General features: G+C 42.6%; 69 protein-coding genes and 2 pseudogenes. 36 read left to right on the top strand and 35 right to left on the bottom strand.

Annotated features, from left to right (window positions below; translation table 11 throughout):
- Positions 1 to 214: 214 nt before the first annotated feature.
- Positions 215 to 2,317, bottom strand: a complete 2,103-nt coding sequence (locus A4S05_RS23460) for a vWA domain-containing protein (protein WP_069072194.1) — start codon at positions 2,315 to 2,317, stop codon at positions 215 to 217.
- A 527-nt stretch (positions 2,318 to 2,844) separates the two neighbouring features.
- Between A4S05_RS23460 and A4S05_RS23455 the strand changes: the two genes are divergently transcribed.
- The 6 genes and pseudogenes from A4S05_RS23455 to A4S05_RS23430 all read left to right on the top strand — a co-directional run.
- Positions 2,845 to 3,900 carry a glutathione S-transferase family protein gene (locus A4S05_RS23455; RefSeq protein WP_176727079.1) on the top strand — a complete coding sequence of 352 codons (1,056 nt, stop codon included), beginning with the start codon at positions 2,845 to 2,847 and terminating at the stop codon, positions 3,898 to 3,900.
- Positions 3,901 to 4,097: 197 nt separating this feature from the next.
- Positions 4,098 to 4,982 carry an aspartoacylase gene (locus A4S05_RS23450; protein WP_069072193.1) on the top strand — a complete coding sequence of 295 codons (885 nt, stop codon included), beginning with the start codon at positions 4,098 to 4,100 and terminating at the stop codon, positions 4,980 to 4,982.
- 492 nt (positions 4,983 to 5,474) lie between these two features.
- Positions 5,475 to 6,458 (top strand): polysaccharide deacetylase family protein, encoded by a 984-nt coding sequence (locus tag A4S05_RS23445; protein ID WP_069072192.1) that lies wholly within the window; start codon positions 5,475 to 5,477, stop codon positions 6,456 to 6,458.
- A 760-nt stretch (positions 6,459 to 7,218) separates the two neighbouring features.
- A complete protein-coding gene (locus tag A4S05_RS23440; protein ID WP_069072191.1) occupies positions 7,219 to 9,660 on the top strand; it encodes a dynamin-like GTPase family protein in 2,442 nt (813 codons plus the stop codon).
- A 112-nt stretch (positions 9,661 to 9,772) separates the two neighbouring features.
- The gene (locus A4S05_RS23435) at positions 9,773 to 10,798 is read left to right on the top strand and encodes a S66 peptidase family protein (RefSeq protein WP_069072190.1); all 1,026 of its coding nucleotides are present in this window, start codon (positions 9,773 to 9,775) and stop codon (positions 10,796 to 10,798) included.
- A pseudogene (locus A4S05_RS23430) lies at positions 10,795 to 11,094 on the top strand (hypothetical protein); the annotation flags it as partial. The gene A4S05_RS23435 and the pseudogene A4S05_RS23430, both read left to right, overlap by 4 nt.
- Positions 11,095 to 11,135: 41 nt before the next feature.
- On the opposite strand, the gene A4S05_RS23425 reads toward A4S05_RS23430, so the two are convergent.
- The gene (locus tag A4S05_RS23425; protein ID WP_069072188.1) at positions 11,136 to 12,359 is read right to left on the bottom strand and encodes a hypothetical protein; all 1,224 of its coding nucleotides are present in this window, start codon (positions 12,357 to 12,359) and stop codon (positions 11,136 to 11,138) included.
- A gap of 283 nt (positions 12,360 to 12,642) precedes the next feature.
- On the opposite strand from A4S05_RS23425, the gene A4S05_RS23420 reads away from it, so the two are divergent.
- Together A4S05_RS23420 and A4S05_RS23415 are read left to right on the top strand one after the other, a co-directional pair.
- Complete coding sequence (locus A4S05_RS23420) at positions 12,643 to 14,256, top strand: NAD(P)/FAD-dependent oxidoreductase (protein WP_069072187.1); 1,614 nt, start codon at positions 12,643 to 12,645, stop codon at positions 14,254 to 14,256.
- 240 nt (positions 14,257 to 14,496) lie between these two features.
- Entirely contained in the window at positions 14,497 to 15,840 is a 1,344-nt protein-coding gene (locus A4S05_RS23415) for a TMEM143 family protein (protein WP_069072186.1), read from the top strand.
- Positions 15,841 to 15,980: 140 nt separating this feature from the next.
- Here the strand turns inward: A4S05_RS23415 and A4S05_RS23410 are convergent, their stop codons facing one another.
- The 4 genes from A4S05_RS23410 to hemW form a co-directional block, all read right to left on the bottom strand.
- Entirely contained in the window at positions 15,981 to 16,247 is a 267-nt protein-coding gene (locus A4S05_RS23410; RefSeq protein WP_069072185.1) for a hypothetical protein, read from the bottom strand.
- Positions 16,248 to 16,442: 195 nt separating this feature from the next.
- A complete protein-coding gene (locus A4S05_RS23405) occupies positions 16,443 to 17,564 on the bottom strand; it encodes a THUMP domain-containing class I SAM-dependent RNA methyltransferase (protein ID WP_069072184.1) in 1,122 nt (373 codons plus the stop codon).
- A gap of 89 nt (positions 17,565 to 17,653) precedes the next feature.
- Positions 17,654 to 18,541 carry a UTP--glucose-1-phosphate uridylyltransferase gene (locus A4S05_RS23400; protein ID WP_069072183.1) on the bottom strand — a complete coding sequence of 296 codons (888 nt, stop codon included), beginning with the start codon at positions 18,539 to 18,541 and terminating at the stop codon, positions 17,654 to 17,656.
- A gap of 10 nt (positions 18,542 to 18,551) precedes the next feature.
- Positions 18,552 to 19,733, bottom strand: coding sequence for a radical SAM family heme chaperone HemW (hemW, locus tag A4S05_RS23395; RefSeq protein ID WP_069072182.1), 1,182 nt, complete (start codon positions 19,731 to 19,733; stop codon positions 18,552 to 18,554).
- A 406-nt stretch (positions 19,734 to 20,139) separates the two neighbouring features.
- On the opposite strand from hemW, the gene A4S05_RS23390 reads away from it, so the two are divergent.
- Positions 20,140 to 21,216: a PIN/TRAM domain-containing protein gene (locus tag A4S05_RS23390; protein ID WP_069072181.1), complete on the top strand. Its 1,077-nt coding sequence runs from the start codon at positions 20,140 to 20,142 to the stop codon at positions 21,214 to 21,216.
- 274 nt (positions 21,217 to 21,490) lie between these two features.
- On the opposite strand, the gene A4S05_RS23380 is transcribed toward A4S05_RS23390, so the two are convergent.
- Positions 21,491 to 22,465 carry a 2-hydroxyacid dehydrogenase gene (locus A4S05_RS23380; RefSeq protein WP_069072179.1) on the bottom strand — a complete coding sequence of 325 codons (975 nt, stop codon included), beginning with the start codon at positions 22,463 to 22,465 and terminating at the stop codon, positions 21,491 to 21,493.
- A gap of 966 nt (positions 22,466 to 23,431) precedes the next feature.
- Here A4S05_RS23380 and A4S05_RS23375 point away from each other — a divergent pair.
- Together A4S05_RS23375 and A4S05_RS23370 are read left to right on the top strand one after the other, a co-directional pair.
- On the top strand, positions 23,432 to 25,684 hold the full coding sequence (locus tag A4S05_RS23375) for a family 2 encapsulin nanocompartment cargo protein terpene cyclase (protein ID WP_069072178.1): 2,253 nt from the start codon (positions 23,432 to 23,434) through the stop codon (positions 25,682 to 25,684).
- A gap of 291 nt (positions 25,685 to 25,975) precedes the next feature.
- Entirely contained in the window at positions 25,976 to 27,379 is a 1,404-nt protein-coding gene (locus A4S05_RS23370) for a family 2B encapsulin nanocompartment shell protein (protein WP_069072177.1), read from the top strand.
- Positions 27,380 to 27,404: 25 nt separating this feature from the next.
- Here A4S05_RS23370 and A4S05_RS41910 read toward each other — a convergent pair whose 3' ends face one another.
- Positions 27,405 to 27,548: a hypothetical protein gene (locus tag A4S05_RS41910; protein WP_176727078.1), complete on the bottom strand. Its 144-nt coding sequence runs from the start codon at positions 27,546 to 27,548 to the stop codon at positions 27,405 to 27,407.
- Positions 27,549 to 27,664: 116 nt separating this feature from the next.
- Here A4S05_RS41910 and A4S05_RS23365 point away from each other — a divergent pair, with 116 nt between their 5' ends.
- Positions 27,665 to 29,074 carry a family 2B encapsulin nanocompartment shell protein gene (locus A4S05_RS23365; protein ID WP_069072176.1) on the top strand — a complete coding sequence of 470 codons (1,410 nt, stop codon included), beginning with the start codon at positions 27,665 to 27,667 and terminating at the stop codon, positions 29,072 to 29,074.
- 66 nt (positions 29,075 to 29,140) lie between these two features.
- On the opposite strand, the gene A4S05_RS23360 is transcribed toward A4S05_RS23365, so the two are convergent.
- A complete protein-coding gene (locus A4S05_RS23360; RefSeq protein ID WP_069072175.1) occupies positions 29,141 to 29,803 on the bottom strand; it encodes a class I SAM-dependent methyltransferase in 663 nt (220 codons plus the stop codon).
- Between the two features lie 182 nt (positions 29,804 to 29,985).
- On the opposite strand from A4S05_RS23360, the gene A4S05_RS23355 reads away from it, so the two are divergent.
- Positions 29,986 to 31,830: a tetratricopeptide repeat protein gene (locus A4S05_RS23355; protein WP_069072174.1), complete on the top strand. Its 1,845-nt coding sequence runs from the start codon at positions 29,986 to 29,988 to the stop codon at positions 31,828 to 31,830.
- A 133-nt stretch (positions 31,831 to 31,963) separates the two neighbouring features.
- Here the strand turns inward: A4S05_RS23355 and A4S05_RS23350 are convergent, their stop codons facing one another.
- Both A4S05_RS23350 and A4S05_RS23345 read right to left on the bottom strand, forming a co-directional pair.
- Positions 31,964 to 34,546, bottom strand: coding sequence for a BsuBI/PstI family type II restriction endonuclease (locus A4S05_RS23350; protein WP_256091105.1), 2,583 nt, complete (start codon positions 34,544 to 34,546; stop codon positions 31,964 to 31,966).
- 99 nt (positions 34,547 to 34,645) lie between these two features.
- On the bottom strand, positions 34,646 to 35,998 hold the full coding sequence (locus tag A4S05_RS23345) for a hormogonium tapered terminus morphoprotein TftA (protein ID WP_069072173.1): 1,353 nt from the start codon (positions 35,996 to 35,998) through the stop codon (positions 34,646 to 34,648).
- 165 nt (positions 35,999 to 36,163) lie between these two features.
- Between A4S05_RS23345 and dnaG the strand changes: the two genes are divergently transcribed.
- Positions 36,164 to 38,149 carry a DNA primase gene (gene dnaG, locus A4S05_RS23340; protein WP_069072200.1) on the top strand — a complete coding sequence of 662 codons (1,986 nt, stop codon included), beginning with the start codon at positions 36,164 to 36,166 and terminating at the stop codon, positions 38,147 to 38,149.
- A 57-nt stretch (positions 38,150 to 38,206) separates the two neighbouring features.
- Here dnaG and A4S05_RS23335 read toward each other — a convergent pair whose 3' ends face one another.
- Positions 38,207 to 38,812 (bottom strand): YdcF family protein, encoded by a 606-nt coding sequence (locus A4S05_RS23335; RefSeq protein ID WP_069072172.1) that lies wholly within the window; start codon positions 38,810 to 38,812, stop codon positions 38,207 to 38,209.
- Positions 38,813 to 39,027: 215 nt separating this feature from the next.
- Positions 39,028 to 40,368, bottom strand: a complete 1,341-nt coding sequence (locus A4S05_RS23330; RefSeq protein ID WP_069072171.1) for a DEAD/DEAH box helicase — start codon at positions 40,366 to 40,368, stop codon at positions 39,028 to 39,030.
- Positions 40,369 to 40,605: 237 nt separating this feature from the next.
- On the opposite strand from A4S05_RS23330, the gene infC reads away from it, so the two are divergent.
- A complete protein-coding gene (gene infC, locus A4S05_RS23325; RefSeq protein ID WP_084227231.1) occupies positions 40,606 to 41,097 on the top strand; it encodes a translation initiation factor IF-3 in 492 nt (163 codons plus the stop codon).
- Between the two features lie 396 nt (positions 41,098 to 41,493).
- On the opposite strand, the gene A4S05_RS23320 is transcribed toward infC, so the two are convergent.
- On the bottom strand, positions 41,494 to 42,108 hold the full coding sequence (locus tag A4S05_RS23320; protein WP_069072169.1) for a TetR/AcrR family transcriptional regulator: 615 nt from the start codon (positions 42,106 to 42,108) through the stop codon (positions 41,494 to 41,496).
- Between the two features lie 219 nt (positions 42,109 to 42,327).
- Here A4S05_RS23320 and A4S05_RS23315 point away from each other — a divergent pair, with 219 nt between their 5' ends.
- The 8 genes from A4S05_RS23315 (at position 42,328) to A4S05_RS23280 (ending at position 51,924) form a co-directional block, all read left to right on the top strand.
- Positions 42,328 to 43,635: an HlyD family efflux transporter periplasmic adaptor subunit gene (locus A4S05_RS23315; RefSeq protein WP_069072168.1), complete on the top strand. Its 1,308-nt coding sequence runs from the start codon at positions 42,328 to 42,330 to the stop codon at positions 43,633 to 43,635.
- Entirely contained in the window at positions 43,632 to 44,807 is a 1,176-nt protein-coding gene (devC, locus tag A4S05_RS23310; RefSeq protein ID WP_069072167.1) for an ABC transporter permease DevC, read from the top strand. Before A4S05_RS23315 ends, devC (A4S05_RS23310) begins: the two co-directional genes overlap by 4 nt.
- Before the next feature lie 82 nt (positions 44,808 to 44,889).
- Positions 44,890 to 45,588: a DevA family ABC transporter ATP-binding protein gene (locus A4S05_RS23305; protein ID WP_069072166.1), complete on the top strand. Its 699-nt coding sequence runs from the start codon at positions 44,890 to 44,892 to the stop codon at positions 45,586 to 45,588.
- Between the two features lie 972 nt (positions 45,589 to 46,560).
- Positions 46,561 to 47,757, top strand: coding sequence for an ABC exporter membrane fusion protein (locus A4S05_RS23300; protein WP_069072199.1), 1,197 nt, complete (start codon positions 46,561 to 46,563; stop codon positions 47,755 to 47,757).
- Positions 47,758 to 47,904: 147 nt separating this feature from the next.
- Positions 47,905 to 49,077: an ABC transporter permease DevC gene (gene devC / locus A4S05_RS23295; RefSeq protein ID WP_084227230.1), complete on the top strand. Its 1,173-nt coding sequence runs from the start codon at positions 47,905 to 47,907 to the stop codon at positions 49,075 to 49,077.
- 75 nt (positions 49,078 to 49,152) lie between these two features.
- Complete coding sequence (locus tag A4S05_RS23290; RefSeq protein WP_069072165.1) at positions 49,153 to 49,851, top strand: DevA family ABC transporter ATP-binding protein; 699 nt, start codon at positions 49,153 to 49,155, stop codon at positions 49,849 to 49,851.
- Positions 49,852 to 50,327: 476 nt separating this feature from the next.
- The gene (locus A4S05_RS23285) at positions 50,328 to 51,263 is read left to right on the top strand and encodes a M23 family metallopeptidase (protein WP_069072164.1); all 936 of its coding nucleotides are present in this window, start codon (positions 50,328 to 50,330) and stop codon (positions 51,261 to 51,263) included.
- Positions 51,264 to 51,384: 121 nt separating this feature from the next.
- Complete coding sequence (locus A4S05_RS23280; protein ID WP_069072163.1) at positions 51,385 to 51,924, top strand: late competence development ComFB family protein; 540 nt, start codon at positions 51,385 to 51,387, stop codon at positions 51,922 to 51,924.
- A 143-nt stretch (positions 51,925 to 52,067) separates the two neighbouring features.
- On the opposite strand, the gene A4S05_RS23275 is transcribed toward A4S05_RS23280, so the two are convergent.
- The gene (locus A4S05_RS23275) at positions 52,068 to 52,784 is read right to left on the bottom strand and encodes a L,D-transpeptidase (protein WP_370684481.1); all 717 of its coding nucleotides are present in this window, start codon (positions 52,782 to 52,784) and stop codon (positions 52,068 to 52,070) included.
- A 612-nt stretch (positions 52,785 to 53,396) separates the two neighbouring features.
- Here A4S05_RS23275 and A4S05_RS41905 point away from each other — a divergent pair.
- From A4S05_RS41905 to A4S05_RS23260, 3 genes are all read left to right on the top strand, one after another.
- Positions 53,397 to 53,549: a hypothetical protein gene (locus A4S05_RS41905; protein WP_176727076.1), complete on the top strand. Its 153-nt coding sequence runs from the start codon at positions 53,397 to 53,399 to the stop codon at positions 53,547 to 53,549.
- A 367-nt stretch (positions 53,550 to 53,916) separates the two neighbouring features.
- Positions 53,917 to 54,573 carry a sigma-70 family RNA polymerase sigma factor gene (locus A4S05_RS23265; RefSeq protein ID WP_069072160.1) on the top strand — a complete coding sequence of 219 codons (657 nt, stop codon included), beginning with the start codon at positions 53,917 to 53,919 and terminating at the stop codon, positions 54,571 to 54,573.
- A 157-nt stretch (positions 54,574 to 54,730) separates the two neighbouring features.
- Complete coding sequence (locus A4S05_RS23260; RefSeq protein WP_069072159.1) at positions 54,731 to 55,345, top strand: anti-sigma factor family protein; 615 nt, start codon at positions 54,731 to 54,733, stop codon at positions 55,343 to 55,345.
- A gap of 16 nt (positions 55,346 to 55,361) precedes the next feature.
- On the opposite strand, the gene A4S05_RS23255 is transcribed toward A4S05_RS23260, so the two are convergent.
- Positions 55,362 to 55,817: a gamma-glutamylcyclotransferase family protein gene (locus tag A4S05_RS23255; RefSeq protein ID WP_069072158.1), complete on the bottom strand. Its 456-nt coding sequence runs from the start codon at positions 55,815 to 55,817 to the stop codon at positions 55,362 to 55,364.
- 156 nt (positions 55,818 to 55,973) lie between these two features.
- Between A4S05_RS23255 and leuS the strand changes: the two genes are divergently transcribed.
- On the top strand, positions 55,974 to 58,595 hold the full coding sequence (leuS, locus tag A4S05_RS23250) for a leucine--tRNA ligase (RefSeq protein ID WP_069072157.1): 2,622 nt from the start codon (positions 55,974 to 55,976) through the stop codon (positions 58,593 to 58,595).
- A 756-nt stretch (positions 58,596 to 59,351) separates the two neighbouring features.
- Here leuS and A4S05_RS41900 read toward each other — a convergent pair.
- Complete coding sequence (locus tag A4S05_RS41900; RefSeq protein WP_176727075.1) at positions 59,352 to 59,495, bottom strand: hypothetical protein; 144 nt, start codon at positions 59,493 to 59,495, stop codon at positions 59,352 to 59,354.
- Positions 59,496 to 60,088: 593 nt separating this feature from the next.
- On the opposite strand from A4S05_RS41900, the gene A4S05_RS23245 reads away from it, so the two are divergent.
- A complete protein-coding gene (locus tag A4S05_RS23245) occupies positions 60,089 to 61,240 on the top strand; it encodes a pyridoxal-phosphate-dependent aminotransferase family protein (protein WP_069072156.1) in 1,152 nt (383 codons plus the stop codon).
- A 367-nt stretch (positions 61,241 to 61,607) separates the two neighbouring features.
- Here A4S05_RS23245 and A4S05_RS23240 read toward each other — a convergent pair whose 3' ends face one another.
- The 6 genes from A4S05_RS23240 to A4S05_RS23215 form a co-directional block, all read right to left on the bottom strand.
- Positions 61,608 to 61,835, bottom strand: a complete 228-nt coding sequence (locus tag A4S05_RS23240; RefSeq protein WP_069072155.1) for a DUF2949 domain-containing protein — start codon at positions 61,833 to 61,835, stop codon at positions 61,608 to 61,610.
- Positions 61,836 to 62,349: 514 nt separating this feature from the next.
- Positions 62,350 to 62,856: a DUF192 domain-containing protein gene (locus A4S05_RS23235; RefSeq protein WP_069072154.1), complete on the bottom strand. Its 507-nt coding sequence runs from the start codon at positions 62,854 to 62,856 to the stop codon at positions 62,350 to 62,352.
- Positions 62,857 to 63,015: 159 nt separating this feature from the next.
- Positions 63,016 to 63,702, bottom strand: coding sequence for a response regulator transcription factor NblR (gene nblR / locus A4S05_RS23230; RefSeq protein ID WP_069072197.1), 687 nt, complete (start codon positions 63,700 to 63,702; stop codon positions 63,016 to 63,018).
- A 385-nt stretch (positions 63,703 to 64,087) separates the two neighbouring features.
- On the bottom strand, positions 64,088 to 65,005 hold the full coding sequence (locus tag A4S05_RS23225; RefSeq protein ID WP_069072153.1) for an NAD(+) kinase: 918 nt from the start codon (positions 65,003 to 65,005) through the stop codon (positions 64,088 to 64,090).
- 567 nt (positions 65,006 to 65,572) lie between these two features.
- The gene (locus A4S05_RS23220; RefSeq protein ID WP_069072152.1) at positions 65,573 to 66,571 is read right to left on the bottom strand and encodes an SDR family oxidoreductase; all 999 of its coding nucleotides are present in this window, start codon (positions 66,569 to 66,571) and stop codon (positions 65,573 to 65,575) included.
- Positions 66,572 to 66,825: 254 nt separating this feature from the next.
- On the bottom strand, positions 66,826 to 66,930 hold the full coding sequence (locus A4S05_RS23215; RefSeq protein ID WP_069072151.1) for a cytochrome b6-f complex subunit PetM: 105 nt from the start codon (positions 66,928 to 66,930) through the stop codon (positions 66,826 to 66,828).
- A gap of 206 nt (positions 66,931 to 67,136) precedes the next feature.
- Here A4S05_RS23215 and pdxA point away from each other — a divergent pair, with 206 nt between their 5' ends.
- Genes pdxA through A4S05_RS23200 form a run of 3 tightly spaced genes read left to right on the top strand, consistent with a single transcriptional unit; the run spans position 67,137 to position 68,740 of the window.
- Positions 67,137 to 68,228 (top strand): 4-hydroxythreonine-4-phosphate dehydrogenase PdxA, encoded by a 1,092-nt coding sequence (gene pdxA, locus A4S05_RS23210; protein ID WP_069072150.1) that lies wholly within the window; start codon positions 67,137 to 67,139, stop codon positions 68,226 to 68,228.
- A gap of 39 nt (positions 68,229 to 68,267) precedes the next feature.
- Entirely contained in the window at positions 68,268 to 68,498 is a 231-nt protein-coding gene (locus A4S05_RS23205; RefSeq protein ID WP_069072149.1) for a hypothetical protein, read from the top strand.
- A gap of 8 nt (positions 68,499 to 68,506) precedes the next feature.
- A complete protein-coding gene (locus tag A4S05_RS23200; RefSeq protein ID WP_069072148.1) occupies positions 68,507 to 68,740 on the top strand; it encodes a hypothetical protein in 234 nt (77 codons plus the stop codon).
- Between the two features lie 226 nt (positions 68,741 to 68,966).
- Here the strand turns inward: A4S05_RS23200 and A4S05_RS23195 are convergent, their stop codons facing one another.
- Positions 68,967 to 69,245, bottom strand: coding sequence for a protein rep (locus A4S05_RS23195; protein WP_069072147.1), 279 nt, complete (start codon positions 69,243 to 69,245; stop codon positions 68,967 to 68,969).
- Positions 69,246 to 69,393: 148 nt separating this feature from the next.
- Complete coding sequence (locus tag A4S05_RS23190; protein ID WP_069072196.1) at positions 69,394 to 70,113, bottom strand: response regulator transcription factor; 720 nt, start codon at positions 70,111 to 70,113, stop codon at positions 69,394 to 69,396.
- A 700-nt stretch (positions 70,114 to 70,813) separates the two neighbouring features.
- Here A4S05_RS23190 and A4S05_RS23185 point away from each other — a divergent pair.
- Positions 70,814 to 73,171, top strand: coding sequence for an NACHT domain-containing protein (locus tag A4S05_RS23185; protein WP_069072146.1), 2,358 nt, complete (start codon positions 70,814 to 70,816; stop codon positions 73,169 to 73,171).
- A gap of 479 nt (positions 73,172 to 73,650) precedes the next feature.
- A pseudogene (locus tag A4S05_RS23180) lies at positions 73,651 to 74,097 on the top strand (rhodanese-like domain-containing protein); the annotation flags it as partial.
- A 403-nt stretch (positions 74,098 to 74,500) separates the two neighbouring features.
- Here A4S05_RS23180 and A4S05_RS23175 read toward each other — a convergent pair.
- The 6 genes from A4S05_RS23175 to trpB all read right to left on the bottom strand — a co-directional run bounded on the left by A4S05_RS23175 (position 74,501) and on the right by trpB (position 79,696).
- The gene (locus tag A4S05_RS23175) at positions 74,501 to 75,130 is read right to left on the bottom strand and encodes a ribonuclease H-like domain-containing protein (RefSeq protein WP_069072145.1); all 630 of its coding nucleotides are present in this window, start codon (positions 75,128 to 75,130) and stop codon (positions 74,501 to 74,503) included.
- Positions 75,131 to 75,219: 89 nt separating this feature from the next.
- Entirely contained in the window at positions 75,220 to 75,768 is a 549-nt protein-coding gene (locus tag A4S05_RS23170; RefSeq protein ID WP_069072144.1) for a CAP domain-containing protein, read from the bottom strand.
- Between the two features lie 333 nt (positions 75,769 to 76,101).
- Positions 76,102 to 76,638 (bottom strand): CAP domain-containing protein, encoded by a 537-nt coding sequence (locus A4S05_RS23165; RefSeq protein ID WP_069072195.1) that lies wholly within the window; start codon positions 76,636 to 76,638, stop codon positions 76,102 to 76,104.
- A gap of 232 nt (positions 76,639 to 76,870) precedes the next feature.
- Positions 76,871 to 77,158, bottom strand: coding sequence for a hypothetical protein (locus A4S05_RS23160; RefSeq protein WP_069072143.1), 288 nt, complete (start codon positions 77,156 to 77,158; stop codon positions 76,871 to 76,873).
- Between the two features lie 134 nt (positions 77,159 to 77,292).
- On the bottom strand, positions 77,293 to 78,432 hold the full coding sequence (locus A4S05_RS23155; RefSeq protein ID WP_084227228.1) for a class I SAM-dependent methyltransferase: 1,140 nt from the start codon (positions 78,430 to 78,432) through the stop codon (positions 77,293 to 77,295).
- Positions 78,433 to 78,460: 28 nt separating this feature from the next.
- Positions 78,461 to 79,696: a tryptophan synthase subunit beta gene (trpB, locus tag A4S05_RS23150; protein ID WP_069072141.1), complete on the bottom strand. Its 1,236-nt coding sequence runs from the start codon at positions 79,694 to 79,696 to the stop codon at positions 78,461 to 78,463.
- Positions 79,697 to 79,829: 133 nt separating this feature from the next.
- Between trpB and A4S05_RS43520 the strand changes: the two genes are divergently transcribed.
- From A4S05_RS43520 to A4S05_RS23140, 3 genes are all read left to right on the top strand, one after another.
- Positions 79,830 to 79,961: a hypothetical protein gene (locus tag A4S05_RS43520; protein ID WP_256091102.1), complete on the top strand. Its 132-nt coding sequence runs from the start codon at positions 79,830 to 79,832 to the stop codon at positions 79,959 to 79,961.
- Positions 79,962 to 79,983: 22 nt separating this feature from the next.
- A complete protein-coding gene (locus tag A4S05_RS23145; protein ID WP_069072140.1) occupies positions 79,984 to 80,331 on the top strand; it encodes a translation initiation factor in 348 nt (115 codons plus the stop codon).
- A 141-nt stretch (positions 80,332 to 80,472) separates the two neighbouring features.
- Positions 80,473 to 80,631 carry a YqaE/Pmp3 family membrane protein gene (locus A4S05_RS23140; RefSeq protein ID WP_069072139.1) on the top strand — a complete coding sequence of 53 codons (159 nt, stop codon included), beginning with the start codon at positions 80,473 to 80,475 and terminating at the stop codon, positions 80,629 to 80,631.
- Between the two features lie 194 nt (positions 80,632 to 80,825).
- On the opposite strand, the gene A4S05_RS23135 is transcribed toward A4S05_RS23140, so the two are convergent.
- The 4 genes from A4S05_RS23135 to lpdA all read right to left on the bottom strand — a co-directional run bounded on the left by A4S05_RS23135 (position 80,826) and on the right by lpdA (position 84,904).
- Positions 80,826 to 81,494 carry a carbonic anhydrase gene (locus A4S05_RS23135; RefSeq protein WP_069072138.1) on the bottom strand — a complete coding sequence of 223 codons (669 nt, stop codon included), beginning with the start codon at positions 81,492 to 81,494 and terminating at the stop codon, positions 80,826 to 80,828.
- 486 nt (positions 81,495 to 81,980) lie between these two features.
- Positions 81,981 to 82,232: a DUF5340 domain-containing protein gene (locus A4S05_RS23130; RefSeq protein ID WP_069072137.1), complete on the bottom strand. Its 252-nt coding sequence runs from the start codon at positions 82,230 to 82,232 to the stop codon at positions 81,981 to 81,983.
- A gap of 252 nt (positions 82,233 to 82,484) precedes the next feature.
- Positions 82,485 to 83,375 carry an indole-3-glycerol phosphate synthase TrpC gene (gene trpC / locus A4S05_RS23125; RefSeq protein ID WP_069072136.1) on the bottom strand — a complete coding sequence of 297 codons (891 nt, stop codon included), beginning with the start codon at positions 83,373 to 83,375 and terminating at the stop codon, positions 82,485 to 82,487.
- A gap of 104 nt (positions 83,376 to 83,479) precedes the next feature.
- Complete coding sequence (gene lpdA / locus A4S05_RS23120) at positions 83,480 to 84,904, bottom strand: dihydrolipoyl dehydrogenase (protein WP_069072135.1); 1,425 nt, start codon at positions 84,902 to 84,904, stop codon at positions 83,480 to 83,482.
- Between the last annotated feature and the right edge of the window lie 521 nt (positions 84,905 to 85,425).

Here is an 85,425-nt window from a genome sequence, read left to right as displayed (position 1 = left end):
ACGCGATCGTAGGTGAGATATTCCTCAAAAGTATACAGACATGATTAATTTGTACAGTGCATAAGTCTTATTGACCAAATTTTTTACTCTCCCCCATCGCAATACGGTTCGGTTAAGGCAAGAGACGCGATAAATCGCCGTCTCTACAAAAGATTGATCCTTGTAGAGACGGCGATTTATCGCGTCTTTGGATCTAGAATTTTCTCCCTACTCCCTACTCCCTACTCCCCGTCCTCGTCATCAACCCCCTAGATTGCTCCACCAAACGAATAAACTCACCCCGATAGCCCTCCATATCTTCTCCCTTCCCTTGAGTTGCCAATTTCATCACCAAATCATAATTAGCATTCCCCTTATACTCAGAGTCACGCAGCAGCATCCCAAAAGTTGCCACCGCAGCAGCAAATCTCAGGTTTGTGGAGGGTATCTGGTCGGCTCTCAAATCAACATCTTGGATGGTTTGGGTAATTAGTTGACTGGTGCTGTCCTGGGGCAATTTATAGCGCAATTTCACCTGCATCAACTCATTGCCGGCAGTATCCGGGGCAGTTTCACCAGAACGCTGATATCGCAAGGGGTCTATCTCCGGTAGTTTCACATCGCTTTTCGTGCCGGTGGGAATTATTTCATAAAGCGCTGTCACAGAATGACCAGCCCCAATATCCCCTGCATCTTTCTTATCGTCATTGAAATCCTGGTTTTGCAGCAGACGGTTTTCGTAGCCAATCAAGCGATATGCCTGAACTTTCGCTGGATTAAATTCCACCTGAATTTTCACATCCTTGGCAATGGTAAACAGAGTTCCCCTCAGATCGTTAACTAAAACCTTTTTGGCTTCCAATAGGGTATCGATGTAAGCATAGTTGCCATTACCCTTATCAGCCAGTTGCTCCATTTTTCCGTCCTTATAATTGCCGGTGCCAAATCCCAACACCGTCAGGAAAATTCCCTGATCTCGCTTTTGTTCAATTAATCGCGTCAGGTCGGCATCACTAGAAACCCCGACGTTAAAATCTCCATCGGTAGCTAAAATTACTCTATTATTTCCAGACTTGAGGAAGCTTTGTTTAGCTATTTTGTAGGCGAGTTCAATGCCCTGACCGCCAGCAGTAGAGCCTCCAGCCTCCAAGCGGTCAATCGCCGCCAGAATCTTTGATTTCTGACTACCAGGAGTAGCAGGTAATACCAATCCAGCATTCCCAGCGTAAACTACCAAACTTACCCGATCTTCAGGACGCAGTTTATTCACCAGCAATTTTAGGGACTGTTGCACCAAGGGTAATTTGTTGGGGTCATCCATAGAACCGGAGACATCAATCAGAAATACTAGGTTGCTGGATGGTAAGGTTTCACTCTCTAGGCGTTTACCTTGCAAACCCACCTGTACCAGCTTGTGTTGAGGATTCCAGGGAGCAGCAGCCACTTCAGTGGTGACGGAAAAAGGGCGCTGGCTCTGCCTAGCGTCGGCATCGCCTTTTGGTTGGGGATAATTGTAAGTAAAATAGTTGATCAATTCCTCAATTCGCACTGCATCCTTGGGTGGTAATTCCCCTTGAGTAATAAACCGTCGCACGTTGCTGTAGGATGCTGTATCTACATCAATCGAAAAGGTGGAAAGGGGTTCATTACCAACGCGATGAAAGGGATTATCGTCAATCCGATTGTAGTTTTCTGTATTGAATCTGCTACCTGTTTGTGGTTCCGGGGCAACCCTTCCAATAGTGCTACGAGTTTGGCGTGTAGGGCTTACAGGGCGGTTAGAAACTTGATCCTGCACAGATGAGCCAGAGGGAATACTAAGGGGTGGGGCGGTGGGTACTGGTTGAGTTTTTCGGGTAGACTCAGCTTGAGTACGTTCTCTGGGAGCCTGAGTTGGAGTGACAGGACTACGAGCTTCCAATTCATTTATCTGATTTCTGAGGGTTGCTAACTCCGGTGCAAATTCTGACTGCAAGCGTTGTAGGGTTTTCATATCCCCTTGGGTGACTATCTTGGGGTCAGTCGCTATTAGCTCATTGCTCCGATTTACACAGGCATTCAAGACGGTGGCAAACTCAGTCCGGGTTACAGGAAGAGTACCAAAGTTTTGGACAGAAACGACACAACTATACTTTTGTAGCAATGCCTGGAGTGCTTGGTAGTCAGGGTGATTGGGTAGAATGGAGCTTGTTGGGGTAGAACTGGGAGGAATCTGATTAGCTGGAACCGCAACCGTAGCAGACTGACGTAAGATTGCAATTCCTACTGACGGTATCAATAATAACAGTGTCACAATACTGACTCGCTGCCACATTTTGGACGGAATCGGGTAAGACATAGCTAAATCCTCACACTAAATTTGTGTATCAGTTCAAAACCTTGTGGGATGTGTGGAAGCCCTGTCTTTTTGGACAGGGTTGCTGATATTTCAAGTTTCCACTTACCTAGAATAGTCTTGAGCAGCCTGGGATTTTATAACCGTTGCAGTTTTGGTAACTGTAGCGGATACAACACTAAACATTCCGGTCTACCATCAGGGGATATGACTACGTTCCAAAGTGGGATCTGTTGAAGGAGGCAGGGGCAGGAGGCAATACTGCTTGGGTAAAGCATTTTGAACTGGGAATTGGGTTTGGGGAAAAGGTTAAAGGGTAAAGGTTAAAGGTTTTTTCTTTCCCCTTTAACCTTTAACCTTTTCCCCCTCTTGCAAAAGTGCTTTTTGCAAGAGGTCTAATAGTTCAGGCAAAGCGTAGTAGAGTAAAGTAAGAAATCTCAAGGTGCGTGTAGGCATGGAAACCTACCGAGCATAAATTGAACACCACATACGGTGGTGACGTCGATCGCTCCCAAAGCAAGAGTGTCGCCATGAATAACTCAACTCCAATGGATGACGATAAAAATCTTCCCAAGAAGAAGGGCAGGACACTTCCTCCAAAGCTGATCATTTGGCTGGGAAAGTTTGTCTGGACGACTATGTGGCAAATAATGATGTCCCAGCTTGCTCCTAGCAATAAGTCGGGAGCATATATTCGTCCTAACAGCCAGTTTCGGAAGTTCATTGGTACAGAGTCAGGGAATCCACACCCACCAGCAGTTGGGCGCTACAAACTCTATGTTGGGCTGGGCTGTCCTTGGGCGCACCGAACTTTGGTTGTGCGATCGCTTAAAAAACTCGAAGCGGTAATATCAGTATGTATTGTTTCTCCTTCTCCCATTGAAGGCGGTTGGATATTCGACGAAGAAGAAGAAGGTTGTCGCACACTAGTGGAATTTTATCAGCGGGCAGAACCAGGCTACAGCGGACGCTTTACAGTTCCAATTTTATGGGATAACCAAACCAAAACCATTGTCAACAATGAGAGTTCAGAGATTATCGTGATGCTGAACTCTCAGTTGAACGAGTTCGCCAACAATCCCACGCTCGATCTTTACCCAGAAGCGCTCAAAGAGAAGATTGACTGGTGGAATGAGAAGATTTATCACGCCGTAAATAACGGTGTCTATCGCTGCGGCTTTGCCCAGACTCAAGAAGCATATAATCAAGCCTGTGATGAATTGTTCACAACTCTTGATGAGATTGACATAGCATTGCAGACTAATCGATATCTGTGCGGAGACAATCTCACACTCGCAGATGTGCGTTTATTCACGACGTTATTTCGGTTTGATAGTGCCTACTACGGTTTATTTAAATGTAATCGGCGGCGAATTAAAGACTATCAGAACTTGGGAGTTTACCTAAGTGATTTATATCAGCTTCCAGGTGTTGCTGACACCTGCGACGTAGAAACTGTGAAGCGCGACTACTACGGAAACCTATTTCCACTCAATCCTGGCGGGATTATTCCCGATGGGCCTGATATGTCATATCTTAATCAACCACACGATCGCGATCGCATCGGCAAAATGAATGCTTCATAAGGTACATTGAGAATTGATAAGAAGAAAAGCTGTTTTTGCTAGAGGAAGAAAGGTACAAACCAAGCCGAATTGTAGGCAAAAAGTTAGAAACATTCTTTTCGAGATGCACAGCACGAGAAAAGATAGTCTCCTGCCTTCTGCCTTCTGCCTTCTTCTCGTTGATACCTCGATGACTGCATTCTAGAGTTGGTGAAATCGTGAACCAGATTAATCGAGTTGCAATTGTCGGCGGAACTCATGGCAATGAGTTTACAGGGGCCTACCTGAGCCAAAAATTTGCCCAGTTTCCCAATTTAATTACTAGACCAAGTTTTGAAACAGTCACCCTGTTAGCAAATCCTCATGCTTTTGCAGCAGGGAGGCGATATGTAGAGAAGGATTTAAATCGCTGTTTTCTCAAGCAAGATTTACGAAATCCGACTCTGAACAGTTACGAAGAATTACAAGCGAAATCAATCCAGGACACCCTAGCATCAAACGGGGATAAACAAGCAGATTTCATCTTAGACTTACACAGCAGTACAGCTAATATGGGTCTGACAATTATTTTGGTAAATAGTCATCCTTTAAACTTGAAATTGGCTGCTTATCTAAGCCATGTCAGCCCTTTGGTGAAGGTTTATCGCTGCTCTTTTAAATCAATTGAAGAAAACCCATTTGTAAATTCTCTGTGCGAATTAGGCTTTGCAATTGAGGTTGGCCCGATTGCCCAAGGTATTTTAAAAGCGACGCTGTTTCAACAAACAGAAGAACTTGTTCATGCAGTTCTAGACTATTTGGAACAATTTAACCAGGGTAAAATTCCATCAACTAATGAAACACTGATTATCTACGACCACTTATCTGTTGTAGACTATCCAAAAAAATCGGATGGAACAATCTTTGGGATGATTCATCCAGAGTTGCAAGATAAGGATTATCAAGCATTGAACCCAGGAGATCCAATTTTTATAACTTTTGATGATAAAACAATTTTTTATGAGGGTACATCTACCGTTTGGCCGATTTTTATTAATGAGGCAGCTTACTACGAAAAGGGAATTGCAATGTGTTTGACTCAAAGGCAGCAAATCAATATCTAGAATATGGAAAATTTTTTGTATAATTGCTTTTTATTGGAACTAATGATAGAAATTGAGCATCCAAATCATTAATAACTTCTATATATAGCGCGATTGCTAAAACCTACTTATATAAGTGTAAATGTCTCTTGATTATGATATATTGATCACCAGGAATTAAATACCAGGGTAAAAATTTGTCCGCAGGGCTGATAAAGTCGATATTCCAAAAATGCTAAAAGCCCATTATCTAATTCATCAAAAATATTTTTTAGAGAAGCAGAATTTGTTTACAAATATGGGACACTAATCTGGGCGATGTCTACAACTGGCTACGCCTACGAAATTCTGCTATTAAAGTCACTCCTTATCTTCAAAATGAGGAGTTTTAAACCTTCTGGCTTGAATTTTACCCTAAAACTAGGCTTGAGTCGAAGTACGAAGCTTGACCGATAAAGCCCAAATCTAACACTATAATTTACGCTTAAAATTGTCCAAATACTTGAATTTATAATGAAAACCAAGCAACAAGGAAACAGACCAATAGCCAGTCTTTCTTTAGACTTGGATAATATTTGGTCTTATTTAAAAAATCAGGGCGCTCCGGGTTGGGAGACTTTCCCCTCTTACCTGGATATCGCAGTACCTCGTTTCTTAGATATTCTCCAGCAATGGAATTTGACAATCACAGTATTTATTGTGGGGCAGGATGCAGCGCTGGAAAAGAACTCTAAGGCAATACAAGCGATCGCTAATGCCGGCCACGAAATTGGCAATCATTCATTCTATCACGATCCTTGGCTACATCTGTATTCAGAGGATGAGATTGAAGAAGAGGTGGCACTTGCCGAAGAACATATCAAGCGCGTCACTCATCAACATCCGATTGGGTTCCGGGGGCCGGGATACAGCTTTTCTCCTGCGGTATTAAAAGTCCTAGCACGACGGGGATATGAATATGATGCTTCGACTTTCCCCACATTTTTGGGGCCAATAGCACGAGCTTATTATTTAATGACCTGTAAATTGAGCAAGGAAGAACGCAAGAAACGGGAAGCCTTGTTTGGTGGTTTCAAAGAGGGTTTGCAGCCTTTGAAACCTTACCAGTGGCACATGGGTAAAGATAAACTGACTGAGATTCCCGTTACCACTATGCCAATTTTCAAAGTGCCAATTCACTTCAGTTACATCATGTATCTAAGTACATTTTCTTCGGAAGTGGCTTTACTCTACCTGCGAATTGCCCTCTGGTTGTGTAAACTTACACGCGTTCAACCTTCTTTGCTACTCCACCCCACAGACTTTGTAAGTCAAGAGGATGTGCCAGAACTATCATTTTTCCCTGGAATGAGCGTCCCTACCTACAAAAAGCTAGCAATAGTTAACAAAAGTTTAGAACTTATATCCAGTCAGTTTAATGTTTTGACTGTTGGACAACACGCCAGATTCGTAGCCGGTGCGCGTCAACTACCTGTATTAGTGCCTCAAAAGAGGTAAAAATATCATCTATGCGATTTCTCAGTCCAATTTGTATCCTTGATTACAGGCAAAATTAACTTTGACCTGTCCTTGAGAAGGAGGTAATAGGGTTGGCAAAAAGATAGATTTATTTTTATAATAGTTCACTATTCCAATGTCTTTATTAAAAACCTCTGGTGATATCCCTTCCCTAGAGGTTATTTTTTTAGATGCGATTAATGTTATATAGAAATCCGCTTTGATTTCTGAACTAATTTGCGTAGGTAGGCAATAGGCAATAGGCAATAGGCAATAGTCAAGAAGGCTTCTTAGTTGTACTGAGTTTTTTCAGAAATCAAATACGAGTCCTATATAGAAATCCGATTATAAATAGTCAGGGAATAGTCAGGGATAATTTCTAATTCTTAATAACCTGTTTGTTGGTCAAAAGTTCTATTAAAAGTAAACTCTTCAGTCGCACCGATAACTATTTCAGCAGTTGTGTAGATAAGATTGTTTGAAAAGTCCTCTGGTCGGTAGCAAAACGTTTTAGATCCCCCTAAATCCCCCTTAAGAAGGGGGACTTTTAGAGACTTTGACCCCTTTTTTAAGGGGATCAGCAAGTGCCTAAAATTACAGCCAACCACTTTTAAAACATCCTCTTAGTTAATAATCATTAATTACTTGTTTAAGTAATATTCAGCAATTAAACCACATAAAAATTTCTCAGGAATTTTACTGAACCATCAAGACAATAAATATTACTAATATATAGATAAATATTGTCAGGATGCTAAGTATGTCAGATTTACCGCTTCAGTGCAAAAATTTGAAAGAACAAGTTGAGTCTATATTACAACTTTTGCAACAAGAGCCAACGCTACGTTCCCAAGATATTACACCTGTACAAACTTCCTTAAGTAAGGCGATTTCTCCCAAATTTGAGATTGTGTTTGCGGGTGCGTTTAGTGCTGGTAAATCAATGCTAATCAATGCACTATTAGAGAGGGAATTACTCTACAGTGCGGAGGGACACGCTACAGGTACAGAATGCAAAATCGAGTATGCAGAAGTAGATAAAGAACGTGTTGTTTTGACATTTTTAAGTGAAGCAGAAATTCGGGAACAAGCAGTTTCTTTGTGTCAGCAACTAGGATTTAAGACAGTAACTAACATTAACCAAGCTGAGGTAATGAAATTGCTACGTCAAGGTTCTGAAACTATTATTCACCAAGAGGGTGGTGAAAGTAAATCAGAACGTGCAAAACAGGCGAAAGCGTTAATGTTATTGGTAGAGGGATATATAGCAAATAGCGATCGCATCAACACTGTTAATAATGCTACATACTCAATGGAGCAATTTAACTTTTCCAACCTCAAGGAAGCGGCTGGATATGCCCGTCGTGGTAGCAATAGTGCAGTATTGAAGCGGATAGAATATTACTGTAATCATCCTTTGCTACGAGATGGAAATGTAATTATTGACACACCTGGCATCGATGCACCAGTAGAAAAAGATGCACAGCTAACTTATGCCAAAATTCAACATCCTGATACTTCGGCGGTGGTGTGTGTGCTAAAACCTGCTTCGGCGGGTGATATGACAAAAGAAGAAACAGAACTTTTGGAATTAATGCGGAAGAATGGGGGAGTACGCGATCGCGTTTTCTATGTCTTTAACCGAATTGATGAAACTTGGTATAATACAGAACTACGGCAAAGATTAGATAACTTAATTAGTGGGCAATTTAGCAATTCAAACAAGGTTTATAAAACCAGTGGATTATTAGGATTTTACGGCAGTCAAATTAAACAGACAAGCCAACAAGATAGATTTGGTTTAGATTCTGTTTTCGCAGAAAGTATTAAAGGTTTAGATGGTAATGAAGAAACACCGCAATTTGTCTATGCATTTAACAACTACTGTGTAAATTCAGGAAAGCTGTCTTCTACTAAATTCAATGTCTCTGTTAACGCTATTGAAACCCCAAATCAAAATTATGTACGGATTCTGGGAGATTGGGGAAATGAACTGATAGAAAAGCTAATTCAAGATAGTGCCACTAATGAATTTCGCACAGCTATTACTCGCTATCTTACAGAAGAAAAGCGTCCACAATTATTTAAAAATCTTGCTGATGATTTGGAAGATATTTGTATTAAGCTGAAAAAACATTATCAAAGTGTACAACGCGAGTTAGATAGTCAGCCTCAAGAAATTGATATGATGAAGGCGCAAGAATTGCAACAATTAAATCAGCAACTCCAGCAAGTTGGGAGAGAATTTAGTGAGCATATCAAAGAAGAAGTTAACCATGTAATCAATAATTCTTGTGATGCTTTTGAAGCAGATTTTAAGCAATTGCAATCACGCATGATTCGCCGTTTAGATGAATTGCTAGATACTTTTTCTGTAGCTTATGCTTATCGACGTGCAACCATCAGCCATCCTCGCAACGCTACCGCACCTTTGATTGCTATTTTAGTCGAGGCATTTTATTACTTAGCAAATCAATTAGAAGATATTTTGGTTGAATCTTCTCAGCAAGTAGTTGCAAATTATTTTCAGCGGTTGGTTGAAAAGATTCGCAAGTCCGAATATTATCGCCAGTTGTATCGTTTATTAGATCATGATGGCGGCATTGAACAAGAGATTAGAAATATAGAAAAGCAGGTTACTCAAGCATTAGTTAGTGCAGCTAGTGTAGAGTGCGATCGCTTCGTGCGAGAAAGTCCAAGATTTTATGATGAAGGCACTTTTTCTATATATCAATTTCGCCAAACTTTATTACAAACTTCCCAAGGTTACGACGCTGAAAGTATCATAGAAGCAGAGCCAGCAATTAGGCAGTTATTGAAGTTAGATTTTGAACCCAAAGTTTCCCAAACTATTCGTAAATCTTTCCGTCAAACCATCAACCAAACTCTCAAAACTCAATTGATCCCAATGGCAAATCAGCAAGCCGATGAAATTTTGCAGCAATATCCACAGGCGCGTGCTTATTTAGAGCAAACATTGCAACAAGAGGCTGAAGAAAAAATTGCGAATAATCGCCGATTATTGAATGTTGTTGAAGAAAATATTGCAGCCTATAATTCAGCCACTTCTAGTATTAATAGTTGTTTACAGGCGATGCAATTATATGATCATCTTTTGCCTGTAATTGGTGATCCGTTTGACACTGATGGGAAGTTTGCTAATAATGGATTTGTGATTTCCGATGTGGTACAAGAGGTTTAATTTTACATATCACAATCCGATTTGATTTGTGAAAATTAGCGGTATTTAGATCCCCGACTTCTTAAAGAAGTCGGGGATCTAACTTTTTATAATCCCAATCCCCAAAATGGTTATGACTATCAAGCGCCGGCAATTTCTTACAACCTGTGGACTCGCTACCTTAGCCACCCAAGTATCATCACTTACCGCCCAAGGTAAACTACCCACAAACACCATCCGCAAGCCGCCTCGTCTGCAAGTGGGCGATACTGTGGGATTAATCGCCCCTGCGGGTATTGTTGACGCTAAAGACATCGAAGCAGCGCAGAAGTCAATTTCGCAGTTGGGGTTAAAAGTCAAGCTGGGGAAGCATATTTTAGATCGTTACGGCTATTTAGCGGGTAAAGATAGCGATCGCGCTGATGATGTAAACTTGATGTTTAGCGATCGCACCATAAAAGCAATTATTCCGATGCGTGGTGGTTGGGGCTGCAATCGCATTTTACCTTTACTCAACTACTCGCTGATCCGCTCCCATCCAAAAATTCTCATCGGGTACAGCGATATTACTACCCTGTTGTTGGCAATTAATGCCCGTAGTCAAATGATTACTTTTCACGGGCCAGTTGCTACGTCTACCTGGAATCAATTTACAGTGGATTACTTCAAGCGCATCCTATTGAATGCTGAAGCTGTGACTATGCAAAATCTCAACCCTAGCGAAGTGCGGGTGGAGACAATAGCATCGGGAAAGGCGAGAGGTAAACTTGTAGGTGGAAACTTATCAGTTCTATCAGCGATGGTAGGTTCACCTTACCTACCTTCTTGGAAAAAAAGTATCCTATTTGTAGAAGAAATTGGCGAGGATGTTTACCGGATAGATAGGATGTTGACGCAGTTAAAAACTGCTGGGATACTGAATCAAATTACTGGCTTTATCTTTGGGCAATGCACTAATTGTAAACTTGGAGATGAACCATCATTTACATTAATGCAAGTATTGCAACAACACATACTTCCTTTAGGGATTCCTGCTTGGTATGGTTCAATGATTGGTCATATTAAAGATAAATTTACCTTGCCAATTGGTGTAGAAGTAGAAATAGATGCTGAACTTGGCACAATACGAATGTTAGAAGCGGCTGTTAGTCTGGTTTAATGCAAGTTCGACGGGTCAAGATTATTAAAATAGGACTTACGCGATTTGAAACCTTTCATTGAGCCATAAAACAAGTATGTGGAATTTGTCGGTTCATGGTGAACCAGCGCGTTGCGGGGGTTCCTCCCCCCCCCGTTGTAGCGACTGGCGAACCCGCAAGGGTTAAAGATACCTATGCAATCAAGACTCACATATTTTGTTCACTTCAAGCTTTTGTTAGATTGGAGTTTATGCGGTCTGAAAAAATAATTAGGAATTGGCACGAAATACAACAGAATATGTTCACGTACAACTAACGTGAACATATTTTTACAAACCTTAGTGGTGATGGCATTGTCTAGACTAAATTGCTCATATTTCTTGATATATCTAAAAGATTAGACAAGCCAATTTGTTGAGTTTCTATTGCTAGGTTAAGTAGAAATAACTCCATATCTAGTTTGTTTAAGATTGCCGCATTACCAGAATTATTACTGTTATTCGTGCCATCAGAAAGCGATAAAAAGTAATTAGTATTACCTGCTGTTGGTTGGATGCGTACATAGTAAGTACCTGGAGACAATCGAAGGTCTTTAACCGGTATCGGCCCAATATTATTATCAGAATTCAATACAGCAGTATTTCTAGAACTTAAAACATTTCCACTACTATCAATTACTTGCTCAAGTACACTTCTAGAATAGCTATAGTTAAATATTCTAAGAGTGCTAGTTTTATTTAAATCGAAACGATAGTAGTCAAAAGGATCGGATGAACCGACGTTTTCAAGTACACGAGTATAATTTGAACGTATGGGAAGTTGGCGAAAAGTGCTGAATGTATTTCCGGCATAGTCATTAGCAGCTTTGCGTCCTTCAAATAGCCCCCTAAAATTAAAGTGTTCTACTAAGTTAACACCTTGCAAAAAAGCTAAATCTGGATTGTTGGCTTTATAGTATCCAGCATCAAAAGAGGGCGAAGATTTACGTCCCTCATTTATTCCATTGATTTGAAAATGCTGTAACAACTGGCTATTAGTTAAATTAGTCAAGTCTTGGTTGTTAGCACGATAATAGTTGAAATCAAAAAATGGTGAAAACTGACGTCCTTCGTTTATTCCATTGATTTCAAAATGATTCAGCAGTTGAGAGTTATTTAAGGAAGATAGGTCAGAATTATAGTTTTTGTTGTATGAGATTGGGCTAAAAAATAAAGAAAAAGAACGCCCTTCGGAAACACCAGAGTCTTTGAGATGATTAAATAATTGTTCATTGTTAAAGCTTGTGAGATCACTATTATTAGCGCGATAGTAGTTAAGACTAACGTTGGGCGAAAAACTACGTCCCTCAGCTACTCCGTGATTCACTAGATGATTTAATAGTTCACTGTTGTTGAAGTTTGCCAAGTCAGAACTACTAGCCCGGTAGAAATTCAAATTGATCAGTGGTGAGAATGAACGACCTTCATTTAGACCATAGCTTTGGAAGTGTGACAAAGCTTGAGCATCATTAAAACCAGCTAAGTCTTGATTGGCTGCACGATAGAAACCGGGGTCAAACACATTGGAGATACTTAGAGCCATATTATCAAATATCCAAAAGCTACTCTTACAAAGCGCATTACATAGTAGTACGTAGTATTATAAAGTAAGAGTAAATATCTCCTGATACTAAAAAATAAACTTAATGATTAGAGCGCCGAAACGGAAAGAGGCTTTAAAACCCCCCTTCCCCACAAGGGAATGGGGCTAGGGGGGTTAGGTTTCCGAGACTTAGATGTTACCAAAAATACTTTTCAAACATCCTCTAACGCGCCAGAGTGATTTTGATTAAGATTTTGATAGACAGTATGCATTTCTCCTCGCCATGTTACGACTAACAGAAGTAAAGCTCCCGCTTGATCATCCTGAAGATGAGATCAAGTCTGCCATCCTCAAAAAGCTGCAAATCACGGACGAAGATTTGATCAGCTATTCCATCTTCAAGCGTAGCTACGATGCGCGTAAGAAAGGAGATATCACCCTTGTCTATATTCTGGATGTAGAAACGACTCAGGAAACTCATCTACTCAAGCGCCTGAAAAAAGATCCCCATATCATGTCCACGCCAGACATGAGTTATCGCCCAGTAGCAAGAGCACCGAGCAATTTGACGATTCGCCCCATCGTAATTGGTACTGGGCCTTGTGGCTTGTTTGCGGGTTTGATGCTGGCGCAAATGGGGTTCCGTCCCATCATTTTAGAACGTGGGAAAAAAGTTCGCGATCGCACTGCTGATACTTTTGGCTTTTGGAAGAAAAAATCAGACTTCAACCCAGAATCTAATGCCCAGTTTGGTGAAGGTGGTGCGGGTACATTTTCTGATGGCAAACTCTACAGTCAAGTCAAAGATCCTCAGCATTATGGGCGCAAGGTACTAACCGAACTCGTCAATGCGGGAGCCTCACCAGAAATTCTCTATATCAACAAACCGCACATCGGCACTTTTAAACTAGTCGGAATCGTCCAAAGTATGCGGGCTAAAATCGAATCCCTCGGTGGTGAAATTCGCTTTGAAAGTCGGGTGGAAGATATCAACATCGAAAATGGACAGGTGCGGGGAGTCACCCTCGCCAGTGGCGAATATATCGCCAGCGATTATGTAGTTCTGGCGGTAGGTCACAGCGCCCGCGATACCTTCCAAATGCTATTTGATCGTGGAGTTTACATAGAGCCGAAACCTTTTTCCATCGGCTTTCGGGTCGAACATCCCCAGACTCTCATCGATAAATGTCGTTTTGGCGCTCAAGCTGGTCATAAGCTTTTAGGTGCTGCCGATTACAAACTGGTTCACCACTGCCAAAATGGTCGTTCCGTCTATAGTTTCTGTATGTGTCCGGGAGGATTGGTAGTTGCAGCCGCATCGGAGCCGGGGCGACTTGTCACCAATGGAATGAGCCAATACTCTCGCAATGAGCGCAATGCCAACAGTGCGATCGTTGTGGGTATCACACCCGAAGATTATCCGGGCAATGCCTTGGCGGGAATTGACTTTCAACGGCGCTTAGAAGAACGGGCTTTTGAATTAGGCGGTGGGACTTATGAAGCGCCAGGGCAGTTAGTGGGAGACTTTCTCAACCATCGCCCCTCGACAGCATTGGGCACTGTTAAACCGTCTTATACACCTGGGGTACATTTGGGTGATTTGAGTCAGAGTTTACCAGATTATGCGATCGCAGCCATTCGTGAAGCTCTTCCTGCTTTTGACAAACAAATTAAAGGATTTGCGATGGATGATGCCGTTTTGACTGGCGTGGAAACCCGCACGTCATCACCCATTCGGATTAAACGCAAAGAGGATTATCAGAGTTTGAATACAGTCGGTCTTTACCCGGCTGGTGAAGGCGCGGGATATGCAGGGGGAATTCTCTCGGCTGGCATTGATGGTATTAAGGTAGCAGAGGCGGTAGCTTTAAGTATTTTGAGGAATATGAGTTTGTAGTAAGCACTTTAGTGCTTAAAAATCCAGGACTTTAGTCCTTACTACAGACTGATTATTTACCTATTTATCCTGAACTGAACTGCATTGATACCAAATAAAGCCTATCTGCTCAAAAAAAATTTTCAGACTTACCACGCAAGATACTAAAATTTAATTATCAATGAAAACATAATGTCTGATATTAGCCGTTTTCGTGGGGCTTGGCAAACCCATTAGTTAGATTGCGATTAATCTTTAAACATGGTTGTTGACGAAAATCGAGAAGCGTTCATTCCTTATACTCGCAGCGATATTATCAAACTTTGCCTGCAAGACGGTCAGCTAAATTGGGATGATGCCAAGAAATTTCAAGATTTTTGCCAAATCCTCGCTGCCTACTATCACTTTCGCTTCCACAAAACTTTAGAAATTATCAAAGATAACTATGTACCCTTTAACCCTAATGAAGATGTTCAACCAATAACTCCACCAACATTCGAGCAATATGACGAAATGGAGCGTCAAGTAATTGATGCCTTTGAGCATATTGTCGAAAGAGCGAATTATATTCTTTTGCCGGAATCGATTGTCAAACGATCAGTGACAACCAAATCTCTAATTGATTTGAAAACTCAAGTGGATTTTGAGGATTTTGACCGCTTTCTTTGTTACTACCGGGGTGATAGTTACCAAAAAATCTTAGTAAAAAAGTTCTTCTTTTGGCAAAAAGAAAAGACTATTGATATCTTGGAACGGATTGTTTTATTAGTCAAGTTCAAAGAAGTTGCTTACTTTCGTGCAAAGAAGGACAACATCCAAGATTTGAAATTCATTCCCGGTAAAATGTATGTTTACTGCTACAAAAATATTCCTAAACTAGATATTGACTTACTCTTTCCCAATGTAGAAACGAGTATGACCTTGAAAGATCGCTTACTATTTGGAATCCCTGCTATTGGGGCGGCAATTCCTTTGGTATTAAAGACTTTGCCAAATTTATTATTGCTGGTTGGTGCGATTTTACTAGTACTAAATGTATCATTTCTAATTGAATCATTAAATGTAGAGTTGGCTCAAGTTAGAAATTTTATGCCTGTTTTGGTGGCAACTTTATCATTAGCGCTCTCTTTGGGTGGATTTGCTTTTAAGCAATACACTAATTATAAAAATAAAAAAATTAAATTCCAAAAAAAAGTTACAGATACATTATTTTTCCAGAATTTAGCTAATAATATCAGTGTCTTTCAAATGTTTATTGAATTGGCAGAGGAAGAAGAATGTAAGGAAATTATTCTGGCATACTATCACTTACTTACCAGTCCTACACCCTTAAGCCCTGAACAATTAGATTCTCGCATTGAAACTTGGATGGAGAATAAACTAGGCACAAAGATTAATTTTGATATTCAAGGGCCTCTGAGCAATCTAGAAGATATTCGTGGCCAAGTAATTCCAAATAGCGAAACAACAGACAATGTATCAGAAATCGCTTTACTAACATATAATCAGCAGGGAGAGTGTCAAGTTCTCCCCTTGGATGATGCTAAAGCAGTGATTGATTATGTTTGGGATAATGCCTTTCAATATAACGGGATAATTTTGTAGGCGAACATATCAATTTTAATATCAAGCCCTACCTAGATGCTTTCGAGGCAGGGCTTTGGTTTTTATGGCTGGAGTCGATATGCAATCATGCACTAAGCGCGATAGCGTACACGCCCCCGTAGGCGATCGCACTGGGGAATTTAGCCGAACGTCAAAGCTGGTTCTTCACAGAAGTTAAATAGGGCTGACTCACTTTCTGATTCATCTTCAAATACAGCAGATATGTACCATTCACAGGGCGAATCATTCGTATATTCAGCCCAAGCAATTGTTACTGTTTCACCCGATGGAATCCCTGAATCACTCAAGGTAAATGAAGCCCAATCTTCATCATCGAGAGATACCCATAACTCTGTAATTGCTTGTTCGGTATCATTGGTAACGGTAAACGTGAATTGGTCTGACATAAATAGCCCCTTAGCTATAAATAAATTGCAGGTTGTCAGTCACCGATTATACTGCCACCTTTTTTTAACCGTTGTCATCATAACTGCCAGAATATATACCCAGAAGTTGTTTCAAGCCTTTTTTGACTAAATTTAAATTTGTTAAAGAGTATTAAAAATATCATAGATAAGAACGCGATTCATCGCGTCTTTGTCTTAATACAACTCATATTTCATTAACTGACAAGGCAGCGCTCCGTTATACACCGCAATCCGCCGCGATGATTTTAGTCCAATCGATTGAGACAGTTCCTTGTTCCCACTGAGTACAAATGCAGTCCAGCCTTTGAAGCGTTGTTTTAAGACATCGCCCAAAAGTTTGTAAAATGCCCCTAAATCGCTATCTTGCCCCAGCCGTTCGCCATAAGGTGGATTGCAGAATAAAATCCCACTGTCTGCGGGGGCGACAACATCGGCTAACTCCATTTGAGAAAACCATACATGGTTATCAACGCCGCAGTTTTGAGCATTGTTAATCGCTTGCTCAATTATATTTTCATCGCGATCGCTTCCCCAAATAGGTGCGGGAAGGGTATCTAGTTGGCTGTCCTTAGCTTCTTGGAGCAACTTTTCTAAAAGGGACAAATCAAAATCGAGCCAAGTTTCAAATCCAAAGGACTCACGAAACAGTCCTGGTGCGATATTCAGTGCTTTTAAGCTAGCTTCCAAAGGTAAAGTGCCAGATCCACACAGAGGATCGTAGAACATCTGGTTTGGCTCCCAACCCGAAAGCTGAATGAGCGCAGCAGCCAGAGATTCCTTGAGAGGGGCGGCTCCCACCGCAGGACGGTAGCCTCGACGATGTAGACTATTTCCCGAACTGTCGAGTTTAACGGTACAAAAGTCGCGTTCAATATGAACATTAACCCGCACATCTGGTTCATGAAGCTCTACATTTGAACGCTCACCCAGATTTTCTTTCTGTTGATCAACGATCGCATTTTTGACCTGGAGAGATGTGAAGTGGCTGTGGTTGAGGTGCTGGTTTTTGCCTGTGACATTCACCGCCAGGGTCATATCTGGCGTTAAATAGTTTACCCAATCGATACTCTGGATACCGCGATAGAGATCATCGGCATTTTGGCATGGAAACTCATCAATATTCACCAAGATTCGGAACGGCAGCCTAGCCCAGAGGTTGACGCGATAAAGCAAAGTGCGATCGCCCTCAAAAGCGACACCGCAAAATCCTGGCTCCACCGAATGGGCACCCAGTTGCTCTAACTCCTGAGCCGCCAGGGTTTCTAATCCGCGAGCAACTGTTGCAAAATAATTCATAATTCGTAATTCGTAATTCGTAATTAATGGTTACTAGTAACTCAATTTATTGGTTTTTCAGAGAAGCGACTTTTTTAACTCAGATTAATCTAGAAATTTCTAAAATCAATCATTGTCTGACGATAAGCATCTGGCAAACCTGTATCAAAACACTTGCCTTTAACAACATATCCTGTCATTCCCTCTTCCTGACGTAATTTTTCCAGACAGGATGTTAACTGAAATTCACCTCGTTCTCGGAAATTTTGATTTATATGTTCCGCTAGAAAGTCAAAAATTTTCGGCGTAAGTAAATATAGGCCAAATATACCTAAAAACTCATTTTCTGCCATTCCCTCTAAACGTAAATGCTGTTGTGCATACTCAATAGTAGGTTTTTCATAGAGTTGGGTAACTGACAAAATCGAGTTTAACTCTTGCCAAACTCCTGTTACACACCCAGCTTTATGAATAATCTCTGCTGGCATTGTAGTTAAACCAACAACATTTTGATTCACTTGTTCGTAAACATCTAAAACTTGACTAGCACAAGATTTTTCAATGTCAGATGCATAAATGTGGTCGCCCAACATTAGCAAAAATGGCTCATTTTGCACCCAATCTTTAGCACAAAATACCGCATGACCATAGCCTAATTGCTCCTCTTGCAATAAGATGGTAATTCTGCTACCTAAATCTTCGAGATATTGGCTATATTCTTTATTTTGTGGTGAAAGTTTATCTAAAAGTTCTTTTTTAGGTGGGTTTTTCAATAAATCTTCAAATACTTCTTTGTCATCGGGCTGCACCACGATCCCCACTTCTGTAATTCCAGCACTAATTGCCTCTTCAATAATTGCGAGAATCACAGGTTTTGCCCTACCATCTCGATCAATAATCGGAAAAAGTTCTTTTTTCACAACTTTCGTAGCTGGAAACAACCGAGTGCCGAAACCAGCTACCGGAATCACAGCTTTTCTAACTTTATTTTTCTGCATAAATGGATCGTCACCCCAACTTCTCAAACAACTCCGCCAACACTACATTAGAAAACAAAAACCCTTGGGGATCAATCAAACGCAACCTTCCCTCTACAACTTCTACCCAACCTTTCTCAAAATACTCTTGCAAACATCTGCAAATTTCCTCCACCTTCTCTTCCCCATAAGCTTCCGCCAACGCCGCCAAACTCACACCTTCCGCTAAACGCAACCCTAACATTAACGTTTCTAACAATACTTCCTTTGGGGGAGTCAAATCACAATCAATTACACCGCCAGCTTCCACCCACTGGTAATACTCCTTAGTTTTACGCGGACGAGTGAAGCGTTTACCCTCAACATAACTCGCCGCACCCATCCCAAAGCCGTAGTAAGGGCGATTTTCCCAATACACTCGATTATGTCGGCACTGATGACCAGGTTGGGCATAATTGGAAATTTCATAATGCTCATAACCTGCACCAGTCAAAATCTGCTGCCCCATCTGGTACATTTTGACTGTGGCTTCATCCGTGGGCAAAGGAGTATCACCAGGTTTGTAGTAACGACCAAAGGCTGTACCTGGTTCGATGGTCAGATCATAAATAGATATGTGAGTAGGTAGAAGCGCTACCGCTTTGGTGAGAGAATCTTGCCATTGATCTAAAGACTGATGCGGCAACCCGGAGATTAAGTCTAAGCTAAATTCGGGAATCTCGACTTGATGAATTAGTTCCACAGCTGCAAAAATATCTTCAACTGAGTGCGATCGCCCCGCCCTTTGCAATAATTCTGATTGAAAGGCTTGTACACCCAAACTTACCCGGTTCACACCTGCACTGCGATATCCTGCTATATGTGCTAAATCAAAGGTGGCTGGGTCAATTTCCATAGAAATTTCTACCCCAGACGCAATGCCAAAATGGTTCTCTAACTCTGTTACTATCCGTTGTAACTGCTCAGTTGATAGCAGCGAAGGAGTACCACCACCGAAGAAAATTGTCTTTAAGGGTTGACCAAATGCTGGTGTCATAGCAATTTCTTGACATAACACCTCAACATATTGGGAGATAGTACCAGATGTTTCGCCCCGCAAGCGATCGCCAACAACAGACACCGGGAAATCACAATAAAAACACCGCCGTCTACAAAAGGGAATATGCACATAAGCAGAACTTGCAATTCCCGAAATACCAAATTTTTGACTCATTTTGAGAAAAGTTTTAAGTTAGCCCAACTGCGAATTGGAGATAATAAAAATGAGGTAAGAATTCAGGAGTCAGGAGTCAGGAGCCAGAATAATTGTAAAATCAAGCGTGCAATAACTTCTTGATTTTATTAAAATCATTAAGTTTGGGTATCATAAGTCTTCTTAATTCTGACTTCTGGATTCTGGATTCTGAATTCTTACAAAATGAGTAGTTTATTTACAAAATTTTGTTATTTTACAAAGAAACAATGAAAAATATTAAGATAAAAGCCTTTGGTTATAATAATTGCAGATATTGTCCTACTAAACCCTTAGTGTAAGTCAATATTGATGAGTTTATCTTACCGATGAAATAAAAAATACTTAACTTTATCGGTGAACACATTTTCAGGAAAACAAGACAATCATGCTTGACGCAATTATCATTTTCTCATTTATCCTAGCAGCGTCGGGAATAGGGTTCTACAGCATTGAACTACTACCCAATGGGGCGCTAGATCAAGTAACGAATCTAGAAGCTTTACGCTTAGTTGTTGCCGTCTTTGCCGCCATTATTGGTGGTGCGATCGGGCTGAGTTTCCAGACGACATATCGTCGCCTAGAATCACAAGTCAAGGAAATGCCTCTAGAAGTGATCTTAACTCGTGCGATCGGCTTAGTGATTGGGCTATTGCTAGCTAACCTCATGCTAGCCCCACTATTTTTGCTACCCATCCCGGCAGATTTTGGATTTATTAAGCCACTGGTGGCAGTTGTCGGCAGTATTATACTTTCCGTCACTGGCATGAATTTGGCAGATACTCACGGACGAGGCTTATTGCGGTTCATTAATCCCAACACCGTCGAATCGATGGTAGTGGAAGGAACACTAAAACCCGCAAATACCAAAGTTTTAGACACTAGCTGCATTATTGATGGTCGTATTGAAGCCTTACTAGAAACAGGGTTTTTAGAAGGGCAAATTCTTGTACCCCAGTTTGTCTTGCAAGAACTCCAACAAGTAGCAGATGCTAGCAAAGACCAAAAACGAGTGCGGGGAAGGCGGGGGCTAGAAATTCTCAACCGCATTAAGGAAGATTATCCCGATCGCATTCTGATTAATGCAGTTGACTACGAAGATATTCCCACAGTAGACGCGAAGTTAGTGCGCTTCGCCCAAGAAATCAGCGGTACGCTACTAACCAACGACTACAACTTGTCTAAAGTCGCCAGCGTTCAGAAAGTACCTGTTTTGAATGTAAATGATTTAGTGAACGCCGTCCGTCCCAGTTATTTACCTGGCGACAATCTGGATTTGAAAATTCTCAAGGAAGGCAAAGAACCCAGTCAAGGCATTGGCTATCTAGACGACGGCACAATGGTTGTTGTTGAAGAAGGCAGCAATTATGTGGGTGGTGAACTGCGAGTAGTAGTCACAAGTGCTTTGCAAACTACAGCAGGAAGAATGATTTTTGCCAAACCCCAAGCTTCAGCATTGGCGTGAAACAATGGGATGTTTAATTCAAATGAAACTTGGTAATCGGTGCAGGTTGACTGCACCGATTATTTATTGATTAGACTCATAAACCTCACTATTGAGGCATCACATTTCTGATTTCCCACCCAAGAACAAAATTTCGTTATTTGAACCACATTTAGAACTCTGTTTGAGAGTGCCCACTCATGCCCAAATAAACAACCTACACTTATCAGAATCTTCTTCCTGCCTCCTGCCTCCTGCCCCCTGCCCCCTGCCTCCTGCCCCCTGCCCCCTGCCTTCATTGATAAATTTCGGGGTTAACACAATAAGCTAGATGATCGCCCCTCAGTCCAGCAATTAAGTTAGCGATCGCCATTGTTGCCATTTTTGATCGCGTTTGAAGACTGGCACTGCCAATATGAGGCGCAATAATTAGATTATCTAAAGTTAACAGCAGACTATCGCTGGGAATCGGTTCTGGTTCGGTGACATCCACAGCCGCAGCAGCAATTTGACCACTTGCAAGGGCACGATACAGAGAATCTGGATCTACAATAGTTCCCCGCGCTGTATTAATCAAAATAGCCGATCGCTTCATCAACTCAAATTGGCGATCGCAAATAAGATGATACGTATCATCAGTAGATGGTGTGTGCAGTGTTACAAAATCAGACTCTTGCAGCAAGCGTTCCAACGTAGCAAACTCCACACCCAAAGATTGTTCTAATTCTGGGTTGCATCGCTGCCTACTCGTATACAAAATCTTCATTTCAAACCCTTTGGCACGACGAGCAATTGCTTGGCCAATGCGCCCAAAACCAACAATCCCCAAAGTAGCACCCGTAACATTTGGCCCCAATAATAAGTCTGGTTCCCAAGTCTGCCACAACCCTGCACGAGTAAAGCGATCTGCCTCCACTACTCGCCGTGCTGCTGCCATGAGTAATGCCCAAGCAAAATCTGCGGTAGCATCGGTTAACACCCCAGGAGTATGACCAACGGGAATTTGCCGTGCCGTAGCGGCGGCAATGTCAATGTTATCGTAACCCACCGCCATTTGACTGATGACTTTGAGTTTCCCAGACTCGATCAGTTGCCGATCAATTTGGTCAGTCAGCAGACAGAGCAATCCATCTATTTCTTGGACTTTTTCTCGTAAAATTTCGTAGGGAGGGGGTTGGCGTTCTGGCCAAACTTCCACAGTGACGAGCGATCGCAGTTTCTCTAATTCAATGGGTAGACGACGAGTGACGAAGACCTTAGCTTCAAGCATAGTTTTAGCATAATAAATTCTTCCCATTATTTATCGAAACAGAATTCAGGAGTCAGGAGTCAGGAGTCAGAATTCAGAATGAATTTTGTACGAGTGGCGGATAGCGAAGCGTTAGTGAGTATTCAAGCGTCGCGTCTGAATCCTCCACTGATAGATAGATAGATAGCGAGTCAGACGCTCTACGTCGCTAACGCTGCGCTATCGAGTGTCAGGAGCGTCTGAATACCCCCACCAAATCGTAGATTTAGTGGTGCAACAATTCCTGCGCCGATCTGAATCCCCGACTGATTAGATTCTGGCCGGAGCTAACAGAAACGTCTCCGGCTCTGCTCCTGAATTTTGACTCCTGTTAGCGGATAGCTAAGGTTTAGCCCATTCTGACTCCTGAATTCTGACTCCTGAATTCTTCTTCAATGGAGTTTCGTTAATTGACACCAGTTAATCAACATTACTTGCAAAAGATTAATAATTAGTAATTATTCTTTAACAACTGTCTTAAATGTTTTAAATATCTGCTTAACTGTCTTAACTGTCTTTTTATTCTTCAATTTTTGATTTAACTATCTGCTTAACTGTCTTAACTGTCTTCTTATCCTTCAATTTTTGATTTAACTATCTGTTTAAGTGCTTTCGTCTACGGATTGCTTTTTTTTTGAAACTATGAAAAGTTATGAGAACACCATAATAAATCACTAAAAATTAATCTGTCAGCATTGAAACAAGTAATGACTTAAACAGCTTTTTGAAATGCCTTATCTTTGGCGTAGGGAACTTCAAATAAAACGTACATAGCTCGTTATTTGAATTAGCAGTATCTTGTATTCTCGCCTTAACACAAGCCATCACAAGCAAACCAATGTGGAGACTTAATCCGATTGGCGAGGATATTCATGAACTGCAACGGTACTCAAATCAGCCACGAAACAAAGATAGCAAGAAGACCCCAGAGGAGGTTTAGCGCAGATCATGCAACCCTTTGAACTGCCAGAATTTTACACGCCTTGGCCCGCACGGCTGAACCCAAATCTGGAAGCGGCACGAGTCCATTCCAAAGCGTGGGCCTACGAGATGGGGATACTTGGCTCAGAAGAGGAAGCGCAAAGCTCGGTTATCTGGGATGAACATACATTTGACTCCCACGACTACGCCTTGCTTTGCTCCTATACCCATCCAGATGCGCCGGGAGCGGAGCTTGATCTAGTAACCGACTGGTATGTTTGGGTGTTCTTCTTCGACGATCACTTTCTGGAAATCTATAAGCGCACTCAAGACATGGCTGGGGCAAAGGAGTATCTTGACCGATTGCCAGCGTTTATGCCAGTGCATCCCACTGATACCCCTTCGGTTCCGACCAACCCAGTAGAGCGCGGCTTGGCTGATCTGTGGTCTCGCACTGCCTTTACTAAATCTGTAGACTGGCGACTTCGATTCTTTGAGAGTACCAAGAACCTCTTAGAAGAGTCTCTGTGGGAACTCGCCAATATCAACCAGGATCGGGTTGCTAACCCCATCGAATACATCGAGATGCGCCGCAAAGTTGGTGGCGCTCCGTGGTCAGCGGATCTCGTCGAACATGCCGTGTTTATAGAGATTCCAGCCCAAATCGCCTCGACTCGGCCAATGCGTATCCTCAAAGACACATTTGCCGATGGAGTGCATCTTCGCAATGACCTATTCTCCTACCAGAGAGAAGTGGAAGATGAAGGTGAGAACGCCAACTGCGTGCTGGTCTTGGAGCAGTTCTTGAATGTGAGTACCCAAGAGGCGGCTAACCTTACCAACGAACTGCTAACCTCGCGGTTATACCAGTTTGATAACACTGCCGTCACCGAGTTGCCCCCCCTCTTTGAGGAGTACGGACTAGACCCAGTGGCTCGTATGAACGTTCTCCTTTACATCAAAGGACTCCAGGACTGGCAATCGGGCGGTCACGAGTGGCACATGCGATCGAGCCGTTACATGAACAAGGGAGGAGACAATTCTTCGACATCTACACTTTTGGGAGGCCCCACAGGGCTAGGCACATCGGCTGCACGGATTGAATCGCTATACGCCGCCTTGGGTTTGGGAAGGTTCAAGAGCTTTACTCACGTTCCATACCAGTCCGTCGGGCCAGTAACACTGCCGAAGTTTTACATGCCCTTTACTACAAGCTTGAATCCCCATCTGGATGCTGCGCGGAAGCATTCCAAGGAATGGGCGCGTGAAATGGGGATGCTGGAATCACTACCTGGGATTCCTGATGCCGTCATCTGGGATGATCACAAGTTTGATGTTGCTGACGTAGCCCTTTGTGGTGCGTTAATCCATCCGAATGGATCTGGCCCCGAACTGAATTTGACAGCGTGCTGGCTTGTTTGGGGAACATACGCCGACGATTACTTCCCGGCACTCTACGGGAATAACCGCAACATGGCTGGTGCGAAAGTGTTCAATGCCCGACTGTCAGCGTTTATGCCTCTGGATGACTCCACCCCCAGCGAGGTTCCGACCAATCCAGTGGAAGCCGGCTTGGCAGATATTTGGTCTCGTACAGCTGGTCCCATGTCCGCAAACGCGCGGACTCAGTTCCGCCGAGCGATTCAGGATATGACTGACAGCTGGGTGTGGGAACTCGCCAACCAGATCCAAAATCGGATTCCCGACCCGATAGATTATATTGAGATGCGCCGTAAGACCTTTGGCTCGGATCTGACCATGAGCCTGTCGCGACTAGCTCAGGGGAGCGAGATCCCGCAAGAGATTTACCGCACCCGAACGATGCGATCGCTCGATAATTCCGCCGCCGACTTCGCCTGTTTTACCAACGATATCTTCTCCTATCAGAAAGAAATCGAATTCGAGGGTGAAATCCATAACTGCGTGCTGGTCGTTCAGAATTTCCTCAACTGCGGTAAATCACAGGCTGTTGAGGTTGTCAATAATCTGATGACCGCTAGGGCGCTCCAGTTTCAACACATCGTTGCCACCGAACTACCAGCCCTTTTTGATGATTTCGACCTGGATGCAAGTACCCGCGAGAAACTGCTTGGATACGTCAAGAAACTAGAGCAGTGGATGTGCGGCGTTCTCAAGTGGCATATAACGGTAGACCGCTATAAGGAATTTGAATTGCGTAATTCCTTAGCAGGGCGGCTACTTAGCGGGCCTAGAGGGCTGGGTACTTCAGCTAGGCGTATTGGATCGGTGACATACTCACCGAGAAAGAAGGGTTGGTGATTCTGGAGTAATAAGTAACAAGTAATAAGTAATGAGTAAATACCCATTTCTCATCCACTCATTACTCATTACTCATTCAAAGTCGTGTCACTGATGATAAAAAGCCGTCCTCAAAAGACGGGGCTTCTCTACGAGACGCTTCTCTACGAGAGGCTACGCCAACGCGAACAGACCCAAGTTTTTGGTGAGGATTTAAGGTGATTTTTTTGTCGGTGAGTTAATTCCAGGTTCAGTATGCGATCGCATGAGATCGGTTTTTTTTAGTAACTAATTAAAGTGGAGGATTAAGTTGTGACGTATTCTAACGATCCCAATTTGGAAGATCAGCAGCCTCAGTTAACCTTGAGTACAGCAGCGGCGCGTAATTTGGCGACAACGACCAAATCTGCACCGCAGACTCAGGAAATTACATCGAGGTGGTTGTTGAAGTTGTTACCGTGGGTGCAGACAAAAGGTGGCGCTTATCGAGTCAACCGTCGGTTGAGTTATTCCGTGGGTGATGGACGGGTGAGTTTCACCAACACCGGAGCAACGGTGCAGGTGATTCCCCTGGAACTTACTGAGTTGCCCTTGCTGCGAGGGTTTAACAACGTCGAGGTGTTGACCGGGTTGGCGAACCAGTTTGTGCAGGAGGAGTTCGCCCCAGACGAGGTGATCGTCCCGATTGGTCAGCCGGCCAATCGCATAATTCTGATTGCTCGTGGTAAGGTCAACAAAATTGGTGTTGGCAAGTATGGCGAGCAGATTGTGTACGATGTGCTAGCCGACGGCGACCATTTCGGCGATGAAACTGTGGTGCAGTCCGAGGATACTTGGCAGTACACCCTCAAGGCGATTACCAGAACCATCGTGTTGTCGCTACCCCAAGCGGCGTTTGAAAGGGCGATCGCTCAGTCTGAGGAATTAGGAACCCATGTTGAACAGTTCCGCACCCGCCTGAACCAGCCACAAACTGCCCAAGGTGAAGCGGCCATTGAACTGGCAGCCGATCATCCCCAAGAGGCTGAGTTGCCCGGAACCTTCGCCGATTACGAACTCACACCCAGAGAATATGAGTTGAGCATTGCTCAAACGGTGTTGCGAGTCAGTACGCGGGTAGCCGATCTGTACAACGAACCGTACAACCAGACAGAAGAACAACTGCGGCTGACTATCGAGGCATTACGGGAACGTCAAGAACACGAGTTACTCAACAACCGCGAATTCGGGTTGCTGCACAACGCCGACCTCAAACAGCGGATCTACAGCAGTAGCGGCGCACCTACTCCCGATGACTTGGACGAACTGTTGGCGACGGTATGGAAGGAGCCGGGATTCTTCCTGGCTCACCCCCGGACGATCGCTGCCTTTGGTCGTGAGGCCAACCGCCTTGGTCTTTATCCACAAAGTGTAGATGTGAACGGCGTTCAGGTCACATCTTGGCGCGGCGTACCCATCTTTCCTTCCAACAAGATCCCCATCACCAATAACCGCACTAGTTCTATCCTTTTGCTCCGCACTGGTGTAGAAAAACAAGGAGTAATCGGCTTACATCAAACTGGTATCCCCGATGAATACCAACCCAGTTTGTCTGTTCGATTTATGGGCATCAGCGAAAAGGCGATCATCTCCTACCTCGTCACCGCCTACTACTCCGCAGCCGTCCTCACTCCTGACGCACTTGGCATCCTTGAAGATGTTGAAATTGGGCGCTGAGGGATTGAATTTTAGATTTTAGATTTTAAATTTTGGATTTTGGTGAAGCAGCGCGGTCTTCTCCCAAGGGGAGACGCCAAGGGCGATGGGGGTTTCCCCCATGAGCGACTGCTGTTAGCGCAGCGTTAGCGACGTTAGGAGCTTCACCCGAAGGGATTGAAAGATTCAAAATTCAAAATTTCAACACGTCTGTGATTTATACTCGCTCCGCAACAAGCAAGCTACGTGGAACAAATCTAAAATCTAAAATCTAAAATCCAAAATTGTTAACTAGAGGATCGGCTGATGACGGATTTTATTGAATCAAATTTAAATGTTGAGAGTGGACAACCTCAACTGAGTTTGAGTAAAAATGCTGCGCGTAATTTGTCCACCACCACCAAATCTGCACCGCAGACGCAGGAAATTTCCTCGCGGTGGTTATTGAAGATGTTGCCGTGGGTGCAGACGAAGGGTGGAACTTATCGGCTGAACCGTCGGTTGACCTATACAGTAGGTGATGGGCGATTGAGTTTCTCCAACACTGGAGCCGAGGTGCAGGTGATTCCCCAGGAACTTGGTGAGTTGCCCTTGCTGCGAGGATTTGACGATATCGAGGTGCTGAGGGCGTTAGCAAGTCGGTTTGTTCAGCAGGAGTTCGCACCTGGTGATATCATAGTCCAGTCAGGTCAGCCAGCCAATCAGCTTTTTTTGCTCGCACATGGCAAAGCGAACAAGATTGGTATTGGCAAGTATGACGAGCAGCCTTTGTTGGATACGCTAGCTGACGGTGATTATTTTGGCGATCGCGTGTTGGTGGATTCAGAAAGCAATTGGAAGTTCACAGTCAAAGCTGTGACCCGATGCACCCTATTAGTGCTACCACAACAGGCATTTCGGGAACTGCTCAACCAGTCGTCGCAAGCGTTGCAAGCCCAAGTTGATCAGTTTAGAACTCGCGCAGAACTTCCACAAAACAAGTATGGGGAAGCTGCGATCGCGTTGTCAACCAGTCATAGTACAGAGACGACATTACCAGGAACATTTGTTGACTACGAACTCTCACCCCGCGAATATCAGTTAAGCATTGCTCAGACTATGTTGCGAGTGAATACTCGTGTTGCGGATCTGTACAATCAACCATACAACCAGACGGAAGAACAATTGCGGTTGACGATTGAGGCATTGCGGGAACGTCAAGAATACGAGTTGATCAACAACCGCGAGTTTGGATTGTTACACAACGCCGACCTCAAACAGCGCATCTACACCCGTAGCGGCCCCCCAACTCCCGATGACCTTGATGAACTAGTCACTCGTCGGCGGAAGTCGAGGTTCTTCCTGGCTCATCCCCGCACCATTGCAGCCTTCGGTCGCCAGTGCAACCGTCAAGGTATCTATCCAGACACCATCGATATGGATGGGAGCAAGATAATCACGTGGCGCAATGTACCGATTTTTCCCTGTAACAAGATTCCGATTACCAAGAATCAGACCAGTTCTATCCTTATACTCCGCACTGGTGAGAAAGATCAGGGCGTGATTGGCCTACACCAAACTGGTATCCCCGATGAATACCAACCCAGCTTGTCCGTCCGATTCATGGGCATCAGCGAAAAGGCTATTATCTCCTACCTTGTTACAGCCTACTACTCCGCAGCTGTCCTCGTCCCTGACGCACTCGGCATCCTCGAAGATGTCGAAATCGGTCGCTGAGGGAAGGGTTAGTGCATCTGAAATATCTGTAGCGATTTGCAAAGACCAGGATATGGCGTAAAGACATTACTTCTTCAATGCCAGAGTTAAGCCATCTGCGATCGCTACTAAACTCAGACTAACTCGCTGATCTTGATGCAGTTTTTGATTAAAGGTACGAATTCTTTTAGTTCTATTATCTTGCACTTGCGGGTCGGCAACCCTGCCTGACCAGAGGACATTATCGATCGCAATCAGTCCACCCGACCGCACTAATTGCAGCGATCGCTCATAATAGCCATCATAATTGCTCTTATCTGCATCAATGAAGGCAAAATCAAAAGTTGCCGCTTCTCCTGTTGCGAGTAGCCGATCCAAAGTCTCCAAAGCTGGGGCAATGTGCAGTTGAATTTTATCCGCCACTCCTGCTTGCTGCCAATAACGCCGAGCGATCGTTGTAAATTCCTCACTGATATCACAGGCTACCACCTTACCGTCGCTCGGTAACGCCAATGCCACCACCAGGGAACTATAACCTGTAAATACCCCAACTTCCAAAGTTTTCTTCGCTCCCAACAGTTGCACCAGTAACGCCAAAAACTGCCCCTGTTCGGGAGCAATTTGCATTCTACCTATGGGATATTGGGCTGTTTCCTGTCTCAGTTGGGTTAAAATTTCCGGTTCTCGGAGAGATATTGATAGTAAATAGTCATAGAGATTTTGTTCGAGTCCTAGTGTTTGAGTTGTCATAACGTGCGTTACTGCTGGATAAATCCCAGATAATTTAGGCTTTTACAAAGAAAGGCAGGAGGCAGGGGACAGGAAGAAAGAAGTATGAATGAAAACTTTAGTTCTGGGCCAATGCCCAATTCCCCAACTTTTGCTGCCAAGATTAGAATTAGAATTGACGTGACATTCTCCTAATAGCCAAAGTGCCAGACTCTCTGCCATTAAGCGATCGCTATCTTGCCTTAATCGATGAAATTGTCGAAACCACCCTCAAGGGCAAAATAAGCTCTGTAGAACAGGTGTATCAAATGCTGCTTAAAGGAATCACTTCCGGGACAGGGGAAGTTTTTGAGCTAGCTTTGAGCGATCGCCTGAATTCCCTGCAAAGTCAAGTAGATAGCCAAAAAGACGAACTCAAGAAAGCCAAGGCTACTCGAAGTTTGAGAGCCATTAAGACTATTCAAAGTCAATGGCAACGCTGGCAAGAGCAAAACAAAGCCACAGAAGCGATCGCCTCGGCAGTTTCAGAAATTACCACAGCCCCCGCTGATGAGCGTTTGGCGGTATTTATCCGGGTTACTGACCCCAATCAGAAGTATCCCCTAAATTTGCAACAGCTACAGCAGTTATCAAAATCATTACAGCAATTTGCTCAGGTAGATTCTGATTTAGAACAATTTTCTGAAGGGATTACCCGTGGTTTAGCTTCTTGGCAGCGATTGCAAGACAACTTGCTCAGTTGGATGTACGAGCAAAAAGAATCTCTGGGATTTGGCGGCGTACCGGGAGAACGTGGCCCTTGGGCAAGTTGGGCGAAACAACTTAATAGTGAGTTACCCCAAGCACTGCTTCGCACCTTGGCTAGGGAAGAATCGGTAATAGAGTTTACCGAGCGACAACGAGGCATCACCCTCAGAGATTGGGTGGAAATGGCATTGATTTTACAGTACTTGCAACGGGGACTAATTAACTGGTTTGACCAACAAGCTTACGATGTGAAAGCGGGGCCAAAGTTGTCCATTTCTACTTTCTTGACCTTTGCAGTGATTTGGAGTCAGTTAGCAAGTGGTTTTGGCAGCATTGGAAAAGTATACGGCGATGCCTGTTCTCAAATCATGCTCCAGATTTTACGAACCTTTGCCCAGCGTCCATATTTTCCCTTTTACGGCGGGATTTTTGCCTCTTTTACTGGCACTTATTTGCGAGATGCACTCGATTATTTAGATGAACCGCTGCGAAAAGGCGAAGGAACCCAAGAAAAGGCGAGAATTTTGACCCTTTTAGGCTATTCACAGCGTGCTTTGGGACAATACCAGCGCTCTATTGACTTTCATCAGCAAGCGCTAGAGATCGCTAGGAATGCAGGCGATCGCGCTTGTGAAATTGCCAATCTCAATCACCTCAGCCGCACATACGTGCAACAGCAAAATTATGCTGAGGCAATTAACTACAGTCAACGAGGATTAATACTGAGTCGGCAAGCAGGCGATCGCACAGGAGAAGCAAACGCGCTGGTAAATTTAGGTTACAGCGAAGTCATGCAAGCTCAAGAATTGGAAAACTTAGAACCAGAAACTTATGAAGCCGCAATTAATTATTTGGAACAAGGTTTAAAATTATCAGAAAAATTAGGCGATCTTCAAAGTAAAGCCTTATGTGTCAGCAGTTTAGGAATTGCCTATCTAGTAATTGGACAACACCAAACCGCAATTAAATATCTCGAAGATGGCTTTAAAACAGCGCAAGTTTCCGGTGATTTGTATCTACAGGGGCGGAACTTAGCTTATTTGGCAGAAGCTTATTATCATCTGCAAAATTCCGAAAAGACTGTTTACACAGGCTGTTTGGGAATGTATCTTTTAGAGCAAATTGCTTCTAGTGAGTGGCGACAACCAGCAGGGTTACTGACAATTTTGCAAGGACAGATAGGGACAGAAGCTTTCCACAAGTTCTTACAGCAACATCGCCCGAAAATTATTGCGATTATCGGTGTAGATGGGTATGATCACATTCCGCAATTGTTAGAAGAATACAAGCAAGATATGTAATACCAATTTGAAAAAAGAATGCGACCAAATAGACCATCTTGTAGAGACGCGATTCATCGCGTCTTTACCCAAGGATGTGTTGCAATCATTAATTGAATTAGTATTACACAGACACCTGAATTTTGCTGTAGATTCAGGAAGTTTGCTTATTTTCTATTTGGTAAGCCTGCAATAGATATTCACCATTGAAATGAATCAGGTGAGTAGAATCTTCAGCAACCCAAACATCTGTTTCCCAAGCAATCTCTGCCAGATATGCCACCATTGCCTTACGACTGAGAAATGTTGTTACCATCACCAGAGGTATTTCGGCAGTTCTAAATAGAACTTCAAGTTCCTTCTTTCGTTTAGGATTAATTGGCCCATGTGAGGTTACAGCTTCAATCAGCACCAACCAGTTATTTGTTGTAAAGTGAATAATCACATCTGGCATTTTGCCGTGGGAATCGATATTAACGCCTAAATCTGCCAATGCTGCTGCATCAAAGTGGGCGAATTTTTCATCTGTATCGCCAATATAGATCAGCTTTCCACTAGGAGTAAAACGAGGGGCAAAATCATTAATAATTTTTTCAATCAGAATATTCTGACCACCTGGTGATAAAGTTTTGATTTCTCCGTTAATTACTATCGGAATACGGGACATTTCACGCTCTTGAGCATATTGCTTTTTCAGAGTTTCAACTGAAGCAAGGTAAGTGCGAATGTTCTTTTCCCATTCGTCAGTACCGTAAGTTCTTAATAGTTCTAACGCACTATTTTCAATCTGATATACAGTTTTGGGACTGTTGATAGGGCGGCTTAAATCATCTGGATTAGCAACTATCAAACCTGCATCCAGAAATTGATGCACTGTCTGGCGGCGAACTGTTTCCCGTGTGTTCGGCTTATAGGTTTTGCCATAATGTTGAGCCATAAAGCCCATCATCGTCGTAATTCCAATCAAAGGAGAAGTTGCTAATTGCCAAGAGTCTATCGGTTTTAAATCAAGCAATGCCAGGAGGGTTAAAGCTGACCGTTCATTAAGCTGTGCTCGTGGAAAGCCCAATTGTGTCAAGATTTGCAACGCTTCATCAATTCGAGATTTAGTTGCAATTGGATTATTCTCTGACAGATTTGACATACTCAATAGCTGATTTTCTATAAGTTCATCAATTTCCTGTAAAGAAGGAAATTCTTCTTTAAACCCCGTCCCTAACAACAATAGCTGTGACAAACTAGGGTACTTTAATTTTCGCAAATCTGTTGCATTGACCTGAGTATGTCCATTGAACAACCGAAAGAAAGCATCAACTAGGGTTGAATTGAGATAAACAGCAAGCCCACGAGCCAAGAAAAGGCTAACTCCACGTCCATCTTTGTGAAAGTAATTCAAGTGATTTTCAAAGCCGACATATTCATAATTAAATTGGTTTGCATCATAAACCACCGCAACAACACGCTTTTTCTCTTCTTTCGATGAGAATCTTTTGGATAGAACATAATGCTCATTTGGTATCAAAAGATTCGCTGTTTCTTCTATATGAACTATTGCTTGGGGCTTTTTAGTTATTTTTGGGTACTCTACATATCCATTCGATAAATTCACTGGATATATTAAAGGAACGGTATCGTTTTCTATATTTTCTCTTAGGTAATCTTTAGCTCTAAAATCTACTACTCGTCCAGTTGAAACTGTTAGCCCTAAATCTTTCAAGGTACAGGTAAAAAGTTCTATTCTCTGAACAATTTGCTGGCTAATGTTATCTGGAATAATATGAATAAACTGCTCTAAATCATCGAGGTGAACCAAGTCTAAATATGGTACAGAGTGTGACATAAGCAAGTCATCATTAGCACCAAAGCTGGTATTTATGATTACGCTGCTAAACTTTTGCCTTTGTTTTGTAGCTTTGATGATGATAGTTTCCTGTAAAACATCATCATCACTAAATGCTTCTTGCCGCGACTCAAAAAGATGTATTTGTTGTAAAGCCATCATTTCTAAAAACATCTTGCGGAAGTCACGAAAATAGGGCCCATTACAAAAACTGCGCGGGGTAATCGCTACAAACTCCCCACTTGGTTTTAAAAGTTGCGCTGTAGCTGCCATAAAACCAGTATAAAGATTGCTAGTCTCCAAACCGATCGAACGCAGCAATTCGCGCACCTTGGAATGAGCATTGATTTTCAAATAAGGCGGGTTGAGAATAGCATGGGTAAATTCTGTTGCGTTTGCACTATTCAATAAACCCATCTGAAGTAGCCTGACTGCATCTTCGATAAAATCAGTCTCACGAATTTCGTAATTGAAGGAAATACCCACACGTTGACATTCCCTCTCACATAGCTCTAGAGTCTGATGCAAATATCTAATTAGAAAAGGGTCAATTTCATAAGCTACAACGCGCAAACTTGAGGTTTGTTGTCGATGCTGGCATACTTTTTCCACAAAAGCGGCTAGTAATGAACCGATTCCTGCTCCAGCATCAAGCAAGGATATTTCAGGCAAATCTAGCCTATTAAACATCTCAACCATCAATTGGGCTACTGAAGCGGGAGTCAAAAATTGACCCATTGATGCTTTTTTATCTTGCCTTAGCTTTAAACTTGCTACAGCCCGGTGAAGATCCACTTCTGCAAGCAAGTTTCCACTTGATAGTTTTGCGAGGCTGGTAAACTCTAAATTACTGTTATGACTTGCTACGAAAGCTCTAATGCTTGATGGGACGATCACGGTCTGTCTTCTTAATTGCTATCAAGTTTACAACAACTTTACGGCATCTTGATGCTGAAGCAGACCAAGTTTGCGATCGCATCATGCAGAACCTTAGACTCACAGAAGTCCTGCTGATTCATATAATCGTTTGACCATTGCTGAAATCCTTGCACCATAATCCAAATCTGCTGACCAGCGCCCTGATAGCTGATCAATTAATGGCGCAATCCCGCGTGTGACAAAGCGAAACCTAGGATCTACTACTTCCTGTACCAAAGGTTCTAAACTGGCGTAAGCTTTCAAATGTTGGATGTGCGCCCTGACTCCAATTCTGGCACTTGCAAAAGATGCAGCCTCCGAGCCACCACCAATTGCACCTAAGCCTGCAAAGTTATTTTGCTCAGGTCTAATATCGCTACCAAACCGTAAAAATCCAGTTTCTACACACATTTGGCAAAAGGCAATATCATAATTAACTCCCTCTATCCCTGCTTCTTCCCGATAAAGTTTTGGGATGTCAGGAAATTTTACTAAAGCATTTTCATTATTGTTTCTCAGAAATAATTGTAACTGTACTTCTGAAGTATTCCCGTTTGACATTACCCGGTCAAATTGACCGGAGCAAACTATTAAATTTGATCGCAAGCTAACAGTACGTGTTGCGGCATCCCAACTAACTGCAACATTAAAATCTCGCAGTTCAATCGCTTTAACATAAACTACTTTGCGATAGGTAATTCGATTGACATTAGCTGCTTTTGAAAGGTCAATCCGTAGGCGGTCTACTAAATCAATGGGGATGTAAGCATTACCATTAACTAAAACTCCTTGCTCCGAGTAATTTTGCCCATTAATATTGATATTAATCGGCGGATAATTTGCATCGGCTGGAGTTCCAGGAGTCGGGTCAATTACACGACTCCAAGTGACTAATCCATCGGCAATTCCTAAAGCAAAATCGCGGCGACGAGTTTGCAGCAAAGCCCGATCCTCTGGATTGCTGAGAAACCCCACTTGCATCACCAAAGCTGGAAGGGTTGTCTGGCGACAGAATGCTAAACTACCCAAGCCGCTATTTGTATCTGCCTTGACTCCCCGATTCGGTAATTGCGGTACACGGCGTAATAACCCCACTAGTAACTGTTCAGCATTGCTTTTGCGATCGCTATTATTAGCAATATAAAAGACGCTAGCCCCCCGCACAGAAGGGCTGCTAGCTGCGTCAGATTCAATTTCTAGGGCGACATCACCCCGGCGGCCACGAGAATTGATCCAGGTGATAGTTTGGGCGGCGCTCAAGTCATCAGGAACCGCCAAAATTTCCAAACTCCGCGCCCTCAGTTCCGTGACAATCAAATCCCGCAGCAAAATCATTTCTTTCGCTTCAGTTGTACCACCTGCGATCGCACCTGGATCGATTCCTCCCGCTTCTTTGCCTCCATGAGCCGCTGATATAAAAATACGTCCCATTTTCAGTATTTCCTCTGATAGATTTTAGTGTAAGCAATTCTACAAATCATTTTTGGTCTAGCAACAAGAATATAATAGCTATCAGAAGTCTAAAGTCATTTGTCCTTTGGTATTTCTCCAAAGTTCATGACCAATGACCAATGACCAATGACTAATGACAAAGCCATGCAAATCCCCCGCTTGCACCCAGACACAATTGAGGAAGTGAAATTACGGGCTGATATTGTAGATGTCGTCTCGGAATACGTAGTTTTACGCAAACGTGGAAAAGATTTTGTCGGTTTGTGCCCTTTCCACGATGAGAAATCTCCCAGTTTCACTGTCAGTCAGACCAAGCAAATGTATTATTGCTTCGGCTGTCAAGCTGGGGGAAATGCCATTAAGTTTGTGATGGAGTTGGGAAAGCGTTCTTTTGCTGACGTGGTGCTGGATTTAGCACGGCGTTACCAAGTCCCTGTGCAAACTCTCGAACCCGAACAACGCCAAGAATTACAGCGTCAGCTATCTTTGCGTGAGCAGTTGTATGAAGTTCTGGCTTCGTCCGCACAGTTTTATCAACACGCACTCAGACAATCACAAGGGCAAAAGGCACTTAAATATTTACAATCTAACCGCCAACTCAAAGAAGAAACTATACAGCAATTTGGTTTAGGTTACGCCCCCGCAGGTTGGGAAACCCTTCATCGCTATCTAGTGGAAGACAAACATTACCCAGCGCAAATATTAGAAAAAGCGGGATTGATTAAGCCACGCAAGGAAGGCGGTGGTTATTATGATGTATTTCGCGATCGCCTCATGATTCCCATTCGTGATGTTCAAGGGCGTGTGATTGCCTTTGGTGGGAGAACTCTCACGGATGAACAACCTAAATATCTCAATTCCCCAGAAACCGAACTTTTTAGTAAAGGTAAAACCTTATTTGCCCTCGATCAAGCCAAAGGTGGGATTTCCCAACTTGATCAAGCGGTGGTGGTGGAGGGATATTTTGATGCGATCGCTCTCCACGCTGCCGGTATTAATAATGCCGTCGCCTCACTCGGTACAGCTTTAAGCTTAGAACAAGTCCGGTTAATATTACGCTACACCGAATCAAAACAATTAGTACTCAACTTTGATGCTGATAAAGCCGGAACTAATGCCGCAGAACGGGCGATCGGTGAAATTGCTGAATTAGCATACAAAGGCGAAGTTCAGCTAAAAATTCTCAATTTACCCGATGGTAAAGATGCTGATGAATATTTGCATAGTCACACCCCAGAAGATTATGGAGAACTGCTAACAAATGCGCCACTTTGGCTAGACTGGCAGATTCAGCAAATTATTCAAGACCGCAACTTAAAACAAGCTACTGATTTTCAGCAAGTAACTCAGCAATTAGTCAAATTACTTAAAAATATAGCTAACAGCGATACACGCAACTATTACGTTTCCTACTGTGCAGAAATACTCAGTTTGGGAGATACCAGACTTATACCCCTACGAGTCGAAAATCTGCTAACTCAAATTGCTCCGGCTGCGGCTACATACTCTAAGCCTGTGTCAGCGAAGAAAGCATGGGGAAGTAGCAAATCCCTATTCCCCACTCCCCATTACCCCTTATCCCCAGAGGGGGCCCCACCTTCCCCACTCCCCACAGAACGCAGCCTTTTAGAACACGCAGAAGCCTTGTTATTGCGAATCTACTTACATTGTCCTGAACAGCGTCAAGCGATTATTGCCGAACTAGAGGAGCGAGATTTGCAATTTAGTCTTTCCCACCACCGATTTTTATGGCAACAGATTTTAGAAATTTCATCGGGTGATGGAGAAACGAGAAATTTTGCGTCTCTACCAGATTTAATTTCCCGCCTGCAAGACCGATTCTTAGAATTTGGCAGCGAGATGGAGTTAATTTCCCATTTATTTCATGTGGATGAAAAAAACCAAAAAGAAATACTTCGGACTCCGCAAGTGGTTCAAGCTGCGATCGCTTGCATGGATTTGGTGATGCTTGAAAAACGTTATCGCCACTTTTTGGAATTATGGCAGCAAACCGATCCCGAAGCTGAACCAGAGCGCTATCAATCGTATTATCAGGCTTTCTACGCTGAAAAAATCAAGCTTCAGCAAATAGACCGACAACGGTTATTTTCGATCACAGACTTGTTGTAGTTTCGGTTTCCGCAGTCAAAAGTTCTTGCTTTAAGGCTACTGAGTAATAACTTATAGCTAGATTTTAAACACTAAGTAGACAAAGTAAAAATAAGTTTCTCGGCTTAAAAACTCTATCTGACTCTGAAAACTGCGATAGCGGGTAGTCGGTGTGGGAGACGAATGTGCATCCATTCCTAAGCCTCGTGCCATCAATACGGCTCGCTTCATATGCAATGGATCGCTAACAATAAGAAACTTGGTTAATTGGTGAGTATTCGCTACTTCCAAAGCATTTTTGAGGTTCTGGTGAGTTGTGCGAGATTCAGTTTCAGTGAAAATGTCAGCAGCTTTTACCTGTTGCGCGATTGCATAATTTTTTCCAACTATAGCTTCAGCTAGTTCATTACTTTCGCCCACTCCACCAGTAAAAATGATCGTTTTAACAGATCCATTTTTATATAAGTTAATGGCGTGCTTGATTCGCTCTCTGAAAACAGGAGATGGTTCTTGTCCCCAAACTGCCGCTCCTAAAACAATTGCTGCATCTGCCTTGATATTATTAGTACTGTTGCCATATAAGTAAATACTTGAGGCAGAAGATGCGATCGCCAGCAACAAGGCAGATATCAAAGTCACTGTAACCCAAATTAACCATTTTTTGGGAATTTTGTAATTGAGCATGGGGCGTTGTTGAAAGAGTAATCCTTAACCCTGTTTTGTCACTCTCGAAAAACAATAATCTCAGCGAGATTCTGAAATTTTGATTTAATCAAGCTTTGAGCTTTTATTTTCTAACACTAACTAAAATTTCTAGCTTTAAAGTGGAAAATAAAGCCCCGAAAGGCTTTCAGCGATTGGGTTATCCCAAACTGACAAAAGAGGGTTAAGAACGAAGATCAGCGATCGCGTTTCGCAGAACGGCGCGATGCGGAGGAACGAGCACCAGGCTTATCACCATTTGTCGCGGGCGGCGCTGCCTTACGTTTAGCTGATGTCTGTGGTAACGGTTTAGGAGTACGAGCCGGACGCTTATCACCTCCAGGCTTGCCTCTGTGTTGGCGTACATTTGGGATTGGTTCGGGGTTAGCATCGGGGTTGGGCGCAAAGCCAGCAACTACTTCCTTTGGCAAGCGCTGTTCAATCAGTTTTTCGATATCTGTCAATAAATGCTGTTCATCAACGCACACCAGCGATACCGCTTCACCTGATGCGCCAGCGCGACCGGTGCGCCCAATGCGATGAACATAATCTTCTGGTACATTGGGCAAATCGAAGTTAACTACATGGGGCAGTTCGCTGATATCAAGACCCCTAGCAGCAATGTCCGTCGCCACCAATACTTGTAATGTGCCATTCTTGAACTTTGCCAGAGCATTGGTACGCACAGGCTGACTCTTGTTACCGTGGATTGCCAATGCTTGAATCCGGTCTTCACCCAACTGCTTCACTAAACGGTCAGCACCATATTTAGTACGAGTGAACACTAGCACTTGATACCAATTATCTCTCCGAATCAAGTGAGCAAGTAATTGACGTTTCTTGTCACGGTCTACCTGATAAACTTTTTGGGCGATCGTTTCAGCGGTAACGTTGCGGCGTGCTACCTCAATCATCTTCGGGTTATTGAGCAGTCCGGCGGCTAATGCCTTAATTTTGTCTGAGAAAGTAGCGAAAAATAGCAAATTTTGTCGCTGTTTGGGCAGAAGTGAAAGGATGCGGCGGATATCATGAATAAAGCCCATGTCCAGCATCCGATCTGCTTCATCCAGAACCAAAACCTCAATATGCGATAGGTTCAGCGTCCCCTGCTGTACGTGGTCTAGTAGTCGCCCTGGAGTAGCGACCAGAATATCCACTCGACCCCTCAAACGCTGTTTTTGCAGATTAATACCGACTCCGCCAAACATCACCATCGAGTTGAGATTTAAGTACTTGCCGTACTCGCGCACGCTTTCTTCCACTTGTGCCGCGAGTTCGCGAGTCGGGGTGAGAATCAGCGCCCGAATTGGTGGGTATCCATTAGACGTACCTTTGCTCTTGTTGGACGACAAACGATGCAAAAGCGGTAGGGTAAAACTAGCGGTCTTGCCAGTGCCAGTTTGTGCCCCAGCTAACAAATCGCTACCCGACAATACAGCGGGAATCGCCTGCATCTGAATTGGGGTGGGTTCCGTGTATCCTCGTTCGGTAACGGCACGGATAATTTCATTGGACAAGCCGAGATGAGAAAAAGACATAAGACTCCAAAAATAGCATCGGCCTGTCGCCAATGATGGCGTCAGTCTTAGGCGGACGAATAAAAAATTATTGAAAGGCTGGATGGGCAGTAGCGCCAAGACTGAGAGCGAGTGCCGCAGTAGTTAATCTTAACAGATTGCCGTCTATTGTGTTGTTAAAGTTGCTCTGATTCAGTGTTGTGTTAAATTGGCATTACCTGCTTGTAAAGCAAAGTATTGAACAAATAGGAGAAATTCATTATCGCAATCCAAAAGCAACTGATTAATTCACAAATCAAGTCACCTAGTGTCTTCTTGATTGACCATGAGAATAACAATCGTGGTCTGATTGACACCAATGAGGCGCTACAGCTAGCCGAAAGCTTAGAGCTTGACTTAGTTGTAGTCTCCCAAGGTAAAGACGCTCCGATCGCGAAGATTCTCAACTATGGGAAGCTTCAGTATCAAAAGAAAAAACGTCAGAGCCAGAGTGCTAGACCCACGGTAAAGGAAGTTAGATTCGGTCTAAACGTGGGTGTCGCTGATTACAATTTACGTATTGAGAAAGCAGTTCAGTGGTTGAGTAAAGGCGATTCAGTCAAGTTTGCCATCCGTTTACGAGGCCGAGAACATCAATATCGTGACCAAGCAGGAGAACTGCTAGACCGAATTGCCAATGATCTCAGTCAAGTAGGTAAAATCCAGTCCTTGGATAAACGCGCACTAATTGTTCAAGTTATTCCTGCCTAGTTATCTTGCGATCGCTGGAGGATGTATTTGTGGCAGCTTGGAAGAAACCAAAAAAGCCGGAGACAGTACTGTAACTTCTATAGAAAAAATAATGAAGATTGCTCAGTGCTAAGTTAAAGACCGTCCATAATAGTCGGGGTATTTACCAAACAATTCGCAATTCGCAATTTGCAATTCGCAATTTGATTAGGGCGAAAAAACGAATTGATTAATTGCCTAAAAGTGGGTACAAGCCCCCACCATACGTAGGTTAGTGGTCTTAAATCAGTGGTGGGTACAAGCTCCCACTGATTTAGTTGCGTTAGCAAAGCGGGGCGTTAGCCCATTGCGAATTTACAATTGCGAATTGGGTTGACCTTCTGACCAAACAAGCGCCACGCGCCGGGATCTAACCAATCAATCGGCGCGTTTAGTGATTAAGTGTGTCAAGGCATCAATCAAGCGATCACTTTCCATTGGTATAATGTCTCTCCCATGCATCACATCCTGAGTAATATGAAAATGCACTAACGCTCCTAAGAGAATTCTTGCTGTTGCCTCTGGGTCAGGTATATTTAGCTCAGGAGCAGCCAAGTATTGAGTGAGAGTTTCCGCCACTGGCTTAATCATCGCCCGAACACATATTTGAGCTAACTCAGGAAAACGACCAGATTCCCCTATTAATACTCGCATAAATGCAGTATGTTCTTGGTCGCTATTCATCAAATCTAATGCTTTGGTTCCTATGTGATGCAGTACGGCTGCTGGTTCTCCGGCAATCGGTTCTGTGCCAAAAATGGAGTTATTCTTTTTGCTCGCCAGTTGCTCTAACAGTACTTTAAAAAGTCCTTCTTTATCTTGAAAGTGGCTGTAGACTGTCGCTTTAGAAACACCTGCTGCTACTGCTACTCGATCCATACTTGTACCAGCATAACCATTTTGGAGAAACTCTTGCATTGCCCCTTGCAGAATTTGCTCCACTTTATCAACGGAATTATCGCGATCAACTTCGTCAGATTTAATGCGTACCATTTATTAATCTTCCTCTCTTATAAACAATTTTAATAGATGCGGCAATTTACCCTACGTCATTAATCCCAGTCCTGACAAGCATTCTGGTTTATAACTCAAGGCAAGCTGATTAAATTGAGAATTCTACCTTTGTGCTATTGACTAAACTAATCCGTTTAGTTTAGCATGAATTGAACTGAACAGTTTAGTACAAGTTGCTAATGGGGAAAAGTGAACACTATGGTGCAGAACTGGAAACGAGAGGATTTAAAGTCTCCCCAAAATCTTTTGCGATCGCCAACTACATTAGCAATAATTACATCTCTATTAATAGGTGGAGCTAGTGTTTACACGGTACTAAAGTTTCAGGCTACCGCTAATGAGAAGCAAATAGCGCCAGTAGCTATTCAGCCAGTGGTAAAAACAGTCACAGCATTGGGACGTTTAGAACCAAATGGAGAAGTTATAAAACTGTCTGCAACTTCTTCTACTGAGGGGAGTCTGGTTCAGAAGTTATTAGTAAAAGAAGGCGCTCGCGTCCAGGCTGGACAGGTAATTGCCATTATGGATAGTCGCGATCGCTTACAAGCAAGTTTAGTTGAAGCCCAAAAACAAGTTCAAGTTGCCAAATCTAACCTTGACCAGGTAAAAGCGGGAGCAAAACAGGGAGAAATTGGTGCAAAACAAGCTGCTGTCAGCCGTCTGCAAGTCGAATTAGAGGGAAATGTCAAAACTCAGCAAGCCACAATTGATCGCCTAGAAGCAGACTTGCAAGGACAACGAGAGAGTTTACAAGCAACGGTGGATCGTGTTGCAGCTGAAAAGCGGAACGCTCAAGTAGATGTGCAACGCTACGAAGCTTTATACAAAGCAGGGGCAATTTCTAGTCAGCAAGCCGATCAAAAACGCTTGAGTGCAGAAACTTCTACTCAGCAGGTAATTGAAAACCAAGCCAATAAGACAAGAACTGTCGCTACTTTAGAACAGCAAATTAAAGAAGCCAAAGCGAACCGCAACCAAACCCTCGCTAGCTTGCAACAGCAGATTAACGAAGCCAAAGCCACCCTTAACCAAACAGCTGAAATCCGTCCGACAGATATTGCTAACGCCCAAGCAGAGGTAGACAGCGCTCAAGCGACTGTGGCAAAAATTAGAGCGCAACTCGATCAGGCTTATGTCCGCGCACCGGAAGCGGGACAAATTTTGAAGATTAATACAAGGGCTGGAGAAACCGTTTCTAATGACGGGATTGTAGAATTAGGTCGAACCGACCAGATGTATGCAGTTGCAGAAGTTTACCAAAGTGATATTAACAAAGTGCGATCGGGGCAACGGGTCAAGGTAATCAGCGATTCCCTCCCTGGAGAATTGCAGGGAACTGTCGATTGGATGGGGATGCAGGTACAGCGGCAAAATCTCGTCAACAGTGACCCCTCTAGCAATATTGACGCCAGAGTAGTGGAAGTACATGTGCGACTAGATGAAGTATCTAGCGTCAAAGCTGCAAAGTTTACCAACCTACAAGTAAAGGCGGTAATTGAACTGTGATTGGATTTATTCAACAACTGCGGCAGCGAACCCCCCTGGGATGGTTGCAACTGAGTCATGAAAAAAGCCGTCTATTGGTGGCATTGGGAGGCATTGCTTTCGCTGATGTTCTTATGTTCATGCAGCTAGGGTTTCAGACCGCCTTATTTGAAAGTAATACTAAACTGCACAATAGTATCCAGGCTGATATTTTTCTAGTTAGTCCTCAAGCCCGTAACGTGTTAAATGCCTCCACCTTTACGCGGCGGCGACTGTATCAGGCAATGGATATACAAGGGGTGAAATCCGCAGAACCAATGTATGTCAACATTGTCGATTGGAAGAATCCTAAAACACGCCAAAAGACATCTGTGCTAGTGATCGGGATCAATCCTGAAAAGCCAGCCTTTGACTTACCGGATGTGAACAGCCAGATAGATCGGGTGAAGTTACCAGACACCCTGCTGTTCGATCGCGCCTCTAGAGGAGATTATCAAGAAGCGATCGCTCAAGTTGATCAAGGGAAACCTGTGACAACTGAAATTGACCGCCGAACAATTACCATTAGCGGCTTATTTTCAATCGGCGCTTCCTTTGCGGCTGATGGCAACCTGATTACCAGCGACCAGAATTTCTTGCGACTATTTCCTAAACGAGAAGCAAGTAGCGTCAGTATAGGTTTGGTTCAACTAGAACCAGGTTATGACGCAAAACAGGTGAAAGCAGCTTTAGAATCTCATTTAGATGATGATGTTAAAGTTTTAACCAAAGCAGAATTTATCGAATTTGAAACAGATTATTGGAAAAAAAATACAGCCATTGGGTTTATCTTCAGCCTGGGTGTAGCAATGGGATTTATGGTAGGCGTGATTATCGTCTATCAAGTACTTTCTACAGATGTGAATTCCCATATCAAAGAATACGCCACTTTCAAAGCAATGGGCTATAACAATCTCTATTTATTAGGCGTGGTGTTTGAAGAGGCGATAATTTTGGCAATCTTGGGCTTTATTCCGGGAGCGATCGCACCTTTAGGACTTTATGCTTTAACTCGCAATGCAACCAATTTACCACTTTATATGACCGTAGCACGAGCCACCACAGTGCTAATGCTAACAATGATTATGTGTATTATTTCTGGTGCGATCGCTACTCGGAAATTACAATCTGCTGACCCCGCAGATATGTTTTAAAAATTGGGAATTGGGAATTGGGCATTGGGCATCAAGATACTTACACAATTCGCAATCTAAAATCTAAAATCTAAAATTTAGTATGCTTCCTGTAATCTCTGTTAAAAATCTCGACCACTATTTTGGTAATGGTCAACTCCGTAAGCAAGTTCTTTTTGATATCAATCTGGATATTAACGCCGGCGAAATTATTATTATGACTGGGCCTTCTGGTTCTGGTAAAACGACACTTCTCACCTTAGCAGGCGGCTTGCGTTCTGCCCAATCTGGTAGTTTGCAGATATTGGGACAAGAACTTTGTGGCGCTAGTACAGGACAACTTACCCAAGTGCGACGCAATAACGGTTATATATTCCAAGCGCACAACTTGCACGGTAGCCTGACAGTACTCCAGAACGTCAGAATGGGCTTGGAAGTGCATAATAATATTTCACCGACAGAAATGAAAACCCGGTCAGCCCAAATGTTAGAGGAGGTAGGATTAGGGCATCGCCTCAATTATTATCCTGATGATTTATCTGGGGGACAAAAACAAAGAGTTGCGATCGCTCGTGCGTTGGTTGGTCGTCCTAAAATTGTCTTAGCGGATGAACCCACAGCCGCCCTTGACAGTAAATCGGGACGAGATGTGGTCAACCTCATGCAAAAACTAGCTAAAGAACAAGACTGTACCATTCTCTTGGTTACTCATGACAACCGCATTCTAGATATTGCCGATCGCATCGTCTACATGGAAGATGGCAAATTAGTAAATGACCGTGCTGTTGTTGCAGCCAGTTAGGCTACTAGTACCGCAAGGCGGAATTCGTAATTCGTAATGACGCTCCTGCGTCGCTAACGCTGCGCTAACGTAATTCGTAATTAATTGTTTGCAAAGGTTTCAGACGTTTAAGATGGGTGGCTTATTTGCGCCGTGCGGTACTAGGTCTTAGAATAAATTTCTAACGGACGATTTTAGATTAAGTTTACTACTCCGTATTGCATCTAAATAATAGATTTTAAATATCCCTTAACTTTTCAAAGTATCGGATAAAAATATCATAATTTTTGAGTGGAAATAACTCTAAGTTTTAAGTAGACATAATTTAGTGTCTACTTATGTTTTGTAGATTAATTATTATACCTGCATTTTGGTGTTTATATACAATTAATCATCAAAAGTTGGCATGATTCATAATTTTGACAAAAAATACTTATTTTATTGGCTTAATTTGATTCTGATTGTTGGCGCTGTTACAACTCGTAATTTTGAAACCGTTTACTATACCTGAATACTTTCATAAACCAAAGGTAGTTTCACAGTAAAACAAATTTATCAATCAGTAGATTTTCCTATCCAGATAAATACCTGATCTAACTAAAATGTCAACAATTTACAATTTTGTTATGGACTGTTAAGTGATAAATCAACAATAACTGACTAAAAAAGTAGTAATTAGCAAACAATTACGGTTGAAGGAGGTAGGAGGCAGGATAGCGCAGCGGTAGCGAGTCCGCGAGCGTCGGCAGGAGGTTTTTTCACTTATAGGATTCAAACCCCTCCTGAAAAAGAGCCACAAAACTAGAATTTTTGGAGTTCTTGTCTTAAACCCTTGCTCCAGAGGGTCGCGGGCTGTTACAGATAGCGTAGCGGTAGCGAGTCCGCGAGCGTCGGGCAGTTTTCCTCCTGCCTCCTGCCCTCTGCCTCCTGCCTTCTTCGATAAAAGCCTAATTTGTTCTTTTTTCTGCGCCACTAGTTAAGAGGTAATCTATGGTGCGAAACTCAAAGCTAGGGTACAGAACGTTCCCTAAGTCTATTCTGCGTCCATCTATTGTTATAAGCATAATTGCATCTTTATTGGTTGGCGGAATAAGTTTTTATATAGTAAAACGCTGGCAAAATTATGCAAATCCAGAGGCACAAGTACCAGCAACACAATTACCACAGTTAAAAACAGTAACAGCTTTAGGGCGACTCGAACCACAGGGAAAGGTAATTAAACTCTCTGCTGCGGTGTCTGCGGAGGGAAGTCGAGTAGAAAAGTTGTTGGTGAAAGAAGGGGATAGGGTAAAAGCAGGACAAGCGATCGCAATTTTGAACAGCCGCGATCGCCTCCAAGCATCATTAAAAGAAGCGCAGGAACAGGTAAAAGTAGCCCAGGCAAACCTAAACCGCACCCAAGCAGGTGCTAAACGTGGTGAAATTGCTGCCCAAAAAGCTGCGATCGCTCGTTTAGAAGCCGAACGCCAAGGTGATCTTAATGCCCAAGCCGCGACAATTGAGCGATTCCAAGCCGAAGTGCGTAACGCCCAAGCCGAAGACGAGCGCTATCAGCGACTATATCAACAAGGCGCAATTTCCGCTTCTCAACGGGATAGCAAGCGTTTAAACTTGGAAACCGCCCAAAAAAGCCTACAAGAAGCCCAGGCACTATTAAATCGTACCCAATCAACTAGTCAGCAACAAGTTAAACAAGCCACAGCAACACTTGATGAAATCGCTGAAGTACGCGGAGTGGATGTAGAAGCAGCCAAAGCAGAAGTCAATCGTGCCATAGCAGCTATGAATCTGGCAAAAGTCAATCTTGAACAGGCTGTAGTGCGATCGCCCCAAAATGGCCAGGTATTTGAGATCCATACCCATCCTGGAGAATTAGTATCAAATGATGGCATTGCAGATATCGGCCAAACCAGCCAGATGTATGTCATAGCCGAAGTCTACGAAAGCGATATCAGCAAAGTGCATTCAGGGCAGCAAGTGCGAGTATTTGGTGATTACCTCCCGATTGAATTACAGGGAATCGTAGATCGCAAAGGCTTGCAAGTGCGACGACAGAATGTCATCAACACAGATCCCGTCAGCAATATCGACAACAGAGTAGTAGAAGTTCATATCCGACTAGATGAAGCTTCCAGCCGAAAAGCTGCCACCTTAACCAATATGCAAGTTAAGGCAGTAATTGAATTGTGAAAAGGGGATTGGGGACTGGGTAGTGGGTACTGGGGACTGGGAGATTCTGAAGTAGATGAGTGGAGTTCTGAAGTCCCCCCAATCCCCAGTCCCTAATCCCCCGTCCCTAATCCCAAGTCCCTAATCCCCAATCCCCAGTCCCTAATTATGAGATTGCTCAAACAACTGCTACGGCGAACTCCTCTAGGATGGCTGCAACTGAATCATGAAAAAAGCCGTCTCTTCGTGGCATTGTCAGGTATTGCCTTTGCGGATCTTCTGATGTTCATGCAGTTAGGCTTTCAAACTGCATTGTATGACAGTAACACCAGATTACATCGCAGTTTGCAAGCAGACATTGTTTTAACAAGTCCCCAAGCCCGTAACTTGCCAAGCTTGTCTACATTTTCTCGTCGGCGACTTTACCAAGCAATGGATATACCAGGGGTGAAGTCAGCCGAACCAATGTATTTCAATAATGCAATCTGGAAAAATCCCCAAACACATCGTGAGACAGGGGTGTTAGTTATCGGCTTTAACCCAGACAAGCCAGCTTTTGACTTAACAGATGTTAACCAGCAATTGCAAACGATCAAAATGCCAGATACCGTTTTGTTTGATCGTGGTGCAAGAGGAGATTATCAAAAAGCGATCGCTCAAATTGACCAAGGTAAAACCCTGACTACAGAAATAGAACGGCGCACAATTACCATTAGTGGCTTATTCCAAGTCGGGGCTTCCTTTGGTTCTGATGGCAACCTGATTACCAGTGATCAGAATTTTTTGCGGCTATTTTCTGGGCGACAGTCCAGCAGTGTCAGTCTAGGTTTGATTGTTCTTAAACCAGGCCATGAACCGAAAAAAGTAGCAGCAATGCTCAAAGCCTACCTGAGAGATGATGTCAGAGTCTTAACCCACGCCGAATTTATTGAATTTGAAAATAACTTCTGGAGAACAAATTCACCCATTGGGTTTATTTTCAGCCTGGGTGTATCGATGGGCTTTGTCGTGGGCGTGATCATCGTCTATCAAGTCCTTTCCACCGACGTTAATGCCCATGTCCGAGAATACGCCACCTTCAAAGCTATGGGATATCGCAATTACTACCTCCTAGGTGTGGTGCTTGAAGAATCGTTGATCTTGGCAGCACTCGGCTTCTTCCCTGGATTGGGAGTATCTTTAGCACTTTACCAACTGACTCGCAGTGCCACAAATTTACCCATGTACATGACTGGAATTCGGGCATTGCAGGTATTAGTGTTGACTATCATTATGTGTACAATTTCTGGTGCGATCGCCACCCGCAAACTCCAAGCCGCCGATCCTGCTGATATGTTCTAAAAATTGTCATTTGTCATTGGTCACTGGTCATTTGAAAAGGACAAATGACGGTCATCACGAGTAATCAAGCTATTTATGACTAGTCAACCCGTCATCTCTATTAAAAATCTCGACCACTATTTTGGTCATGGTTCACTCCGCAAGCAAATTCTATTTAACATCAACTTAGAGATTAATGCTGGTGAAATTATTATCATGACTGGTCCTTCTGGTTCTGGCAAGACTACTTTGCTGACCTTAGTGGGTGGGTTGCGTTCTGCCCAATCTGGTAGTTTGCAGGTGTTAGGACGAGAACTTTATGGTGCGAGTGCTGAACAACTAGTGCAAGCGCGACGCCGTAATGGTTATATTTTCCAAGCACATAACTTGCATGGTAGTTTAACGGCACTCCAAAACGTCAAAATGGCTTTGGAATTGCACAAACATCTTGGGTTAAAAAAGATGCGAGCTAGGTCAGCCCAGATGTTAGAACAGGTAGGATTAGGAAATCATTTGCATTACTATCCTGATAAACTGTCTGGGGGACAAAAACAAAGAGTAGCGATCGCTCGTGCCCTAGTCAGTCATCCTCAAATAATCCTCGCGGATGAACCCACCGCCGCCCTTGACAGTCAATCAGGACGAGATGTAGTCAATCTCATGCAAAAACTGGCAAAAGAGCAAGGCTGCACCATCTTGATGGTTACTCATGACAACCGCATCCTAGATATTGCCGATCGCATCGTTGACCTGGAAGATGGTAAACTCAAGTCAAAAGTAATACTATCAGCCTAAAATTGATCAGCGTATTCCATCATGCAAAGTTTATACTCGCGGACTTACTTACCTAGTTTAAGTAATTTCCCCATACCGATTTCAATCTAACAGTGTGATATTAGTGTCCAGTTGAAAAAGTGTCCAGTTGATTCCAAGATTTCCTTCAAGTATATTATGTAATGAGTATGATCACAACGAGTTTCCTTTATTGCCTAACAAGTGAAACATATAGCAAGTCACAAGAGCGTTTTTGCCATCAACCATAGTTAAATTTTATGCTCATTATCAATGTCATACACATTAATTATTAGAGTTAATACCAATTCACTAATAATTACAGATAAAATCATTCGCCCTTGCAATCCATAAGTACTTAGAGAATTTCCTAACTCCTAACATTTATGGTTTACAACAACATCGGCTTCAAATAGGAAACACTGGCAATAATAAGCTAGTCTATTTTCCAACACAAGCAAGGGGTTTTTTGTAGTTCTATGATTATTGAGAATAGCGCTAGTAGTTCAAACAAAAAGTTGCTTGGCTTTGATGTCAAAACTTTGACAGCCAATCGTCATCCAATAAATGTGTTAAAGGGAATATTTGCTGTTCTCCCAATCGCTTTGGCATTGCCTGTAGATGCTTTAGAAGTAAAAGTGACTCCAACTAATCCTAAATTAGGGGATACACTCTCGGTGGAGATCAATCTAGATAATCCAGAAAATGGTACAAATCCAACAGTAGCTAGTGGTAATAATACATACCCAGCTTTTGAAATTGCACCTAATCAGTATCGGGCTTTTATTCCCACAACTCCACTAGAAAAAGCTGGAACTAGAACACTTCGGGTTGCAGGGGACGGTCAAGTGCAAAACTTGGCAGTGAATGTGCTTAATCGCAAGTTCCCCGTACAACGCATTACTTTGCCACCTGGCAAAGCTGGAGTGAAGGCTACAGAGCATGAACTTCAGCGTGTGGCAGCTTTTAAGGCACTACAAACACCAGAAAAGTATTGGAATGGAGTATTCTTAAGGCCAAATGCAGGGCGAATGAGTACAACCTATGGTGTACGTCGCTACTATAATGGTACATTTGCAAATGACTACTATCATCGTGGTCTTGACTACGCTGGTGCTGCCGGTTCATCCGTAATTGCCCCAGCCGCTGGGCGAGTTGCTTTGGTAGGTAGGGTATCCCAAGGGTTTCGGGTTCATGGTAACGTAGTTGGCATTGACCACGGTCAAGGAATAACCAGTATTTTCATGCACCTTAGTCGTATTAACGTTAAAGAAGGTGATTTTGTCAAAGCTGGTCAATTAATTGGCGCAGTAGGTTCAACAGGTGCTTCTACGGGGCCACATTTACACTGGGGTTTGTATGTCAACGGACAATCTGTTGATCCAACACCTTGGCGAACTAAGGTCTTTAACTAGTAGAGGCGGAGTTGATCACGTCTGTGAATAATTTGTGTATTTTTTGCTGAGAATTAGGCAAAACAAATTGGATTGATACCGTCCCTACCTTGCTTGGCTAACATAAATGATGATAAGCGTTATGAGTATCGAAAAAATTGTAGAACAAGCTCTCCAGGATGGTTATTTGACGCCAGCAATGGAAGCAGAAGTCGGTAGAATCTGTGACAACGCCTCGGAACTCTCAATTGAAGAGTATATGGCGCTGGATCGGCTGATGGGTGCGCTATTGACTGGTGAGGTAGTGGCGGTACCTCGCAAACAATTCATTAACGTTATGGAAGAATTGGTACTGACGGAAGCGATCGCACGAGTCGCAGAAATTGAAGCTACCAGCGAAAGTTCTCTGGATGTCGGGGATATTGCCGCTTACGCTCTCAATCGCCTACCACCTCTGTATGCTACTACAGAAGAGGGTGCTAACTTCCAGCGCCAAACGGCTCAGGCACAACTGCAAGACTTCATTTCTCAGCAAGTAAGTGAGGCGATCAACCGTTACCTAGATCGACCCAATTTCTTCCCAGAACGGCAAGCCTTGGGCAAAAACACTGGCAATGAGGTTGTACGCCAAGTTAGTGCTTTACTCCAAACATACGCACCTAATTTTGAGCAAAAATTATAATTTTAAGAGTCATTAGTCATTAGTCATTGGTCATTGGTCATTGCCACTAAGATAAGTACAAAGTTTTGCGTTGCCTAGTTCCCAGCCTCCAGGCTGGGAAACCATTCAGGGAGGCTCCGCCTCCTCTTTTTTGAACAAATAAATTAATCTCGTACTACCACTGCTGTACCTAAACTCACTTGGTCATACAACAATCGGACATCAGAATTACGCATCCTTAAGCAGCCGTGGGATACAGCCGTTCCTACCAGGTCAATTTCCGGCGTGCCATGAAAGCCAATTTCATTCCGTCCATCTGTCCAAAAACCAATCCATCTGTCTCCCAAAGGACTATCCGTACCAGCTTCAAAGACTTTGCCCGTAATTGGGTGACGCCAAATTGGATAGTGTCGCATGTGGATTATCTGGAAAGAACCTGTGGGCGTTTCCCAACCTTTCTTACCTATAGCAATTGGGTAGCTGGCTATCACCTCATCTCCTGCATATACGTAGGTGCGGCGATCGCTTAAATCAACCACCACTTGCTTCTTCGCATCTGCCAGACTATTAGATGCTACTTGTTGGGCTGAAGCCTTAGACCATAGAGCTTTTGGCCAGCTATCCGCAACTGGATTTTGTCTTGCTGTTTGTGCTACCACCTGCGTCTTAGTTGGTAGATCGGTTGCTTTCGCGATATTTTTCTTAATGGTTTGGGGCTGATTTTGAGGCTTAATAGTAGAAGGCTTAAATGTAGATGCCTTTTGATTAGTTGCTTTCGCTACAGGTTTCTTAATTATTTTCGATTTAGTTTGAGACTTACCAGCAGAAGACCTGAGTGTAGAAGCCCTCCGAGTCGTTGCTTTCGCTACATTCTTCTTAATTGTTTTTGACTTAGTTTGAGGCTTAAGAGCAGAGGGCTTTGGTGTAAATTCCCTCTTCTGGGCAGTTGAGCCTTGGGTCACTTCACCAGGTGGCATAGAAGATGCGCCCATAGCAATTTCTCCTAAACTCACTTGAGAAAGATTCTTGTAGACTCCCTCTGGCCGGCTTCCCTTGGGATTGCTTAGGGTAGAATCTCGCCGCATCGAAGTAGATGCAGTCTTCTCAAACTGCTGTCCCGCCGTAGTAATGCGCCAATGGACACCTAAAGATAGAAATGCTGTGCCAAAACAGAGCAACATTACCATCCGCCCTACAGATTCATTTCTTAGCATTGCCATCGCCTATTGTTTATCCCTGACATATTTAGCCGAGCAATTGAATGTGTTCATCATCCTATTATCAAAAATTTATCAATACTTATCATTTCTGCTATAAATCTGCCAACACCTCTGGGCAAACTAAGACTATGCGAATTGTCCCAGCGGCAAAACTTCAAGTGAGAAACCTGATTACTCAAAAGTTCTGGGGATTGTAAGCCAATACTTGGACTTTTTGGTGGAACTCTTGAAATGTAGCAATCAATCATCAATGGTGTAGGTGGAAGAAAAACCATGTTTGAAAAACTATTGCTAGCAGTCACAATTACATTTTCCCTCAATTTCTTTTTTCAAGTTCGCGTACCAGAGCAAGATAACTCTAGTGCTGCCTACGGCCCACAACCAGAACAATCAGCAACTATTCTGGTAACAAAATCAAAAAAATAAATCACTATCTTAACAACCACAGCAACCTAACTTCCAGAAATTATTACCTGAATTTTAAAGGTATCAAGAAGTTAGAATTACAAAATTTTTATCTTAATCCTTATAACCAGATTTAATTATTTTAATCAAGCGTATATACCCAGTTGCGAAAAGTACTAAAATGTGCATATATAGTGCCTTTGTTAGTTGATGGGTGAAAAGGCAACCATGTGAGCAGTATAAGGAAAAAGTGGCCTTCCTTATTGCTATAAATGTATCCAAAATTGTATGCTTCAGTGTTCCAGTAATAAATCCGTCACCTTGGCATGGAACTTATGTCTCATTAGCAGGTCTAATAGATAGGGATGATTTAGAGCCAGTACGATCTATGAGTCAGTCGATTACTGTATCCTGGTCAACGGTTGATGCAAAGTATCCAGAAGCATCAGTGCAAGTTGACAAACTCCCTAACCACGATTTAATTTTGCGCTGTCAAGCGGGACTGCGACCAGATCGTGTTGCGTTTGCAGAATTATTACGCCGCTATCAAAGTCAAGTTGATCGAGTTCTCTACCATCTGGCTCCAGATTGGGCTGACAGAGCCGATTTGGCTCAAGAAGTTTGGATTCGAGTGTATCGGAATATTAACCGATTACAAGAACCTGCTAAATTTCGGGGCTGGTTAAGCCGCATTGCCACCAACTTGTTTTACGACGAGTTACGGAAACGCAAGCGGGTTATGAGTCCTTTGTCGCTCGATGCTCCCCGCTCCTTAGAGGACGGCGAGATGGATTGGGAAATCGCTGGTGATACTCCCGGCCCTGAAGAAGAACTGACAACTAGAGAATTTTACGAGCAACTGCGGGAAGCGATCGCGGATTTACCAGAAGTTTTTCGTACTACCATCGTCCTGAGAGAAATCGAAGGCATGGCTTATGAAGAAATTGCCGAAATCACTGGAGTTTCCTTAGGAACTGTAAAGTCAAGAATAGCCAGAGCTAGAACGAGGCTGCAAGCTCACTTGCAGAATTATCTAGACTCCTAATTTACAGTATTTTGCCTCTGCCCAATGGCAGAATTTAAGCATAGATTAAGAATTACCAGAAAGACGTAGATTGCCTCTGCCCTAAGGAGGAAAATTGGCTAATTTTCCCGAATTTCCCGCCCAGTTTACCCGTGTATGAATTGGTAATAATGTTAAGATGACTACTGATTCTCAGTTTTACGACCGTTCACCTTTGCAACTTCCTCAAGATTTGCCAGATGGAATGGACAAGCATACCAATGAATCAACGGGTCTTATGGATATGGTGAAGCGCGATCGCTTCGAGTTATTGAGTGCTTACCTCGATGGTGAAGTCACAGCTACCGAACGCAAGCAAGTAGAAGAATGGCTGGCAAATGATGCCTCGGTTCAATGCTTGTATGCCCGACTGTTAAAGCTGCGCCAAGGCTTGCGGACGCTCCCAGTACCAGCAGCCCAAGAGTCCCCAGAAGCAACAGTTCAGAAAGTTTTGACACGTTTGCACCGCCGCTCTCGTCTCAACTGGATGCTGGGGGGTGCAGCCGTTGCTGCTTGTGTGATCGGCGCAGTATCTAGCTTAGTACCTGGCGCTTCGAGAGTACCACAACTGGCACAAAGACCACAAACAGAACCGATACAAACATCGTCAGCGTCTATAGTTCCCCCTTCGCCGCTGATGGTGGGACTAAATAACCCGGTAATTGAAATTCCTAAAGCAGCAGTAGCTTCTCCAGAAAATCCGGTTTATCGGGTACAGCCACAACGCCAGGACTCTAGACAGGACATAAACTAATCACAAAGTTAACAGTTCACAGTTCATGACTGTATTTTGCAGTTAAACCTGAGCCACTCCACCAACCCTCAGGTTGGAGGCAGCCTCTTAATTGCTCAACTCGGTCTAGAGTCATTAAATAAACCCAAGCCCAACCCAGAGAGAGCGACTGTGAATCGTAAACCTCAATCATTTGTCGATTATAGAGGTTTGCTGATGGTTGTCTAGTTGGCTGGTAACTTTCCAGCACATCTAATTCATTTAAAATCTTTAGGTTGGGAAAAAAAAGTAAATATCCGTGAACTTGGCTATCTCCTAGCGTCATCGCCGGGTATCCCATTGGTAGAGCAAACAATTTACCTTGTGCAAAAGCTAATTTGACATCAACCACTTTACCAGCACAATATCTTTTATAGTTAGCTTCACCTGGTTTGAGCGTGCCATAGACAAAAACCCTCACCAAATCAGAAAATTCTATATTTGATTCAACCATTTAAACTTTCATTAAATGACTTTTTCCATACCCGAAAAGCTAACAGTTTGGGCATAATCAGGCTGATGCTCAATTATATAAATCTTTGAGTACTTGACCTACAATATAGGTTAACCTAGCAGGTTAACCTAGACAGACCCAGTAGGAGCATTTTTGGTGGATTCTCGATATAACCCAGCAGCAATTGAGGAAAAATGGCAAAAGACATGGGTAGAACTTGGCTTAGATCAGACACCCACAGCTAGCAACAAGCCAAAATTTTACGCTTTATCCATGTTCCCTTATCCATCGGGCAGCCTACACATGGGTCACGTCCGTAATTATACGATTACCGACGTGATTGCCCGCCTCAAGCGAATGCAAGGGTATAGGGTAATACACCCAATGGGTTGGGATGCCTTTGGCTTGCCAGCAGAAAACGCCGCCATTGACCGTGGTGTACCGCCAGCAAAGTGGACTTATCAGAATATGGCCCAGATGCGGCAGCAATTGCAGCGTCTTGGTTTATCCATTGATTGGGAATGTGAACTTGCTACCTGTTCACCAGACTATTACAAGTGGACACAATGGATTTTTTTGCAGTTTTTGCAAGCAGGGTTAGCTTACCAAAAAGAAGCAGCAGTAAACTGGGACCCTATTGATCAAACTGTACTGGCAAACGAGCAAGTTGATAACGAAGGACGTTCCTGGCGCAGTGGGGCAATAGTTGAGCGCAAATTATTACGCCAGTGGTTTTTCAAAATTACTGACTACGCCGAAGAATTGCTCAATGATTTGCATAAATTGACAGGTTGGCCGGAACGCGTCAAGTCGATGCAGGCAAACTGGATTGGTAAATCTACAGGCGCTTATTTAGAATTTCCTATCGTTGGGATAGATGAAAAAATCGGTGTTTACACCACACGCCCAGATACCGTTTATGGTGTCAGTTACTTGGTGTTAGCACCAGAACATCCTTTAACAAAAGGTGTCACTACAAAAGAACAACAAGCGGCGGTAGAAGTTTTTATTAAAGAAGTTTCCAATCAAAGTGAGTTGGAACGTACCGCTGAAGACAAACCTAAGCGAGGTATCCCCACAGGTGGTAAGGCAATTAATCCATTTACAGGCGAGGAAGTGCCTATTTGGATTGCTGACTATGTACTGTACGAGTATGGTACTGGGGCAGTGATGGGTGTACCGGCACATGATGTTCGGGATTTTAAGTTTGCCAAAAATTATGATTTGCCGATTGATTTTGTCATTGTTTCCCCAGATGATGTGGCAGGTTTTGATTTAACTCCAACATCAGAAAATGATGAAGTCACGCAACTCATCCAAATTGAATATAACCAGGCATACACTGAACCAGGAATTTTAATTAATTCTGGGGCTTTTACTGGTATGGCTTCTATAGAGGCTAAACAAGCAATAATTGAATACGCCGAACAACAAGGTTTTGGTAAAGTGCGGGTGCAATATCGCTTGCGGGATTGGTTAATTTCGCGGCAGCGTTATTGGGGCGCACCCATACCTGTAATTCACTGTCCCAACTGTGGGATAGTGCCAGTTCCCGATAAAGATTTGCCAGTAGAGTTGCCAGAAGAGGTGGAATTTACTGGACGTGGCGGTTCACCTTTGACTCAGTTGGAAAGCTGGGTAAATGTGCCTTGTCCGACTTGTGGCACTCCGGCGAAGCGGGAAACTGACACGATGGATACCTTTATTGATTCCTCGTGGTATTTCTTACGGTTTCCTGACGCGAAGAATGAAGAACAGGTTTTTGATTCCAGTAAAATTAACGACTGGATGCCAGTTGACCAGTATGTGGGTGGAATTGAACACGCGATTTTACATTTGTTGTATTCGCGGTTCTTTACTAAGGTGTTACGAGACAGAGGTTTATTAAATTTTGACGAACCCTTCCAACGGCTGTTAACTCAAGGTATGGTGCAGGGTTTAACTTACCTAAATCCCAAAAAGGGTGGTAAAGATAAATGGATTCCTTCTAATCTAGTAAATTCAGCCGACCCCCGTGACCCCCAGACTGGTGAACCGTTACAACGTCTCTATGCCACCATGTCTAAATCAAAGGGCAATGGTGTAGCGCCAGAAGATGTAATTTCCAAATATGGTGTAGACACAGCGCGGATGTTCATCTTGTTCAAAGCGCCGCCAGAAAAAGACCTGGAATGGGATGAAGCCGATGTGGAAGGACAATCCCGCTTTTTAAATCGAGTTTGGCGTTTGGTGACAGATTATGTTGCGGCTGGGGTATCCCGTAAAAAAGCTGAACTCTCTGATTTAACTAAGGCAGAAAAGGAATTGCGGCGGGCAATTCATACGGCTATTCAAGCAGTAACGGAAGATGTGGAAGATGAATATCAATTCAACACAGCGATTTCAGAATTGATGAAGCTGAGTAACGCCTTAACTGATGCTGACGGCAAAAATTCACCAATTTATGCAGAAGGTATTCGGACTTTGGTGGTTTTACTAGCACCATTTGCACCACACATTGCTGATGAATTGTGGCATTTATTGGGTGAAAGTGATTCAGTTCACACTCAAACTTGGCCATTATTTGACCCTGCGGCTTTGGTAGCTGATGAAATCACTTTAGTAATTCAAGTTATGGGTAAAACTCGTGGCTCGATTCAAGTACCAGCACAAGCAGATAAAGCAGCGTTGGAGAAATACGCCCGTGAGTCAGAAATTGCCCAGCGTTATATCGAAGGCAAAGAGATTAAAAAGGTAATTGTGGTTCCGGGAAAGTTGGTGAATTTTGTAGTTGGCTAAGTAGAGTTTTGCGTAAACTCGTGGCGAATTGAGGGGTGAAATTTAAACATAGATGCACTTCTCTACGAGACGCTACGCGTAGCTTGCTTCCCCGTAGGCTACGCTTTTCCGCAGGGTAGGGGGCAGAAAATTTGCTATGAATTAATGAAATGTTGTACTTAGCAATCGATAAAATTGTAAATGTAGCCTGAAAAAACATTAGAGGATTTGCATCCGTGACACTCAAAGACTTAGAACAAAAACTTCTTGCCCTCAGACAAGCGTGAAAAATTACAGGCTATCAGTTATTTGCTCAAAGTCTCGGCAACAATTAGCAAGGAGTTGAGAAAACTCCTAGAGTCTCCTTTATAGGTAGAGTATTCTGAATTCTGAATTCTGAATTCTGACTCTTGTTTTATTTATACACGAAAAAGCGCTTGAGAGTTTTGCTCACTCAAGCGCTTTCCCGTAAAAGCTTATACCAACTCACTCGTTTGATGCAACATTTGAAATCTGCAACATTCCCTGAGGAGGGAGCATTACGGGGATAACTTGTGACAAACATGTGGTGAAATGGTATCACTCCTTGCACTAACTAAGAATATCTCTTTTGCAAGAATACCGGGGATCTGGTGAGTGACAGTTTATGAACTGAACACTAGTTAAAAACGACTCACCATGAATAGTAATTAAAAAGACTAGTCACGATTGTAGCAATTTTGTAAGTGTAGTATAAAAACTGATAGTTAATAACGTAGGCGTACCCCACCGTAGGCATCACTTCCCAATAAATTCAACATCATAAAGTACAGCAATTAGTAGCATGAATATCTCAACTTCTGTGGCAAATAAATCGCCATTGAGTAAGCCAGAAAAGGCTTGGATATTAGAATCTAAGTGATTTGGACTGTAGTAAATCATCGCCTCCTTTATAGATGGAGGTATTCTTTAAACAATGGCAACCCAAGAACAAATTTTCGACCCAAGTACATTAAAAAGTTTGGGTTGGGTATCTTCTATCTCTTAGCAAACGGTGACATCCAAGTTTTCCGCATAGTGTAGACGATTACTTCCTTCGTGGAAACAAAACATTGCTTTTTCACCGACGATTCCCGCGATATTCAAAACGATTTAGCGTGTTTTTATCAAAACAGCCGAAGCGAATCATGGGTAAGATTTAAGAATTGATCATACCTGTGCCTCATCTAGATAGACGTTTCATCCTTAGCGAAAATAGTCCCTCCCCTATGAGCAAACGTCTTAACCTGGCGTCTAGGTGTGTGGTAAGATTGCCTGGAACAAAGGTTTTATCTGAGTTGAAGTCTCGGTATAAATTGCAAAGTTCAAGCTGACCGATCAGTAACTCTCATGATACTTTTCCTATAGATTTGGAAAATATACAACAAGTCTGGTAACGATCTCAGTGTAATTTTTAGATAAATATCTAGAATTTGCTGCCAGAATAAACCAAATTCCCACAATTTTGACTTTTATTTGACTTTTAGGATACACACATGAACGATAAGCTGATGCTGATGATTCCAGGCCCAACACCGGTGCCAGAAGCTGCCTTACTGGCATTAGCCAAGCATCCGATTGGGCATCGTACCAGTGAATTTAGCAACATATTGGCAGAGGTGACGGAAAACCTGAAGTGGCTGCACCAAACTCAAAGTGATGTGTTGACGCTAAATGTCAGTGGTACGGGTGCTGTAGAAGCCGGAATAATTAATTTTCTCTCTCCAGGCGATCGCATTTTAGTTGGCTCTAATGGTAAATTTGGTGAACGCTGGGTAGAAGTTGGTCAAGCCTACGGTTTGAATGTAGAAGAAGTTAAGGTGGAATGGGGAAAACCCTTAGACCCCGCAGTATTTGCTGAAAAACTCCAAGCAGATACCCAAAAGCAAATCAAAGCCGTAATCATTACCCACAGCGAAACCTCGACGGGTGTCTTGAATGACCTAGAAACCATCAACCGCCACGTTAAAGAACATGGTGAAGCTTTAATTATCGTTGATGCGGTGACTAGCTTGGGTGCGTTTAATCTACCCGTGGATGCTTGGGGCTTGGATATAGTCGCCTCCGGTTCCCAAAAAGGTTATATGATTCCGCCGGGATTGGGTTTTGTTTCTGTCAGTCCCAAGGCTTGGGAAGCTTACAAAACTGCGAAGCTACCAAAATATTATTTGGACTTAGGCAAATATCGTAAAGCCACAGCCAAAAATACAACTCCATTTACTCCGCCTGTGAACTTGATTGTAGCGTTACACACCACGTTGCGAATCATGAAAGATGAAGGCTTGGAGTCAATATTTGCTCGACACGAACGGCTGAAAAATGCTACCCGCGCCGCCATTCAAGGGTTAAATTTACCCCTGTTTGCAGCAGATAGTTCTGCTAGTCCAGCGATTACGGCTGTAGCACCACAGGGAATTGAACCGGATAAGATTCGGTCAGTGATGAAAAAACGCTTTGATATTGCCCTAGCAGGTGGTCAAGACCATTTGAGCAACAAAATTTTCCGCATTGGTCACTTGGGTTTTGTGAGCGATCGCGATATCCTCAGTTGTATAGCATCCTTAGAAGTTACCCTCTCAGAACTTGGCTACGAAGACTTTACCCCTGGTTCTGGTGTAGCAGCAGCAGTTAGAGTGTTTACACAATAGTCATTGGTCATTGGTCATTAGCAAAGGACAAAGGACAAATTAAAAGAGCGAGTTAAATTATCAACTCGCTCTTTTAATTTGTATATAAATGAGTAGAAACCGCCAGAGTCAATAGATTCAGATATCAACTTTTGCACAACGTAGAGTTGATGTGACATGGCTCAATTCTCCTAAATCATACCAAGTTGTCCTAGATAGTATTATTTGCTCCCGAAACAGTAGCGCAGCGTCTTTGACACCAAAGAAACTAACTTTGTCAACTTAGTATGATACCAAATTGGTATAAATAGTGTTGGTTTGAGAATCCGTTAAGGGTCTTTTGGTAAAGACTTTAAATCCAAAACCCAAAATCCAAAATTGGTATGACCTATGCCGTTTCCAGCCAATCATAAATTTTTTCTAACTGCTCTAAAGTAATCAACCCATACTGCCAAAGAATCATTGCTAAAGGGCCTGGGTCTTGCTCACGGTGTCGAAGCACCACCGCCAGTGAGGCTGTGGAAATCGCCAAATCTTCTTGTAAAAAATGCATCAGTCGAGAATATTTCGATGGTGACATTTGTATCTCACCTCCTTGTGCAGAATGTATTGTCATATATCAGTTCACCATTGCTTGGTAGACAGTAGCCAGTATTTAATCTGTCACTGTGCCGTTATCGGCTATACACCCACCCCAGCACAGCTTTTTTGATTTGCCTTAGAGAAAGGCTTCTCATAAAAGGTCTAAGAAATAGAAATTTTCCTACAAACCATCTGCTCGATTTTCAAGCAGTATTTTTGCTTAGTTAAATTGGCTCCATCTCGTTGACTTTTGTGCTTTATTTAATCACACGTGTAGTAACAAAGATTCCATAGCCTATACTCTCTTATTGGCGACTATTTACACTTACGCCCAAGGGAATATTTTTGCAACCAAACCTCAAGACCGCAATTTCAGGTTGGAGACAGTAGAATTTTACATCATTACCACAGTTTTCAAATATTAGCGTTACAAGTGACTGTTTTACCACATATAGTGATATTTTTTACAAAAAAAACATATACTTAGACCATGCAGGTTCTTAACAGAGTAACTACTTAAGTCTTTATGGTCGCAAAGCACTAAAGTCTCAAAATTCGATTTTGACAGTATCGCCCACTTTCAAGTTCAATTCGGCAGCTCTTCCAGAGCGAAGTTCAATTACCTTATCTATTGGTGTGTTTGGGCCATAGGTAGGACAAGGCTGATTTGCACAAGGAGGTGCAGAAGCTTGAATATATTTAACGACACCGTTCTGTAAAAATACCATATCCAAAGGCACTGGTACATTCTTCATCCAAAAACTTACTGGCTGTGCTGAAGGGAATCCAAACAGCATCCCTCGGTCATCTGGCAAAGCTGGTCGATACATCAAGCCCATCGCTTGCTGTTCTGGGGTCTGCGCCACCTCTAATTTAATTGTTGTACCATTCGGAACAATGGCTTTAGCAGAAATTGGTAGTGTTTGACCTAAATTCTCTGGTGCTGGAGTTTGAGAACCAGAGGTGAGGCTGGGAGGTTTAGCTGTTGTTGGCATAGAACAGCCCATCAGAAAAATACTCAGCAATATCGAGAGCAAACTTAGCCGACGACTCATATATTTGTTCGATTTTGTAATTTAGATTTCAATTTTACAGAATTTAAGCTGGAAAACCCACGGCTTTGATTCGTCCCCTAATACACAGCCGTTTTTAACCTCAATTAACAGACAAGAGGCTTAAACCCGTTGTTAAAGGTAGGGAAACTTCCGCCTGTACTAGGATTCTCTTAAAACGTAGCCGACACCGCGCACTGTCTGAATGAGCCGCTTTTGACCTTCATCTTCAATTTTTAGGCGCAAGTAGCGGATGTACACTTCAATTACATTCGACTCACCCAGAAAGTCGTAACCCCAAACATTTTCTAAAATTTGTTCGCGGGTTAACACCTCACGAGGATGTTCCATTAAGAATTTTAATAGTTCAAATTCCTTCATTGTTAAGTCAATTGCCCGTCCGCTATGTATAGCACGGCGAGTTGCTATGTCTAAAATCAAATCCCCAAAGCGCAATTGCTCCGTGGTATCCACATCGGGTTTTAAGTAGAGGCGAATTAACTTCAAAAAGTCTTCTGAACGGTAAGGCTTGAGGATGTAATCATCCGCTCCAGCTTCTAAACAGGCTACACGATCATCGACTGTATCCCTTGCCATTAAAATCAATACAGGCGATCGCATACCAGTGCTTCTCATATTTTTACACAATGAGAGTCCTGATTCTCCTGCTAGCATCCGGTCTAAGACAATTAAAGCAGGTTGGCGATCGCGACAGTGTTGTAAGCCACTGGTCGCATCATGAGCCAAAATTGATTCATAGCCGGCTTCTTGCAAATCGCAAGCAAGCTGATTTGCTAGGCTCTCATCGGTTTCAATCACCAAAACACAGGGACTTGAAGCAACTGTCATAACAATTTGGGATATTGGATTTGGGATTCGTAAAGATATTCCAGAGAAAATCTTTACATCAGTCATAAAGTGCAATTACGAGTTTTTAGTGACGGAGCAATCCTGATTTGACACGCTGCTAAGAATTTTTTAGCACGTTCAGGTGTCAGCTATCTAATTCTCCGATGCAATCTTAATAACTAACTTCAAGGGTATTGGGCATGGGGCATGGGTAATAAGAAGAAAGTAACAATCACCAATTCCCAATAGACATATCCGCGAATTAACCTTTAAGCCTTATAAATCAGAGGGTTAAAACGTAATTTACGGATAAGTTTAATCCACAATGCCCGATACCCAATACCCAATACCCAATGCCCAATCCCCAATGCCCAATCCCCAATAACTACGGCAATTCTACCGAAGTTGGTTTAGCGATATGTGGCAGACCCCAACCTAATTTTTCTCGCAAAATTCGGAAAAACTCAGGTGGTTGCAGGCGAATAAATCTGGCACTATATTGCGATCGCTCCATATATACTCGATCTTCTGGTAGGATATAACACCCCCCATTGCCATCTACTACCATCACCAGTCGAGGAATATTGACTGGGTAGATGTTGACCGAATCGGTATCCGGAAATACCAATGCTCTCGAAGCTAGAGAATGGGGACAAATGGGTACCAGCTGTAAAACAGGTACGCCAGGAGTCACGACTGGGCCACCAGCACTCAATGAGTAAGCTGTAGAACCAGTAGGTGTAGAAACAATCACACCATCCGCCGCAATATCTACTGGCGCATGACGCCCTATGGCAATTTCAAAATGGCACATAGAGGTCAAGGGTTCCCGATGCAGTACCATTTCATTTAAGCAGAGAGCTTCCCATAGCACTGAATCTCCCCGAAACACTTTGACGGTGAGCATAGCTCGTTCTTCAATTTCATACTCACCCGCCATCGCCTGTTCTAGTGCTTGGGGTAATTGATTCAGGAAAGTTTCTGTTAAAAATCCCATGTGGCCGGTATTCACTGTTAGCAGTGGAATACCACAGGGGGCTACTTGACGAGACGCTGCTAAAACAGTGCCGTCTCCCCCTAACACCACTGCAAACTCCATATCTGAGTCAAAACCAGGGGGTGTCAGACCGTCAATGGGGGTGTGGCATACAGAACTCTCAGGTGTAGAGTAGCCCAGTATTCCACCGATACTCGATGTGATACATACATTCCAACCGGCTGCGGTTAGCTTGTCTTTCAACTCGATAGCGACACGGCCCGCTATCGGTTTAACGTCATTGTAGATAATGCCTGCTTTCGGCACACTCAAATATCCAAGTTTAGGCGATGCTCTGTATTATTTGACACTCCCCAGACTAAAAGCATAGGGATTCTTGGTTCATTGATACACCTTTAAACTGCCTAGCCTTTCGGCATTACTTAAACCAAAAACCCATTCAATTGAACCAAGTTTCGAGCCTAACTTAGACAGCCCCAGAGGGCTTATCTCCCCAAGCTTTAGAGGATTTCTCCCCCTGTTCCCGTGTGCCCCACGGTACGCTTAATTAACAAGTTTTTGACTTTTCTGGTATGGGTGCGCCTTGGCTACCCCAGCTATGTTTATCGTGGTTTTCGCCGCCCACTAACCATTATTATTTTCTAGCCAGTCGTATTGGGGTTGGTTATCCATTTGTGCTAGCGGTTATTCTACCTGTGATATTGTTTTAGTATACCAATCACCGGAAACTTTCAAGACAAATTTAGAGAATTAAAGCCGTCCTAGAAGGACGGGGCTTTTACCTAAATTTTCGGTAATCCTTACACATTTTTGGTCATTTAGTCATTAATCTAGAGTTTAGAGTTTTACGACTAAATGTCTATTTTGCAATGATTATTGGCTATTGGCTTTTGAAGACTGTTTAAAAGGAGTTTTTTTAGGTTTCTGCTTTTTATTTTTATTTTTCTGGTAGTCTACCTCTTTGAGCTTCTTCATAATTCGGCTGAAGTACTCTTGTAGATAGCTTTCTAGGGTTGTGGTTTGTTGTGGATCTAAACCAAAGACTGTATAGACTTCATCCATTGAAGCATTTAACTGTTTACCACTAGCCAATACTTCAGTAAACGCTAGCCTGTCTGCTACGTTCCATCCCCACTGAAAGAACCGCATTAAGCCCCGCACAGCACGCAGTAAGTTTATTGGCATCCGCGTTACTCTGGCATCTTTGCCAGATAAGCGTTCGCACAAGTTGATGATTTCTTCTGCACTCCATGCACGAGTACCGACTACAGGAAAAGCCTGGTTTTCTGTTTCTGGTACACTCAATGCTCGGATAGCAAACTTAGCAATGTCCTGAGTGTCCATATAGGCGATGGGAGAAGAATTACCTGTTACCCAAACTGGCTGTGCTTCTAAAATGGGAATCCCGTATTGACCGATTAACCCTTGCATAAACCCAGCTAGCCGCAAGATAGTGTAATTTAAACCTGACTCAGCGAGGAAGAGTTCTGTACACCGCTTAATTTCCATTAGCGGCACTTCTGGGTATTTATCAGCATCTAAAATCGAAAAGAAGACAAAACGCTCTACACCCGCTGCTTTTGCTGCTTGAATCAATGCTACTTTGCCGTCCCAATCCACTTGTTTAATACTCAGTGAATCTGTAGGACGGGATGTTGACGCATCAATAACTTGGGTTACGCCAACTAAAGCTTCCGCTAGGGTATCGGGGTAACGCAAATTTCCGGGTACGAGTTCTGCACCCCATTCTTTGAGAAAAGCTGCTTTTTTACTGCTGCGAACAAGACAGCGTACTTTATATCCCTCATCGATTGCCCGACGAGCCACTTGTCTTCCTAAGGTGCCAGTGGCACCGACGATTAATAATGTCATGAGGGGTGTAATAAATTTTAATGTTTTATGAAAAGAATGTTATCAGAATAACCTATGCAAACAAAACTTTACATCTTTTCTCAGAAAATCAATTGATTTGGATAGACTCATGAGAAAATAGCTGTCCGGTTAATGGACAAGCTTTTTTCTCATTTTGATGAAAAAGGGAATGGGGAGTGGGGAATAGGGAATGGAGAATGGGGAGTGGGGAGAATAAAATAACTCCTAACTCCTAACTCCTAACTCAGCACTAATTATTCTTCTCCGCCCTGAATTTTCAGTAACAATGCGCCTAGTGCCCAGCCTACGAAGATTAAACTGAAAGACAATAGAGCTGCATTTAAAATTTCGCCGCCCATTGGTGTGATTCTCCTTATGCAAAGTGGTGTGTAAACTAGGTCTAACAGAAGCTCTTGAATTGTTACTCTAGGATTAGACCTGTGTAAATAATTTTAAACTAGTTTAGCAAGTAATCCCTACTGGTTTGGGGGGCAATCCCTACTGTGGAGTGGTGGAAATAGGGAAATGTGAGAAAACTTGATGATAATTATTATGAATAAATTTTATGTATCAAAATAATCAAGGTAATTTAATAAATTTTGCTAAAGAGAATCGTCCGCGCTTGGCGTTGACGTTGGGAGATCCTGCGGGAATTGGGCCAGAAGTGATTTTGAAAGCTTTAGCAGATACGGAAATTAGTAAAAAATATGACGTTACAGTGGTTGGTAACGGGGATTTGCTGGTACAGACTTATCGCAAACTGAATTTAACAGAGAATTTAACACCTTTGGCAAATCCAGATGAGTTGTCAATCAGCGATGTCCAGTTGGATGGGGAAATAAAAGGTGAAATTATCTCAGGAATAGGTAATGCGGCGAGTGGTGCGGCTAGTTTTGCCTATATGGAATACGCGATCGCACAAACACTCGCTGGTAAATTTGATGGTATTGTCACGGGGCCGATCGCTAAATCTGCTTGGAAAGCCGCAGGGTATAATTATCCAGGGCAAACGGAACTTTTAGCGCAAAAATCAGGTGTTGACCGCTTTGGGATGTTATTTGTGGCGCGATCGCCCCATACTGGTTGGATACTCCGCACTTTGTTAGCTACCACACATATTCCCTTAAGTCAAGTAGCTGATACATTGACACCGCAGTTGTTAACACAGAAGCTAGATTTGCTGGTGGAGTGTTTAGAGAAAGATTTTGGGATAGAAAATGGGAGAATTGCGATCGCAGGTTTAAATCCCCACAGTGGCGAACAGGGACAACTTGGGCATGAAGAACAGGATTGGCTAATTCCCTGGTTGGAGCAAGAGCGGCAAAATCGTCCACAATTGCAGCTAGATGGGCCGATACCGCCAGATACGATGTGGGTTAAACCTGGTCAAGCTTGGTATGGAAATTCTTTAGTACAAAATCCGGCTGATGCCTACCTGGCACTTTACCACGATCAAGGCTTAATTCCTGTGAAGCTGATGGCATTTGATCGGGCAGTTAATACTTCTATAGGTCTTCCTTTCGTTCGGACTTCACCGGATCATGGAACAGCGTTTGATATTGCGGGTAAGGGAATTGCTGATGCTACGAGTATGAAAGCAGCGATACATTTAGCGACTGAGTTGGTTAGTCAAAGATTTGCGGTAAGTTGTGGTTAAAAGTTATTTGTTGCAATATTTACTGGGAGTAATGCTTACTTGAATTTTCAAATTATCGGAGACATCACCAATATTGAAATAATTGCTGTTGGTAACTCCATTCGTGAACTCGAACGCTTGCGTAAAACTTATGCTTCAGGACGGTGGCGGAAACTTAAAGGCTTTGCAACCATTAGCTTAGACGACGGAAGTATTTATGAAGCTGAGTTACACTGGTATGAAGCCCACGGAATTGGTAAGAAAGAAATCAAAATAAAACGCTTTCTATAGGAGTCGTTATGCAGTCAGCGAACACACAAACTCAATATGTTGTTTGCATTAGCAACAAAGATTATCCTGCTTCTTTAGAAATTCGGAAAATTTACCAGACTGTTCCTGATTCTGATGCTGTTAAGCACCGAATGATTAGAGTTATTGATGAATCAGGTGAAGACTATTTATATCCTAGCAATTATTTTGTATTGATTGAATTACCAAAAGCGCTTGCAGAAGCTTTGTCTCTGGCTAGTTAAATATTGATTAACTCTGGTTTAACTTGGTCAAAAATAACTTTACCGCGTTGGGAAAATTCCTCTTGTTGAGCTTTCCATTGAGATTTTATTCTGACCACTGAATATCAGCGAATATTCTTCCCCGATCAACTGTGCGAATAGGCTTTGGATCAGTCATTGTTATTTTTCCCCTTTTATTTTTAGATTTTATAACTCGATCATCGAAGCTATTCTTACATCGCTGATGTCACTCTATATTAAATCTTTGCAACTTGCGCTCCCATCGGAAAAACAAACTTTCCCCATCCACCTCATCCATCTCTTCACTTTCATCTAGAAGGTCTTGGTTTTTCTCCTCTAATTCGCGCATATATTGCCTGAGTATACCCCCAACAGCGATCGCTCTAGTTTTATGCAGTTGACGGGTTAACTCTAAAAACCATTCTCTATCACCCACCAAATCTGACTCTTTCACCTGATAATTAGGAATTTCTGGAAAGTTAGCATCTGAGGCTTGAGCAGACACGAAATTACCAAATCAGTTTGTATCAACGTTCCAACTTAACGCAATTGATAGGGTCAAGCCTCAGTAAAAGTATTTAGGTAAACACTAAAACTAATACTGACTCAGATGAGTCATTCCTTGTTAGTAAGTCCTCCTGAAATCGGGAAATTTAGGAATCAGTAATCTCATCGGGCGCTTCAAACTTATAACCATAACCCCGCACAGTTTTAATAAACTCCGGTACGCTGGTATCGACTTCCATCTTCTTACGCAACTGACCAATATGCACATCAACTACCCGTCCATCTCCTATGTAGTCGCAACCCCAAATTTTTTGGATTAGCTGTGGGCGACTCCAAGCTTGATTAGGATGACTTGCTAAAAAATGTAAGATATTAAATTCCAGGGCTGTTAAGGCGAGAGGTTTATCGTTAAGTGTTACCTCTCGACCCTCTGGATTAATTGCTAACTGCTTGAAAACAATCCGTTGTGTTGGGGAGGGGTTGATGTAGCGTATCCGTCTTAAAAGAGCTTCTACTCTCACTTCAACTTCTGCAAGACTAAATGGTTTAGTCATAAAATCATCAGCACCGGCGCTTAAGATTCTAATTTTATCAGCCTCGTCAGTTCTACTAGTCAGTATCAGCACTAAAACATTAGTACGACTCTGCATTTCTTGGCAAAGGTTATAACCAGTAACATCCGGCAAATTCCAATCCAGAATTACTAAAGCTGGATTAAATTGCTCAAACAACGATAAGGCAGTCTTACCATCTGCTGCGGACTCTATTTGATATTTCCGACTTAAAAAACGATAGACGAGATTTCGCACACCGAAATCGTCATCGACGATCAGAATTTTAGGAGTAGTAGTGGGAACTGTAACCATAATGCTGCCTATTATTGATTGGGCGATTCGCTGTTGCGTCAGTTTTGCTTTACGTGTTTCTGTTGAGAGTGTATTCACGCGCGTCTCTGCTGAGTACGATCGCTACTGTAGTACTTGTGTACAATTAATTTTCCATGAAGTTTATAAAAACTTCAGCCATCGTAATGCTTATAAAATGTATAAGTCTTGTATGATTTTTGTATAATTTTGAATTTGTATTGTATATTTTTAAACTTTCATACTTAAAATAAGTGTCCTTGAAGACAATCTCCATAACCGCAAATAGTCCAAAGAAACACTAAACACCACTGCAATTGCTATAACTTTGGAAGAGCAACTGCATTCTCTGATGAATTAGATATCTATAAAAGGCTCACAAACGAAGCCATAAGCCAATCTAGATTCTAAACTCCTATTTAACCCAACCGTATTTTAGCCAACGACTATGTCTTCTTGAAGCTGACTTTTCACGTTATGTGGAAAAGGTAACGATTAACCTAACCCCCTAACCCCCTTCCCGATGCGGGAAGGGGGAAATTCAAAGTCTCTCTCCTTAAAGGAAGAGAGAAATAGAAGTGAGGTTTTCCAGATACCGTGAAAAGTCAGTTCTTGAAGAAGGTCTACGAAAATCTACCCTGGTGCATTTACATGTAGTTACCCTCTTAAGCATATACTATACTACAAGTTTCAGCCTGAGACTATGATAAGCCAAGGACTGAGAGCATCACCAGAAGGTATAAGGGCAGCAAAAACAGCTTTAACAGACAAAACTTGGAGTCAGCATAAATTAGCAACAGCTTTAGGAATTACACGTCAACCAGTTTCCAAATTTTTTGCAGGTGAGTCGGTTTCTCGCTCTTGTTTTGTCCAAATTTGCCAACAGCTAGGATTATCTTGGCAAAAAGTAGCTGGCTTACCTGAAGATGTAGCATTTGATGCAACTCCTAAAGCGCAATTCCAAGGTGCTGACCTCGATACATTGGTGCGGGAAGTGTGTCAAAAGCGCCAAGACAAAATTGAAGACCAGTGCAATACCATGCAAATGTTGGATATTTCCCAGACAGTCCAACTGATGGATATTTACACCAATATTAATGTCTTAGAGAAGATAACTAGCCTGGAATGGCGAGAAGTTTCTGACCTGTTAAAAGACTTCAAATCTGAATCGAACTTTAATCAACTTGGAGGATATAAGCGTCAGAGACGATTACCAGGCTTAGAGGCGGTATTACAACACTCAAAACTAATAGTGCTCGGTAAACCAGGATCAGGTAAAACCACATTTTTACAATATCTCGCAATTGAGTGTAACAAAGGCAAGTTTCAGCCAAACCGCATCGCAACTTTTATTAGGGTGAAAGAATTTGCTGAAGATGCTAAAAGTGACAGCCAATTCAATATATTGAACTACATCAGTGAAGAATTTCTGAGTTGCGGTATTGAAAAAGAATCAACTAAAATTCTGCTGAGTGAGGGCAAACTACTGATTTTGCTAGATGGATTAGATGAAGTACCAGTAGAAAAGGCAGATAAAGTCACAGTAGAAATTCGTAGATTTACCCAGAGTTTTTACAAAAATAAGTTTGTTATTAGCAGTCGGATTGCTGCCCATAAATATAGATTTCAGGGATTTACTGAAGTTGAGGTAGCAGACTTTGACCAAGAGCAAGTAGAAGTTTTTGTCAAAAATTGGTTTGTTGCAGTTGCTCTTAATTCTAGGGAAGATGGGGAAGCCATAGGAAATTTATTTATTAATCAGCTACATCTACCAGAAAATCAGCATATCCGAGAATTAGCGGTCACTCCAATACTGTTGCATTGGATTTGCCTAGTTTTTCAAGTAAGAGATGGATTTTCCTTAAACCCAGCCAAGTTATATGAGCAAGCGCTGAACATTTTGCTGGTCAGATGGGATGAAATTAGAGGTATTAAACGCGATCGCATTGGTTGTAATTTGACTCCATTAAGTAAAAAAAAGCTCCTTTGTAAACTTGCATCTATAACTTTTGAGCAAGAAAATTACTTTTTTGAAAAGGAAAAAATTCTCCAACTTATTGCTAACTGTCTTGATACATTAGAAGGAACTCAATTGCAGTTAGATCGAGAAGCAGTTTTGAAGGCAATTGAAGTACAAAATGGGTTATTAGTGCAAAGGGCACAAGAAATTTACTCTTTTTCTCATTTGACGCTCCAAAAATATTTTACAGCTAGAAAAGTTGTTGAGATTTCCCAAGTCGAAGCTTGGAACAATCTGGTTAGTCACATGACCGAAAAACGCTGGCAAGAAGTATTTTTACTAGCTGTTAGTATGTTGTCTAATTCTGATGAAATACTACAGATAATGAAACAAAAAATTGATTTATTAATGGCTAGCGACGAGAGATTACAATATTTTTTAACCTGGCTGCGTCAAAAATCTAGTTCAATCTCTACTAACTACAAAGCAGCAGCCGTTCGTGCTTTTTACCTCGTTTGCGTTGAACAAAGCTCTTGCAATAGACCTCGCACCTTTGTTTATACTTCTGGTTATGATCTTGAGTACGCACTTGTTGGTAACATAGCTTTTGACCCTGAGCTTGCTCTTGATGAATTTCTGTTTAGTACTGTTGCCTGTGTTGACGAACTTAATTTTGCTTTTGAGCATAGTCTTAACGATGTCCTTGATCATGTTCATGCCTTTGCCATTGCCTTTGATGAAGCTATTAATCTTGTTGTTGATATTAAATTGAAGCAAGTGCTGCAAAAACTTAAAAAACAACTGCCACCTATAGACAGCAATCTAGATAAATTTAGGGATTGGTGGCAAGCTAAGGGTAAAATCTGGGGTGAACAATTAAGAAATATACTGATTAAATATCGCAATATTGGTTATTACTGGCAGTTCAACGAACAGCAAAAAGAATTACTTCAGCAATATTACGATGTCAATAAGTTGCTGGTAGATTGTCTCAATAGCGCCGCTTATGTAAGTCCAAGAGTACGGCAGGAAATTGAGGAGACATTATTATTAGCGATCGCTGATATTGAAAAGGTACGAAATTCCTATATTAATAGCTGATTTTTTACTTTTTAATCGAACAGAATTCAGGAGTCAGAATTCAGGAGTCAGGAGTCAGAATTCAGCAATATTTTCTGTATGACTGGCGGTGCTTCGTAGCGTTAGCGAGTCTTCTCCCAATGGGAGACGCCAAAGGCGAACGAGCGTCGCGTCTTTATTCTGAGTACTGAATTCTGACTTCTGAATTCTTCTTCAATAATATTTTTTATGATTTTTTTAAGAACTTAGTAAAATTAAAATTGTCTCAATTACTACAACATGAGAAACAGAAAATTTAACTCTATTTAATTATATTAATAGAAAATCTGGTATTCCCATAGTCTTAAATGGTTGTATTTGCAATTGATTAATTGGCAGAAATTATTGAAATTACCCAGTCTGTCTGAGGAGAGATTTCGAGGATATTCATACCAGCGAAAGAGCAATTAAATACATTGAGTTCGTTAAATTGCTATTAACATCGTCAGCAAGGAGCAGTTATGGTTAATAATTTAGTAGGTGGCATTATTCCCCCACAGCAGCCAATAGAAGCACAATCTGATGCTCATGTCTTGAAGTCTCGCTTGGAATGGGGCGAACCAGCTTTTACAATCCTGGATGTGCGCGATCGCAACACCTTCAACCAAGGTCATATTATGGGAGCGATGCCCATGCCAGTAGATGAATTGGTAGAACGTGCAATACCTTCTTTGGATAAAAGCCGTGACATTTACGTTTACGGTGCGAATGAAGAAGAAACTGCTCAAGCCGCACAACAACTGCGTTCTAATGGATTTGAGCACGTCTCCCAACTCAGAGGTGGTCTTGGCGGATGGAAGGCGATCGGTGGGCCAACAGAAGGCATTATTGAATCAAAAACTCCCCCAGGGGCAGATGACTACAATGTTGTAGCTCGGCTACAAAATCACCAAGAAAATCTGCAAAAGGGAGGTACTAGCGCCACGGAAGCCATTAAGAAGGGAGCTAGTAACCTTAAAGAAGGCATTCAAGAAGGAGCTAGTAACTTGAAAGAAGGCATTCAAGAGGGAGCTAGTAACTTGAAGGAAGGTATTCAAGAGGGAACCAGTAACCTCAAAGAAGGTGTTAGTGAATCTAAAACTCCTAGAGACACTAATGATTCCAACGTTGGATCTTAGGTAAAAAGCACCTGAGTAAGTAGGTGTGAATAATTAAAGTTTTGTAGTAAGGACTTTAGTGCTTAGAAAATAAAATAAGGACTAAAGTCCTTACTACGAGCTTACTTACCTATCAATTGAAACTTGACAGTTCAGTAGTCTATAGCGACGAGCAGTCACAATTTCTTGTCCCTACTCCTCATTATCTATTTCATCAGTGTTCAAACAAATCCTTAAATTGCAACAAATCTAAGGAAACTATAGTTGGTAGAAATTGAAAACATTCTTGAGCAATTTCCCAACGTTCTTCTCGTTTGAGCATTTCTATTAGCTTCTGCTGCACACTAAGTAAGTAGCGCACATCATTGGCAGCATAACTTAGTTGAGCTTCAGATAAACTAGCGGCGTTACCCCAATCAGAACTTTGAGAGCTTTTATCCAGTTCCACTTGTTCTAATTCTTGCACCACATCTTTAAGTCCGTGGCGATTTGTATAAGTACGGGCTAACTTACTGGCAATTTTGGTGCAAAAAACAGGTTTAACCTGAATCCGCAGATTGGCTCGCAAAGTGGCAAGGTCAAAACGAGCAAAGTGAAATACTTTTACGACATTCGCCGCTTCTAAGAGTTTTTTTAAGTTTGGAGCGTCTGCTTGTCCTTTGGCTATGCGGATTGCAGTCACTTTCCCCTCAAGGTTGCACAGTTGGACGAGACACAAGCGATCGCGCAACGGCAATAATCCCATCGTTTCTGTATCAACTGCGATCGCCGTCGATTCTAAATACTGTTCAAGGGCTGCGTCGCTAAGGTCGCGATCGCTCACCTGAAAATCTGATAATGTCATGTATTGTCCAAAAATAATAGCAGTGTCCAACAGACAAAAGTATTGTCAGACAATACATTATTATTGTGCAAACAAATTAAAAATTAAATCTACTTAGCCCGAAAGAAAAGTTGTGTAAGGTAGACTTCGCCTTGATTATTAGTAGCAACGCCAATTCCAGTAAGGTTGTAATTTCCTTTCAGATTTTTTAGGTGTCCGGGGCTATTGATCCAGCCAGTAACAGCTTCCTCTACGGGGTTGCTATATCCCCGATTGAAAGCAACATTTTCCGCTGCACTGTTGTAGCGAAGAGTGATAGCTTTGACTCGTCCTTCAAAGCCTTGATGGCTAAATGGGGTTTTACCTTTAGCCATATTTTGACTATGAATTCTTGCCTGTCGAGTGATACTAGCATTTAGGGTCAACTTTGGCAGTCCTTTAGAAGCCCGATATCGATTAATTTGGTCAAATACTGATTTTTCTAGCTCCGTAGTTTTAAAAGTAGGAGTCGATATTGCAGCCTGACTGGAAAAAAGTGACAACAGCTTATTACGGGTGGATGTATTCGTAGAAGTGTGATTTGGTATCGGAACAGTCGTTAATCCACTAGCAAGGACAAGCGCACTTAAAGCGATGCCAAAAGCAGTTTGTCGGAACATGGAGAATTGCGTAATGTGTAGAGATATAAGACTTATACTCTACCTCATTGTTCCGATGATATATACCACGATACTATTAAGGATTGATGAATTTCGGCAATTTGGCTATTTCCTTTACAAGGAACACAAATAATCATTTCTAATTGTCAATACTTCAATAGGTCAACTTCATGAAAACCATGCTGACTTTTGCTGACAATTTCAGATTTTCATGCATTACTAAAAAAATAATGTAGTATTCAAAAGACAAATGTCATTGAAGCTACATTACTCAATATTTGACAAAAGATTAGCTAACAAGGAAAAACCGAAATTTTGCTACACTTTTGGGATCTATCTTGGTGTCATAAATATTTGTGTGAAGTAAACTTTGCCGGAACTGGTGACAGCAACACCAATCCCCGTCAAGCTATAATTCTGATTTCTGATATTGGCAAGATGCCCTGAACTTTTGAGCCAACCTTGTACAGCTTTCGTAGCAGGATCAGCATATCCCTGGTTGTAAGCGACATTTTCACCAGCTGCTCTGTAAGGAATACCGGTTGCTACAACACGTTGTGAAAATCCTGTATGTCCAAAGCCCACTTTACCATTAGCCATGTTCTGACTGTGAATCCTGGCTTGATTATCGATGGAAGAATTCCGAGTCAGCGCTAGTCGCCCTTGGGAAACTCTGTAGCTATTAATTTGGTTGAAAACTGACTGTTCTATCGCGGCAGTGTCATAGCTCAATGCTGCAATTTTAACAGTATTATTTGATAGTTGCGAAGATAGCGGCGTAAAAGTTTGATTTGTTACAGGAGTAGCGATCGCTCCACTACTAAGAGCAATAGTGCCTAAAGCAACGGCGTAGATTGTTGTTTTAATCATTTGCTGAAAGTAAAGTTCCAGACAATCTAACCAAACTACTGCCAATGTGACAAATTGCTTATAGGTCTATATACTCCTGTTTCTGGCGTTTTTCGTTCAAAAGCTACCAAAAAACGGTTACATTCACGACTTTACGAAAACTTTGTAATGTTCATGAAAAATTCACATCTACCACTAGTAGGATTTTTTCTGTACCAATGGCATAACTTTCTCCACTAAAACCTCTGAGTGCCTAGCTTTGGTTGAGGGTTTCTAACTCTTCCTGTACCACACGCAACACCCGCGCAATATATTCTGCACGCCACTGTTCCCGTTCCTTAGTTACTTTGGCATCCGGCTCGTAAGCTTCAATCTCAGTAGCCGATAAAATACCTTTAACCTCTAGCAACCGTTCAATGGTGTCTAGCCGCTCATGCAGCACCGACACCTCGCCAGTTAAAGCCATGACGATCGCTAACAATTTATCAGTTTGCGGATTTTCTAAGTAAACAGGCCGTTTACCCTTAGCTATTTTTGTCATCCTAATACCAATTCTCCAAAAATCAGACCACACATAGAAAAGAAGGAAACTCAGAGAAAATCTGACTTCCTCAATTACGAATTACGTTAGCGCAGCGTTAGCGACGCAGGAGCGTCATTACGAATTACGAATTCTTACTTAGTTGCAGCAACTACAAACCAAGTGCCTTGGCTGCCTGAGTTACTTACTTTTGCCTTCCATGCCCCATTAGGGACAAATTTCTCAAATACCTTATCTGCTGTAAAACCAGCCTCAGTAGCTAGCGACACCAAATCCAAATCGCGTACAGCACTCCAGAAGGGTTCGTTGTTGTTAGCGGTTTCCCAATCATAAATAAACTGTGTATAAATATCCATGTGACGATATAGGGGTGCTTCCACATGGATCATCATGCCGCCAGGAGCCAGTAGACGATAAGATTCTTGCATAACTTTACGCACAGATGGCGGGGGAATTTCATGCAGCAAAATGTGAGAAACCACTAAGTCAAATGATTCATCCGGAAAGTTAGTATGTTCGGCATTTTGTTGAGAGAAATGTACCCGTTTTCCCAAGGATTCGGCTCTTGCATGAGCGTAACGCAACATAGATGCGCCTACATCTATGGCGTGGACTTCTGCATCTGGGAAACCATCTATGTATGGTAATGTGCTATTGCCAACAGAACATCCCATATCGAGAATTTTTCGGGGTCGAAAGTCAGGATACTCTGCTAGGAGGTAGTTTTGGACTATCGATAGCCCCATATCATCGTTGAGCGGCCCCAACCAACCTAGACCATAAACGTAAGCGCCGCGATCGTAGGTTGCGCCGGCTGCGACATCATCATCAGTGAATTCACTGTGATATCCTCCGGGCATACAGTGAATGTCTACAGCTTTTTGATGAGTAGGTATTTGAAAATTTGGGTCGAGGGTTAAAGTACCGAGTTCATTACCCTTGTCCTTGGAACGCTCGATTAACTCTGGTAGCTGTCTGTCAACATTGGCATTTACAGCATCCCATAACATTTCCTGGCTGATGCGCTTAAGGGCACTAGTCCAGCGATAGTAGGGTTCGTGCTGCATTGCTTCCCGAATTTCATAACGATTCTGGGGAGGACGCTGATGTTCTTGTTCAAACTTCGGTTTGCCTAGTTTTTCATAAACTACCTTATTACCAGGAGATATATTCCTGAAAATATGCATTTTCATACTTTGGACAAAGTTTTGGCGTGCCAACTCGTCGTGAGTAGGTTGCGGTAGCATCGCGTGTTGGAATTGTTGATCCATCATTGCTTCCTCCCAAGAATTGTAAGTATATTTATGCAGGATTTAATAACTTGGCTACTGTTTGTACATCCTTATCACCACGTCCAGAGCAGTTAATTACAATCCGAGGACTGTCGGTTAATTGGGGACAAAGGGTTTCGAGGTAGGCGATCGCATGGGCTGTTTCCAATGCCGGGATAATTCCCTCCAATTTCGATAATCGCTGAAATGCCGCCAAAGCCTCTGCATCCGTCACACTATAGTATTCAGCGCGACCAGTATCCTTTAAATAGCTATGTTCTGGGCCCACACCGGGATAATCTAAACCTGCACTAATTGAGTGTGCCTCAATGATTTGCCCATCTTCATCTTGCAGCAGGTAGCTCATTGCTCCGTGCAATACACCAACTCGTCCTTTTGTCAAGGTTGCGGCGTGTTTTTCGGTATTGACACCTTCCCCGGCTGCCTCAACCCCAATGAACCGTATAGAAGACTCATTCATAAACTCGTAGAATAGTCCCATAGCATTGGAACCACCACCCACACAAGCCAAGAGAATATCAGGCAATACACCCCATTTTTCCATTGCTTGGGCGCGAGTTTCTTGGCCGATGACTGCATGGAAATCACGTACCATCATCGGGTAAGGATGGGGCCCTGCTACCGAACCGAGGATGTAGTGAGTGGTTTCCACATTTGTCACCCAATCGCGGATTGCTTCAGAAGTTGCATCTTTTAGGGTTCCAGTTCCCGCTTCCACCGGGCGTACTTCTGCTCCCATCAGCCGCATTCTGAAGACATTTAAAGATTGGCGTTCCATATCATGAACGCCCATGTAAATTACACATTCCAGCCCAAAACGAGCGCAAACTGTAGCTGTAGCAACTCCGTGTTGTCCAGCGCCCGTTTCGGCAATAATCCTTTGCTTACCCATGCGTTTCGCCAACAATACCTGACCAAGGGCATTATTGATTTTGTGAGCGCCAGTATGATTTAAATCTTCGCGTTTTAAGTAAATTTGCGGCCCAGTGCGATCGGGTCGGGCATAATGAGCAGTCAAGCGTTCAGCAAAATACAATGGTGTTGCACGTCCCACATAGTCTCGTAATAACTGCTGTAGTTCTGCTTGAAAACCAGGGTCATTGCGGTATTGCTCATAAGCTGTTTCTAATTCAGCAAGGGCAGGCATGAGCGTTTCAGGTACATACTTACCGCCAAAGCGCCCAAAGCGACCTAGCATGTCGGGAACTTGAGCAGTTGAACTTGGAGATAGGGGAGTGGTAGTCACAGGCTGTTTTTGATGACGGGAATGACTTAATTATTATAGAAAGTCTGGGGTATATCTGGGGACTGGGGATTGGGGATTGGGGACTGGGGACTGGGGAAGAAGCAGGGGGAGAAGAACCAATGCCCAATGCCCAATGCCCAATGCCCAATGCCCAATGCCCCATACCCCATACCCCATGCCCAATCCCTTGCAATGGATTTGTGATGTTAGCCTAGAAATTGATATCCCAGCAGAATGGTTGCGTAGAAGTTTCCACTGCCTTTGAAATTTTTCTTAACATTCATTTTATGTCTTCTTCCAATCCCAAATCTTCCGACAAAGGCTTTGTCTACCGCGAATTTGGCAACGATAACTCCGCGGCCACAGAAAGACCAATTCCAGAACTACCCCCACAACAACAAAATCTGAAAGTACAAGCTTCCCGCAAAGGACGCAAAGGGAAAACCGTCACAGTAATTAGTGGTTTTCAAGTCAAACCAGAAACTTTGGCAGATTTGGTGAAGCAGTTGAAAACCCAGTGCGGCACAGGTGGGACAGTTAAAGATAACGAAATTGAAATTCAGGGCGAACACAAGCAGAAAATTTTCGATATTTTGACCAAGCTAGGTTACAAAGCCAAAATCAGCGGTGGCTAATGTTAAGTACGGTTTACCGCATCTAAATCATGACCTAGATTAACAGAGAGAATGTTATCTTTGAGAGGTACAAACATGCTTGAAAAGTGATGAATAACTTCACCAACAAGCTGTCTTTTGTGAGATTAATAGGAGGTTTAAATGGATTTAGTTCGGATTTTGTGTGCCATTTTCGTGCCGCCTTTGGGAGTTTTTTTACAAGTAGGCTTTGGCGTAGACTTTTGGATTAATATACTTTTGACGCTTTTTGGTTACATTCCTGGAATTATTCATGCAGTGTGGATAATTGCTAAGAAATAATTCTTTGCAGGGTAGGTTGGAGGCTCTGCATCCAGTGATAAATTGAGTCAGGGCCTCAATGAGTACATTTCCATACAGAGGATGGAAAGAAGGAAAATAAATTACCTGCTTTGTATTTGTAAGTTTTATTAAACAAAAATCTATAATAATCTCAAGCGTATTGTTTCAGGTTTTATCTGGCGGTAAATACCGAATTAGCTCTCATTTTTTAACATAGCATAAAGTCTAAACTCCAAAAGCAAGGGGCAGATGTGTAATTGCCATTGCACAGTTGAGACATTCAAATCTTTGATCAACCCAGTGCTTATATCTAGTACCCAACCATGCACCATAGGCGCTTTTCGCTCATGGAGTACCTGACGCATGATAGAAGTTTGGTAAAGATTTTTCACTTGCGCCACAACATTTATTTCCGCCAAACGATTGAGACGTTCTTCTCTTGTTGGCAAGGTATCAATTTCTTCTTGTTTCTGTAAATACAGTTCCCGAATCGGATTTACCCAGTTATCAAGGATTCCGATGGTTCTACCTTCTAAAGCCGCCTTAATTCCTCCGCAATCGTAGTGACCACAAACGATAATGTGTTCTACATTAAGATGTAAAACTGCGTATTCTAAAACGGCTAAAAAGTTTATATCCGTTAGAGAAACTTGATTGGCAATATTACGATGTACAAATAATTCTCCTGGTTCTGTACGGGTAAATCTTGTTAATGCCAGACGACTATCAGAACACCCAATGTATAGAAAAGGTGGTGTTTGTCCATTAGATAATTCTTCAAAGTAAGTTGGATCTATAGCTAGTTTTTCGGCAACCCAAGCCTGATTATTTCTGAGTAGTTCGTTAATGCTGTTATATTTCATCTTTCGTTAAATTCGAGAGAGAATCTCATCAATATTTTAACTGATCTACAATTTCTTCTAAATCAAGATGAATTTTTCCAGAGCTAAAATCTTCTAAGGATGATATTTTTTCTACAGCACTAAGATAATTATTGTATAAATTTTCAAAGGCTAAGTTAGTAGTTAGAGAAACAATAACTATGTATAAATTGAGTGAACTAGCTCAATAAAGTAAAATCTATATCAACTAAACTTTAAGCGTTAAGACTGCCGATTTCAAATACTAATTTAGTATTTATATATATTTTTACAAAGTAGAGAAATTTCTGTAAATAGAGTCTATATAGAGGATTTTAAATCACACCCCAAACCGTGCCTTTGGGTCAAGTAAATTTGGTGGAAATTTTGAGTACTTACCCCTTCAATATACAGAGACATTTTCTGATAATGGTAATATAACTTAACGAAAGATGCCAAATTTGAAGTTGAGATATTAAGTTATCAGCTTCAATCGGGGGCAACGACTTTGCTATCGTTATGGTGGTTAATCGACCAACGGTGATCAATAGTTACAGAGGAAAACTCGCAAATTTCTTCTAGTCGCTTTTGCTGCACAGCAGCTTTACGGAGAGTAATAATTAGCTGATTCACCTGATGCCTTAAATCTGGATTATCATTGACTGCTAACATAGTTTGTCTTTCTAAAAGTTGAAGTATAAGTTCGTAGTGAATAGGCGAAGGTAGAGGAATTTGCTCCATGAAGTTAAATTTTGATTTCATATTTGGGATTTTGTATTAATGAGAGTTTGTCTCTTATTAATGAATTGTTACATAATAAATAACTAGTTGCTTATGGCTTGGATTTGATTAGCAATGAAGATTTGACAAAGATATTGATGATACTTGATGGCAAAGTGCTGCGTGTCTACGCATAGTGTGCCCAATTGCTGAACTATTGTGTACAGTTAGTTGCCCTGCGCCCCTTATTTAGCGCAGGAGAGGTGTAATTTTTCAGAAATTCCTCGGTAATATACGGGCGATCGCAGCGCCGGGATCTGGTTGTTTTACCAAAGATTCTCCAATGAGTACAGCAGATGCACCTGCTGTAAGCACCAAACTCAAATCTTCTGGGTTGTGTAGTCCTGATTCGCTGACAACAAGGATGTTTTTCTCTTGCAATTGGCTACCTCTTGCAGCCAAAAGTTGGCAAGTGGTTTGCAGGTCAACAGAGAAATCTTCCAAATTGCGATTATTGATTCCTATCAAGGAAACCCCATCTAAGGCTAACACACGGTCAAGTTCTGCCAAACTATGGACTTCAATCAAGGCTGCCATTTTTAGATTGTTAGCAATTTTGAGGAAGTATTTCAAATCTTGATCGCTGAGAATAGCTGCAATCAACAAAATGGCATCTGCACCCTGAACTCGCGCCAAGTATATCTGGTAAGCATAAACGATAAATTCTTTGCACAGTATGGGCAAATCTACGGCTGCCCGAACCTTTGCTAAGTTATCAAAACTACCTTGAAAGAACTTGACATCCGTTAGCACAGAAAGACAACTAGCACCACCTTGCTGATAAGATTGGGCGATCGCAACTGGGTCAAAATCTTCTCGTAAAACGCCTTTGCTAGGTGAAGCTTTTTTGACTTCGGCAATCAATGCTGGATTAGTCTTACCTTGGCGCAAGGCGGCGACAAAATCACGGGTTGGCGGCGCAGTAAGTACTTGCTTCAGCAATTGCTGCAAAGGAACCTTTTCCCGCATTTGGTCATACTCTACTTCTTTCTGCCAGACAATTTCCTCCAAAATGTGCTTTGGCGCGGCATCAGGCACGACAGCCTGATAACGCAATATAGATACATCAATAGCTGGGTTAGGTGAACGGCGGCGAATTTGCATAATTAGTCATTAGTCATTAGTCATTGGTCATTGGTCATTGATCATTAGTCAGTGGTCATTTGTCCTTGTTTATTAGCAAAGGACAAATGACAAAGGACAAATGACTAAATGGCTCGTTTATAAGCTTCGTCCAGGACTTCTGAGAGTGTCGGGTGGGCGTGAACTAGATGTGCGAGGCTTTGGACAGTTTGACGGTTTGCGATCGCAGCTGATGCTTCATGAATTAAGTCTGAGGCGTGCAGTCCAAAAATGTGGACTCCTAAGACTTCTCCGGTATCTTTGCGATATATCACCTTGGCAATACCGTCGGCTTCATTTTCTGCCAACGCTTTGGAATTCCCTTTGAAGTAACTCCGACTTGTGGCAATTTCAAATCCTTCGGTTTGTCCCAACTCCTTAGCTGCGGTTTCTGTTAAGCCCACATAGCTGACTTCTGGGTGGGTAAATGCTGCTGCGGGGATGCTGCGATAGTCTACTATTCTTTCCCTCCCAACTATATTTTCTACCGCAATGATGCCTTGAGCAGAAGCCGCGTGTGCTAACATCATCTTCCCATTCGCGTCGCCAATTGCCCACAGATGCGGCACTACTTCGCCAGATGATAGAACGGCCATGCGATCGTCAACGGGGATAAAGTTCCGCCGATCAACTTCTACACCCACAGACTCTAAACCTAGATTTTTGGTCGCTGGGATGCGTCCCGTAGCCACCAAGCAAGCATCTACTTCGATGACATCTACATCTTCTTTGGTTTTGAAATCTGCTAACTCAATTACCACAGGTGAACCAGGAGTGACTTTTTTGGCGTATATCCCCACTTTCGTTTCAATATCGCGAGGAGTAATCAGCACCCGTTCAGCAAGTTTGGCAATATCGCGGTCAAATCCTGGCATTAACTGATCTAGGGCTTCAATCAAGGTGATTTCACAACCCAAAGCTGAGTAAATATCAGAAAATTCTAAGCCGATGTAACCACTACCAATAATCGCCACCCAATCTGGTAACGACTCTAACTTGACACCTTGATCGCTGGTAAAGACGGTTTTGCCGTCTACTTCAATTCCTGGAGGCACAAAAGGAATTGAACCGGGGGAAAGAATGATGTCTTTGGCTGTGATGGTTTTTTCACCACCGTCTCCGGTGACAGAGACTTTTTGTGCCCCAGCAATTTTTCCCCAACCCCTGATGATATCGACTCCTAGACGTTTGAGGCTGTTGGTTAAGTCGCCTTGAATTTTCGAGACGAGATTACCAGCATGGTTAGCGATCGCTTGGCGATCAAATTCCACGCTTCCAACTTGAATTCCCAACGACTTGAGGTGGTGGGCATCACGTAACTCCCGCACACGTCCAGATGCCGCCAGCAACGCTTTAGAAGGAATACAGCCCCGATTAACACAGGTTCCTCCCATATCAGCAGCTTCAATAATCGCTGTTTTCAGACCGCAACTCACGGCGTGTAAGGCTGCGCCATGTCCGCCTACACCAGCGCCGATAATTACTAAATCGTAATCAAATTCTTGACTCACGTTAGTTTCCCCGTGTGCTTCGCCTATTTATTCTCAACTTGACCGACAATCAGCGCAACCCCTTTAACAGTTATCAGTTATCAAGGAAGGCAGGAGGCAGAGGGCAGGAGGCAGGAGGTAGAAACTCTTTATATCTGATTTTGAGTCCTGCATTTTGTACCTTACTTATTTGCAAACTGCTGTATCAGTCAACACTGGAAACTGGTAACTGATTTAGATCCCCTACCATACGCCTGAATAACTATTTACTGATTTAACGTTCGGGTTTTGCTGACTTAGATTATGATTCAATCACTTCTGGCGAAAAGATGGATGTTTTCAGTAATTATAGTCAAATCTAGATACTTATTTTTTTAGACTCCAAAGGGACTGGGGACTGGGGACTAGGAAATAATATTCAAAATACGGCGTTGCTGAATCAAGGGATGATTCTTGTAGGGTGGGCGACACGAGTGCCCTGAAATACAAGGGACGGGCAAGATGCCACTGGTGTCAATTTAACGCGAAACCGCACGTCCGCC

Source organism: Nostoc sp. KVJ20 (genome assembly GCF_001712795.1).
Taxonomy (GTDB): Bacteria; Cyanobacteriota; Cyanobacteriia; order Cyanobacteriales; family Nostocaceae; genus Nostoc.
This window is presented reverse-complemented; position numbering and strand designations above follow the sequence as displayed.

Excerpts from the sequence above, each read along its gene's own strand:
- A4S05_RS23460 (WP_069072194.1), bottom strand. The coding sequence starts at position 2,317 with ATGTCTTACCCGATTCCGTCCAAAATGTGGCAGCGAGTCAGTATTGTG.
- A4S05_RS23455 (WP_176727079.1), top strand. The coding sequence starts at position 2,845 with ATGAATAACTCAACTCCAATGGATGACGATAAAAATCTTCCCAAGAAG.
- A4S05_RS23445 (WP_069072192.1), top strand. The coding sequence starts at position 5,475 with ATGAAAACCAAGCAACAAGGAAACAGACCAATAGCCAGTCTTTCTTTA.
- A4S05_RS23440 (WP_069072191.1), top strand. The coding sequence starts at position 7,219 with ATGTCAGATTTACCGCTTCAGTGCAAAAATTTGAAAGAACAAGTTGAG.
- A4S05_RS23435 (WP_069072190.1), top strand. The coding sequence starts at position 9,773 with ATGACTATCAAGCGCCGGCAATTTCTTACAACCTGTGGACTCGCTACC.
- A4S05_RS23425 (WP_069072188.1), bottom strand. The coding sequence starts at position 12,359 with ATGGCTCTAAGTATCTCCAATGTGTTTGACCCCGGTTTCTATCGTGCA.
- A4S05_RS23420 (WP_069072187.1), top strand. The coding sequence starts at position 12,643 with ATGTTACGACTAACAGAAGTAAAGCTCCCGCTTGATCATCCTGAAGAT.
- A4S05_RS23415 (WP_069072186.1), top strand. The coding sequence starts at position 14,497 with ATGGTTGTTGACGAAAATCGAGAAGCGTTCATTCCTTATACTCGCAGC.
- A4S05_RS23410 (WP_069072185.1), bottom strand. The coding sequence starts at position 16,247 with ATGTCAGACCAATTCACGTTTACCGTTACCAATGATACCGAACAAGCA.
- A4S05_RS23405 (WP_069072184.1), bottom strand. The coding sequence starts at position 17,564 with ATGAATTATTTTGCAACAGTTGCTCGCGGATTAGAAACCCTGGCGGCT.
- A4S05_RS23400 (WP_069072183.1), bottom strand. The coding sequence starts at position 18,541 with ATGCAGAAAAATAAAGTTAGAAAAGCTGTGATTCCGGTAGCTGGTTTC.
- hemW (WP_069072182.1), bottom strand. The coding sequence starts at position 19,733 with ATGAGTCAAAAATTTGGTATTTCGGGAATTGCAAGTTCTGCTTATGTG.
- A4S05_RS23390 (WP_069072181.1), top strand. The coding sequence starts at position 20,140 with ATGCTTGACGCAATTATCATTTTCTCATTTATCCTAGCAGCGTCGGGA.
- A4S05_RS23380 (WP_069072179.1), bottom strand. The coding sequence starts at position 22,465 with ATGCTTGAAGCTAAGGTCTTCGTCACTCGTCGTCTACCCATTGAATTA.
- A4S05_RS23375 (WP_069072178.1), top strand. The coding sequence starts at position 23,432 with ATGCAACCCTTTGAACTGCCAGAATTTTACACGCCTTGGCCCGCACGG.
- A4S05_RS23365 (WP_069072176.1), top strand. The coding sequence starts at position 27,665 with ATGACGGATTTTATTGAATCAAATTTAAATGTTGAGAGTGGACAACCT.
- A4S05_RS23360 (WP_069072175.1), bottom strand. The coding sequence starts at position 29,803 with ATGACAACTCAAACACTAGGACTCGAACAAAATCTCTATGACTATTTA.
- A4S05_RS23345 (WP_069072173.1), bottom strand. The coding sequence starts at position 35,998 with ATGGGACGTATTTTTATATCAGCGGCTCATGGAGGCAAAGAAGCGGGA.
- dnaG (WP_069072200.1), top strand. The coding sequence starts at position 36,164 with ATGCAAATCCCCCGCTTGCACCCAGACACAATTGAGGAAGTGAAATTA.
- A4S05_RS23335 (WP_069072172.1), bottom strand. The coding sequence starts at position 38,812 with ATGCTCAATTACAAAATTCCCAAAAAATGGTTAATTTGGGTTACAGTG.
- A4S05_RS23330 (WP_069072171.1), bottom strand. The coding sequence starts at position 40,368 with ATGTCTTTTTCTCATCTCGGCTTGTCCAATGAAATTATCCGTGCCGTT.
- A4S05_RS23320 (WP_069072169.1), bottom strand. The coding sequence starts at position 42,108 with ATGGTACGCATTAAATCTGACGAAGTTGATCGCGATAATTCCGTTGAT.
- A4S05_RS23315 (WP_069072168.1), top strand. The coding sequence starts at position 42,328 with ATGGTGCAGAACTGGAAACGAGAGGATTTAAAGTCTCCCCAAAATCTT.
- A4S05_RS23305 (WP_069072166.1), top strand. The coding sequence starts at position 44,890 with ATGCTTCCTGTAATCTCTGTTAAAAATCTCGACCACTATTTTGGTAAT.
- devC (WP_084227230.1), top strand. The coding sequence starts at position 47,905 with ATGAGATTGCTCAAACAACTGCTACGGCGAACTCCTCTAGGATGGCTG.
- A4S05_RS23290 (WP_069072165.1), top strand. The coding sequence starts at position 49,153 with ATGACTAGTCAACCCGTCATCTCTATTAAAAATCTCGACCACTATTTT.
- A4S05_RS23285 (WP_069072164.1), top strand. The coding sequence starts at position 50,328 with ATGATTATTGAGAATAGCGCTAGTAGTTCAAACAAAAAGTTGCTTGGC.
- A4S05_RS23280 (WP_069072163.1), top strand. The coding sequence starts at position 51,385 with ATGAGTATCGAAAAAATTGTAGAACAAGCTCTCCAGGATGGTTATTTG.
- A4S05_RS41905 (WP_176727076.1), top strand. The coding sequence starts at position 53,397 with ATGTTTGAAAAACTATTGCTAGCAGTCACAATTACATTTTCCCTCAAT.
- A4S05_RS23265 (WP_069072160.1), top strand. The coding sequence starts at position 53,917 with ATGAGTCAGTCGATTACTGTATCCTGGTCAACGGTTGATGCAAAGTAT.
- A4S05_RS23260 (WP_069072159.1), top strand. The coding sequence starts at position 54,731 with ATGACTACTGATTCTCAGTTTTACGACCGTTCACCTTTGCAACTTCCT.
- A4S05_RS23255 (WP_069072158.1), bottom strand. The coding sequence starts at position 55,817 with ATGGTTGAATCAAATATAGAATTTTCTGATTTGGTGAGGGTTTTTGTC.
- A4S05_RS41900 (WP_176727075.1), bottom strand. The coding sequence starts at position 59,495 with ATGATTTACTACAGTCCAAATCACTTAGATTCTAATATCCAAGCCTTT.
- A4S05_RS23245 (WP_069072156.1), top strand. The coding sequence starts at position 60,089 with ATGAACGATAAGCTGATGCTGATGATTCCAGGCCCAACACCGGTGCCA.
- A4S05_RS23240 (WP_069072155.1), bottom strand. The coding sequence starts at position 61,835 with ATGACAATACATTCTGCACAAGGAGGTGAGATACAAATGTCACCATCG.
- A4S05_RS23235 (WP_069072154.1), bottom strand. The coding sequence starts at position 62,856 with ATGAGTCGTCGGCTAAGTTTGCTCTCGATATTGCTGAGTATTTTTCTG.
- nblR (WP_069072197.1), bottom strand. The coding sequence starts at position 63,702 with ATGACAGTTGCTTCAAGTCCCTGTGTTTTGGTGATTGAAACCGATGAG.
- A4S05_RS23220 (WP_069072152.1), bottom strand. The coding sequence starts at position 66,571 with ATGACATTATTAATCGTCGGTGCCACTGGCACCTTAGGAAGACAAGTG.
- A4S05_RS23215 (WP_069072151.1), bottom strand. The coding sequence starts at position 66,930 with ATGGGCGGCGAAATTTTAAATGCAGCTCTATTGTCTTTCAGTTTAATC.
- pdxA (WP_069072150.1), top strand. The coding sequence starts at position 67,137 with ATGTATCAAAATAATCAAGGTAATTTAATAAATTTTGCTAAAGAGAAT.
- A4S05_RS23200 (WP_069072148.1), top strand. The coding sequence starts at position 68,507 with ATGCAGTCAGCGAACACACAAACTCAATATGTTGTTTGCATTAGCAAC.
- A4S05_RS23190 (WP_069072196.1), bottom strand. The coding sequence starts at position 70,113 with ATGGTTACAGTTCCCACTACTACTCCTAAAATTCTGATCGTCGATGAC.
- A4S05_RS23185 (WP_069072146.1), top strand. The coding sequence starts at position 70,814 with ATGATAAGCCAAGGACTGAGAGCATCACCAGAAGGTATAAGGGCAGCA.
- A4S05_RS23175 (WP_069072145.1), bottom strand. The coding sequence starts at position 75,130 with ATGACATTATCAGATTTTCAGGTGAGCGATCGCGACCTTAGCGACGCA.
- A4S05_RS23170 (WP_069072144.1), bottom strand. The coding sequence starts at position 75,768 with ATGTTCCGACAAACTGCTTTTGGCATCGCTTTAAGTGCGCTTGTCCTT.
- A4S05_RS23165 (WP_069072195.1), bottom strand. The coding sequence starts at position 76,638 with ATGATTAAAACAACAATCTACGCCGTTGCTTTAGGCACTATTGCTCTT.
- A4S05_RS23160 (WP_069072143.1), bottom strand. The coding sequence starts at position 77,158 with ATGACAAAAATAGCTAAGGGTAAACGGCCTGTTTACTTAGAAAATCCG.
- A4S05_RS23155 (WP_084227228.1), bottom strand. The coding sequence starts at position 78,432 with ATGATGGATCAACAATTCCAACACGCGATGCTACCGCAACCTACTCAC.
- A4S05_RS43520 (WP_256091102.1), top strand. The coding sequence starts at position 79,830 with ATGCCCAATGCCCAATGCCCAATGCCCCATACCCCATACCCCATGCCC.
- A4S05_RS23145 (WP_069072140.1), top strand. The coding sequence starts at position 79,984 with ATGTCTTCTTCCAATCCCAAATCTTCCGACAAAGGCTTTGTCTACCGC.
- A4S05_RS23140 (WP_069072139.1), top strand. The coding sequence starts at position 80,473 with ATGGATTTAGTTCGGATTTTGTGTGCCATTTTCGTGCCGCCTTTGGGA.
- A4S05_RS23135 (WP_069072138.1), bottom strand. The coding sequence starts at position 81,494 with ATGAAATATAACAGCATTAACGAACTACTCAGAAATAATCAGGCTTGG.
- A4S05_RS23130 (WP_069072137.1), bottom strand. The coding sequence starts at position 82,232 with ATGGAGCAAATTCCTCTACCTTCGCCTATTCACTACGAACTTATACTT.
- trpC (WP_069072136.1), bottom strand. The coding sequence starts at position 83,375 with ATGCAAATTCGCCGCCGTTCACCTAACCCAGCTATTGATGTATCTATA.